122 protein-coding genes (1 of these 122 running past the window's edge) are annotated in these 109,898 nt (G+C 58.2%); 84 read left to right on the forward strand and 38 right to left on the reverse strand.

Annotation, left to right across the window (positions count from 1 at the left end):
- A protein-coding gene (gene ftrA / locus RMR16_RS02735) for a transcriptional regulator FtrA (RefSeq protein WP_320199496.1) crosses the window boundary here: on the reverse strand, nt 1-963 show its 5' portion. Its footprint begins 39 nt before the window's first position; 963 of the gene's 1,002 nt are visible here — the first part of the coding sequence; it begins with the start codon at nt 961-963; its stop codon lies beyond the left edge, outside the window.
- Between the two features lie 87 nt (nt 964-1,050).
- Here ftrA and RMR16_RS02740 point away from each other — a divergent pair, with 87 nt between their 5' ends.
- Together RMR16_RS02740 and RMR16_RS02745 are read left to right on the forward strand one after the other, a co-directional pair.
- Entirely contained in the window at nt 1,051-1,464 is a 414-nt protein-coding gene (locus RMR16_RS02740) for a rhodanese-like domain-containing protein (RefSeq protein WP_320199202.1), read from the forward strand.
- Between the two features lie 495 nt (nt 1,465-1,959).
- Entirely contained in the window at nt 1,960-2,139 is a 180-nt protein-coding gene (locus RMR16_RS02745; protein WP_320199203.1) for a hypothetical protein, read from the forward strand.
- A 203-nt stretch (nt 2,140-2,342) separates the two neighbouring features.
- Here the strand turns inward: RMR16_RS02745 and msrB are convergent, their stop codons facing one another.
- On the reverse strand, nt 2,343-2,753 hold the full coding sequence (gene msrB / locus RMR16_RS02750; protein WP_320199204.1) for a peptide-methionine (R)-S-oxide reductase MsrB: 411 nt from the start codon (nt 2,751-2,753) through the stop codon (nt 2,343-2,345).
- A gap of 195 nt (nt 2,754-2,948) precedes the next feature.
- On the opposite strand from msrB, the gene RMR16_RS02755 reads away from it, so the two are divergent.
- From RMR16_RS02755 to RMR16_RS02800, 10 genes are all read left to right on the forward strand, one after another.
- The gene (locus tag RMR16_RS02755; RefSeq protein ID WP_320199205.1) at nt 2,949-5,312 is read left to right on the forward strand and encodes a putative monovalent cation/H+ antiporter subunit A; all 2,364 of its coding nucleotides are present in this window, start codon (nt 2,949-2,951) and stop codon (nt 5,310-5,312) included.
- The gene (locus RMR16_RS02760; RefSeq protein WP_320199206.1) at nt 5,309-5,728 is read left to right on the forward strand and encodes a Na(+)/H(+) antiporter subunit B; all 420 of its coding nucleotides are present in this window, start codon (nt 5,309-5,311) and stop codon (nt 5,726-5,728) included. The genes RMR16_RS02755 and RMR16_RS02760 overlap by 4 nt, the downstream gene beginning before the upstream one ends.
- Nucleotides 5,728-6,105 (forward strand): Na+/H+ antiporter subunit C, encoded by a 378-nt coding sequence (locus RMR16_RS02765; protein ID WP_320199207.1) that lies wholly within the window; start codon nt 5,728-5,730, stop codon nt 6,103-6,105. Before RMR16_RS02760 ends, RMR16_RS02765 begins: the two co-directional genes overlap by 1 nt.
- Before the next feature lie 18 nt (nt 6,106-6,123).
- Nucleotides 6,124-7,686, forward strand: a complete 1,563-nt coding sequence (locus tag RMR16_RS02770) for a Na+/H+ antiporter subunit D (RefSeq protein ID WP_320199208.1) — start codon at nt 6,124-6,126, stop codon at nt 7,684-7,686.
- A complete protein-coding gene (locus tag RMR16_RS02775) occupies nt 7,683-8,162 on the forward strand; it encodes a Na+/H+ antiporter subunit E (RefSeq protein WP_320199209.1) in 480 nt (159 codons plus the stop codon). The genes RMR16_RS02770 and RMR16_RS02775 overlap by 4 nt, the downstream gene beginning before the upstream one ends.
- The gene (locus tag RMR16_RS02780; protein WP_320199210.1) at nt 8,159-8,548 is read left to right on the forward strand and encodes a cation:proton antiporter; all 390 of its coding nucleotides are present in this window, start codon (nt 8,159-8,161) and stop codon (nt 8,546-8,548) included. The genes RMR16_RS02775 and RMR16_RS02780 overlap by 4 nt, the downstream gene beginning before the upstream one ends.
- Nucleotides 8,545-8,886, forward strand: a complete 342-nt coding sequence (gene mnhG / locus RMR16_RS02785; protein WP_320199211.1) for a monovalent cation/H(+) antiporter subunit G — start codon at nt 8,545-8,547, stop codon at nt 8,884-8,886. Before RMR16_RS02780 ends, mnhG begins: the two co-directional genes overlap by 4 nt.
- A 421-nt stretch (nt 8,887-9,307) precedes the next feature.
- On the forward strand, nt 9,308-9,736 hold the full coding sequence (locus RMR16_RS02790) for a MucR family transcriptional regulator (protein WP_320199212.1): 429 nt from the start codon (nt 9,308-9,310) through the stop codon (nt 9,734-9,736).
- A gap of 364 nt (nt 9,737-10,100) precedes the next feature.
- A complete protein-coding gene (locus RMR16_RS02795) occupies nt 10,101-10,520 on the forward strand; it encodes a helix-turn-helix domain-containing protein (protein WP_320199213.1) in 420 nt (139 codons plus the stop codon).
- Nucleotides 10,513-11,334, forward strand: coding sequence for a DUF6456 domain-containing protein (locus RMR16_RS02800; protein WP_320199214.1), 822 nt, complete (start codon nt 10,513-10,515; stop codon nt 11,332-11,334). Before RMR16_RS02795 ends, RMR16_RS02800 begins: the two co-directional genes overlap by 8 nt.
- A 48-nt stretch (nt 11,335-11,382) precedes the next feature.
- On the opposite strand, the gene RMR16_RS02805 is transcribed toward RMR16_RS02800, so the two are convergent.
- The 4 genes from RMR16_RS02805 to RMR16_RS02820 form a co-directional block, all read right to left on the reverse strand.
- Complete coding sequence (locus RMR16_RS02805; RefSeq protein ID WP_320199215.1) at nt 11,383-11,886, reverse strand: type II toxin-antitoxin system YhaV family toxin; 504 nt, start codon at nt 11,884-11,886, stop codon at nt 11,383-11,385.
- Between the two features lies 1 nt (nt 11,887).
- Nucleotides 11,888-12,217 carry a type II toxin-antitoxin system PrlF family antitoxin gene (locus RMR16_RS02810; protein WP_320199216.1) on the reverse strand — a complete coding sequence of 110 codons (330 nt, stop codon included), beginning with the start codon at nt 12,215-12,217 and terminating at the stop codon, nt 11,888-11,890.
- Between the two features lie 61 nt (nt 12,218-12,278).
- Nucleotides 12,279-12,695, reverse strand: coding sequence for a SufE family protein (locus RMR16_RS02815; RefSeq protein ID WP_320199217.1), 417 nt, complete (start codon nt 12,693-12,695; stop codon nt 12,279-12,281).
- A gap of 222 nt (nt 12,696-12,917) precedes the next feature.
- The gene (locus RMR16_RS02820) at nt 12,918-13,352 is read right to left on the reverse strand and encodes a DUF5330 domain-containing protein (RefSeq protein ID WP_320199218.1); all 435 of its coding nucleotides are present in this window, start codon (nt 13,350-13,352) and stop codon (nt 12,918-12,920) included.
- A 479-nt stretch (nt 13,353-13,831) separates the two neighbouring features.
- Here RMR16_RS02820 and RMR16_RS02825 point away from each other — a divergent pair, with 479 nt between their 5' ends.
- The 3 genes from RMR16_RS02825 (at nt 13,832) to RMR16_RS02835 (ending at nt 16,744) form a co-directional block, all read left to right on the forward strand.
- The gene (locus RMR16_RS02825) at nt 13,832-15,361 is read left to right on the forward strand and encodes a sensor histidine kinase (RefSeq protein ID WP_320199497.1); all 1,530 of its coding nucleotides are present in this window, start codon (nt 13,832-13,834) and stop codon (nt 15,359-15,361) included.
- Nucleotides 15,333-16,253: a peptidoglycan-binding domain-containing protein gene (locus tag RMR16_RS02830; protein WP_320199219.1), complete on the forward strand. Its 921-nt coding sequence runs from the start codon at nt 15,333-15,335 to the stop codon at nt 16,251-16,253. Before RMR16_RS02825 ends, RMR16_RS02830 begins: the two co-directional genes overlap by 29 nt.
- Before the next feature lie 146 nt (nt 16,254-16,399).
- Nucleotides 16,400-16,744, forward strand: a complete 345-nt coding sequence (locus tag RMR16_RS02835; RefSeq protein WP_320199220.1) for a DUF1491 family protein — start codon at nt 16,400-16,402, stop codon at nt 16,742-16,744.
- 130 nt (nt 16,745-16,874) lie between these two features.
- On the opposite strand, the gene RMR16_RS02840 is transcribed toward RMR16_RS02835, so the two are convergent.
- Nucleotides 16,875-17,519 carry a TetR/AcrR family transcriptional regulator gene (locus RMR16_RS02840; protein WP_320199221.1) on the reverse strand — a complete coding sequence of 215 codons (645 nt, stop codon included), beginning with the start codon at nt 17,517-17,519 and terminating at the stop codon, nt 16,875-16,877.
- 81 nt (nt 17,520-17,600) lie between these two features.
- Between RMR16_RS02840 and RMR16_RS02845 the strand changes: the two genes are divergently transcribed.
- Entirely contained in the window at nt 17,601-18,266 is a 666-nt protein-coding gene (locus RMR16_RS02845; protein WP_320199222.1) for a glutathione S-transferase family protein, read from the forward strand.
- A gap of 114 nt (nt 18,267-18,380) precedes the next feature.
- On the opposite strand, the gene RMR16_RS02850 is transcribed toward RMR16_RS02845, so the two are convergent.
- Complete coding sequence (locus tag RMR16_RS02850) at nt 18,381-19,298, reverse strand: DUF2336 domain-containing protein (protein WP_413785973.1); 918 nt, start codon at nt 19,296-19,298, stop codon at nt 18,381-18,383.
- A gap of 868 nt (nt 19,299-20,166) precedes the next feature.
- Between RMR16_RS02850 and RMR16_RS02855 the strand changes: the two genes are divergently transcribed.
- The gene (locus tag RMR16_RS02855; protein WP_320199224.1) at nt 20,167-20,364 is read left to right on the forward strand and encodes a hypothetical protein; all 198 of its coding nucleotides are present in this window, start codon (nt 20,167-20,169) and stop codon (nt 20,362-20,364) included.
- A gap of 30 nt (nt 20,365-20,394) precedes the next feature.
- Here the strand turns inward: RMR16_RS02855 and RMR16_RS02860 are convergent, their stop codons facing one another.
- Together RMR16_RS02860 and RMR16_RS02865 are read right to left on the reverse strand one after the other, a co-directional pair.
- Nucleotides 20,395-20,943 (reverse strand): DUF1254 domain-containing protein, encoded by a 549-nt coding sequence (locus RMR16_RS02860; RefSeq protein ID WP_320199225.1) that lies wholly within the window; start codon nt 20,941-20,943, stop codon nt 20,395-20,397.
- Nucleotides 20,936-21,523: a DUF1214 domain-containing protein gene (locus tag RMR16_RS02865; RefSeq protein WP_320199226.1), complete on the reverse strand. Its 588-nt coding sequence runs from the start codon at nt 21,521-21,523 to the stop codon at nt 20,936-20,938. Before RMR16_RS02865 ends, RMR16_RS02860 begins: the two co-directional genes overlap by 8 nt.
- A gap of 156 nt (nt 21,524-21,679) precedes the next feature.
- Between RMR16_RS02865 and RMR16_RS02870 the strand changes: the two genes are divergently transcribed.
- A complete protein-coding gene (locus RMR16_RS02870) occupies nt 21,680-22,090 on the forward strand; it encodes a DUF1801 domain-containing protein (RefSeq protein ID WP_320199227.1) in 411 nt (136 codons plus the stop codon).
- Nucleotides 22,091-22,267: 177 nt separating this feature from the next.
- On the opposite strand, the gene RMR16_RS02875 is transcribed toward RMR16_RS02870, so the two are convergent.
- Together RMR16_RS02875 and RMR16_RS02880 are read right to left on the reverse strand one after the other, a co-directional pair.
- Nucleotides 22,268-23,674: a PQQ-dependent sugar dehydrogenase gene (locus RMR16_RS02875; RefSeq protein WP_320199228.1), complete on the reverse strand. Its 1,407-nt coding sequence runs from the start codon at nt 23,672-23,674 to the stop codon at nt 22,268-22,270.
- The gene (locus RMR16_RS02880) at nt 23,674-24,105 is read right to left on the reverse strand and encodes a DUF2231 domain-containing protein (RefSeq protein ID WP_320199229.1); all 432 of its coding nucleotides are present in this window, start codon (nt 24,103-24,105) and stop codon (nt 23,674-23,676) included. Before RMR16_RS02880 ends, RMR16_RS02875 begins: the two co-directional genes overlap by 1 nt.
- Nucleotides 24,106-24,325: 220 nt before the next feature.
- Here RMR16_RS02880 and RMR16_RS02885 point away from each other — a divergent pair, with 220 nt between their 5' ends.
- The 3 genes from RMR16_RS02885 to RMR16_RS02895 all read left to right on the forward strand — a co-directional run bounded on the left by RMR16_RS02885 (nt 24,326) and on the right by RMR16_RS02895 (nt 25,886).
- Nucleotides 24,326-24,976 (forward strand): glutathione S-transferase family protein, encoded by a 651-nt coding sequence (locus tag RMR16_RS02885; protein WP_320199230.1) that lies wholly within the window; start codon nt 24,326-24,328, stop codon nt 24,974-24,976.
- 132 nt (nt 24,977-25,108) lie between these two features.
- Nucleotides 25,109-25,492 carry an ACT domain-containing protein gene (locus tag RMR16_RS02890; RefSeq protein ID WP_320199498.1) on the forward strand — a complete coding sequence of 128 codons (384 nt, stop codon included), beginning with the start codon at nt 25,109-25,111 and terminating at the stop codon, nt 25,490-25,492.
- 31 nt (nt 25,493-25,523) lie between these two features.
- Nucleotides 25,524-25,886, forward strand: a complete 363-nt coding sequence (locus RMR16_RS02895; RefSeq protein WP_320199231.1) for a nuclear transport factor 2 family protein — start codon at nt 25,524-25,526, stop codon at nt 25,884-25,886.
- Nucleotides 25,887-25,908: 22 nt separating this feature from the next.
- Here RMR16_RS02895 and RMR16_RS02900 read toward each other — a convergent pair whose 3' ends face one another.
- A complete protein-coding gene (locus RMR16_RS02900) occupies nt 25,909-28,083 on the reverse strand; it encodes a transglycosylase domain-containing protein (RefSeq protein WP_320199232.1) in 2,175 nt (724 codons plus the stop codon).
- 183 nt (nt 28,084-28,266) lie between these two features.
- On the opposite strand from RMR16_RS02900, the gene RMR16_RS02905 reads away from it, so the two are divergent.
- Nucleotides 28,267-28,743, forward strand: coding sequence for a YcgN family cysteine cluster protein (locus tag RMR16_RS02905; protein WP_320199233.1), 477 nt, complete (start codon nt 28,267-28,269; stop codon nt 28,741-28,743).
- Between the two features lie 263 nt (nt 28,744-29,006).
- Nucleotides 29,007-29,822, forward strand: a complete 816-nt coding sequence (blaOXA, locus tag RMR16_RS02910) for a class D beta-lactamase (protein ID WP_320199234.1) — start codon at nt 29,007-29,009, stop codon at nt 29,820-29,822.
- 23 nt (nt 29,823-29,845) lie between these two features.
- Here blaOXA (RMR16_RS02910) and RMR16_RS02915 read toward each other — a convergent pair whose 3' ends face one another.
- On the reverse strand, nt 29,846-30,739 hold the full coding sequence (locus RMR16_RS02915; protein ID WP_320199235.1) for a sensor domain-containing diguanylate cyclase: 894 nt from the start codon (nt 30,737-30,739) through the stop codon (nt 29,846-29,848).
- 261 nt (nt 30,740-31,000) lie between these two features.
- Between RMR16_RS02915 and RMR16_RS02920 the strand changes: the two genes are divergently transcribed.
- From RMR16_RS02920 to RMR16_RS02940, 5 genes are all read left to right on the forward strand, one after another.
- Complete coding sequence (locus tag RMR16_RS02920) at nt 31,001-33,475, forward strand: heavy metal translocating P-type ATPase (protein ID WP_320199236.1); 2,475 nt, start codon at nt 31,001-31,003, stop codon at nt 33,473-33,475.
- Nucleotides 33,472-33,885, forward strand: a complete 414-nt coding sequence (gene cueR, locus RMR16_RS02925) for a Cu(I)-responsive transcriptional regulator (protein WP_320199237.1) — start codon at nt 33,472-33,474, stop codon at nt 33,883-33,885. The genes RMR16_RS02920 and cueR overlap by 4 nt, the downstream gene beginning before the upstream one ends.
- Before the next feature lie 11 nt (nt 33,886-33,896).
- The gene (locus RMR16_RS02930) at nt 33,897-34,097 is read left to right on the forward strand and encodes a heavy-metal-associated domain-containing protein (protein WP_320199238.1); all 201 of its coding nucleotides are present in this window, start codon (nt 33,897-33,899) and stop codon (nt 34,095-34,097) included.
- 90 nt (nt 34,098-34,187) lie between these two features.
- Nucleotides 34,188-34,457 carry a ribbon-helix-helix domain-containing protein gene (locus RMR16_RS02935; RefSeq protein ID WP_320199239.1) on the forward strand — a complete coding sequence of 90 codons (270 nt, stop codon included), beginning with the start codon at nt 34,188-34,190 and terminating at the stop codon, nt 34,455-34,457.
- Complete coding sequence (locus tag RMR16_RS02940; protein ID WP_320199240.1) at nt 34,447-34,800, forward strand: type II toxin-antitoxin system RelE/ParE family toxin; 354 nt, start codon at nt 34,447-34,449, stop codon at nt 34,798-34,800. Before RMR16_RS02935 ends, RMR16_RS02940 begins: the two co-directional genes overlap by 11 nt.
- A 27-nt stretch (nt 34,801-34,827) precedes the next feature.
- Here the strand turns inward: RMR16_RS02940 and RMR16_RS02945 are convergent, their stop codons facing one another.
- From RMR16_RS02945 to RMR16_RS02960, 4 genes are all read right to left on the reverse strand, one after another.
- Entirely contained in the window at nt 34,828-35,076 is a 249-nt protein-coding gene (locus RMR16_RS02945; RefSeq protein WP_320199241.1) for a hypothetical protein, read from the reverse strand.
- A gap of 38 nt (nt 35,077-35,114) precedes the next feature.
- A complete protein-coding gene (locus RMR16_RS02950; protein ID WP_320199242.1) occupies nt 35,115-35,285 on the reverse strand; it encodes a hypothetical protein in 171 nt (56 codons plus the stop codon).
- A 68-nt stretch (nt 35,286-35,353) separates the two neighbouring features.
- A complete protein-coding gene (locus tag RMR16_RS02955; RefSeq protein WP_320199243.1) occupies nt 35,354-37,087 on the reverse strand; it encodes a glycoside hydrolase family 32 protein in 1,734 nt (577 codons plus the stop codon).
- A gap of 92 nt (nt 37,088-37,179) precedes the next feature.
- Nucleotides 37,180-37,734 carry a hypothetical protein gene (locus RMR16_RS02960; protein WP_432354195.1) on the reverse strand — a complete coding sequence of 185 codons (555 nt, stop codon included), beginning with the start codon at nt 37,732-37,734 and terminating at the stop codon, nt 37,180-37,182.
- Between the two features lie 245 nt (nt 37,735-37,979).
- Between RMR16_RS02960 and RMR16_RS02965 the strand changes: the two genes are divergently transcribed.
- Complete coding sequence (locus RMR16_RS02965) at nt 37,980-39,440, forward strand: protein adenylyltransferase SelO (RefSeq protein WP_320199499.1); 1,461 nt, start codon at nt 37,980-37,982, stop codon at nt 39,438-39,440.
- Between the two features lie 220 nt (nt 39,441-39,660).
- On the opposite strand, the gene RMR16_RS02970 is transcribed toward RMR16_RS02965, so the two are convergent.
- Complete coding sequence (locus RMR16_RS02970; RefSeq protein ID WP_320199245.1) at nt 39,661-40,761, reverse strand: saccharopine dehydrogenase family protein; 1,101 nt, start codon at nt 40,759-40,761, stop codon at nt 39,661-39,663.
- Between the two features lie 120 nt (nt 40,762-40,881).
- Between RMR16_RS02970 and RMR16_RS02975 the strand changes: the two genes are divergently transcribed.
- A complete protein-coding gene (locus RMR16_RS02975; protein ID WP_320199246.1) occupies nt 40,882-41,313 on the forward strand; it encodes an Lrp/AsnC family transcriptional regulator in 432 nt (143 codons plus the stop codon).
- 15 nt (nt 41,314-41,328) lie between these two features.
- Here the strand turns inward: RMR16_RS02975 and RMR16_RS02980 are convergent, their stop codons facing one another.
- From RMR16_RS02980 to RMR16_RS02990, 3 genes are read right to left on the reverse strand one after another with little or no spacing between them, the layout of a single operon-like run.
- Entirely contained in the window at nt 41,329-41,736 is a 408-nt protein-coding gene (locus tag RMR16_RS02980; RefSeq protein ID WP_320199247.1) for a type II toxin-antitoxin system MqsA family antitoxin, read from the reverse strand.
- On the reverse strand, nt 41,733-42,041 hold the full coding sequence (locus tag RMR16_RS02985; protein WP_320199248.1) for a type II toxin-antitoxin system MqsR family toxin: 309 nt from the start codon (nt 42,039-42,041) through the stop codon (nt 41,733-41,735). Before RMR16_RS02985 ends, RMR16_RS02980 begins: the two co-directional genes overlap by 4 nt.
- A gap of 60 nt (nt 42,042-42,101) precedes the next feature.
- Nucleotides 42,102-43,763, reverse strand: coding sequence for an alpha/beta hydrolase (locus RMR16_RS02990; RefSeq protein ID WP_413785974.1), 1,662 nt, complete (start codon nt 43,761-43,763; stop codon nt 42,102-42,104).
- A 390-nt stretch (nt 43,764-44,153) separates the two neighbouring features.
- Here RMR16_RS02990 and RMR16_RS02995 point away from each other — a divergent pair, with 390 nt between their 5' ends.
- The 18 genes from RMR16_RS02995 to RMR16_RS03080 all read left to right on the forward strand — a co-directional run bounded on the left by RMR16_RS02995 (nt 44,154) and on the right by RMR16_RS03080 (nt 55,516).
- Nucleotides 44,154-44,663 (forward strand): hypothetical protein, encoded by a 510-nt coding sequence (locus RMR16_RS02995; RefSeq protein ID WP_320199249.1) that lies wholly within the window; start codon nt 44,154-44,156, stop codon nt 44,661-44,663.
- 73 nt (nt 44,664-44,736) lie between these two features.
- On the forward strand, nt 44,737-45,996 hold the full coding sequence (locus tag RMR16_RS03000; RefSeq protein ID WP_320199501.1) for a DNA-packaging protein: 1,260 nt from the start codon (nt 44,737-44,739) through the stop codon (nt 45,994-45,996).
- 222 nt (nt 45,997-46,218) lie between these two features.
- Entirely contained in the window at nt 46,219-46,644 is a 426-nt protein-coding gene (locus RMR16_RS03005) for a hypothetical protein (RefSeq protein WP_320199250.1), read from the forward strand.
- A 401-nt stretch (nt 46,645-47,045) separates the two neighbouring features.
- On the forward strand, nt 47,046-47,684 hold the full coding sequence (locus tag RMR16_RS03010) for a hypothetical protein (protein ID WP_320199251.1): 639 nt from the start codon (nt 47,046-47,048) through the stop codon (nt 47,682-47,684).
- Nucleotides 47,685-47,725: 41 nt separating this feature from the next.
- A complete protein-coding gene (locus RMR16_RS03015; RefSeq protein ID WP_320199502.1) occupies nt 47,726-48,034 on the forward strand; it encodes a Dabb family protein in 309 nt (102 codons plus the stop codon).
- Between the two features lie 81 nt (nt 48,035-48,115).
- Nucleotides 48,116-48,469: a type II toxin-antitoxin system RelE/ParE family toxin gene (locus tag RMR16_RS03020; RefSeq protein ID WP_320199252.1), complete on the forward strand. Its 354-nt coding sequence runs from the start codon at nt 48,116-48,118 to the stop codon at nt 48,467-48,469.
- Nucleotides 48,466-48,801 carry a helix-turn-helix domain-containing protein gene (locus tag RMR16_RS03025; RefSeq protein WP_320199253.1) on the forward strand — a complete coding sequence of 112 codons (336 nt, stop codon included), beginning with the start codon at nt 48,466-48,468 and terminating at the stop codon, nt 48,799-48,801. The genes RMR16_RS03020 and RMR16_RS03025 overlap by 4 nt, the downstream gene beginning before the upstream one ends.
- 116 nt (nt 48,802-48,917) lie before the next feature.
- Entirely contained in the window at nt 48,918-50,093 is a 1,176-nt protein-coding gene (locus tag RMR16_RS03030) for a phage portal protein (RefSeq protein WP_320199254.1), read from the forward strand.
- Nucleotides 50,093-50,215 (forward strand): hypothetical protein, encoded by a 123-nt coding sequence (locus tag RMR16_RS03035; protein ID WP_320199255.1) that lies wholly within the window; start codon nt 50,093-50,095, stop codon nt 50,213-50,215. The genes RMR16_RS03030 and RMR16_RS03035 overlap by 1 nt, the downstream gene beginning before the upstream one ends.
- A gap of 179 nt (nt 50,216-50,394) precedes the next feature.
- A complete protein-coding gene (locus RMR16_RS03040; RefSeq protein WP_320199256.1) occupies nt 50,395-50,715 on the forward strand; it encodes a DUF6107 family protein in 321 nt (106 codons plus the stop codon).
- Nucleotides 50,716-50,881: 166 nt separating this feature from the next.
- Entirely contained in the window at nt 50,882-51,454 is a 573-nt protein-coding gene (locus RMR16_RS03045) for an HK97 family phage prohead protease (protein WP_320199257.1), read from the forward strand.
- Nucleotides 51,455-51,634: 180 nt separating this feature from the next.
- Nucleotides 51,635-52,882, forward strand: coding sequence for a phage major capsid protein (locus tag RMR16_RS03050; protein ID WP_320199258.1), 1,248 nt, complete (start codon nt 51,635-51,637; stop codon nt 52,880-52,882).
- Between the two features lie 323 nt (nt 52,883-53,205).
- Complete coding sequence (locus tag RMR16_RS03055) at nt 53,206-53,775, forward strand: head-tail connector protein (RefSeq protein WP_320199259.1); 570 nt, start codon at nt 53,206-53,208, stop codon at nt 53,773-53,775.
- A gap of 3 nt (nt 53,776-53,778) precedes the next feature.
- Nucleotides 53,779-54,114, forward strand: coding sequence for a phage head closure protein (locus RMR16_RS03060; protein WP_320199260.1), 336 nt, complete (start codon nt 53,779-53,781; stop codon nt 54,112-54,114).
- Entirely contained in the window at nt 54,111-54,512 is a 402-nt protein-coding gene (locus RMR16_RS03065) for a DUF3168 domain-containing protein (RefSeq protein WP_320199261.1), read from the forward strand. Before RMR16_RS03060 ends, RMR16_RS03065 begins: the two co-directional genes overlap by 4 nt.
- Before the next feature lie 28 nt (nt 54,513-54,540).
- Nucleotides 54,541-54,948, forward strand: a complete 408-nt coding sequence (locus RMR16_RS03070; protein WP_320199262.1) for a phage major tail protein, TP901-1 family — start codon at nt 54,541-54,543, stop codon at nt 54,946-54,948.
- The gene (locus RMR16_RS03075; RefSeq protein WP_320199263.1) at nt 54,948-55,304 is read left to right on the forward strand and encodes a gene transfer agent family protein; all 357 of its coding nucleotides are present in this window, start codon (nt 54,948-54,950) and stop codon (nt 55,302-55,304) included. Before RMR16_RS03070 ends, RMR16_RS03075 begins: the two co-directional genes overlap by 1 nt.
- Nucleotides 55,301-55,516 carry a rcc01693 family protein gene (locus RMR16_RS03080; RefSeq protein ID WP_320199264.1) on the forward strand — a complete coding sequence of 72 codons (216 nt, stop codon included), beginning with the start codon at nt 55,301-55,303 and terminating at the stop codon, nt 55,514-55,516. Before RMR16_RS03075 ends, RMR16_RS03080 begins: the two co-directional genes overlap by 4 nt.
- Here RMR16_RS03080 and RMR16_RS03085 read toward each other — a convergent pair whose 3' ends face one another.
- Nucleotides 55,517-55,927, reverse strand: a complete 411-nt coding sequence (locus RMR16_RS03085) for a DUF2442 domain-containing protein (RefSeq protein WP_320199265.1) — start codon at nt 55,925-55,927, stop codon at nt 55,517-55,519.
- Nucleotides 55,920-56,120, reverse strand: coding sequence for a DUF4160 domain-containing protein (locus tag RMR16_RS03090; protein ID WP_320199266.1), 201 nt, complete (start codon nt 56,118-56,120; stop codon nt 55,920-55,922). The genes RMR16_RS03085 and RMR16_RS03090 overlap by 8 nt, the downstream gene beginning before the upstream one ends.
- 127 nt (nt 56,121-56,247) lie before the next feature.
- Between RMR16_RS03090 and RMR16_RS03095 the strand changes: the two genes are divergently transcribed.
- The 19 genes from RMR16_RS03095 to RMR16_RS03185 all read left to right on the forward strand — a co-directional run bounded on the left by RMR16_RS03095 (nt 56,248) and on the right by RMR16_RS03185 (nt 78,229).
- The gene (locus RMR16_RS03095) at nt 56,248-56,826 is read left to right on the forward strand and encodes a phage tail tape measure protein (protein ID WP_320199267.1); all 579 of its coding nucleotides are present in this window, start codon (nt 56,248-56,250) and stop codon (nt 56,824-56,826) included.
- A gap of 138 nt (nt 56,827-56,964) precedes the next feature.
- A complete protein-coding gene (locus tag RMR16_RS03100) occupies nt 56,965-57,597 on the forward strand; it encodes a DUF2460 domain-containing protein (protein ID WP_320199268.1) in 633 nt (210 codons plus the stop codon).
- Nucleotides 57,594-58,478 (forward strand): DUF2163 domain-containing protein, encoded by an 885-nt coding sequence (locus RMR16_RS03105; RefSeq protein ID WP_320199270.1) that lies wholly within the window; start codon nt 57,594-57,596, stop codon nt 58,476-58,478. The genes RMR16_RS03100 and RMR16_RS03105 overlap by 4 nt, the downstream gene beginning before the upstream one ends.
- Entirely contained in the window at nt 58,475-58,909 is a 435-nt protein-coding gene (locus tag RMR16_RS03110; RefSeq protein WP_320199271.1) for an NlpC/P60 family protein, read from the forward strand. The genes RMR16_RS03105 and RMR16_RS03110 overlap by 4 nt, the downstream gene beginning before the upstream one ends.
- A gap of 11 nt (nt 58,910-58,920) precedes the next feature.
- Entirely contained in the window at nt 58,921-62,718 is a 3,798-nt protein-coding gene (locus RMR16_RS03115) for a baseplate multidomain protein megatron (protein ID WP_320199272.1), read from the forward strand.
- Nucleotides 62,719-62,754: 36 nt separating this feature from the next.
- Nucleotides 62,755-62,961, forward strand: coding sequence for a hypothetical protein (locus RMR16_RS03120; RefSeq protein WP_320199273.1), 207 nt, complete (start codon nt 62,755-62,757; stop codon nt 62,959-62,961).
- A gap of 329 nt (nt 62,962-63,290) precedes the next feature.
- On the forward strand, nt 63,291-63,557 hold the full coding sequence (locus RMR16_RS03125; RefSeq protein WP_320199274.1) for a hypothetical protein: 267 nt from the start codon (nt 63,291-63,293) through the stop codon (nt 63,555-63,557).
- Between the two features lie 80 nt (nt 63,558-63,637).
- Complete coding sequence (locus RMR16_RS03130; RefSeq protein ID WP_320199503.1) at nt 63,638-64,309, forward strand: response regulator transcription factor; 672 nt, start codon at nt 63,638-63,640, stop codon at nt 64,307-64,309.
- Complete coding sequence (locus RMR16_RS03135; protein WP_320199275.1) at nt 64,299-65,699, forward strand: HAMP domain-containing sensor histidine kinase; 1,401 nt, start codon at nt 64,299-64,301, stop codon at nt 65,697-65,699. Before RMR16_RS03130 ends, RMR16_RS03135 begins: the two co-directional genes overlap by 11 nt.
- A 201-nt stretch (nt 65,700-65,900) precedes the next feature.
- Complete coding sequence (locus tag RMR16_RS03140; RefSeq protein WP_320199504.1) at nt 65,901-66,329, forward strand: hypothetical protein; 429 nt, start codon at nt 65,901-65,903, stop codon at nt 66,327-66,329.
- A gap of 133 nt (nt 66,330-66,462) precedes the next feature.
- Nucleotides 66,463-67,611, forward strand: coding sequence for a c-type cytochrome biogenesis protein CcmI (gene ccmI / locus RMR16_RS03145; protein ID WP_320199276.1), 1,149 nt, complete (start codon nt 66,463-66,465; stop codon nt 67,609-67,611).
- Nucleotides 67,608-68,075, forward strand: a complete 468-nt coding sequence (ccmE, locus tag RMR16_RS03150; RefSeq protein ID WP_320199277.1) for a cytochrome c maturation protein CcmE — start codon at nt 67,608-67,610, stop codon at nt 68,073-68,075. Before ccmI ends, ccmE begins: the two co-directional genes overlap by 4 nt.
- Nucleotides 68,072-70,066 carry a heme lyase CcmF/NrfE family subunit gene (locus tag RMR16_RS03155; protein WP_320199278.1) on the forward strand — a complete coding sequence of 665 codons (1,995 nt, stop codon included), beginning with the start codon at nt 68,072-68,074 and terminating at the stop codon, nt 70,064-70,066. The genes ccmE and RMR16_RS03155 overlap by 4 nt, the downstream gene beginning before the upstream one ends.
- Before the next feature lie 176 nt (nt 70,067-70,242).
- A complete protein-coding gene (locus RMR16_RS03160) occupies nt 70,243-70,686 on the forward strand; it encodes a cytochrome c-type biogenesis protein (protein ID WP_320199505.1) in 444 nt (147 codons plus the stop codon).
- Between the two features lie 157 nt (nt 70,687-70,843).
- On the forward strand, nt 70,844-72,415 hold the full coding sequence (locus RMR16_RS03165) for a Do family serine endopeptidase (RefSeq protein ID WP_320199279.1): 1,572 nt from the start codon (nt 70,844-70,846) through the stop codon (nt 72,413-72,415).
- 145 nt (nt 72,416-72,560) lie between these two features.
- On the forward strand, nt 72,561-73,319 hold the full coding sequence (locus tag RMR16_RS03170; protein ID WP_320199280.1) for a response regulator transcription factor: 759 nt from the start codon (nt 72,561-72,563) through the stop codon (nt 73,317-73,319).
- A 9-nt stretch (nt 73,320-73,328) separates the two neighbouring features.
- The gene (locus tag RMR16_RS03175; RefSeq protein WP_320199281.1) at nt 73,329-74,738 is read left to right on the forward strand and encodes a sensor histidine kinase; all 1,410 of its coding nucleotides are present in this window, start codon (nt 73,329-73,331) and stop codon (nt 74,736-74,738) included.
- Nucleotides 74,739-74,857: 119 nt separating this feature from the next.
- Nucleotides 74,858-77,788 carry a bifunctional [glutamine synthetase] adenylyltransferase/[glutamine synthetase]-adenylyl-L-tyrosine phosphorylase gene (locus tag RMR16_RS03180; protein WP_413785978.1) on the forward strand — a complete coding sequence of 977 codons (2,931 nt, stop codon included), beginning with the start codon at nt 74,858-74,860 and terminating at the stop codon, nt 77,786-77,788.
- A 39-nt stretch (nt 77,789-77,827) separates the two neighbouring features.
- On the forward strand, nt 77,828-78,229 hold the full coding sequence (locus RMR16_RS03185; RefSeq protein WP_320199283.1) for a VOC family protein: 402 nt from the start codon (nt 77,828-77,830) through the stop codon (nt 78,227-78,229).
- Between the two features lie 11 nt (nt 78,230-78,240).
- Here RMR16_RS03185 and RMR16_RS03190 read toward each other — a convergent pair whose 3' ends face one another.
- The gene (locus tag RMR16_RS03190; protein WP_320199284.1) at nt 78,241-80,628 is read right to left on the reverse strand and encodes a PAS domain-containing sensor histidine kinase; all 2,388 of its coding nucleotides are present in this window, start codon (nt 80,626-80,628) and stop codon (nt 78,241-78,243) included.
- 204 nt (nt 80,629-80,832) lie between these two features.
- Nucleotides 80,833-83,481: an aminopeptidase N gene (gene pepN / locus RMR16_RS03195; protein WP_320199285.1), complete on the reverse strand. Its 2,649-nt coding sequence runs from the start codon at nt 83,479-83,481 to the stop codon at nt 80,833-80,835.
- A gap of 442 nt (nt 83,482-83,923) precedes the next feature.
- Between pepN and RMR16_RS03200 the strand changes: the two genes are divergently transcribed.
- A complete protein-coding gene (locus tag RMR16_RS03200) occupies nt 83,924-84,862 on the forward strand; it encodes a DMT family transporter (protein ID WP_320199286.1) in 939 nt (312 codons plus the stop codon).
- Nucleotides 84,863-85,146: 284 nt separating this feature from the next.
- Entirely contained in the window at nt 85,147-86,025 is an 879-nt protein-coding gene (locus tag RMR16_RS03205) for a hypothetical protein (RefSeq protein WP_320199287.1), read from the forward strand.
- Between the two features lie 15 nt (nt 86,026-86,040).
- On the opposite strand, the gene RMR16_RS03210 is transcribed toward RMR16_RS03205, so the two are convergent.
- A complete protein-coding gene (locus tag RMR16_RS03210; protein WP_320199288.1) occupies nt 86,041-86,427 on the reverse strand; it encodes a VOC family protein in 387 nt (128 codons plus the stop codon).
- Nucleotides 86,428-86,647: 220 nt separating this feature from the next.
- Here RMR16_RS03210 and RMR16_RS03215 point away from each other — a divergent pair, with 220 nt between their 5' ends.
- A complete protein-coding gene (locus RMR16_RS03215; protein ID WP_320199289.1) occupies nt 86,648-87,184 on the forward strand; it encodes an AidA/PixA family protein in 537 nt (178 codons plus the stop codon).
- 241 nt (nt 87,185-87,425) lie between these two features.
- Here the strand turns inward: RMR16_RS03215 and RMR16_RS03220 are convergent, their stop codons facing one another.
- The 3 genes from RMR16_RS03220 to RMR16_RS03230 all read right to left on the reverse strand — a co-directional run bounded on the left by RMR16_RS03220 (nt 87,426) and on the right by RMR16_RS03230 (nt 89,996).
- Nucleotides 87,426-87,614 (reverse strand): hypothetical protein, encoded by a 189-nt coding sequence (locus RMR16_RS03220; protein ID WP_320199290.1) that lies wholly within the window; start codon nt 87,612-87,614, stop codon nt 87,426-87,428.
- 150 nt (nt 87,615-87,764) lie between these two features.
- Complete coding sequence (locus RMR16_RS03225; protein WP_320199291.1) at nt 87,765-88,658, reverse strand: uracil-DNA glycosylase; 894 nt, start codon at nt 88,656-88,658, stop codon at nt 87,765-87,767.
- 45 nt (nt 88,659-88,703) lie between these two features.
- On the reverse strand, nt 88,704-89,996 hold the full coding sequence (locus tag RMR16_RS03230) for an Hsp70 family protein (RefSeq protein ID WP_320199292.1): 1,293 nt from the start codon (nt 89,994-89,996) through the stop codon (nt 88,704-88,706).
- Nucleotides 89,997-90,275: 279 nt separating this feature from the next.
- Here RMR16_RS03230 and blaOXA (RMR16_RS03235) point away from each other — a divergent pair, with 279 nt between their 5' ends.
- Complete coding sequence (blaOXA, locus tag RMR16_RS03235) at nt 90,276-91,049, forward strand: class D beta-lactamase (RefSeq protein WP_413785979.1); 774 nt, start codon at nt 90,276-90,278, stop codon at nt 91,047-91,049.
- A gap of 2 nt (nt 91,050-91,051) precedes the next feature.
- On the opposite strand, the gene RMR16_RS03240 is transcribed toward blaOXA (RMR16_RS03235), so the two are convergent.
- Entirely contained in the window at nt 91,052-91,255 is a 204-nt protein-coding gene (locus tag RMR16_RS03240; protein WP_320199294.1) for a hypothetical protein, read from the reverse strand.
- A gap of 79 nt (nt 91,256-91,334) precedes the next feature.
- Nucleotides 91,335-91,529 (reverse strand): hypothetical protein, encoded by a 195-nt coding sequence (locus tag RMR16_RS03245; RefSeq protein ID WP_320199295.1) that lies wholly within the window; start codon nt 91,527-91,529, stop codon nt 91,335-91,337.
- Between the two features lie 90 nt (nt 91,530-91,619).
- Here RMR16_RS03245 and RMR16_RS03250 point away from each other — a divergent pair, with 90 nt between their 5' ends.
- Nucleotides 91,620-91,817: a hypothetical protein gene (locus tag RMR16_RS03250; protein WP_320199296.1), complete on the forward strand. Its 198-nt coding sequence runs from the start codon at nt 91,620-91,622 to the stop codon at nt 91,815-91,817.
- 114 nt (nt 91,818-91,931) lie between these two features.
- Here RMR16_RS03250 and RMR16_RS03255 read toward each other — a convergent pair whose 3' ends face one another.
- A complete protein-coding gene (locus RMR16_RS03255) occupies nt 91,932-92,720 on the reverse strand; it encodes an SDR family oxidoreductase (protein WP_320199297.1) in 789 nt (262 codons plus the stop codon).
- Nucleotides 92,721-92,836: 116 nt separating this feature from the next.
- On the opposite strand from RMR16_RS03255, the gene RMR16_RS03260 reads away from it, so the two are divergent.
- From RMR16_RS03260 to RMR16_RS03275, 4 genes are all read left to right on the forward strand, one after another.
- A complete protein-coding gene (locus tag RMR16_RS03260) occupies nt 92,837-94,261 on the forward strand; it encodes an anti-phage deoxyguanosine triphosphatase (RefSeq protein ID WP_320199506.1) in 1,425 nt (474 codons plus the stop codon).
- A gap of 303 nt (nt 94,262-94,564) precedes the next feature.
- Complete coding sequence (locus RMR16_RS03265; RefSeq protein WP_320199298.1) at nt 94,565-96,229, forward strand: electron transfer flavoprotein-ubiquinone oxidoreductase; 1,665 nt, start codon at nt 94,565-94,567, stop codon at nt 96,227-96,229.
- The gene (locus RMR16_RS03270) at nt 96,229-96,741 is read left to right on the forward strand and encodes a GNAT family N-acetyltransferase (RefSeq protein WP_320199299.1); all 513 of its coding nucleotides are present in this window, start codon (nt 96,229-96,231) and stop codon (nt 96,739-96,741) included. The genes RMR16_RS03265 and RMR16_RS03270 overlap by 1 nt, the downstream gene beginning before the upstream one ends.
- A 107-nt stretch (nt 96,742-96,848) precedes the next feature.
- Nucleotides 96,849-97,592, forward strand: a complete 744-nt coding sequence (locus RMR16_RS03275) for a pentapeptide repeat-containing protein (protein ID WP_320199300.1) — start codon at nt 96,849-96,851, stop codon at nt 97,590-97,592.
- A gap of 215 nt (nt 97,593-97,807) precedes the next feature.
- On the opposite strand, the gene RMR16_RS03280 is transcribed toward RMR16_RS03275, so the two are convergent.
- Nucleotides 97,808-98,824 carry a zinc-binding alcohol dehydrogenase family protein gene (locus RMR16_RS03280; protein ID WP_320199301.1) on the reverse strand — a complete coding sequence of 339 codons (1,017 nt, stop codon included), beginning with the start codon at nt 98,822-98,824 and terminating at the stop codon, nt 97,808-97,810.
- 104 nt (nt 98,825-98,928) lie between these two features.
- Between RMR16_RS03280 and RMR16_RS03285 the strand changes: the two genes are divergently transcribed.
- The 8 genes from RMR16_RS03285 to RMR16_RS03320 all read left to right on the forward strand — a co-directional run bounded on the left by RMR16_RS03285 (nt 98,929) and on the right by RMR16_RS03320 (nt 105,944).
- Nucleotides 98,929-99,330: a winged helix-turn-helix transcriptional regulator gene (locus tag RMR16_RS03285; protein WP_320199302.1), complete on the forward strand. Its 402-nt coding sequence runs from the start codon at nt 98,929-98,931 to the stop codon at nt 99,328-99,330.
- On the forward strand, nt 99,327-100,724 hold the full coding sequence (locus RMR16_RS03290; RefSeq protein ID WP_320199303.1) for a coniferyl aldehyde dehydrogenase: 1,398 nt from the start codon (nt 99,327-99,329) through the stop codon (nt 100,722-100,724). The genes RMR16_RS03285 and RMR16_RS03290 overlap by 4 nt, the downstream gene beginning before the upstream one ends.
- A 126-nt stretch (nt 100,725-100,850) precedes the next feature.
- Nucleotides 100,851-101,684, forward strand: coding sequence for an undecaprenyl-diphosphate phosphatase (locus tag RMR16_RS03295; RefSeq protein ID WP_320199304.1), 834 nt, complete (start codon nt 100,851-100,853; stop codon nt 101,682-101,684).
- A gap of 205 nt (nt 101,685-101,889) precedes the next feature.
- Nucleotides 101,890-102,669, forward strand: coding sequence for an ABC transporter ATP-binding protein (locus RMR16_RS03300; protein ID WP_320199305.1), 780 nt, complete (start codon nt 101,890-101,892; stop codon nt 102,667-102,669).
- A gap of 31 nt (nt 102,670-102,700) precedes the next feature.
- The gene (locus RMR16_RS03305; protein ID WP_320199306.1) at nt 102,701-103,474 is read left to right on the forward strand and encodes a transporter substrate-binding domain-containing protein; all 774 of its coding nucleotides are present in this window, start codon (nt 102,701-102,703) and stop codon (nt 103,472-103,474) included.
- A 121-nt stretch (nt 103,475-103,595) separates the two neighbouring features.
- Complete coding sequence (locus RMR16_RS03310) at nt 103,596-104,318, forward strand: ABC transporter permease (protein ID WP_320199307.1); 723 nt, start codon at nt 103,596-103,598, stop codon at nt 104,316-104,318.
- 9 nt (nt 104,319-104,327) lie between these two features.
- Nucleotides 104,328-105,017 carry an ABC transporter permease gene (locus RMR16_RS03315; RefSeq protein WP_320199308.1) on the forward strand — a complete coding sequence of 230 codons (690 nt, stop codon included), beginning with the start codon at nt 104,328-104,330 and terminating at the stop codon, nt 105,015-105,017.
- 18 nt (nt 105,018-105,035) lie between these two features.
- Complete coding sequence (locus RMR16_RS03320) at nt 105,036-105,944, forward strand: homocysteine S-methyltransferase family protein (RefSeq protein WP_320199309.1); 909 nt, start codon at nt 105,036-105,038, stop codon at nt 105,942-105,944.
- A gap of 49 nt (nt 105,945-105,993) precedes the next feature.
- Here RMR16_RS03320 and RMR16_RS03325 read toward each other — a convergent pair whose 3' ends face one another.
- The 4 genes from RMR16_RS03325 to RMR16_RS03340 all read right to left on the reverse strand — a co-directional run bounded on the left by RMR16_RS03325 (nt 105,994) and on the right by RMR16_RS03340 (nt 109,615).
- Nucleotides 105,994-106,275, reverse strand: coding sequence for a helix-turn-helix domain-containing protein (locus RMR16_RS03325; RefSeq protein WP_320199310.1), 282 nt, complete (start codon nt 106,273-106,275; stop codon nt 105,994-105,996).
- Nucleotides 106,272-106,601 (reverse strand): type II toxin-antitoxin system RelE/ParE family toxin, encoded by a 330-nt coding sequence (locus RMR16_RS03330; protein ID WP_320199311.1) that lies wholly within the window; start codon nt 106,599-106,601, stop codon nt 106,272-106,274. Before RMR16_RS03330 ends, RMR16_RS03325 begins: the two co-directional genes overlap by 4 nt.
- 100 nt (nt 106,602-106,701) lie before the next feature.
- Complete coding sequence (gene mgtE, locus RMR16_RS03335) at nt 106,702-108,075, reverse strand: magnesium transporter (RefSeq protein WP_320199312.1); 1,374 nt, start codon at nt 108,073-108,075, stop codon at nt 106,702-106,704.
- A gap of 289 nt (nt 108,076-108,364) precedes the next feature.
- Nucleotides 108,365-109,615 (reverse strand): MFS transporter, encoded by a 1,251-nt coding sequence (locus tag RMR16_RS03340; RefSeq protein ID WP_320199313.1) that lies wholly within the window; start codon nt 109,613-109,615, stop codon nt 108,365-108,367.
- Between the last annotated feature and the right edge of the window lie 283 nt (nt 109,616-109,898).

A 109,898-nucleotide genomic window follows, 5' to 3' on the forward strand; every position in this document is an offset into this window, starting at 1 on the left:
TTCGCGATACGCCGCAGGCGTGGTCGAAAATTGCTGGCGGAAATGGTGCCGCAGATTGGCGGCGCTGCCCAATCCGCTGGCCTCCGCAATGGTTTCAATACCGAGTTTGGAGGTTTCCAGCAGGTCTTTGGCTTTTGCCAGCCGTTGCAGCAGCAACCATTTCGCAGGCGTCGTGCCGGTTGCGGCTTCAAACCGGCGAAGAAGCGTGCGGCTGCTCATGCCTGCCATGCTGGCCAGTCGCGCAACCGTATAATCATCCGCCAGTTCGGTACGCATGGCGTCCAGCAATGGCCCAAGGCGGGCCTTTTCATGGATTTCCGGCACGGCCTTGTCGATAAACTGCGCCTGTCCACCATCGCGATGCGGCGGCACAACCAGCCTTCGCGCCACCAAATTGGCGGCTTTGGTGCCGAAATCCCGGCGGATGAGGTGCAGGCATAGGTCAATGGCCGCCGCACTTCCGGCAGAGGTCAGCACAGAACCTTCATCCACATACAGAACCTCCGGAAGCACCGCGATATCGGCAAACCGCGCTTTTAAGGCATCGGTATAACGCCAGTGGGTCGTTGCCTTTTTGCCGTTCAGCAGACCCGCAGCCGCGAGCACGAAAACGCCGGAACAGAAGGACAGCAGCGTTGCGCCATTGTCATGCGCTGTGCGCAGCGCCGCACATAGTGCTTCCGGCACAGCTTCGTGGATGCCACGCCATCCGGGCACGATAATCGTTCCCGCCCGTTCGATGAGCTCCATGCCGCCATCGGCCACGAAACGCACGCCGCCGGTGGTCCGCATCTCGCCGTCATCCACGGCGGCAACGGCAAAACGATACCAGTCACTGCCCATTTCCGGGCGGGCCAGCCCGAACACTTCCACGGCAATGCCAAATTCAAACGCGCACAGCCCGTCATAGGCCAGGGCAACAACAAGGCGATTGAGTGCTGAGGAGGGAATGGGTTTTGGCATGATGTTTACGATATATGGCAATCATGCCATCTGCCAGTGTTTTTCTGCACGCAGTACAGTCGCATCACCACATCACAGGAGGCACATATGAGCTACGTCACCGAAATCCCCGCTGCACCGGCTGATATCGCGATCGACCATTTTTCCAGACGGCTTTCCGTTGAGACCGATTGCTCGGACGTCGCCGCCTCCATCAAAAAAGGCGAGCAGGATTTTGTGCTTTTGCATGTGGTGGGGTCCGCGCAAACCTTCGCCGCCAAGCACATTCCCGGTGCCATTCATCTGCGCCACGCGGAGATGACGCAGGCGCGTATGGCGGAATGGCCGATGGAAACCCTGTTCGTGGTGTATTGCGCCGGCCCGCATTGCAACGGCGCAGACCGCGCAGCGCTCAACCTGGCGCGTTTGGGTCGCCCGGTTAAGATCATGATTGGTGGCATTACGGGTTGGGCGGATGAAGGGTTGGCGTTTGCCACAAATCAGGTCCACGAAGTGGCGTGAATACAGGCGGTCACCTCTCCGCACCCTCCGTCACCCCGGACTTGATCCGGGGTCCAGTGCGATCAAGTCCTTGATCGCAAAAGATTCTTCCACACCGCAGACGCTCGGGACACGAAACGATGCGTGCCGTCATCCTCGGGCTTGTCCCGAGGATCTGCGACGGATCGTTTTTGGTGACGGTCGTAGATCCTTGGGACAAGCCCCAGGATGACGTCGAGAACAGGCGCAGCTTTTTTCATCAATTCTAACGTTATGGAATACGTCAAAAAACTTCAATCGGACACCAGTGGGTCATGCCCGGCATGACGGTGGGGGTGTTGCCCTCAACCCTTTGCCAGCGACCACGATCAAGGCGTGCCGTCGCAGGCAGGCTATTCTGAGGAATGCGCAATTCGCGAGAATATTTTTTCCGCTACTGCGCTTGCGTAACAGTTGCTGCCTTTAGATCGCAGATGTGTTGCGTCATTATTGCCTCAGCGTGAAAGGGATAGATGAATGGCAATGCAGAGTGCGGAAGTGGTCGATTTGAAGGCTTATCGCGATCAGCGAAAGCGCAGCCAGTCTCCTGTCGAGGTCAAGGCCGTCAGCCCGCAGCCTTTCATCATGTGGATGCCTGTCTGGGCTTATGTTCCCGTTGCTGCTCGGTCGTGGAATTATGGCGCTTTTTCCCTTTGAGGGCCAGCGAACGGTGGAGTTTCACGAGGTCATCATCTCGCCGCATCACACCGAAATGCCAATCTGACGGGCGCTCTGGCGCGGCATGGATACTCTCGCGGCGTGCTTGGCACGCGGTATGCGCTTGCTCTGGAATGCAGCGCGGCATAGGCGCAAAAAAAGCGGCCCGAAGGCCGCTTGCTCGATCTGGACAATAAAAGGCTTTAGTCCTGCGGTTCAAACACCATCGAGTGGCCGTTGATGCAGTACCGCAGGCCGGTGGGTGGTGGGCCGTCCGGGAAGACATGGCCGAGATGCCCATCGCAATTGGCGCAGCGAATTTCCGTACGCACCATGCCGTGCGCTGTATCGCGCAGTTCAATGACTGCATCCGGTTTCACCGGCTCGAAATAGCTCGGCCAGCCGCAACCGGCATCGAATTTCGTATCGGAATAAAACAGCGGCTCGTCACAGGCGGCGCAACGGTACAGGCCTTTTTCCGTGCTGTTCCAATAGGGGCCGGTAAACGGGCGTTCCGTGCCATGCTCGCGCAGGATACGGTATTGATCCGCCGTCAGCTCCTCGCGCCATTGTGCATCGGACTTGGTGATTCTGGGTGATTTGAGATCGCTCATCGGGTGATCCTTTCTGCTGCCCCCAAGATAGTGTGTCTGGCACGCGGTTGAAAGAGGAAGGAGCGTTTTGTGCGGAAAACAGCGCATAAACCCGGTTTTCGCCGCGCAAGGGTTGAGGCTCAGGCACCTATGCCGTAATTGGAATATTCAAAACAAGAGGAAGCCGGAAAACGGCGAAAGGGCTGGGGAGACGATATGATCGCCAATGTCACGTTGCTGACATTCGCCGTGCTTTTTTTGCCTTTCGTTGCGGCAGTGTGCGCGCCTTTGACCGTGGGCAGGTTGGGCCATAAAGCCGCCTGGCTGCTGGCGCTGGCGCCTGGTCTTGCCTTCGTTCATTTCCTCGGTTTCATTCCGGCCGTGTCGGCAGGCGAAGTCGTGACCGGCGGTTACGTCTGGGTGCCCAGCTTCAATCTCAGCTTCTCATGGTTCATCGATGGCCTGTCGCTGACCTTTGCGCTTCTCATCACCGGCATCGGCACACTCATCGTTCTGTATGCGGGTGGTTATATGAAGGGCCATCCGCAGCAGGGCCGCTTCATGGCGTTTCTGCTGCTGTTCATGGGCGCCATGCTAGGCGTGGTGGTGTCGGACAGCCTGTTGATGCTGTTCGTCTATTGGGAACTCACCTCCATCACCTCCTTCCTGCTCATCGGCTTTGACCATAAAAGACCGGCTGCCCGTCGTGCTGCCTTGCAGGCGCTGGTGGTGACGGGCGGCGGCGGGCTGGTGCTGCTGGCGGGCCTGATTTTCATCTGGAACATCAGCGGCACCACGCAGCTGTCCCTGCTGGTCCATGGTGGCGATGTGCTGCGCCAAAGCCCGTTTTATTTCGCGACGTTATTGCTGGTGCTGGGTGGTGCCTTCACCAAATCGGCGCAGTTTCCGTTTCACTTCTGGCTGCCCAATGCCATGGAAGCGCCGACGCCGGTGTCTGCTTACCTGCACTCCGCCACCATGGTCAAAGCCGGTGTTTACCTGTTGATGCGGCTGAACCCGGTGCTGGGGGATACGGCGGCATGGGAAATTCTGCTGCCCTTCTTCGGCGGGCTGACGATGCTGACCGGCGCGTTTCTCGCCATTCGCCAGACCGATCTGAAACTCATGCTGGCTTATACGACTGTGTCGTCGCTTGGCCTGCTGGTCATGCTCACGGGCTTCGGGTCGGATCACGCCATCGAAGCGGCGGTGCTGTATCTGGTGGCGCATTCGCTGTTCAAAGGCGCGCTGTTCATGGTTGCCGGCATTATCGATCACGAGGCCGGAACACGCGATGTGACGACGTTGGGCGGTCTGCGCAAGGCCATGCCCATCACCTTTGCCGCGGCGTTGACGGCAGCAATTTCCATGGCGGGCCTGCCGCCGTTTTTCGGCTTTCTGGCCAAGGAAGAAATCTATTACGCGCTGGCCCACGCCAATCCACGCGCCATTCTCTTCACCGGCATCGCAGTCATCGGCAACGCGCTGATGCTGGCCATTGCTTTGGCCGTGGGGCTGAAGCCCTTTGTCGGCAAGCCGGTCAAAAACCCGAAACAGGTGCATGAAGGACCGGTGCTGCTCTGGCTCGGGCCTGTCGTCTTGGCCCTTGTCGGCCTGCTTGCCGCGCTGTTTTCCGGCGCATTCCATGCCGTGGTGTCCACGCCCATGGCAACGGCCATTGCCGCAGAGCCGCGAACGGTGGACATGTCTCTGGTGCCGCATATCGGTGTGCCGCTGGCGCTGTCACTGTTTACCGTGGCGCTGGGCGTGATGGTCTTCACCAAACTATCACTGGCCCGCAAGCTGATGATCCGCACGATAGAGGCCGTTGGGCCCGGGCCGGACAAGGCGTTTGACGGCGTGCTTTCCCGGTTTATCAAGCTGTCCTTCTATATCACGCGCATCCTTCAGCCGGGCAGGCTGGAATTTTACGTCACGGCCACCTTTGCCATCATCGCACTTGTTCTGCTCGTGCCGCTGTTTGCCTATGGCGAATTGCCCGCAATGCCGGTCTGGCCTGCGGACATACGCATCCATGAGGTGGTGTTTATCGCTATTGCCATCATCGGCCTCATCGCTGTGTTGACGGCTTCCAGCCGCCTCACGGCCATCGTGGCGCTTGGCATTCAGGGGTTTGCCGTGGCGGTTCTGTTCCTGCTGTTCGGCGCGCCCGACCTGTCGTTCACACAGTTCATGGTGGAAACGCTCTCCGTCGTCATTCTCGCGCTTGTCATGACGCGGCTGCGCCTTTCGCCATCCGATCACCGAAAACGTGGCCAGAAGCTGCTGGATGGCACCATCGCCATTGCCTGTGGCACCGGCTTTGCGCTGATGCTGCTGAAATCCACCGAAAGACCGTTCAACACCAGCCTGACGGAATTTTTCAGCGCCTATTCCAAAATCATCGCGCATGGCAACAACGTCGTAAACGTCATCATCGTGGATTTTCGCGGCACGGATACGCTGGGCGAAATCGCCGTGGTGATGATCACAGGCCTTGCCATCCTGGCGCTCATCCGCATCCGCGCCGGGGTTAAAGTCGATAACAATGATCCTGACGCAAAGGAGGGCAGGGCATGAACACGCTGATCCTGCGCACCGTCGCCCCCGTCATCATCAGCCTTATGGTGCTGTTTTCCATCTTCGTTTTGCTGCGCGGTCATAATGAGCCGGGTGGCGGGTTCATTGGCGGGTTGATTGCCGTCTCGGCGCTGGCCATCTTCGGCATCGCTTATGGGGTGCAGGCCGTGCGCCGCGCCATCATCTTTCATCCGCTGTCCATTGCCGGTTTCGGCCTGCTGCTGGCCACGCTGTCTGGCCTGTTCTCGGTCTTTTTCGGCGTGCCTTTTATGACGGGCCTGTGGGTCTATCCCAGCCTTCTTGGCGTGGAGGTGCCGCTTGCCACCGTCATGTCATTTGATGTCGGCGTCTATCTGGTGGTGGTTGGCGGCTTTGCGTCGATTGCGCTCGGGCTTGAAGAAAGGGACCATGATTGATGGAAGCGGTTTTCTCGATCCTTGTCGGCATTTTCTTCTCGGTGGCGATTTATCTCATGTTGTCGCGCCACAGCGTGCGCCTGCTGCTCGGCATCGCCATTCTCGGCAATGCCGTCAACCTGCTGCTGTTGACCGCAGGGCGGCTGACACGCGAAGTGCCGCCCATCATTGGCGCGGGGCAAGACACGCTTGCCTCAAGCGCGGCCAACCCGTTGCCGCAGGCATTGATCCTCACGGCCATCGTCATTTCCTTCTGCTTTTTCTGCTTCCTGATGGTTCTCGTCTGGCGGGCGTTTCAGGAGTTGAAAACCGATGACACGCATGAAATGCGCGCCGCAGAACCGGTGAGCGCACCGCTGCCGCCGCTCGGCTATTGATGGACGGATAACAGACATATGGCCGCTTCCGGTTCCGCCCCCATCGATCTTTCCGCTGCATTGACCATGCAGCCAACCACTCTTGTGGAGTGGCTGGTGGTCGCGCCCGTGGCGCTGTGCATTTGCGTCGGTGCCATTCTCATGATGGTGCGCCATTCCACCCGCCTCCATGCCGGTATCGCCATTGCGGGGCTTGTCCTGCTGGTCGTCATCGATGCAGCGCTGTTGTGGAATGTCGCCACCAACGGCCCCATCACCATGGTCATGGGCCGCTGGCTGCCGCCCTTCGGCATCGCTTTCACCGCTGATCTTACGGGCGCTGCGCTGGCGCTGGCCGGTGCCATCGCGGCCCTTGCCTGCGGCGTGCACGCGGCCAGCGATGTGGATGAGACGGGCAAGCGGTATGGCTTCTATCCGTTCCTGATGTTGCTGATGGCGGGTGTCAGCGGCGCGTTTCTGACCGGAGACATCTTCAACCTCTATGTCTGGTTCGAGGTGCTGCTGATCTCGTCCTTCGGCCTTATCGTACTCGGCTCCACACGCCAGCAGATCGATGGTGCGCTGAAATATGCGGTGCTCAATCTCATCGGCACCACGCTGTTTCTCATCACGGTGGGATATCTTTATGCCATCTTCGGCACGCTCAACATGGCCGATATCGCGCTCAAGGCGACCGTGCTGGGCGATGACGCACCCCTGATGACGCTGGCCGCACTCTTCACATTGGCGTTTGCGATGAAGGCGGCGGCCTTCCCGGTCAATTTCTGGCTTCCCGCATCGTATCACACGCCCAAGGTCGTGGTGTCCGCCCTGTTCGGCGGGTTGCTGACCAAGGTGGGCATTTATGCGTTGCTGCGCGTCATGGTCATGCTGTTTCCGGTGCAGCGGGAAGCGTTGAGTTTCCCCATCGCGGTCGTCGCCGCCCTCACCATGATCCTCGGTGCGATGGGCGCATTGGCGCAGAATGATCTTCGCCGGATGCTGGGCTACGTCGTCATATCAGGCATCGGCACGATGCTGGCCGGTGTGGCGATCGGGTCGCCCGCCAGTATCAGCGGTGTCATCTTTTATGCGCTGAACTCCGTGGTGCTGATGACGGCGCTCTATCTCGTCATGGGCCACGCCGCCCGTGTCGGCGGCGCGTCCACCCTGTCAGAACTCGGTGGTCTTTACGCCAAAGCGCCGTGGTTTTCTGGACTTGCGCTGGCACTGTTTTTCGCAGGCTCCGGCCTGCCGCCATTTTCCGGTTTTTGGCCAAAAGCCATGCTCACCAAATCCGCCATCGATATCGGCGCCTGGTGGTTGGCCTCGGCCATTCTCGTTTCCGGTTTTATCGTCACCATCACCTTTGCGCGGGCGTTTCTGTTGTGTTTCTGGCGGCCGCTGCCAGCGGGCGGGCATCCATTGCCTGCTACAGTCAAAACGCCAACGCTGGCCCCCGTGGTGGCCCTCACAGTGCTGATCGTTGGCTTCGGCCTCTTCCCGGAAACCATCATGCGGCTCAGCCAGCACGCTGCTGATGGCCTTGCAGACCCATCCGCCTATATCCGCTCGGTTTTCCCACAGGGAGCATCACAATGAGCCGTTACATCATGGGCCTGCTGTTTGTGGTCATATGGCTGGCCGTATCGGGAAGCTACACCCTCGCCAATCTGCTGCTCGGCGCGCTGGTCGCGGCCCTGTCGCTCGGCCTCATCCGCCATCAACTCAAAACCACCGACACCTATTGGGGCCGTGTTCCTGCCATCCTGTCGCTGGGCGCTTTGTTCATCAAGGAGCTGGCACTGTCCGCATGGTCGGTCGCCGTTATGGCGGTGACACCAAAGATGAACCTGAAGCCGGGAATTTTTGCCTATCCGCTGAAACTGAGCAGTGATTTCGAAATTACCCTGCTGGCCAACCTCATCACGCTCACCCCCGGCACGTTGTCCGTCGATGTCTCGGAGGATCGCTCCGTCCTTTATGTGCACGCGCTGGATTGCAACGATATCGATGCGACCAAGCGCGCCATCGCGCAAGGGTTCGAGCGCAAAATCATGGAGGCGTTTCGCAGATGACACCCGAAGCGCTGGTCTCCGTCGCGACTATAATCGCCACGATTATTCTCTCCGTTGCTTTCCTGTTGACAGTTTACCGAGTCGTCAAAGGCCCAACCCTGCCGGACAGGGTCATCGCGCTTGATATGCTGGTCGGAATCGCTATCGGCTTTATTGCGGTCATTGCTATAAGGACCGGCTTTGATCTTTACGTGGATATTGCCATCGCCCTTTGCCTGGTCGGTTTTCTTGCGACGGTTGCATTCGCCCGCTTCATTTTGTCTCGCCAACCGGACGAGGGAGATCGTCGAAAACAGGTGCTGGATGGCACCGATGTGCTGCCCGCCACCCACGTGGCACGGCGTGCCAAACACAAGAAAAAAACAGGGAAGGGGACCCAAAAATGAGCTGGATTTTTGCCATTCCGGTCGCGTTTCTGCTGGTCGGCGGCGCACTGTTTTCATTGACGGCAGCCATAGGTATCAACCGTTTTCCCGATCTTTATACTCGTATGCATGCCGCATCGAAGGCCGGAACAGTGGGTTCTGGACTTCTTCTTCTTGCCGTCGGCATCGCTTCACTTGAGCTGGCTGTTTTTGCGCGCTCGCTGGCCGGATTTTTCTTTGTTGTGTTGACTGCCCCAGTATCTGCACATTTGCTTGCCAAAGCTGCACATCAGGTGGGATATCGCTTATCCGCGACAACAGTATCAGATGAACTGAAAGCAGACCGTAAGTTGAAGTGAAGCGCTTTTCCCATGTTAACTTGGTGGCAATTCATGGATATAGAATTATTTTGTTACCCGTGATTTTTTACATATAGAATAGGCCGCTTTTGGTCTGGATTATCCTAAAATAATAATTGGACTTTTTTTGGTTTGGTGCTATCCACATTAGGTAAAGTAGCTAATGTGGATTTGCGTCCTGCGTTATTGATGTTCTGTTTAGGCATTTTATTGATGGCTAAACTATCTCTCCCAGAGAATATCCGGATATCTCTTTCGTTTTTCGCAGTTACCGAAAGAATTCTTCGCCTTTTCTGTAAATATCAGAAGGCGAATTTGAACAGTCGGTAGAACGCAAGTCAGTGGGCTAGGGGTTAATTTTGCTTCCTTGGCAAACGGGCTGGGTCCGATGCCAGAGAAGATATGAACAGGAGACACATAAATGACGGAAACTACATACGGCGGCGCTCAGGATTTGCTTGTCGAACTGACGGCGGATATCGTTGCTGCCTATGTTAGCCACCACGTCGTTCCGGTTACGGAGCTTCCTGGCCTTATCTCCGATGTGCACACAGCGCTCAGCGGCACCTCCACCCCTGTGGTCGCCGCGGTGAATGTTGAGAAGCAGAAGCCAGCGGTTTCTGTACGCAAGTCGGTTCAGGATGATCAGATCATCTGCCTGGAATGTGGTGGCTCTTTCAAGTCGCTCAAGCGTCACTTGACGACGCATCACAGCATCACGCCGGAAGAATACCGCGAAAAGTGGGATTTGCCGGTGGATTACCCGATGGTTGCACCAGCTTACGCAGAAGCGCGCTCGCGCCTAGCAAAAGAAATGGGCCTCGGCCAGCGCCGCAAGGCTGCTCGCTGATCCATCCAGAATTTGCATGAGCTGCAAAAGCCGGTCCCCGTGGCCGGCTTTTTTGCGCCCTGGCATCGCTTTTGTGGCGGACTTTTGTGTGCTGTGCCCGTACCAAACACTCTGCCGTCATCCTTAGGCTTATCCCGAGGATCTGCCACGTCTCATTGGGTATCGACGGTCGCGGATCCTTGGGACAAGCCCAAGGATGCCGTCGAGAACAGGCGCGTCTTTTCGATAAGAAAATAATCCTCATTTCTCAAATCGAAAAGAATCTCCTGGCTTTTCAACCCGTTATTTTCATCCATAATTTCACAACTTGTCGGCGTTAAAATCAAGGTGTATGAATTAATTCCTATTTAGTGAGGAGTTGCATATGCCTGTCAGCCCGCAGCCGTTTGAAACGGCCTCAGCCTTTGGCGGTCGATATTCCGCCTGTCTGTCCCTGTCGTCGCTGCCGCCCGTACCTGCGGCGCATCGCGAAGCCTGCCAGCGTGTTCGTAAGATGACCAGCGATACATTCGGTGACATCGTCGAGCGGGATATGCCGGGCCGGGACCGGCGACATGCGATGGCACATATCCGCCAGATCGCGATGTATGTCTGCCATGTCACGCTGTCACTGCCCATTACCGAAGTTGCCGTCTGTTTCGGGCGACATCACTCCACCGTCAGCATCACCTGCCAGCGGGTGGAAGACAGGCGCGAGGATGCAGCCTTCGATGAATTCGTCACCGCCGTCGAGCAATCGGCCAAATCCGTTCTCGAAATGCTTCAGGCAGGTGCCCATGACTGAGGGTAAAAACAAACCGCTACAGAGCGCTAACCGCGCACTCGTGCGCCTGCTTCGCTTCATCGGGCGTGGCCCGGCCTTGGTCACGGACCACGGCGCACATCTGGACATCAGCCTCGAACAATCGGCTGAACGGCGACAGGTGGAAAAGCCTGTGCTGGAACAGGCGATCTCCGCCGGTCTGTTGCGCTTGGAAGAAAACCGGCTGTATCCGCAAGACACCGTCCGCGCCTTCCTCAAACGTGCCATGGTGAAAGAGCGTGACGAGATTTTTCAGGAGCAGCATCGTCTCTTGGATGTCGTGTCACTGGAGGTGGCGGGCGAGCGCCAGACGGTGCGGCGCAACGAACTGTCCTCCCCATTGCTGGCCCTTGTGCGGCTGAAGGATCGCGATGGGCAACCCTTTTTCCCGCCCGATGCGCTGGACGCAGGCGAAAGACTGTCCAGCGATTTCCACCGCGGCCTTTTAAGCCCCCGCATCACCGCGTCATGGGAACCGCGCCTGTCAAAGCGCATGAAAGGACAGACGAGCGGGGCGCAGGACCTGAGTGATTCCGCCCTGTCCGCGCGGCTGCGCTTTTCCAAAGCGGCAGATGCCATGGGACCGGAACTGGCAGGCGTGGCCATCGATGTCTGCTGCTTCGAGAAAGGTCTGGAACTGGTGGAGCGGGAGCGGCAATGGCCGGTGCGCTCGGCAAAACTCATGCTGCGCGCCGCCTTGCAGGCCCTGGCCAGACACTACGCCCCACCACCACCACCCACCCGCAAACGCGACAGCCACCATTGGGGCGCGAAGGATTACAGGCCGAATTTGTGAAGCTGGTGCCGTCGACAAGGCTGAAGGCGCGTATCGAATGCGTGCCTTTTAGGTCTTTTGCTTTTTTGCAGAACTCATGGCCCTGTCGAGCCGTTTTTCCACATCGCCATCCGACGCTGCTTTCAGAAGTTTTTCCCAGTCATCTGGCGGATTGCCACTGGTCAGCATATCTCTGAACACCGCATAGGCATCTGTTTTGGAGCCATATGTTCTGAGCGTGTTTTCGTCGTTCACCCACGCGAAGATGATGACTTTTGCCCGGGTGCTATAGCGGAAAAACAGACGAAACCGTGCGCCGCCGAACTTTGCCCGAAACCAATGGCGTCGGCTGGTGCCAAGCGTATGTCCTTGAACATACGATGTTGACGCTGGATCCTGCGGTATCTTGTCGAAAAGGAGAAGCTGGAGTGCCGCCAGCAATTTGGCGTTTGCGCTTTGTTGGTATCCTTCAGGGTCTTTCTGCGAGAGGATTTCAACCGATGCTGTCAGCCTCTCAAGTTGATCAAGCAGAAGCGGATGCGCGCGTACGGTCCAGCCGTTGATGACAGGCATTTCAGATGGTCACATCGCCGATGATGGGTTCATCGAGATCGACCTGCATGCCCTTGGTGAGTTCCATCATCCGTTGACGCAACGCGGCGGGGAATTCCTGGACATGTTCAGGATGCTTCTCCATGTCCTGCGATAGAAAAGTGAGGAAGCTGTCAACGACCGGATCATCCTCGTCTTCGATTTCCTTCTCGATGGAAACGTGGCGATTTTCATCGATGTAGAAAGCGACCCGACCGCCATAACCAAGCCCAAGCGCTTCCCGCACGGATTTGGGCACAGTGACCTGGCCTTTTTCTGTGATCGTGCTGACTTTTTTCAATAACGCAGGCATGTCGGACTCCATGACAGAGTCATAAAGTAAGGAAAAATCCTTACTTGTCAATCTCTGTCCTTCAAGCCGCCAGCACCTGCGCCTCTGCGCGAATGCGGTTGACCATGGAGCGCAGGCCGTTGGCGCGTTGCGAGGACAGATGCTCTACGAGGCCGATCTTGCCGAACACTTCGATGGCGTCCAGTGCTGCAATCTCCGAGGCATGTTTGCCGGAATAAACCGCCAGCACGATGGCGACCAGACCGCGCACGATATGCGCGTCGGAATCACCTTCGAAGGTCAGAACGGGGTCTGCAGCGCCATCGCTGTGGCTGACCACCCACACCTGACTGGCGCAGCCCTGCACCTTGTTTTCGGCAGTCTTCTTCTCGTCGGCCAGATCCGGCAGGTCTTTGCCCAGTTCGATCACGTAGCGATAGCGATCTTCCCAATCATCCAGAAAGGAAAAGTCGTCCAAGATTTTGTCGAGAGAAGCCATCTGTCCGTCATCCGTTGTTTTCAGCCTGCATATAACGCATGTCGCGCAAAAGTGTGAAGCGGTTTTGCGATAACGACATGCGCAAGAAAAAAGACCGAAAGCGCACCCGAGTTGAACCATCATCCGCCCGAAAAAAAGCCCTGCGACGAATGAACTTCGTGCAGGGCCTGTGAGTCGGGCAGTCCGGCGGCTCAACGAGGAGCCGCAAGGGGGGGGGGAAACTTAAGACGCAGGGCGGCGCTGCGGCAGGGGAATGTAGGGCGCGGATTTGATGGTGCCGGTTTTGATGTCGTCGCTGCTATCGGGGCTGTTGTCTGAAACTTCGACGCTGACGGCTGGAACCGGGGCGGCGGCATCGGCAACTTTCGTTGCGGCTTCGCTGCCAGCCAGTTGCGCGTCGATGAGTTGGTAGGCCACTTTTGCGCCTTCGCGGGCTCTTTCGCCCAGAGCGTGGAATGTTTCGGCACCCTTTACGCACACGTCCGGTTTTTCAACGCAGATGGCACTGACGTAGCGATACGCCTCGCTGGCAGCCGAAACGGCGCCTGCGACGTTCATCTGCGAGGTTTGCGACGTGCTGTTACTGGAACCGCTGAAGTAAGACAGCGCGACCAGAACCAGCGAAAAGAAGATCGATGACTTGATCAAAAACCACATTGCGACACTACCCTGTTTGACCGGCGCCCTTTTCGGGTCATCCGTGTTTGCCCTGTTGTTCGGGCTTCGCATCACCCTAGAGCCAACAGACCAACAGCCATTTGCAAAAAACCGCAGGATTTAATTCAAATTGTATCTTTTTGTTCCGCAGCAGCACGGCAACCGGCATTTCGTTACAAGTTTAACGGCCGGTGTTAAGCATAATTGCGGCGGTGGCCCACGAAAGCAGGGGATAGCGGTGGGCAGGCGTGCCACAAAGATTAACGAAAACGGAAAAATATAACAATATCCTTCGCTTACCCGTCATTAACCATGAAATGCAAAGTCTGGTGCAAATGCCTCGAAATGGGATTCTGTCGGGTTTTAACCGGGGTTGAGGCCTTGGCTTTTAGCCTTTCCTTAAGCCGCGCCACCCTATTGTCAGGCATGGTTAAGGGGCGTTCTGCCCCACGGGATTCGGTGTTCAAGTATTGCGTAAGATAATGGAAAAAGCGATTGCGTTGATCGATCATGCCACGGGCATGTGGCTTTCGCGCATGGAAGAGGACGCCAGCGCGCGGGCCGCCACGGTCCATTCGTTGCGGCGTCTTGTGGCATTGGGCATCGCCGCGCTGTTCGTCGTGCCTGCCGTATTCTGCCTGGCATTTCCCGTGTCCGTCGCGCTGCCGCTGGGCGTCACCACCGTTTTCGTCGTTTTTCTCGCGGCCTCCGCATCGTTGCTGGCGTTCCACAGACCACGCAAGCAGGAAGAGGCCGCTGCTGCACCCGTCGAAAACACGTTGCTCGCATCGCAGGTGCCGGGCCTGCTGCTGTTCTTTGATGAGCACGGTGTGGTCAAAAGTGTTTCGGGCCGCGATCTTCTGGAGTTTCCGGTCCACTTCCGCAATTGCACAGGCCATGTTTTTGCCGAGCTGGTGCATGTGTCGGATCGCATCGGCTTGATGCAGGCTTTCGATGCGCTGCGTCAGGGCGACAATAACGCCATTGCCGATCTTCGTTTTGAAAATGGCGGCGCTTTGCGTCAGGAACAGTTCATCTACGCGCGTATGGATATGACGGCCGAGCGGGATCGTTTCGGACGGCTGGTGCGCATCGTCGGGCAATTGCGCGATGTCACCGAAAAGGAAAACCTGCGCCACGAAGCCGCCCGGAAAACCGCAGAGGCGGAATCCGCCAATGATGCCAAGTCGCGTTTCCTCGCTGCCGTCAGCCATGAACTGCGCACGCCGCTGAACGCCGTTCTCGGTTTTTCGGATATCCTTGCGGGCGAATATTTCGGCAAGCTGGAGAATGATCGCCAGCGCGAATATGTCTCGCTCATCCGCCAGTCCGGCGCGCATCTCCTGTCCGTGGTCAACACCATGCTGGATATGAGCAAGCTGGAGGCAGGCCATTATGAGCTGATGATGGAGCCGTTCCGCATCGGTGATGCAGTGTCCGCCTGTGAAGGTATGCTCGGTCTTCAGGCCAAACAAAAGGGCCTGACGCTGACCAGCCGCATTCAGCGGGATATCGGTGAAGTGGTGGCAGATCAGCGCGCCATTCAGCAGGTTCTCATCAATCTTGCGGGCAATGCCATCAAGTTTACCGAATCGGGTGGTGTGGTGTCCATGGACGCCGCGCTGGAAGGCACCACGCTCAAACTCACCGTCAGCGATACCGGCATTGGTATTGCGGAGGATAAGATTGCGCTTCTGGGCCAGCCTTTCATGCAGGTTCAAAATGAATATTCCCGTCGCTATGAGGGCACGGGTCTGGGACTTTCGCTGGTCAAGGGGCTGGTGGAGTTGCATGGCGGCAGCTTTGCGATTTCCAGCCGCGCCGGCGAGGGAACAGTGGTGACGATTCTGCTGCCTGCGGACGGCTCCGGCTATGTCAGCGCGGCGGATCGTGATGAAGCCGACGGTCTGGTGGAGTTTCCGCCACGCCTCAAGCAGCACGCGCCCAGTGCAGAGATGATGACGAAGAAGGATGTTGCGGATGGCCGCGCCAAAGCGAAAATCGCCTAGGAAAACACCGGCCCGCAAGGAGCCAGGCTTTGTTTCCGTGGCCGCTTTGGCCATAGGCCGGGAGATCGTGCGCCACCCCAAATTGCTGGGCGGCTGCACGGCCTTTATGGTCGTCTTCGGTTTTGTCGCCGCCAACGCGCTCTGGTATCAGCCCGGCCATCACCCATCGCCCTTCCTGCGCACACGCGATGAGGAAAACCCCAACGGCATTCCCGGATATCGCCTTGCCGCAGGGGTGGGAGACCACGGCAACGTCACCACCTTCCGCATAGAGCGGCAGACCGACACGCCTCAGGCACCAGCCTTGCCGCAGGCCATGGCACCCGCTGCCACGCCGCAAACGGGCACCCATCAGCCGTCCGAAATCGTCGCCGAAATCCAGCGGGAACTCACGCGCCGCGGCCTTTACGAAGGCCCGGCAGATGGAATGCCGGGACCACGCACCACGGCGGCTATTCTGTTCTTCGAAGAAACGGTCGGCATGGAGCAGACCGGCGAGCCGACAAGCCGCATTCTCTCTGCGCTGAAAATCGATAGCGCCACCACGGTTGCCGCTATTCCAAAAGCCTTGCCGAAGGATCGCCCCGCTGCGGCCAATTCCGGCGGCGTGGCCATCGATCCCGTGGCTGCCGCCATTCGCAATGCGGAGGCCAGCCAGCCCAAGCCGCAGACCGTATCTTTGAACTCTGCCAAGCCTGCAACGAAAGATCTCGTCGCGAAAATCCAGCAGGGCCTCGTTAACATCGCCTACGCCGATGTGAAGGTGGATGGCCTGCCCGGCGAACAGACCCGCACCGCCATCCGCAATTTCGAAAAACACTACCGCCTGCCGGAAACCGGCGAGCCGAATGAAGCGGTGCTGAAAAAGCTGAAATCCATCGGCGCTTTGTGAGGTTGCGGCTTGTTGCCTCTCCCACCCCTTCGGCAAGCTCAGGAGGGAGAGGTGACCCAGCCGCACCTTTGGGCCGTTGACTTCCTCATTGTGACAGACAGGAAAACACTGGCCTCAAGCCCACCCACACCCTATAAACCCACCGCATGCGCTTAAAATCCGAAATCTTCGTCTCCGCCCTGGTCCGCCGTGTCTTCTCCGCAGGCGATTTCGCCGCGATTGAACGCAAGGGCGCAGATGCCGCAGGCGCAATCTTCATCCGCCAACGCCTTCGCAGCGGTCTGGAAAACCTCTACGGCCCGGCACCCCAAAGCTTTTCCGACGATGAAGAGGTGAGGGCGGAACGCCGTTTCGAGTTGCGTTTAAGCGGCGTCGAGGCCCCGGAGGCCGAGGCGTTGCTGGAGAAGGAACGCCGTTTCGATAGCGACCTTTGGGTCGTGGAGATTGAGACGGAGACGGTCGAGGGGTTGTTTACGGTCGTACTGGAATAGATACGTCCCAATCACAGGCTCTTTCCGAGGTTTCGGCATCCTGCATCGTCATCAGTTTGGCGAGATCAAAATCTCTGCATGGGACATTCGGCTTTTCTGGAGCTGCTCACGATAGGCGAACCCAGGAAAACTATCCTTCTTTGAAGAATTGCGAAGATGGCGCGTAGTGCGAGAGAAACATCGCTATGGCATCGTCTATGATCGCACGCCCCTCTATCTCATCCAGCGGTTCCGCTCCGGTCAGGAAGCGCGGCCAAAAGAAGAATGTCTTAAGCATCCCGGTGAGCTGTGCTGCTGCATAGATAGGGTCAGCATTTCGTAACAGCCCGGCTGCCATAGCTTGCATCATCATATTTTCGATGGGCCCAGCCGCCATGGTTTCCCGTGAGGATACACCTTTCGAGCGAGCCGGATCAGCGATGAATTCGGCAACCAGAATGCGTGAAACGGTCACATATTCGTCGGTGGCGATCACGCCCATATATTGCGTGAGCAGGGCAGTCAGCTGTTCAGCGATAGGACAAGCCGGATCGAAGGACGGTGCTGAATTTCGAGGTAACGGCATGACTGCATTGGCAGCAATGGCATCGAACATCGCGTTCTTGCTGGAAAAATGCTTGTAAAGCGTACGTTTCGATACTCCGGCGCGCTCAGCGATCCGTTCGATCCGGCCGCCAGCGAACCCGTGGGCGCGAAATTCGGCGATGCAAGCCGCCATGATGTCGGCGCGTTTGCGCTGGCTCAAAGATAAGGTTGGTGGGCTGCTGTCGGTCAAAGGAAACTTTTCTGTTTACATTGGGTTGGTTTCATCGGAGTATACCAATCTGTTTACCTAAAGCAAACGTGAAGGATTGCCATGATACTCTATGACGCCGACGTCCCTAGCCCCAACGCCATCGTACCGCGACTTTTTGCTCATGAGCGTGGCGGCTTGCAGTTTGAGGCGCAAACCGTTGCGTTGAGCACGCTTGAAAACCGCTCCAGTCCCTATGTTACCGAGGTGAATCCACGCGGGGAGGTGCCGGCGCTGCGGTTTAACGATGGGCGTGTGCTGACCGAGGTGACAGCCATCTGCGAATATTTCGACGAAGTAGCAGTAGGTGGTCGATCAATGATTGGTGAAACTGCTGAAGAGCGTGCATTGACCCGGATGTGGACGCGGCGAGTCGACCTGGAAATCGCCGAACCGGTGGTGGCATGGTGGCGTGGGGGTGACGATGCGGAAGCATTTTATCGCGGCAATCGTATCCTTTCACCTGCGGGTCGGCGTGATAATCGTCTGATTGCCGATCGTGGCCTAAACCAGTTGGATGATGATCTGGCGGGGCGCGGCTTCATCTGTTGCAATCGGCCGATGCTGGCAGACATTTTATTGTTTGGATTCTTGCTGACGATGCAACACGTCGCCCCTTGGGCGAATGTACCCGGCAGAAAGTCAGTGTCGGCGTGGTTCGAGCGCATGAGCGCGCGGGAATCTATGGAAAAAGCAATGGTTTCATTTGATGGAGCCGTCACCCTTTAGAGCTTTGGCGAATTCTGCACTGTTCTGTTGGGGCTGTCGTGCGAGATCAGAGACAATGCCCGGCCGGGCAGACCGGGGGTAAGCCACACCCGCTGCCCTTCATGACAAAGCACCCTACCGCCGAACCACCAACCGCTGCACATCCCCCGCATCCGCACGCGCCGCAACGGCCTCGCGGTTGGGATCGATCGTGTAGCTGTCCGCACGGCGCCAGCTTTCGATGCGGTCTTCGCACTGGGCGGCGTCCAGTTGGTCCAGCATGGTTTCGGCGCGTGTCATGTCACCATCACGCGCGGTGAGGTGCGGGTAGAAACATTCCAGCACGAAGGCGGCATCGGCGAAGTCCATGCCGAGGCCGGTCATGGTGGTGGCGAGTTGCTGGCCTGAAATGTCCAGCATGACCCGTTCCGACAGCCAGTGGCTGGCCGAGAGCGAATCCGACAGCGCCGTGCAGAATTGCCGTGCATTGCGTTCACGCGCAAAGCGCACCAGCAGTGCTTCCTGCACATCCGTCAGGCGGCGCACACCCAGCGCGTCGCCCAGCGGGCGGCGGAACTGGCGGGCCATGGTGCGCAATTGCTCGCGCAAATTCTCTTCACGGTCGGCAATCGTGGTGTCCGTGGCGTTTGAAACACCGGGCAACGCGGCCTTGTTCTCATCACTCGCCCGTTTTGGCATTTGGTGGGAGTGGCGCAGGCCAACCAGCGCATCGATGACGGTGGGGGAGAGGTCTTCGCGGCGCACGATGGTGCGGGCATGTGCACCGCCTTGTGTGCGGGCAATGGCAATCAGCGTGTCGTCATTCAGGGCTTTGGACGAGACCAGAAACGGCGCAGACAGCGCAATGGGCTGGCACGCGATAAAGAAAGCCACGGCCGACGGCACATTGGGATTTTGAGACAGAGCCGCAATGGCCTCACGTTTCGCCTCTGCGGTGCAGGCAGCGAAAAGCGGCGTGAACAGTTCGGCAAATTGCCGAAGTTCAGATTTGGATGGATGAGAAAGCCCTTCAAAACTCGAAACAGTGGCCATTAGCACCACATCTTTCTTCCTCTCGGCACTGGGCCTCTCAAGCTCTCGAAAGCGGTCGGTCAACGCAATACCCAATAGACGCAAAACAAAACGATTGGTTCAAATTAGAACAAACGTGTTGACGCCCTGTTAACCACCCAAGGGGCAAAGCGGTTTTTTGCGTTTATGCACAGCGAATTTTTAAGAAAAGAATTTTTGAGAACGGTGGGAACCGAAGGCGCTGACATACGTTTCATGGCGCGCGCGGGGACTCGCCGACCGTGGTTGTGACATGGAAAGACGAGCCCCTGACCGTCATCATGACAGCTACCTGCCTTAAACATGAGGCAGTGTAGCCGCGTCAAACAGATCATCTCGTAAATATAATCCATTACATTACGTAGTCGGGAAGATTAGTGTTGAATTCCAACGACTTTGGACTTTGTGAAACTTTTTTGTTCACAGGGCTGTGAAGTCACGATTTATAAAAAGTTCAGAGGTCGACACGAAATCTAATGATTTTTGTGTCGAAACAAGAATATTAGTATTAACGAATGATTAACTTCTTCATGTTTGTAATTGCATAGTCAGTGAACAGATTCGGTGCTAGATTTTACATATGACATCTAGCATTCGGGGGACGAGCACTATCGCTCCCGTCGTTCTGGCGCAGCGCCCCGAAAATCACCTTGGATTTTCAAGGCACACTGCGCAAACTGGGCAGTAGAGCGTTCATACAGCGTCCAGTGACGCGCCACCCTCTACTCTTTCATGCCAGTCTGTGGGCTGGAAATGCACAATGTTGTGGTGATGGCATTCCCGCGCGTCCTTTGCGCCCGCGCGTTTTATTCATTCAAGCAATCGTCATGCCCCGTGAAAGGAGAAGATTATGGCAGACATTATCTCGTTTTATGCAGCTGCCCGCCGCCTGAGCAAACCCGCTGAGGCTGACAAGCCGGTCGTTGGACCTGCGCAAGTGCTGTTCTTTACCGGTGTTCGTTATGAGCGTCGGGACATGGAAGCGCAGAAAAAATTGCGCAAGCGCAAGCCTCTGGCCTTGCTGACGGATGCCGCTATCGGCTCCTGATCCTGAGCTGCGTTGTTTGACGTCGGCCCGTCATTTCCATGGCGTCGGCTCGCACTTTGCGTCGCCCAGAAACCGCTCTGCTTCTTCCACAAAACTGGCCTGCGGCACCATGGTCCGCAGCACGGCATATCCCTTGTCGCGGTCTGCCTCCACCAGAATGGACTTCGAAAGTCCCTCTGGCTGCGCCTTGCGAATGGCCGCAAGCTGCACCTGGTTTGCAATCAGAATATCCAGCTCGCCGCCCGCCGATGTGCGGTCGTTCATGCTGAAAATCTCGTTGGATGCGCTGTCGAAAATCGCCACCGACCAGAATGGCACGGCCCCGAATGCCGCCAGCCGCACCGCTTTTTCCTCCACACTGAACGTGCAGACAGCCACCCGCATAAAGGGATCACCGCTGCCCAGCTCGGTTTTTTCACGGCTGTCATCCAGCAGGTGAAAAACATGCGGCCTGCCTTCCGCAACCGAGCGCGTATAGGCATCGCGGTTGGAAAAATGCGGCGTGGACAACAGAATGATCAGGTGCAGAACGGCGGCGCCGACAAGGCCGGTGAAGATGGCGAGGATGAGCCTAAGCATTGCCACATCCCGTTTTTTGAATATCCGGCATGGTAATGTCGATCAAACCCGTGCTGCTCGCAACCGGCGTATCCAGCAACGTCAGAACCAGCTTGAAATTGCCGCCCGCCGGCACGGCCAGCCAGTTGAATGTCTGTGCAACGGACGCAATGCCGATCTCCAGCCCGCCCTCCGGCCCATGCAACAATGTGCGCGAGTTGAGCGCAAACGGCCTGCCGGAACCATCATCCAGAAGATTGCCCTGCTGGTCTGCGGCATAGAGCGTCCAGAAGCGGGAAGGGGGCACCTTGCCGGTCAGGCGGTACCGGCATCCGCCGCTCAGCCGCTGGCCAGCGTTGTCGGCTGCGGCGGTAAAACTTAAGCCCTCGGCCGTGCCATAAAGCAGCTTGCCTGAATCCGCCCGGTGCGATTTCGCATAAGGGTCGGCCTCGATCGTCTGCGCTTCGGGAAATGCGTCCCACACGCCGATTTTGATCGAGCCAAAACCATCGGTCGCTTCCAGCGCCGCAAGCGTGGACAAAATTCCACCGCCAAAAGCTATAATAAGCGAAATTGCAACAAGAAATGGAACTCGAAACACGCTGTTTTCCCGTTTTGGAACAGGTGAGGGTTAGCACTGATTCCGGTTCGGGGAAATGGCAAGAACGCGCATGACGCAGGCTTTCCATAAATCTCCACGCCTGTTGCTGAGGATGTGCTAATTTAATGCAAAATTCCATTCGCCGAGGAGGCCAAAATGGCCAGCGCACCCGAGACTGCCGCACCCATCGATGCATCCCGCGAAATCGATCAACGCATTGCCGAACTGACCGACTGGCGTGGCAAAACGCTGGCGCGGCTGCGCGCCATCATCAAAGACGCCGACCCGGATATCATCGAAGAATGGAAGTGGCGCGGCGTCCCCGTCTGGGAGCAGCACGGCATCATTTGTACGGGCGAAACCTACAAGGCGGTGGTGAAGCTGACTTTCGCCCACGGTGCCAAGCTGGAAGACCCAACGGGCCTGTTCAACGCCAGTCTGGAGGGCAGCACCCGCCGCGCAATCGATGTGCGCGAAGGGGAGGCGTTGGGTGAGGGGGCGCTGACGGCGCTGGTTCGGGCGGCGATTGCGTTGAATGTGTCGAAGGCCAAGCCGAAGCGGAAGTAGGCTCAGTGTTTGAGAACACGTCTACTTCCTTCAACCGTCATGCCGGACTTGATCCGGCATCCAGTGCCGCGTGTCCACGCGGCAAAGACTCTTTTTCGCGCCACAGACTCGGCGCTGCCGGACCCCGGATCAAGTCCGGGGTCACGGAGACTGTGTTTTAAGGTCGACGCCAAAAACCTAATTCGTTATCGCCGCAGCCACGCCACCCGCCGACACATCATCCGTCGCAATCGGTGCTGGGGTCACTTTTCCGTCCGCCGCCGCAACGCGCCAGACGGAATTGCCTGCATCATCGGCAATCAGCAACGCGCCGGTGCCATCTATGCCCACACCGACCGGGCGGCCTCTGGCTTTGTCGCCCTGGATGAAGCCTGTCACCACATCCTGTGCCTTTCCACTTGGCTTGCCGTTTTCAAACGGCACATAGCTGACCCGGTAGCCGTTAAATGCGGTGCGATTCCAGCTGCCGTGTTCGCCAATAAACGCGCCATTGGCATAGGCCGCAGGCATGGCGGAATTCAGCGAGAATGTTAGGCCAAGCGCCGCAACATGGCTGGACAGCGCGTAATCCGGCTTGATGGCTTTTTCCACCATATCCGGGCGCGGCGGGTGCACGCGGGCGTCGACGTGGTTGCCGTAATAACTCCACGGCCAGCCGTAAAAACCACCGTCCTTCACCGATGTCATATAATCGGGAACCAGGTTCGGTCCCAGCTCATCCCGCTCGTTGATAACCGCCCAAAGCTCCTTGGATTGCGGATTGAAGGCCAAGCCATTGGGGTTGCGAAGGCCGGAGCCATAGACCCGGAACGCGCCCGTCTGGCGGTCCACCTGCAAAATGGCGGCGCGGTTTTTCTCCGCTTCCATGCCATTTTCAACGATGTTGGAGTTGGAGCCGACCGACACGTAGAGCATCTTGCCATCCGGGCTGAGCGCCAGGTCCTTCGTCCAGTGATGGTTGATCGGCCCGCCGGGAAGCGGCGTCAAAACCTTCGGCTCGGCAGTGATGTCATTTTGGCCAAGCTGGTACGGATAGGCCAGAATGTTGGACGAGGTTGCCACGTAAAGCGTGTTGTCCGCAAAGGCCACGCCAAACGGCGAATCGAGATTTTTCAACAGGTCGTGCCGCTCATCCACGGTGCCATCGCGGTTGGTATCGCGCAGCAAGGTTATGATATTGCTCGGCTTCTGCTCACCACCACCGCCGCCATGGGCAATGGCCATGATCCAGCCGCGGATGATATCCTTGGGCCGCGAGGGCGCCTGACCTGCGGGCGCACGGGATTGCACCACCAGCACGTCGCCATTCGGCAGCGTGTGCACCGTGCGCGGATTGACTAGGTCTTTCTGGTAGAGCGTCACCTTCAAGCCTTCCGGCACCGTCGGCGTTTCGCCGTCCTTCCAGCCGATGACCTCGGCGACCTTCAGGTCTGGAATGAGGCTCATCGAAGGTTCCGGCAAAACCGGATCAGCACCAATCTGCTGCGACACATCAAAATTGGCATTCTGATCGCTGCACGCGGGCAGAATAACGGCGACGCTGGCCATCAGCAGAGCAGGGGGTAAAATACGGGAAACCATCATCATACTCTCCAGGCCAAACGTGCATATTTGCCGGTGGACGCCGTCACGGCCATCAGCGACACGGCGAAGGTCACGGCAGACAGCAGCAGGCCGTAGGGCACAACCGCCGTCCATCCATCACCCGCGTGCACAAGACTGTTGACGAAGGCCAGAACCAGCATCACCACAAACAAAATGATTGCCAAAAACGAAGGTCGCAAAGGCCTTGTGCGGGCGCGCAGCAGATCGATCAATCCCGCCAAAAGCGCCAGTCCACCGGCCACTAGCCCGGCAAACAGCAGCCAAGCCGAAAAATTCTGCCACATCAAATCTCCCGTCTGCCAAAACGCAACATCCGTCCCCAGCGCCAGCGAAAAACAGACGAAGGGAAACGGCACGAACAGGGATTGAAAGGGATAAGCAGAGGCCTCTCTGCGCGACACGTCATTCATAGGCTGGGCTCCAACCGGTACACACCGAAACGGCAATGAGCGCCGCTGGTTTTATAAGGTTGAAGATGCAACGATTTGTGGGGGATTTGGTTGCAGTGCGCGCAACAGAGTTGGCACGGCCCTGCACGTCGTGCGGTTAAATCTGCGCTATAGTCGACAGTCCTGTCGGAACCTCATTCAGCCATTCGTCTCTAAAAAGAACAAGCGATGGAGAACAGCAATGACCATTACAATGACCGCCTTTGAAAATTCCCCGGATCGCGGCCAGGGGCTGGCGCGAGATATGCGGGTCCGCTGGGCGCTTGAAGAAGTGGGCCAGCCCTACGAGGTGCGTTTGCTCTCCTTCAAGGCCATGAAGGAGCCGGCCCATCTGACGCTCCAGCCCTTCGGCCAGATTCCGACCTATGAGGAGGGTGATCTCGTTCTGTTTGAGACGGGGGCCATCGTGCTGCACATCGCCGAGCAATATTCCGGTCTGTTGCCGCAAGATACGGATGCCAGAGCCCGCACTATCACATGGATGTTCTGCGCCCTCAACACGATAGAAACACCGATCATCGATCTCCAAAACACAAAAATTCTGGAGCGTCAAAAGCCGTGGTACGAAGAGCGCCTGCCATTGGTCGAGCAGCGCATCCACCACGTGTTGCGCCCGTTATCCATCCGCCTGGGTTATGCCGAATGGCTGGACGGCCCCTTCACCGCCGCCGATCTTATGATGGTATCGGTGCTGATCAGGTTGAAACCATCAGGCCTATTGGGCGACTATCCCAACCTTTCCGACTATGTCGCACGAGGCGAAGCGCGGCCTGCCTATAAGCGCGCGTTTGCGGCGCAACTGGCAGTGTTCAGGGCGGCTTCGGGTGGGTGAGGACGTGGTCGCACATCTTGTTTGGGCCGTTTGTTCACTGGAGAAGCTCGGGCCATGATCGATTTGAGATTGCATTCGTTGTGTTCGGCTGTATCGAAAAACCCATGACGTTTGACTGAAGGTGATTTTCCCATGGCACCCCGCATCAGGTTGCGAATTCTGGAAGGCATATATGCGGTTGCCCGCCTGCGCCCGTCCGATCCTATTCCATCATGGGCGGATGGGAACGGGTTTGTCAGCATCAGCCGTAATGATGACGAGCTTTCCATCGTCTGTCTGCGCGACCGTATCCCGAAAGGGGTGCAGGTTGATGATGGCTGGTCGTCTCTGAAATTTCAGGGGCCGTTTGCCTTTGATGAAACGGGCATCGTGTTGTCGGTCATCGAACCCTTGTCGAAAAATGACATTGGAATATTCGTGGTTTCTACCTTCGATGGGGACCATTTGCTTCTTAAAGCAAGTGATTTAGACAGAGCTGTCGATTTGCTGGTGCGTGCCGGGCATTCTTTTGTCTAAGCGCTTCCAGCTTTCCATGAAGAGGTGACCTTTGAGTCTTGAAATTGAACGGCCTGTCCAACAACAGCTTGAGGCTTATAACGCCCGCGATATCGACGCATTTATGCTGTGGTGGGCCGATGATTGCCAGTATTACGCTTTTCCATCCACGCTTTTGGCGGGCAGCGCGGCGGAAATACGAGCGCGCCATATCGAACGGTTCAAAGAGCCTGATCTGCATGGCACATTGCTGACGCGCATCGTGGTGGGAAATATGGTCGTGGACCATGAGACGGTCACACGGAATTTTCCGGAAGGGCGTGGCGAAATCGATGTCGTTTGCATTTACGAGATCGAAAACGCCAAGATTGCCAAAGCCTGGTTCAAAATCAGCGAACCCCGAATGTTGGGGTAGGCTGAGCGGCTGAGGTCAAACCCTACCGCTTCACCCCCGCATCAGTCCCCACTTCCGCAACCTTCTGCACCGCCAGCGACGGTGCGGACGCTTCTTTCAGTTTTTTGCCGATGGAGCGAATGACACGGGTGGCTTCGGCGGAAAGCGAGCGGGGACGGGTGAGGGCCGGGAGCGCATCGGCTGTGGCCACTTCTGCGCCGGCCGCTGGTTTGGGGCGGGAGCCTGATGGAAGCGGGTTCTGGATGCCGGGAATGGGGCGCAGCTCCATGCCCTGGTGAGCGTAGTCCATCAGCCGTTTGAACGTCATGGCGGGCAGTGCGCCGCCTGTCATGTTGTTCATGGAGGTGAAGTCGTCGTTTCCGAACCACACAGCCGTGGTGTAATTGCCGGTAAAGCCGATATACCACGCGTCGCGGTAGGCTTGCGATGTGCCGGTTTTGCCGCCGGAAACGATGCCGTTGTCCAATGCGCCGCGCCGCGCCGTGCCTTCCACCGGAATGGTCACCAACATGCGGTTCATTTTGGAGGTCGCGTCTTCGGACAGCACGCGGTGGGCGGGTGGTTCATCGCGGTCGAAATCGTAAAGAACCTTGCCCTCGTAATCCAGCACCTGCGCAATGCCGTGGCGGCGTGATTGCATGCCGTCGGCGGGAAATACCGCGTAACCCGTTGCCTGATCCAGCACCGTGACTTCCGAGGTGCCGAGCGGAATGGTCTTGTCGGTGCGCAAAGGCGTGGTCACGCCCATGGCCTTGGCGGTATCGACGATGATCTGCGTGCCCAGCACGTCTTTTGCCAGCCGCACCGGCACCGTGTTGTAGGATTTGGCCAGCGCCACCTGCAACGTCACCTTGCCCGCATAGGAGCGGCCATAGTTTTGCGGAGACCAGCCGCGCCATGTGACGGGGGCGTCGGAAATCAGCGTTTCCGGCTTGTAACCCTTCTCCATGGCGGCGGAATAGGTATAGACCTTGAAGGACGATCCGGGCTGGCGAAGTGCGGCAGTGGCGCGGTTAAACTGGCTTTCGCCATAATCCCGCCCGCCGACCATGGCGCGAATACCGCCGCCATTTTCGATCATCACCATCGCACCCTGCTTGACCTTGTAGCCTTCGCCAAACTCGCGAAGGCTGCCTTCCAAGGCCTGTTCGGCGGCTTGCTGGAGGCCGGTGTCGATGGTGGTGCGGACCACGACCGTGTGGTCCTTGATCTTGTCTTGCGCGGCCAGCCGCTGAACCTCTTCAAAGGCCCAGTCGAGGAAATAATCCGGTGCCTTCACGTCCACGCGGTCGATGACGGTTGCCGGGTTGCGGCGGGCGCCAACCACCTGTCCTTCGGTCATCAATCCGCCTTGCACGAGGTTGGACAGAACCGTGTTGGCACGCGCACGCGCCGCAGGCAGGTTGACATGAGGTGCGTATTTCGCAGGCGCCTTGAACAGACCGGCGAGGATGGCGGATTCCGCCAGCGTCACATCCGTCAGGTTCTTGCCGAAATAAAACTGCGCCGCTGCTGCCGCGCCGAACGTGCCGCCGCCCATGTAGGCGCGGTCCAGATAAAGGCTGAGGATTTCCTTTTTGGACATGTTGGCTTCCAGCCACAGCGCCAAAAAGGCTTCCTTGATCTTGCGTTCCAGCGAACGCTCATTGGTCAGAAACAGGTTTTTCGCAAGCTGCTGTGTCAGCGTCGAGCCGCCCTGCACGACGCCGCCAGCGCGGGCGTTCTCGCTCATGGCGCGGGCAAGGCCGATGAAATCGATGCCGAAATGTTCGAAGAAACGACGGTCTTCGGTGGCGAGAACCGCCTTGATGAAATGGTCCGGCATTTCATCGATGGGGACCGAATCCTCGTGAATAATGCCGCGATGGCCGATGGTGTTGCCGTAACGGTCCAAGAAGGTCACGGCGAAATCACCGCGATAACGCCAGTCCTTTTTGGTTTCTTCAAAGGCGGGCAGGGCCAGCGCCAGCATCAGCACGGTGCCGGCGGTGCCAACCGTCAGCGCATCATCGGTGATGTTGATGAGGAATTTTTTCCAGCCCCGCACATGCAGCTTGCGCGATGCGATGGTGACTTCTTCCCAGAAATCGAAAACGCGGGATGCGGCTGTCCAGAGGCCGGAATCGATCCAAGAATCGATCCGTAGCAGAATGTGGCGGTTGCGACGCGCCGGTTTCTTGGTCTTGTCTTCCTGCACCTGAAGCGAATTCCTGTTCGATGTGGCAAGGGGATGCTTGACGCAGCAACCTTGTGCGGGTCATTCCTCACCACCACTCTGCCAGATTTAAGAAATATCTTATAATCTAGCGGATTGCGATATGACAAAACGGGCTAAACCAAATTGCCGCCATTGCCCCAAAATGAAACGGAAATGTTAACGATGAGTGACGCGCCATTCTGGAAAACGAAAACGCTGGCGCAAATGTCCGGCACGGAGTGGGAAAGCCTGTGCGATGGCTGTGGCCTGTGCTGTCTTAACAAGCTGGAAGACTGGGATAGCGGCGAAGTGGTGTTCACCTCGGTAGCCTGTCAGTTGCTGGATGGGGAAAGCTGTCGGTGCTCGGATTACCCCAAACGGTTCGACACGGTGCCGGACTGCATTCAGCTGACCGTGGAATTGATCAACGAAATCCACTGGTTGCCGCCCACCTGCGGTTACCGGCTGGTGAAAGAGGGCCAAGACCTCTACTGGTGGCACCCGCTGGTTTCCGGTGATGCGGAGACCGTTCATATCGCAGGCATTTCGGCGCGGGGACGCACGGTAAGCGAAAAAGAGGTCGATGTGGATGACTTCGAGGATTATGTCGTGGATTGGCCGCTGACGGTGGGGGAAGAGGCGCAGGCGCAGCGGCGTTGAGGGTGATGTTTTCTCCCGCTATGCACCGCACTCTCCTCATTCCTGTGCTTGTCACAGGAATCCAGCCAGCCCAAGTCCTTGGGCTGAAAAGAGTTTTTCCGTCGCGCAGACGCGCAACGACTGGATTCCTGTGACAAGCACAGGAATGAGGGAAAAAAGGACACGTCCTATTCCTGCCCTATCCATCCGCTATTCAACATCAATCACTTTTCATAAGCACCCGTTACCGGCTATGATGATGGCTGGATATTCAAGGAACATGCATGCTGCCCCGGTGCGCCCTTCTCAAATCTTTGTGTCTTGCAGCGTTCGGCTTAATCCCATTGGGGGCGCAGGCCGCGCAGCCTTATGATTGCACGCTGGTGACATCGGTGGAAACCGGTGCTGTCATCACCCAGCAGGGCACATGCGACAGGCGCGTTTCTCCGGCCTCCACCTTCAAGGTGCCCTTGGCGCTGATCGGGTTTGATGCCAGCATTTTGCAGGACGAGTTCAACCCCGTCTGGGAGTGGAGCCAAGGCATGGATGCCGCGCCGCAAGAGCGCAAAAAGGTTGACCCCACCACATGGCAAAAGGACTCCATCCGCTGGTATTCCCGCGAAATCACCAGCCGTCTGGGCCGGGAAAAATTCGCGTCCTATGTGAAGCGGCTGGGTTTCGGCAATGCGGATGTGGCCGGTGAGGCAGGCAAGGATAACGGCCTGACCGACGCATGGGTCGGCACCTCGCTGGAAATTTCGCCCGTCGAACAGATCGGCTTCATGCGCCGTCTTCTGGGCAATAACCTGCCATTTTCCCGCGATGCGCAAAACAAGACCAAGGCCATCATTCCCGTTTATGACGGCCCCGAAGCCTGGAGCGCCCACGGCACGACAGGCACCGGTAACCTGAAAGGCGACGACGGCCAACCGGACCCCAACCGCCCCTTCGGCTGGTTCGTCGGCTGGGCAGAACGCGAAGGCCAGCACATCGTCTTCGTGCGCTTCCGCGTCGCCGACAAACCATCGGAAAAGCCCATGGGGCAGGTGGTGCGGGAAGAGTTTTTACGCGATATTCCGCGGTATTCCGTGCATCGGTAGGGTTGGGCTGCGTTTATCGACGTTTACAGGGCCAGCACCCGGTTGCGACCGGCACGTTTGGACAGATACAATCCCTGGTCGGCGCGTTTGAGGATATCGTCAGACACGCGATCCGGCTGGTTGAACTCGCTGACGCCACCGCTGATCGTCGCGTCATACTGCAAATTTTCCCGCAGAGTGATTTGAACGTGCTTGCGCAGCCGTTCTGCGATTTCCAAGGCGTCGTGACGATGGGTGCCGGGCATCACGACCACGAATTCATCGCCCCCGAAGCGTGCAATCACATCGCTCTGGCGCAGATGCTGTCGGCAAAGGCGTGCAATTTCCAGCAGGGCCGCATCGCCTGCCTGATGCCCCATCTGATCATTGAGCCGCTTGAAATTATCGAGATCGAACACCAGCACCGACGTCTGAGACTTTTCGCGTTCAAAGATCGCCAAACGGTCATCCAGCGTCTCAATCAGCTTCCGTCGGTTGTATAGGCCCGTCAGGGCGTCCGTTTCGCTCAATTGGCGCAGCGTTTGCTGAATTTCATTCTTGTGGGTGATATTGCTGGCCACCCAGACGACGGCATCCTCACCCTCGACCTGAAAACTCAGCGCCTGTACGCGGCCCTCAAACCAGAGGGAGTGGCCGGGGCCTTCGCCGGCGCCCTTAACGTCACTGCCGCTGAGTTCGTATTCCACGATATGAAGCACACCGCCTTCCAGCGCCTTTTCAATTTCCGCCGCAAACCAATGGGCCTTTTCCTCCTTCAGCACTTCAAACATGCTGCAGCCGACAAGGGCCTTGCTGTCATGATAATGCCGGAGATCTTTTCCTCCGAAGATCGCTGCATATCGGCCACTGCGCGTCAGAATAAATGCCGGGTCCGGAAGGGCGGAAAGGATTGACGTCAATTGCTGCTGTGTGAACAAGGAACCGTTTTCCCACGTTGCCGAACGATGAGGCCATGCAACAAATTACCCTTACATGCGCCTCCACTCGACATGTATTTCATCTGCAAATCAGCCTCTTGATCGTATCAGTTTGACACAGCAAGATTTCATTTTTCTAAATGAACACTTGCGGCGATACAAAAGGCGTCTTCGGTTGACGAACGCACAAATTACTTCAATCATCGCTTGACCTTCCCATGATGGGAAGGATTACATAGGGTCTCGAAAGAGGATTTTCCTATGAACGAGACTGTAAGACACGACCTTTCGAGCGAACCCATCTCCATCCCGGTGGATGGAATGACCTGCGCCTCTTGCGTGCGACGAGTGGAACATGCGGCGGCCAAGGTGCCGGGTGTGGCGGCAAGCTCTGTCAACTTCGCCACCAAAAAGCTGACGGTGGAGCCGGGGCAGGGCTTTTCGGCGCGCACACTGGCGGCGGCGGTGAAGAAGATTGGTTATGAGGTTGCACCGCAGCGGCACGCGCTCTTTGTAGACGGCCCAAAGGGCGATCTGGAGCGGCTGAAAACGGTGCTGGAGGCGATTGCCACCACCATCAGCGTTACCGTTGATGCGGCCAGTGGCGCGGTGCTGGTGGACAGCATGGGCAACGGGCGTGAGCGGGATTTGCTGATCGAAACCGCCAAACTCGCCGGGTTTACGCTGAAAGCAGAACGGACGCAGCATGGTCACCATGACCATCACGCAGGTGACGAATCGAAGTTAAAGCGGGATGTGGCTATCGCCGCCATTCTGACCGCGCCCCTGTTCGTGCTGGAAATGGGCGGGCATATTTATGCGCCTGTTCATCATTGGCTGATGGGCGTTATCGACACACAGAACCTCTATTACGTCTATTTTGCTCTGGCGACGCTGGTGATTTTCGGGCCGGGATTGCGGTTCCTGAAATCCGGTTTTCCAGCATTGTGGCACGGCGCGCCGGAGATGAATTCGCTGGTGGCGCTTGGGGTGAGTGCTGCTTACCTCTACTCGCTTGTGACCACATTTGCGCCCGGTCTGCTGCCGGAAAATGCCCGCCATGTCTATTATGAAGCGGCCTGTGTCATCGTCACGCTCATCCTCATCGGGCGGTTGCTGGAAGCGCGCGCCAGCGGCAAAACCGGCGATGCCATTCGCAAACTGGCCAGCCTTCAAGCCAAAACGGCGCGGGTGGAGCGGGATGGCACGGTGCTGGATATCCCGGCGGATGCGGTGGCGACAGGTGACATCGTCATCATCCGCCCCGGCGAGCGTCTGCCCGTCGATGGCGAGGTGGTGGACGGCACGTCCTATGTCGATGAATCGATGATTTCGGGTGAGCCGGTGCCGGTGGAAAAGACTATCGGCGCGCATGTCGTGGGCGGTACCATCAACAAGACCGGCGCGTTCAAATTTCGGGCCACCAAGGTGGGTGCCGACACCATGCTGGCGCAAATCATCCGGCTGGTGGAGCAGGCGCAGGGCGCAAAACTGCCCATCCAGCTTCTGGTGGATCGTGTGACTGCGCTGTTCGTCCCCGTGGTTATCGCCGTGGCCGTGCTGACATTCATTCTCTGGGCGATCTTCGGGCCGGACCCTGCTTATACCTTTGCGCTCATCAATGCGGTCGCTGTTCTCATCATCGCCTGCCCCTGCGCCATGGGTCTGGCCACGCCCACCTCCATCATGGTCGGCACGGGCAGGGCCGCAGAACTTGGCGTGCTGTTCCGCAAGGGAGAGGCGTTGCAGGCACTGCGCTCTGCGGACATCGTGGTGGTGGACAAGACCGGGACCGTGACAAAGGGCAGGCCGGAATTGACGGATTTCGTGGTGTCGGAAGGTTTTGGCAAGGACGAAGTGTTGCGGTTGGTCGCCGCCGTCGAGAGCCGCTCGGAACATCCGATTGCGGAGGCGATTGTGCGAGCGGCAGAAAATATGCGAGTCCCTGCAGGATTCGAACCTGCCACCATCACCAATTTCGAAAGCATCACCGGCTACGGCATCTCTGCCACGGTGGATGGCCGCAACGTCAACGTCGGAGCCGATCGTTTCATGACAAAGCTCGGAATTTCCGTCCAACCCTTTGACGAATCAGCCAAAAAGCTGGGCGATGAAGGCAAGACACCGCTTTATGCCGCGATCGATGGAAAGCTTGCAGCCATTATCGCCGTTGCCGATCCGCTGAAGCTCTCCAGCGCCAAAGCCATCAAAGCCCTGCAAGACATGGGCATCGAAGTGGTGATGGTGACGGGCGATAATGAGCGCACGGCGAAAGCCATCGCACGCCAGGTCGGCATTGAAAATGTCGTCGCCGAGGTTCTGCCGGAAGGTAAGGTCAAGGCGATCCATGATCTGCGCCAAGGCGGCAAAACGCTCGCTTTCGTGGGAGATGGCATCAATGATGCCCCGGCGCTGGCGCAGGCTGATATCGGCATTGCCATCGGCACGGGAACGGATGTGGCCATCGAAAGCGCCGATGTGGTGCTGGTGGGGGGCGATCTGATGGGCGCGGTCCACGCCATAGAACTCAGCCGCGCCACCATGCGCAACATTCGCCAAAACCTGTTCTGGGCGTTTGGCTATAACGTGGCGTTGATCCCCGTTGCGGCGGGCGCGCTTTATCCGGCCTTTGGCATTACGCTTTCGCCGATGATCGGGGCCGGGGCCATGGCGCTGTCTTCGGTCTTCGTTCTGGGCAATGCGTTGCGGTTGAAAACGGCAAAGGTGGCAGTATGAACATCGGTCAGGCATCGGATGCATCCGGCGTATCCGCGAAGATGATCCGCTATTACGAACAGATCGGCCTCATCACCCCCGCGGCCCGCACCGGCAATAATTACCGGACCTATGCCGCGCAGGACATACACAATCTGCGCTTCATCAAACGCGCCCGCACGCTGGGTTTTTCGCTGGAAGAAACGGAAACCCTGCTGAAACTCTGGCAGGACAAAAGCCGCGAAAGTTCAGCCGTGAAGGACATCGCGCTCTCCCACATTACCGAGCTGGAGCGCAAAATCGCCGAGATGAAAGCCATGGTGAAAACCCTGTCGCATCTCGCCCACTGCTGCGGCGGCGACCACCGGCCCGATTGTCCGATCCTCGATGATCTGGCCGGTCTCGACACAAAATCCATCGACCAAAAATAAAGGACATTCCCATGACAGCCACCACCTTCTCCGTCCCCGACATGACCTGCGGCCACTGCGAAAAAACCGTGCGCAACGCCCTTTCCGAAGCACTGCCGGGAGCGGATATCACCATCGACCTTGCCGCCCAAAGGGTGACGATTGACGGCGATGCGGCCACGGCTGAGGGCGTTATGCGGGACGTTGGGTATAGCCCTGAGCGGGTGGGGTAGTTTTGCCAGGCGGTCACGTTTTTGACGGCTGGTTTCCAATAGCGAAATATGCTACTCAGTAGTAGTTATTGTATCCTTCGAGGGCGGATTATGTCAGTCAAAGCATCTGTTTCCATCCAAGAACAGCAGGATTCTTTTGCCCGCAAACTGGTGGAAGATGGCCGTTTTTCTAGCCTCAGTGCCGTTGTACAGCGTGGGCTTGAGCTTGTTCGGCATGAAACGGAACTTCAGGATGCTGAACTTGCAGCGCTTAAAAATTTGCTGGATGAACGCAGACAGGGCGAGTTTGTGTCTTTGGAAGAAGGACGTAAACGCACTGAAAAGATGATTGCAGCCAAGAAAGCCGCTTATGGTCTATGAGGTCATACGCTCTGGAGACAGTGAGCGTGATCTGGGTCTCATTTTCGATCATCTTGTTGAGGCATATGTGTCTTTGGGTGATGATCTGTCCGATGCCTTGGAACGTGCTGCGGAAAGATTGAGGGCTCTGGAAGACCAAATGGAACTGATAGGCGAAACGCCCTATCAGGGAACATTATTGCCAAACCTGTCTCACGGATTGCGGAACGTCACAAAAAATCAGGCCATATTTTATTTCGAAGTCAGTGAAGAAGAGCAGCAGGTTCGTATCCTTGCTGTTTTCTTTGGCGGGCAAGATCATCAGCGCCATATGCTGGCGCGGCTTGGAAAAAAGACGGCGTAAACTTACGCCGCCTTTGCCCGACAGGTCTCAAACCTCATCAAACTTCCCACCCTCACGAGACGGGTTGCGGTCGATCACCCGTTCTTCCTCGTCATCCGGCAGAGCGTCGTCGCTTTCCTGATAGGGGTCGTCTTCGCTTTCGGCCTCTTCTTCCGCCAGTTCATGTTCTATGGATTGGGACAGTTCGCCGTCGGCGGAAAGATCATCCACGTCGACATCAAGAATGTCTTCGTCCAGGGCGTCTTCGTTTTCGGGCACGGGTTTGCGCGGGTCCATGGGGTGGAACTCCTTGGTTGGATTGCGAAAAAGGCAGCTTAGGCTCGCGTCGTCATGACGACGATCATCGCCATGTAGATCACGAATGCGAGAATGCCGACACCGGCGATGACGAGGATGATGCCTTGTCCGGCCCGCTTCTTTTTGCCCTTATCCTCATTGGCTTCCGAAGGAAAAAGAATGGGATCGGTTCCCTGTATCTTTGTCATGAGGATGTCCTTGTCTGATATGTCTGTTCCTGAAGAGAACGGACATATCCGACGAAGGTTCCTGCCTATTATTGCTTGAGCGACCAGACGGTGGCGTGGGCAACCGTCCCATCGATGGTTTTCAGTTGCGCGGCGCGCACCGGCTCGAAGCTTTCGATGCGTTTGGTGCCGACATATCTGCCGTGGTCGGCAAAGACCTCGATGGAGCCGTAATCGAGGAAAATGCGCAGCCGATAGGGGCGGGCACCCTCGGAAATATAGCGTGGTCCGGGGCTACTGCGGCCATCCTCATGGCGTATCCACAGGCCCGTTTCATCGCAGATAACGCCCAGGCGCACGGTGGGGTGGTCCAGTTCAAGCTCGAACGGCATACCGGGTTTGGTCAGTTCGAACAGGATTTCCACGGCGCCGGTGGGAAACGCGATGCGCTCTCCGACGGCCAGCCGGGTGCGATCCAAAATGCGATGGCGCAGGCTTTCGGCTGCACCGATGGGCGGGGTCAGCAGCGCGCCTTTGGAGAAGTGCAGACGCCGTGGCAGGGTCATGGCGGTGGGGAAATCAATCTCCGGTGTGGCATCCGCCCAGTTGGCCAGCCAGCCGATGCCGACAATGGTGTCGCCATCCAGAAAGGCCTGAAACGCGTAATTATCCGTGCCGAAATCCAGCTCCTGTCCAAATTCCTTGACGAAGCTCTTGCCGTCGAACCAGCCGACATCGGCCATGGTCAGGTTCTTGCGGCCGGTCTTCACATCATCGGAATGCATCAGGCCATACACCAGCACCCAGCGGGTGGAGCGGGCATTGGCCGGGCCATCCAGCGGCAGCAGGCACGGGCATTCCACGGCGGTGGTCTTATAGCGCGTTTCCACCCACAGCTTGCCCACATAGGTCCAGCCGGAGGCGGCTGTCGGGTCTTGCGTTTCGTAAAGCAGAATGACGCCACCGCCATCGCTCTGGCTGCCCAGCAGCATTTTCCACAGGCCATCCGGCCCACGAAACACATAGGGGTCGCGGAAATCCGGCGTCAGTCCTTGGCCATCGGGCCGGTGGCCGAGAATGACCTCGGCCTGTCCGGCCATGATGAGATCGGATGAGGTGGCGGTGAGCTGAATCTGTTGTTCCGGCACGCGGTCCTGCACCTGCTCGGTAAAAAACACACGAATGCCGGTGCCTTCCACCAGCGGAATGGTGGAGCCGGAATAGGCGCCGCCGCGCTTGTCTGGCCGGGTCGTGAGGTCTTCGGAAGGGAACAGAAAGATCGGCAAATGCCGCCAGCGCAGGTAATCGGAAGACACCGCATGACCCCAATGCATGGTGTTCCAGCGCAGGCCGTGGGAATAATGCTGATAGAACAAATGCGGACGTCCCTCGAAACGGCCAAAGCCATTGGGGTCGTTCATCCAGCCGAAAGGCGGGCGAAAATGATAGCTGTCCGGCAGGTCCGGGGCGGCATTGTCCGGCTTTGTGTGGACAACGGTGATGCCGGTTTCCAGCACGTCGGAGGCGGTAAACCAGTAGATGACGGACACGGCGGTCGTCACCGTATCGTAGCTCAGCTCCACACGCCCGCCGCCGAAAACCTGATAAATGCGGAAGCTGAATTCATCGACATTGCTGGTGGAAACCTCACCAAACTTGCCGTTATTGTTGGAAAATGCCAGCGAGCCCGGTTCTTCCGGCTTCTTTGCTTTCAGCCAGATGTGGATGGTCGCATTGACCGGAAGATCGGTTTGAATGGTGCGGATTGCGCTTTCGATCTCGTCTGTCGGAGTGATCTCTGCGGGCAAGGCTTTATCATTCATTCCAATATCCTTCCATTCCTATCAAGACACAGAATAGGAACGAAAGTGGCAGGTTAAAGTTCATTCACGCGCATGACAGATGCTGCCAGCCACTACAGCGTGATTTGTGTTTTCTGCCAGGTCCGGCTTTTTTGCTGCTCAGGTCGCGCGTCGAGTATCTCTCTGGAGAAGGCCTCGAACGCATCGTCGTCGATCGCGGATGCCTGCTCCAATGCATTGCTGTTCAGCAGGCGACCGTTGAAGTCGGCGCGTGTAGGGGTTGTGTCAAAGCTGTAACGCGTGCCAAAAACTGCAATTTCCGGTGTTCGGCAGGCGAAAGAGGTCAGACCATTTACCGGATGCGCGGCGACACTTGAGACCGGAAAAGCATCCAGCAGGTTCTCCGAAGGCTCTTTCATCGGCGTGTAACCGTAACGGGCAACGCCGCTTGACTGAAAGCTTTTACCGCGCGGTTGTTTCAACCCGTCCAGCCAGGACACCGCAATGATGCGCTCGCCTTGAGCGCGCGTATAATGCAGTGTGTTTTTTACGGGGTTGAAATTGCTGTGTGTTTTAGAGGTTAGAAGTGCTTGTGCAGTCGGGACGCTGGACGGACCAGATAAAAATACGCATGCGGCAACAGCCGTTACAAAACGAAGATTTATCATAAGAAATGCCCCCAGAGCAGAATGATAAGCCTGCCGAATCAGTTGATTCCATCAGAATGCTCGGACTAACGAAAGAATTCAATTATAAATTAATTAAGCAATATCTTTTGCACGTATTGATTATGAAGATGACGTAATTCTCCGTGAGTTTGTTGAGCGGGCGCGAGTTCAGTCGGCGCACTGCCGGGCTGGTATATGTCCGTAAAAGTGCCCATATATGCGCTGAAACAGGGAGCAGACCCGTGATCCATTTTGACAATTCCTATGCGCGCCTGCCAGAGCGCTTCAGTGCCGCCGCGTTGCCGACGCCGGTGCGGGCACCGCAGTTGATTGCGTTCAACAGGCCGCTGGCGGCAGAGCTTGGGCTGGAGCTTGACGGCGTGGACGATGCGCGGTTGGCGGCGATATTTTCCGGCAATGTGGTGCCGCAGGGTGCAGAGCCGCTGGCCATGGCCTATGCCGGGCATCAGTTCGGCAATTTCGTGCCTAAACTGGGTGACGGGCGGGCCATATTGCTGGGTGAAGTCATTGATAATATTGGAAGAAGACGCGATATCCAGCTAAAGGGTTCCGGCCCCACGCATTTTTCGCGCAGAGGCGATGGACGCGCGGCCCTTGGGCCGGTGTTGCGGGAATATATCGTTTCCGAGGCGATGTTTGCGCTGGGCATTCCAGCCACGCGGGCGCTGGCGGCGGTGGCCACGGGGGAGCGGGTGCAGCGCGAAACGGGCCTGCCCGGTGGCGTGGTGACGCGGGTTGCGGCCAGCCATATTCGTGTCGGTACGTTCCAGTTCTTCGCGGCGCGCGAGGACAATGAGGCCATTAAGACGCTGGCGGATTACGTGATCGAGCGGCATTACCCGGACGCGAAACACGCCGAGAGACCGTATTTTGTCCTGTTGCAAAGCATTGCCGAACGGCAGCGTGAGCTTGTGTGCCGCTGGATGATGGTGGGTTTCATCCACGGCGTGATGAACACCGACAATGTGGCGATTTCCGGCGAAACCATCGATTTCGGACCCTGTGCCTTTATGGATGAATATAATCCTAACAAGGTGTTCTCCTCCATCGATGCGCAGGGGCGGTACGCCTATAACAGCCAGCCCGGTATTGCGCAGTGGAACATTGCGCGGCTGGCCGAATGCCTGCTGCCGCTGCTGGACGAAGATGCGGACACGGCGGTTGATCTGGCCAATGGTGTGCTGGCGGAGTTTGCCAGCCAGTTCCCCAAACGCTGGCTATCCGGTATGCGCGGCAAGCTGGGCCTGACGACGCAGGATGATGCCGACGAACAATTGGTGCAGGATTTGCTGGCGCTGATGCAGCGATCCGAGGTGGATTTCACCCTGACATTCCGCAGGCTATGTGACGCGGCAGACGGCGACGCCGAGGCGTTTCGCGGCATGTTTATCGATCTGGCCGGTGCGGATGAATGGCTGTCCCGCTGGCGGGCGCGGACATGGCGCGAGAGCGTGACGGAGGGTGATAGGGCCAAGGCGATGCGGGCGGTGAACCCTGCAGTCATTCCCCGCAACCACCGCATCGAAGAGGTGATTGCGGCGGCTGTGGAAGATGAGGATTTCGCGCCGTTTCATGAGGTGCTGCGGGCGACGGCACGGCCCTTTGAGGAGGTGGCGGAGTTCGCGGTTTATGCGCAGGCCCCGATGGGGCATGAGCGGGTGTTTCGGACGTTTTGTGGGACGTGAGTATGAGTAGCAAGGACGGTGGGTGTGGCTTACCCCCCTCTGTCCTGCCGGACATCTCCCCCTCAGGTGGGGAGATCGACTCGCGGCCTGCTCTCGATCTTATCTTACGTTGAGATTGAGCAGCGTAGGAGCGTCTAGCCGATCTCCCCCCTTGAGGGGGAGATGCCTGGCAAGGCAGAGGGGGGTGAGCCGCGCATGCTGTGGCTAACGTGCTAAGGCACTACCCTACCTTCGCCAAACCACCCTGCGGCGCATAATACTGTCCAAACCGATTGGCCAAGAAATCGGCAAGCCCGATATCTTCCTGTTTTACAAAGCCTTTTTGCGGCAGCTTGCCATCTTTCAGAAGATCAAGAACCGTGGTGATGCCGGACGCGGTGGTGATCTGGATGGCGCTCATCATGCGGCCGGAGACGGGGCCGGCATAGACTTTGTGGGCGTAGGTTTCCTGCATGAAGCGGCCGTTTTTCGTGCCGCAGACGGTGACGAAAACGATGACGACATCCTGCATGGTGGCGGGAAGGGCGTTTTCGAACAGGTCTTTCAGCACATCGCGGCGGTTGCGCAGGTTGAGGTCGTTGAGCAGCGCCTTCATGATGGAGGCGTGGCCGGGATAACGGATGGTGCGGTAATTCATGGTGCGCACCTTGCCTTCCAGCGTGGCGGCCAGAGTGCCGAGACCGCCGGACGTGTTGAAGGCCTCATAGGTGACGCCATCCAGCGAAAATTCCTCGCGCTCTTCCAGTGCCGGAACGGCGGTGAGGCGGCCTTCAACGATGGCTTCGCAGGGTTCGATATATTCGTTGATGAGGCCGTCCGTGCTCCAGGTGAGGTTATAGTTCAAGGCGTTGGACGGATATTGCGGCAGAGCGCCGACGCGCATACGCACGCTGTCCAGCTTGTCAAACCGTGCAGCGAGATCAGCCGCGACGATGGAAATGAAGCCGGGCGCAAGGCCACATTGCGGGATGAGGGCGATCTCGGACGTTTCGGCCAGTTTCTTGACCTTGCGGGTGGATTCCACGTCTTCGGTGAGGTCCAGATAATGGGTGCCGACGGCAACGGCTGCCTCTGCAATGCCTGCGGTGAGGTGGAAGGGGGCGGCGGACAGCACCGCAAACTTCTCCTTCAGCAGCGCTTGCAGGCCGAGGCGATCGGTAATGTCGACGATCTCGGTATCGACCCGCTCATGGGCGGGGACGTTGGCAAGCTGGTCTGCGGAGCGATCCGCGACCGTGACGCGGTAGTCTCCCGTGACGGCCAGCATCCAAGCGATTGCCGATCCGATATTGCCTGCGCCGATGATTACGATGTGTTTCATGTCTGTCCCCCGAAGATTATTGTGAGGTAACAGAATGCCGTATCTGGCACACGATTCGTAGCTTCACATTATGCGATTTAACGTATAAAATTAGGCATATCGCCAACAGGATTGCGCAGAATGACGACGAGCGACAAGGACCGGGCGCTGCTTTCACTGCTGGCGGAAAATGCCCGTATGCCGGTGGCGGAACTGGCGCGCAAACTCGGCCTTTCCCGCACCACGGTGCAGGCGCGCATAGAGCGGCTGGAAGCCGAAGGGGTGATTGCCGGGTATGGCATCAAGCTGTCGGAAAGCTATCTTTCCGGGCTGGTGCGGGCGCATGTGCTGATTACCATCGCCCCCAAAGCGCTGGGTGGTGTGACGGCGGCGCTGGCGGCGATCAATGAGGTGACCACACTGCATTCCGTCAGCGGCACCTTCGATCTGATAGCCATTCTGGCCGCACCTTCGATCGCCGATCTGGATCGGTTGCTGGACCGCATTGGTGGGTTGGACGGGGTGGAGCGCACGCTGTCTTCGGTGATTTTATCGACGCGGATTTCGCGGTGAGACCGTGCAGGCGGGTTACGCCCGCTTCAAATTCTCGACTTCTTCCGGGTGTTTGTCCAACATGCGGAAGAGGTTGATGACCGCGGGTGTAGGCGTGACTTTGCCGGTTTCGTAACGCGAAAAGGCATTGTGGCCGCCACCCGTGAGCTTTGACGCTTCGGCCTGATTGATATTCAGTTTCTTGCGAATACGACGCAATTCCTCTCCTGTGGAGCGGCGGGCTTCCAGCACCAATGCATCACTGGCTGCCGCATAACGTTCAGCACTTTGCGCATCATATTCGATTTCGCCGCAGGCGGCGCAGCGAAAGCCGGACAAGCCTTCGACGTTGGTCACTAGTCCTCGATGATCTATGCGGTGGGTTTCGTTGGCGAAAGCTTCCATTCTTGCGCCAGAATCGCAGGACATGCAAAGTTCAGTCATGGTTGCAACTCCTTGAATTGTATTACCAGTGCTCCATCAGCACGAAGCGTCAGCTTGATGTAGGCTTTGCCGCTTTTGGTATCGGCATGGTACACATCCTGCCAGACGGTGTTGTCACTATGGGTCGTCATAGATTTGTAGAGGCATTTGTTATTGAGCTTGCAAATGACCTCGACCATTTCCGCCACGGTCAGATCCATCCGTCTTCCGCCATCGATTGCAGTTTTTGTGAACACCGCTGCTTTTCGTTGCTTCACAATGGCGATGATGGCCTGAAGACTGTAATGGGCTATCCGTTTTTCCATACCACATATTACCCTTAAAGGGTAATTTTACAAGATGGCATCTTTATGGCTGTCTTTTTATCAAGCCGGGTCCGTGCTCCCACGCTTCGCCTTGAAAAACATCTTTAGTCGCTGGATGTCTTGCGCGGTCCAGCCTTGCGGTTGGGTCACTTCCAGCCATGCGTCGATGTAATGTTCCGGGGCGTAAACATGGCCGTAGCCCATGGGGGCTGTGGTGGCGGCGGCGACGTCCAGGAGCAGTTGCAGGGAGGTGACGACGGGGAACCAGCGGAAGGAGGAGGAGACATCGCGGCCGCGGGGTTGGTCCATCCATTCCGGGCGGCGATAGAGGGCGGCGGGCTCAAAAAAGGTGATGGGATCGCTGGCATATTGCAGGTAGACGATACGCATCGGCCCCCAGTTTTTATCCGGCATATGGGCGTTTGTGTATTGATCTGCAAAGCGGATGACCGAGGAATCACGGAAGGTTGGCAGCCATTGCGGGGTGCCGGGAACGCGGCCATTGGTGGCCATGCGCCAGGTGGGGCTGGAGAAGGGTGGGCCGCTCCACAATGCGCCCTGGAAGGGATCAGCCAAAACATCATAAAGATCGGAGGATTTCTGGCTATTGAGCGCGCCGAGGCTGAGGCCGTGCAGATAGAGCTTCGGGCGGGTGTCTTTGGGCAGCGTTGTCCAGTAGCCGTAGATGGCTTCGAACAGCGCACGCCCGGTTTCCACGCCGTAATCCGGTTCTGTCAGCAGGGCTATCCAGCTTGAAAGATAGGAATATTGCACGGAGACGCTGGCGATGTTGCCATTGTGCAAATATTCAACCGTATCAATGGCTTCCGGGTCTATCCAGCCGGTGCCGGTGGGCACCACGACAAGCAGCGTTTCCCGCTCGAAACCGCCGGTGCGCTTCAACTCATCCAGCGCCAGTTGGGCACGTTTTGCGGGCGTATCGGCGGAATTGAGACCGGCGTAAACGCGGATGGGTTCCATGGCGGTACGGCCCGTGAAGGCGGAAATGTCCGCACTTTTCGGGCCTGTGGCGACGAATTCCCGGCCCCGGCGACCGAGCGATTCCCACGACATAAGCGAGGCTTCGCTGCCGGTTTTCAGAGGCTCGGAGGGGCGGGGGACATCGGGTTGGATGAGGCTGTCGACCTGTTTCAGCGAACTGTCCATGAAGCGCAGGCCGATATCGACAATCAATCCGTTCAGCAGCAGCACCGCGATGACGGCGGCTGCGCCGATGCCCACGACATTGGCCAGTCTTCGCGGCAAAAAGCGGCGGGTGCGCAGGGCAAACAGGCGCCGCACGATTTGAAACAACCGCCCAAAACCGATGAGAAGGCCGGAAACACCGACGGCGATTGCGCCGGTTTTAACGCGGTGGGCGCTATCCAGCGGTTCCAGTTCCATCAAAACACGAATGGAATTTTGCCATGTGGCGGCCTGCCAGAGAAAGCCAACGGCGGCAACGATGGCGGCCAGCGAGATGACGAAAAGAATGCCGCGCTTATCATGCCGGGAGGGCTGCGGCAGGCCGAGATAGACGACGATATCCTTCAGCAAAACGCCGATGAGATAACCGATGGCAAAGGAAAAACCGCACAGCACGCCTTGCATGACAAAGGTGCGGGGAAGCAGCGAGGGCGTGAGCGATGCGCAGAGCAGCACCGTGCCGACGACGATGCCCGTGCTCGAAAGCGGTATGACCAAACGCCTGATCCATCTCAATGTTTTGCATCCTTCCCCGTGGTTTGCGCGGGCAGTGTAATATGCGGGGAGGGTGTGTGGAAGAAAGATTACGGAATATATTTTGAGGGAAATAGGAATTTAATCCTTGACGGCGTGACGGTCGTTTGGTAGGTTTATGGCACAGTCGGAGATTTGCGGTTGGGCGGTGGTGGTGATTAACCCTCTTACCTTTGTGGGTGGGGCATCCCCCTCTGCCTGCCGGCATCTCCCCCACAAGGGGGGAGATAAATCGCGGCGACCTCTCGGCCATCTGAAACGTTGCATTTGTGGCAGTGATTGCCGGATTTGCTGTCTCCCCCCTTGTGGGGGAGATGCCGGCAGGCAGAGGGGGTCTATTCTGCGTTTAGTGCCCTTACCCAAAGGCAAACCATGACATTGATGATCGACCACGACCTTTCGCTTTACTGCGATTGGCCGCAGAGGCGTGTTTATGCGCCTGATACAGCTCTTGAAACAAAGTCGGTTCAGCAGGACGGTGCCATTGACGGGCCGGACGCGTTGTGGCGGCTGATGAATGAGATGACGGCGGAGATGCGGGAGCAGTTTCGGTTTTTTCGCGAGTTGCGCGAAGGGGCCGGGGCGGCGCTGGATGAAGCTGCGGACGATGCGGCGGGGAAGTTGGCGCGGGCCGATGTGAAGGCCGCGACCGATGCGATGTCGCTGATTGTCCGGACGCTGGAAAAAATCGACACGTTGCAACGGCAACTGGCCCGTGACCGCGAGGCGCAGGCAGAGAGCGAAGCGGACAATCAGGATTATGAGCAGGCCGTTGCATTCTTCCAAAAGCGGATCGACGACCTCGTCGAGCAGAAGCTGCGGGCAAGACTTGGCGCTGCCGGTCTGGCGCCGGAAGGGCAACCGGCTGACGGGGGAGAATGATGCGGGAAAAGCATCGCTGCCGCGCATCGGTTCTGACAGGCCGGACATTCGTGCCCGAGAGATTGCCAGGGGCATGACGGAGCCGTTGGCCGACCGATATAAACGGGATCACGTCGATCGTTTCAACCGCGATTGGCGTTTTGTGGGAAATTATCCGCAGCAGCAGCCGGACGGCGACTGGCGCAACTGGTTGCTGATTGGCGGGCGAGGCTCCGGCAAAACACGGGCCGGGGCGGAGTGGGTGCATGTTGTTGCATCCGCAGGCGACACATCCGATCTGCGCATTGCGCTGGTGGCGGAAACGCTGGGCGATGCGCGTGAGGTGATGATCGACGGGGTTTCCGGCATTTGCCGCGTGGCCCGGTTCAAACGGCCGGATTTCGAAGCGTCTCGCCGCAGGCTGGTGTGGCCAAACGGGGCGATGGCGCAAATATTTTCTTCCGAAGACCCGGAAAGTCTGCGCGGTCCGCAATTTCATTTTGCCTGGGCCGATGAGCTGGCAAAGTGGCGTTATGCGCAGGAAACCTGGGACATGCTGCAATTCGGCCTCCGCTTGGGGGACCGGCCGCAGCAACTGATTACCACCACGCCGAGGCCAATACCGCTGTTGAAGGCGCTGATGGCCGATCCGGCCAGTCGGGTGGTGCGGATGCGAACGCATGACAATGCGGATAATCTTTCGCCCGGTTTCATCGACGCGATGATGCAGCGTTACGGCGGCACGCGGCTGGGGCGTCAGGAGTTGGACGGCGAGCTGATTGCGCAGCGTGATGATGCGCTGTGGAAACGCGCCGATCTGGAAGCGATTTTCGATGCCAGACCGGATGTTTTGGCGCGGATCGTGGTGGCGGTGGACCCGCCTGCGGGAAGCGGCGAGGGGTCTTGCTGCGGCATCGTTGTGGCAGGGGTGGGCATCGATGGGCGCTTCTGGGTTCTGGCGGATTGCTCTGTTGAAAGTGCTTCGCCCGCCGGATGGGCGCGGGCCGTGGTGGCCGCGCACCGGCGCTTTGAGGCTGACCGCGTGGTGGCCGAGGTGAACCAGGGCGGGGAGATGGTGACTGCGATGCTGAAAAGCATCGATGTCAATCTGCCGGTGACGATGGTGCGAGCCAGCCGAGGCAAGTTTACCCGCGCTGAGCCCGTGGCCGCACTTTATGAGCAGGGCCGGGTGCGGCACGCGGCGCGGTTTGAAAAACTGGAAGACCAGATGGCGGATTTCGGGCCGGATGGTTTGTCTTCCGGCAAATCACCGGACCGGCTGGACGCGCTGGTGTGGGCACTGACGGCGCTGGCGATGGAGGTGATGGCGGAGCCGCGGGTGCGGGGGATGTAAGGCGTGTTTTAGGACGATTGCGAGCGGGCCAATGGCGAGGAATGTGCACGACCGTCTTATGGGCTTTGTTCAAAAAAAGCACGCAACGGCTTTGCGCCGGACGGTGTTTGGGATGTGTTCGATTTGGGAAAGAAGTTCGGCATTGAAGTTTCTTATGGATAACCCTATTCCTAAAAATACACACGTCTTGGTAGAAGCGTACGCAGGTTTCGGATTTCGTAAATGAATGAACAATTCATCATTAGTCGAGCTATTTTGATCGCGAACTATACAGGGATAGCGGTCAGCTTTTTTCTATTTCTTTGGTTCGAGTTTCGGCCAGCAATCACGTCATTCTGGAAAAGATTCTTCGCGGGCTATGCAGCGTATTACGTTACGTTCGTATTAATCGTACACATAATCGACCGCTACATAACCTACCGGGTTTACACATTTGATCATGACGGCGATCAGGTTTTTCAGGACCACGAACTTGTGGGAGAACTGGGTTTTTTCTGGGATGCCATGATATTGGATGCGGGCCGAAATTTTGCGCCATTCACCGGGATCATCTATGGTGTCATCATAGCATGTATCGGCTATGGGCTGGCTTTCGCGTGCGGTCGCGCCTTTAAATACTTCCGCGCTAAGCTTAGTTCGCCACAATAAGCAAAAGACGCCCGCGATTGGCTTAGAGCCATTTCACGGGCGAATTTCATAGATCGAACAATGCAATTATAGTGCCTTCGCCCATCACTTCTTAGGAGACTGGGAAGGCTTTGGCTGTGCGCCAACTTCGCGCATCTGCCGCCATTCGTTTTCGAGGCGGTCGTAGGTTTGCTGGGGAATTGTCGCTGTCATGGCATTCCTCCTTACGGGATGAGCGCGGCTGGGTTGCGCGGGCTGAAACCAAGTAAGCGGACGGAAGTTCCCTATTTCAAGGCAAATTTTACCCTTAAAACGGTTCGCATGAATTAAAATCGATTAATATTTTTTCAAATCGATTTAGGTGCCGTTTGCTGGTTGTGGAAAAACGGGGGGTTAGGCCTCCTTCATTCGGAAAGGTCATAATGATGATCGACAGGCAGCGATTCTTTTCAACCATGCGCGGTATTCTTTTTGGCGGAAAATTGACCGTTGCGCAGGTGCGCGGCACGGAGATGGTGCTGGATATGTTTCAACAACGGGCAGCGGGCGGTGATGTCAGACATCTGGCCTATGCGCTGGCGACCGCGTTTCACGAGACTGGCGCGACCATGCAGCCGGTGCGGGAAACCATGGCGCCGAATGATGACGCGGCCATTGGCATTCTGGACCGCGCCTTTGCGGCGGGCAGGCTGGGGCAGGTGAAGGTGCCCTATTGGCGGCGGGATGCGGAGGGCAAAAGCTGGCTGGGGCGCGGGCTGGTGCAACTGACGCATAGGCGCAATTACGAGGCGATGTCTGCCGTGACCGGCATCGACCTTGTTGGAAGACCGGAGCGGGCGATGGAGCCGCAGGTTTCAGCTCTGATTCTGGTCGAGGGCATGATGCGGGGCAGTTTCACCGGGCGGCGGCTTTCGCACTATTTCAGCGGTGTTCGGGCCGATTGGGAAGGGGCGCGGGCCATTATTAATGGCACGGACCGGGCGGGTCTGGTGGCGGGTTATGGCAGGGCTTTTCACATGGGCATGACGGCAAGCCGGATTGAACAGGCCGCAGCGGGATGATACGCGGTTTCTCATCCAAAATTTGCATGACAGGTGCTACCATGATCCGCCATATCGTTTTTTTCACCGTGCCAGAAGCCAACCGCGATGCGGTGCGCAAAGGTCTTTCCGGCCTGACCGGCATTTCCCATGCGCTGAAACTGGAAATTGGCGAGAACGTGAAGAAGGACCAGTGGGGCAATTCGGTGGACTTCGTTGTTTATGGCGAGTTCGAGAACGAGGCGGCGCTGGCCGCGTATAAGGCCGATCCGGCCTATGACCTTTCCACCAGCACAGTGAAGCCGCTGCGCGACACGCGGGTGGCTGCGGATTTTGACAGCGATACGGCGGTGAAGCAGCCGATTGGGTGACGTGAAGATTTTCACAGCCCTGCTTTATTTGAAAAATTCATATTGAATATTATATCCTGCGAGATATATTTGGAGTTATAAATGCCTTACAAAGTTCGTTTTCATTCCGGCTTCATACCGGAGTGGAAAGCGTTCGAGATGGGCTTGAAAGAGCTGGTCGGCGAGGTGTTGGATCATCTGGAAGATGACGGCCCGTTTCTGGGTCGGCCAGACGTTGACACGCTGAATGCTTCTCGGCACGCGAATATGAAAGAGATCAGAGTTAAGCATGGCAAGCAGATCTGGCGTTTTGCATTCGCTTTTGATCCGAAGCAGAGTGCAATCATTCTGTGTGGAGCTGACAAACAGGGTGTAGACAAGGCACGGTTTTACCGACAACTCATTGCCAAAGCCGATGACCGTTTTGACGCGTGGCTGAAAGAGATGAAGACATGAGCGACGCTTGGAAAAGTTTCAGGGCAGAACTACCAGACGATGTGCAGAAGCGTCTGGACGCCAAGCGTGAGGAGCGTCGTCTCGGAAAAGCTTTGGCTGAGGTTCGTAAAGCGATGAACGCCACTCAGCAGGATGTTGCAGCCAAAGCCAGCACCACTCAGAACGCAATTTCGAAAATGGAAAATGCAGACGATGTTTTGCTTTCTTCTGTCGTTCGTTACATGCACGCGATTGGTGGCGGAGTAGAGTTGGTGTTGAAAACAGCGGATGGTCAGGCGCGGCGCGTCGATTTCGACCCGGAAATTTATGTAAAAAATATCATCCCTGTATAAAGGGAGTTGAATGCGCGCTATCGCCCGCTGACTGCAATCTCTTGAACGACCAAGGCTATTTTGCCCGTTCTGCTTCCAGCAGAACGGGTTTTCGTGTTTTCGTGAAGGATAATTCCATGCGATTTTTTGTGAACTTGCCGTGGCGGCGCGCAATGGGACGTAAGGGGGGGCGTGAGGTTGTGCGCGAAGAGAAGGCGGCGGGCGGGTTTCTGGTGCTTTCCGGCGAGGCCGGGCGGGCGCATTGGTCCGGGCGGTCTTATGCAGCGCTGTCTCGTGAAGGATTTATGCGCAACCCGGTGGCGCACCGGGCGGCACGGATGGTGGCGGAAGCTGCGGCGTCTGTGAGCTGGCTGCTGTATGAAGGCGAGGACGAGATTGCCGACCATGCGCTGCTGCGATTGCTGGCGCGACCCAACGGGCAGATGAGCGGGCCGGATTTTTTCGAGGCGCTGTACGGGCATCTGCTGCTGTCCGGCAATGCCTATATCGAGCCGCTGCTGGTGGGGGAGCGGTTGCGGGAGCTGCATCTGCTGCGGCCGGATCGGGTTAATGTTGTCGAAGGGGCGGATGGCTGGCCGATGGCGTTTGATTATCGCGCTGAGGGCCGGGCCGGGCGACGGATTGCGGCTGACCGGGACGGGTTGGGTTTGCTGCATCTGAAACTGTTCAATCCGCTGGATGACCATGGCGGATTTTCACCCTTGGCGGCGGCGGGAGCGGCACTGGATTTGCACAATGCCGCCAGCATCTGGAACAAGCGGCTGCTGGAAAATTCCGCCCGGCCTTCCGGTGCGCTGGTGTATCAACCAAAGGAGGGCGGCAATCTTTCCACCGACCAGTATGAGCGGCTGAAACGGGAGCTGGAAGAGTGCTATGCCGGAGCGGTGAATGCCGGGCGCCCGTTGCTGCTTGAGGGCGGTCTGGACTGGAAAAGCATGGGTCTTTCGCCCAAGGACATGGACTTTATGGAGGCCAAGAACGGTGCGGCGCGGGATATTGCGCTGGCACTGGGCGTGCCGCCGATGCTGCTGGGCATTCCCGGTGACAACACCTTTGCGAATTATCAGGAAGCGAACCGGGCGTTTTACCGGCTGACCGTTCTGCCGCTGATCAACCGCACGGCGGCGAGCCTTTCCGGCTGGCTGGCGCCTCTGTTTAAGGGCGCGCTAAGGCTGGAGGCTGATCTGGACAAGATTGCGGGGCTGGCGAGCGAGCGGGATGCCTTGTGGGCGCGGGTGGGGGCTGCGGGGTTTTTGAGCGATGAGGAGAAGCGAGAGGCGGTGGGGTATTGATGGAGTTTCTGCTCCGTCATTCCGGCCTTGAGCCGGAATCCAGTCGCCGCGTCCGCGGCGCGAAAGAGTTTTTTGCGATCAAGGACTTGATCGCGCTGGACCCCGGATCAGCTCTGGCGTGACGGAGGGTGGGTGGGCGCTGTCGTCCCCCGATTTCTACACCGTTGAATCAGTTTATGAACGACCGGAATCCGTTTGTGAGGGCTTCGCCTCAACCGATTCTGATGACTCAGGAAATGGCGCTTTGTCGCACGGGTCATTCGGCTCCAACGTCCTTCACTCTAATCTGGAAACATTACCCATGTCTGAATTTGCCAATGAGGGCGGCATTTGGGCTGCTCGGTTTACCGGGGCCGTGGCGGGCGCCGGGGTTTCGTTGATCTATCTCCTGCCGCAGACGCACCGCGAGGCGGCCAGCCGGTTTTTGACTGGCTTGGCCTGCGGCATGATCTTTGGCGGGCCGGTGGGGCTTTGGATCGTCAAGCACCTGGATATTGCCGATGGGCTTTCGCGGCAGGACGTTATGTTGACGGGTTCTGCCGCCGCAAGCCTCTGTGCCTGGTGGGGGCTGGGGGTGATGGTGCGGGTTGCGGAGCGTTATGCGACGCGGCCCAGGGGATAGCTCAAAGCTTGCCGTCGTCATGCTCGGGCTTGTCCCGGGCATTTGCGACGTCGAATTCTTATCGACGTGATTAGATCCTCGCCACAAGGGCGAGAATGACGAAAAGTAGCGATGCGGGGTTCATCGCGCATCCGTCGTTCCTTCCTCAATATCGCAGGAGATTTTCATGCACGCTTATCGCGGGCCGCGGCCCGCCACGCGCAAATTTGCCACGCTGGACGTGCGCGGCATTGCTTTTGATGGCTCGTTTTCCGGTTATGCCAGCGTTTTCGGCGAGGTGGATCTGGGCCGCGACGTGATTGAACGGGGGGCGTTTCGGCGCTCCATTGAGGAGCGCGGGGCGGGTGGGATTCGGATGCTTTATCAGCATGACCCCGCCCAGCCGATCGGGGCGTGGCGCACCATTCGCGAGGACGAGCGCGGGCTTTATGTCGAGGGCGTGCTGGCGCCGGATGTGGCGCGGGCGAAAGAGGTGCACTCGCTGATGAAAACCGGCGCGCTGGACGGGCTTTCCATCGGCTTTCAGACGGTGCGGGCGGGCAAGGCTTCGCGCAGCGGCGTGCGGCGAATTCTTGAGGCCGACCTATGGGAGATTTCCGTGGTGACGTTTCCGATGCTGCCTTCGGCGCGGGTGTCCGACGTGAAGAACGCACGGTTCTTTCGCGACCGGGAAACGGAACTGGTGCGGACGATGCGCCTGATGGCGAAGAGTTTGGCGGCGGGTGCTTTTGGGCGGTGAGGCCCATCTCCGTCATGCCGGCCTTGAGCCGGTATCCAGCGCAGGCGCGTCTGCGCCCCGAAAGAGTCTTTTGCATCGCAGACGCGACGCTGCTGGACCCCGGATCAGGTCCGGGGTGACGGAGGTTGGGTGGGATGTCGCCTTCCACATTTCTACAAACAATCAACAGAGGAAGACCACATGACAGAACAGAGGGTTGCACCGCAGATCAAGGCTGTGCCGGACACGATGACGGCGGCGTTTGATGATTTTATGGAGGCGTTCGAGGCGTTTCGGGAGACCAATGATCAGCGCTTGGGCGACATCGAGCGCAAGATGGGCAGCGATGTGCTGACGCGTGAAAAGCTGGAGCGCATCGACAAGGCGCTGGATGACAACAAAAGGATCATGGATGATCTTTCGCTGAAAAGGGCGCGTCCGGCGCTGGGCCGCAGGGGCGCGGCCTCTGCGGAAACGGAGGAGCACAAGGCGGCTTTCGAGGCCTATATTCGCCGCGGTGACGAGGGTGCGCTGCGCGATCTGGAGGCCAAGGCTTTCGCGGGGAATGTGGGGGCGGATGGCGGTTATCTGGTGCCGAATGAGACGGACAGCGACATTGGCAGGCGCATGGCGGTGGTTTCGCCGATGCGTGGGCTGGCAACGGTGCGGCAGGTTTCTGGTGCGGTGCTGAAAAAGCCGTTTGCGCCGAGCGGCCTTGCGACCGGCTGGGTTTCCGAAACGGCAGCGCGACCGCAGACCAACACGCCGCAGCTTTCCGAGCTGACCTTTCCGACCATGGAGCTTTACGCCATGCCGGCGGCCACCCAGGCGTTGCTGGATGATGCGGCTGTTGACATCGAGGCGTGGATTGCTGCCGAGGTGGATGTGGCCTTTGCCGAGCAGGAGGGCACGGCGTTTATTTCCGGTGATGGCGTGAACAAGCCCAAGGGCGTGCTGGCCTATGACACGGTGGCGAATGCGAATTGGGAGTGGGGCAAACTCGGTTATCTGGCGACGGGGGCTGCGGGTGCGTTTGCCTCTGCCGGGCCGCAGGATGTGCTGATCGACACGGTGTATTCGCTGAAAGCCGGGCACCGCCAGAATGGCAGCTTCATGATGAACCGCAAGACGCAGTCCACGCTGCGCCGCATGAAGGACACGACCGGCAATTACATGTGGCAACCGCCAGCCTCTGCCGGGCAATCCGCATCGCTGCTGGGATTTCCGGTGGCCGAGGCTGAGGATATGCCGGATGTGGGGCCAAGCAGCATGTCCATCGCCTTTGGTGATTTCCGCGCTGGGTATCTGGTGGTGGACCGCACGGGCATTCGCGTGCTTCGCGACCCTTATTCCGCCAAGCCTTATGTGCTGTTTTACACCACCAAACGTGTTGGCGGTGGGGTGCAGAACTTTGAGGCGGTGAAGCTGGTGAAATTTGCGGCTTCGTGATTTTTAGGCTCAGACTTCTCTCTCCGTCATGCCGGGTTTGACCCGGCATGACGGACGGCCAAATACATGTCATCGCCTGTGGCTTACCCCCCTCTGTCCTGCCGGACATCTCCCCCTCAAGGGGGGAGATCGGAAAGACGATCCTTCTTAATTTCAATCGCAACGTTTGAGTTTGGCGAGAGGCTGCCGCAGATCGATCTCCCCCCTTGAGGGGGAGATGTCCGGCAGGACAGAGGGGGGTAGGCCACAGGCGATGACGGGCGATACTTGCGGTAGTGGACGCAAGTACACGCTCCTTTCGTTCCCACCTGCCCGGAGACACTATGACCTATGCAACAATCACCCCGCCGCAGGCGGAGGCGTTGACGCTTGCCGAGACGAAAGCGCATTTGCGGCTGGATGGCGAGCATGAGGATGCGCTGTTGATCTCGTTGATCCAGACGGCACGCGCTTATCTGGAACGCCAGACCGGGCTTTGCCTGATGCGTCAAAGCCTTCGACTTTACCTCGACGACTGGCCACGCGATGGCGTGATTCAGATTGCGAAGGGGCCGGTGCAAGCTATCGAAAAGATTCTGGTTTTCGATGATGCGGGCGATCCGCAAGACGTGACCGCAACGGACAAGCTGCTGGATGGCGAGGCGCGACCGGCGAGGTTGTGGCTGCGCACGCCGCGCGCACCGGGGCAACCGCTGAACGGCATCGAAATCGATTTTACCGCCGGTTTTGGGGAAAGCGGTGCTGATGTTCCCGACACGCTGAAGCGGGCGATGCTGATCCACATTGCGCATATGTTTGCGTTTCGCGGGGCGGTTTCTGCCGCCGACCAGCCCGCTGGCGTGCCTGCGGGATATGAACGGCTGATTGGGCCGTTTCGCCGAATGGGGCTGTGAGTCATGAACCTGACTTTTCTGGACCCTGGCCAGCTGACCGCGCGGCTGGAGCTTGAGGCGCCGGAGGATGTGCCTGACGGGCAGGGCGGCGTGAGCGCGGGGTGGCTTTTGCTTCGGTCTTTGTGGGCGGCAATCGAGCCGGTGTCGCAAGGGGCTTATGAGCGGGCATCTGCCGATGGCGTGGCGATAACTCACCGCATCTGGATGGGTTTTCGCACCGATATCGCAGCGGGGATGCGGTTTCGAAAAGGGAGCCGCGTGTTTGCGGTGAAATCTGTGATCGACCCGGATGAAACGGGCCGCTTCATCGTCGGCCGCTGCGAGGAGGACAGCCGATGAGGGCGGGCAATGCGCTGTTGCAGGCCATTTATGCGCAGCTTGCGGGTGATGCGACGCTGGTGGAACTGGTGGGGCCGCGTGGTTTTGTTGACCGGCTGTTGCCAAGGCCGGTTCTGCCCTGTGTGGCCTATGGCGAAATCGACAGCCGTGATTATTCGACCGGCTCTGAAAAGGGCGAGGAGCATTTTCTCAACATCGAGGTGTGGAGCCACGAGGGCGGACGGAAACTGGCGCAGACTATTGCCGTGCGCATTCTGACGCTGCTGGACGATGCGCCTCTGGTGCTGGGGGACGGGATTGCGCTGGTGAGCCTGTTTTATCGCTCCAGCCGGTCTGTGCGAGAGCCGAAATCGAAGCTGTTTTTGACGGAAATACGGTTTCGGGCGGTGACGGAGTAGCACCAATTTCAAGTTGAAAGGACGAGACATGGTGGCGCAGAAAGGCAAAGACCTGCTGCTGAAGATCGATAATGGCGGGGCGTTCGTGACTGTCGCGGGGCTTCGCACGAAACGGCTGGCGTTTAACGCCGAGGCGGTGGACGTGACGGATGCCGAAAGCGCCGGGCGCTGGCGGGAATTGCTGGCCGGGGTTGGCATTCAGCGGGCGGGACTGACGGCCTCGGGGATTTTCAAGGACCAGCAAAGCGATGCGCTGGTGCGCGGAGCGTTTTTTGCCGGGCAAATTCCTGGCTGGCAGATCGTTATCCCGGATTTTGGGGCGGTGGCCGGGCTGTTTCAGATTACGGCGCTGGAGTATTCCGGGCGGCATGACGGCGAGGTGCAGTTTGAAATCGCGCTGGAATCCGCCGGTGCCATCACGTTTGGAGCCTTGTGATGGAGCCTAAGAATTTCGGGCGGGCGAACCGTCGCCGGGGCGAGGTGGAGGCGGTGCTGGATGGCGAAAGGCGGATTTTGTGCCTGACGCTGGGTGCGCTGGCGGAACTGGAAACCGCCTTTGCCGCCGATGATCTGACGGGCTTGGCCAGCCGGTTTGCCAGCGGGCGGATGAAATCCGCAGACATGATCCGCGTGATTGGCGCGGGGTTGCGCGGGGCGGGAAATGTGTTTTCCGACGACGATGTGGCGGCCATGAGCATCGAGGGCGGGATTGCCGGTTACGCCGGGATCGTGGGCGATCTGCTGACCGCAACCTTTGCCGGAACCGGTGCGGAGGCCACGGCCTCCCCTTGAGAGCCGCAGCGGGCGCATCGCATGAGGCACGGCCCTTTCCCTGGGGGCAGGTGATTCATGCGGGCATGTGCCTGCTGCGGCTTTCTCCTGATGTGTTTTGGGCACTGACGCCCGTGGAGTTCTTCGCCATGACGGGCGGGATGCGGCCACAGGGACGCGGGCTGGACAGGGCGGGCATGGAGGGATTGATGCGGGCGTTTCCGGATGGGTGATCAGGGCTTGGTGGTTTTCTTGGGGCGACCGCCTTTTGCACCGTTGGCACGGCTGGCTGCGGCTTTTGCGGGGGAGCGGCTTTGGCCGCCGCGACGTTGCGCCTGCATGAAGGAATTGCTGCCGAATATGCCGTTCATGAGGCCAATGATGGTGTAATCCACGTCGAGGTTTTCCCAGTGTAGCCCGGTTTCGCCCAGTAATTCTACCTCTGCAAGTTGGGTGGGGGTGGCGAGTTCCAAGCCTTCCACAGCACGGGCGGGAAACATGAAGGATGCGCCGTTGGTGAAATCCACAATGATCCGTTCAGAGGAATGATCGAACCGGACAGCGTTTGGGATGGGTCGCTCAGTGCGTTCCTCTGCCCAGCGTTGTTTCGCCTGAGCAAGCTCCTGATCGCTGATTTCAACCATGATATTGTCTCCAGGCTTCGAGGAATAGTTGCTGGTTTTCTTCAATCACGGCCACGGCGCGTCTCACATCCCGATCTGACATTCCGCCTTGGGTTATGACACCGAGGTTGATCATATCGATGCGGCTTTCACCTTCGCCATAGACATGAACGTGGTGTGGTTCGTGGTCTGCCGTATAGATGACGAAACGCATTCCGTATTGTCGAAAACTGTCACCATCCAATACTTAACCTAACTTCTTGGGTTTTTCAAGTTGTGTGGCAATTGTTGCGTAATTCCAATCCCCTACCTTCCCAACTTGAATCAGAAAGGCAAGGCCGATGGCTGATGAGATGAATTTTGTTGAGGGGCGCGAGCAGGCGGAGGCTTTGGCGTCGGTGATGGATGATCTGGAGCGGCGGTCGCAGCGGTTTGGCTCGGCGCTGACGTCTGCGTTGCAGCAGGCGACGACCGGGGGCAAGGGGTTGGACAGCGTGTTGCAGGGGCTTGGGACAAGGCTGTCCAACATTGCGCTGTCGGCCGGGCTGAAGCCTATGGAGACTATGCTGTCTTCCGCTGTCAGCAGTCTTGCCTCCGGTGCGGGCTCGCTTTTTGCTTTTGCCAATGGCGGCGTGCCGGGTCGCGTGACGCCCTTTGCGGAGGGCGGGGTGGTCTCCAGCCCGACGTTTTTTCCCATGGGTGGCGATATGGGGCTGATGGGCGAGGCGGGGAGCGAAGCCATTTTGCCGCTGAAACGTGGGGCGGATGGATCACTCGGCGTGGCGGCTGCCGGTGGCGGTGGTGGGGCGCAGATCGTGTTCAACGTGACGGCGACGGATGCGGCGAGTTTCCGGCGCAGCGAAGGGCAGATTTCGGCGATGCTGGCGCGCAGTGTGGGGCGGGGTCAGCGGGGGCTGTGATGCTCTTTTGCGTTGGAGGGCGTGGCTTCCCCCCCTCTGCCCTGCCGGGCATCTCCCCCACGGGTGGGGAGATTGGCCAGTGTTTGCCGTCTCGCCCAGCCTTTATGCGATGCGGCTCATTAATTCAGGATCAATAACATGACGGCTTTTCATGAGGTGCGGTTTCCGTTGCGGTTGGCGCTGGGGACGAGTGGTGGGCCGGTGCGGCGGACGGATATTGTCAATGTGTCCAACGGGCGGGAGAACCGGAACCAGCGGTGGAGGAATTCGCGGCGGGCGTATGATGCGGGGTCCGGGGTTCGTTCTGTGAGCGATCTTTATGCCGTGCTGGAGTTTTTCGAGGCGCGGGGCGGGCAGCTTTATGGGTTCCGGTTTCGCGATCCGGTGGATTTTCGGTCTTGCCCGCCGCTGACGGCACCCACTGCTATGGACCAGCGGATCGGGACCGGGGATGGGGTGACTGCGAAGTTTCAGCTTTCCAAGACCTATGCCGATGCGGGCGGTGGGTGGACGCGCACGATTGCCAAGCCGGTGGAAGGGTCGGTGAAGGTTTCCGTGAATGGTGTGGCTGTTGCAGGTTTCAGCGTGGACCATGAGACGGGGATCGTGACCTTTGCGCCGGGGCAGGTTCCCGCCATAGGCGCGGCTGTAAGGGCAGGGTTTGAGTTCGATGTGCCGGTGCGTTTCGATATTGATCGCATCGATGTGAGCCTGAGTGCTTTTGAGGCCGGGCGTATTCCTTCCATTCCGCTTGTGGAGATTTTGCCGTGAAAAACGTGCCAGAGGATTTTGCTGCGCATTTGGGCAGCGAGGCGACGACGACGTGCCATTGTTGGAGGGTGAGCCTTCGCGATGGCGTGGTGCTGGGTTTTACCGAGCATGACGAGGCGCTGGCCTTTGGTGGCGTGACCTATCTGGCGGCCAGCGGGTTTCAGGCCAGTGAAAGCGACAGCGAGGCGGGGCTGGCGGCGAGTTCCGGTGAGGTGGCGGGTGGGTTTTCCAGCGAGGCGGTGAGCGAGGAGGATCTGGCGGCGGGGCGGTATGATGGCGCGAAGGTGGAGCTTTTTCTCGTCAACTGGAAAGAACCTGAGCAGCATATGCTGCTGAAGGTCCGCCAAATTGGCGAGGTGACGCGGGCGGGTGGGGCTTTTAAGGCCGAGCTGCGCAGCTTCGCGCATCAACTGAGCCAGCCGCAGGGCCGGGTTTATGGACGGCGGTGCGATGCGGCGCTGGGGGATGCAAAATGCGGGGCAAGCCTTGCGGCGTTTCAGGCGAGTGGTGCTGTGGTTTCGGTTGATCGTTCCGGGCGGATGGTGGTGTCCGGGCTTGGCGCTTTTGAGGAAGGGTTTTTCCGGCAGGGGAAAATTCGGTTTTCGGGAGGGGCGAATGCGGGGCGCAGTTTCGATCTGGACGACCATGCGGTGCGGGACGGGATGGTCAACTTGAGTTTCTGGCTGCCGCTGGAGGTGCCGCCGCAGGTGGGGGATGCCTTTACGGTGACGGCGGGGTGCGACAAGACGTTTGCCACCTGTAAGGCGAAGTTTGCCAACCATCTGAATTTTCGAGGGTTTCCGCATATGCCGGGGGCGGATTTTGCCTATTCCTATGTGACCAGCCGCACGCAGCATGATGGCGGGGCATTATTTTCATGAGTGCCATTGGTGAACGGGTTTTGGCCGCTGCCCAGGGCTGGATTGGTACGCCTTATCGGCATCAGGCTTCGTTGAAAGGTGTTGGCTGCGATTGCCTTGGGCTGGTGCGGGGCATCTGGTGCGAACTTTATGGGCGCGAGCCGGAGCTGCCGCCGCCTTACGCCCAAGACTGGGCCGAGCGCAGCGGCGAGGACCGGCTGATGGCGGCGGCAGGGCGGCATTTTGTGTCGGTCGAGAACATGGCGCAGGCGCTGCCGGGGGATATGTTGCTGTTTCGCTGGAGGCCGGATTGCGCGGCCAAACATCTGGGCATTCTGGCGGGGCCGGACCACTTTATCCATGCCTATGAGGCGGCGGCGGTGTTGCGGTCTGCGCTGGTGCCAGCGTGGCGAAAGCGCATTGCCGGCGTATTTCGATTTCCCGACATGTGAGGCCTTCGGCTATGGCAACTGTGGTTTTTCAGGCGGCGGGTGCTGCGATTGGCAGTGTGTTCGGGCCTGTTGGCGCGATGATTGGCAGGGCGGCGGGCGCGCTGGTGGGAAGTGCTGTGGACCGTGCGGTCCTTTCGCCCTCCAGCACGATCAGCGGCGCAAGGCTTTCCACGGCGCGCATTCCGGGCGCTGAGGAGGGCGGGGCGATTGCGCGGGCTTACGGCACGGTGCGTATTGGCGGCACGCTGATCTGGGCCACGCGCTTTGAGGAAAGCGTGACGCAGGAAAGGCAAGGCGGAAAAAGCAGCAGCAGCGGCAGTACGACTGTGGAGACCTATACCTATTTCGCCAACATTGCCGTTGGGCTGTGCGAGGGCGAGGTGGCCATGGTGCGGCGCGTGTGGGCGGATGGACAGGAGCTGGACCTGACCGCGACCAATATGCGGTTTTATCCCGGCAGCGCCGAGCAACTGCCCGACCCTTTGATTGAGGCCAAGCAGGGAGCGGGCAATGCGCCGGCCTATCGCGGGCTGTGTTATGTGGTGTTTGAACGCTTGCCGCTGGATGGGTTTGGCAACCGTATTCCGCTGTTGCAGTTTGAGGTGGTAAGGCCTGTTGGCAGGCTGGAAAGTCAAATCCGGGCCGTAACGATGATACCCGGTGCGACGGAGCATGGTTATTCCACCGTTGCTGTTTCCGAGCGGACCGGTGCGGGTGAAAGCCGGGTGATGAACCGCCATATGCTGACGGCAGGGACCGACTGGCAGGCGTCCCTCGACGAATTGCAGGCGCTGTGCCCGAACCTGGAGAGCGTGGCGCTGGTGGTGACGTGGTTTGGCACCGATATGCGGGCGGGCGAATGCCGCATTTTACCCGGTGTGGAGGTGGCCTATCGTGACCGGGAAAGTGCCTATTGGTCTGTGGCGGGCATGGCGCGCGGGCAGGTGCGGCCGGTGAGCCAGCGTGACGGCGGCCCAGCCTATGGCGGAACGCCCAGCGATGCCAGCGTGTTGCAGGCGATTGCCGATTTGAAGGCACGCGGATTGAAGGTGTGCCTTTATCCCTTTGTTATGATGGATGTTCCGGCAAACAATGGATTGCCGGACCCTTATGGCAAGGCCAGCCAAGACGCCTATGGCTGGCGCGGCAATATTACCTGCCACCCGGCGCCGGGGCAAAGCGGAACTGTGGACACCACCGCTGCGGCGCGGACGCAAATCGCGACATTCTGCACGCGCGCCGATGGATACCGACGCATGGTGCTGCATTATGCGGCGCTGGCGAAACAGGCGGGCGGGGTGGATGCGTTTCTGATCGGCTCTGAACTGCGCGGGCTGACGCGGGTGCGGGCGCAGGGCAACGCTTTTCCCTTTGTGGAAGAGCTGGTGCGGCTGGCGGGTGATGTGCGCGCTGTGGTTGGCGCTTCGACGAAGCTGACCTATGCCGCCGACTGGAGTGAATATTTCGGTTATCACCCTGCGGATAGCACGGGCGATGTGTTTTTCAATCTTGATCCGCTGTGGGCGAGTGCCGCTATCGATGCTGTTGGCATCGACAATTACATGCCGCTTTCCGACTGGCGTGATGAGGATGTGGGCGGCGGCAACCCGGATGGGTTTGAGGGTGGCGACGATGCGGCGGGATTTGGTCGCAACATAGAAGGCGGCGAGGGATTTGACTGGTATTATGCCAGCGAAGCCGATCGATTAGGCCGGACACGAACGGCGATTTCCGATGGGCTGAAGGGCAAACATTGGGTCTATCGCACCAAGGACTTGCGCGGCTGGTGGCAGAACCGGCATTTCAACCGGGTGGGCGGCGTGGAAAGTGCGGTGCCGACCGCCTGGGCGGCGGCGATGAAGCCGATCTGGTTTACCGAGCTGGGTTGCCCGGCCATCGACAAGGGTGCGAACCGGCCCAACACCTTTATCGACCCGAAATCATCCGAAAGCGCTTATCCGCATTTTTCCAGCCGGATGCGGGCAGACAGCCAGCAGAGGCGGTTTCTGGAAGCGCATCACGACCATTGGGCGGGTGGTTTGGCATTGGCTGGCATGGTCGATCCGGCGCGGATTTTTGTCTGGACATGGGATGCGCGGCCTTATCCGGCGTTTCCGCAGGACACTGTCGCGTGGAGTGACGGGGCGAATTGGCGGACCGGCCACTGGCTGAATGGCAGGCTGGGGGCGACGACCCTGGCGGACCTGATTGCCTCGGTGCTGCGCGACCACGACTTTGCGGATTTCGATGTTTCTGCGGTGACGGGAGACATTGCCGGTTATGCGCAGGGCGATGTGGTGGCGGCGCGCACCCTGCTGGAGCCGCTGCTGGACGCGTTTCAGGTGGATGTGATTGAGGATGGGGCGAGGCTTCGGTTTCTGTCACGCGGGAGGGCGGTTGCGCAGACGACGGTGATTTCCGCCTATGCCGACATTGACGATTCGCCGCTGTGGTCTGAGGCGCGGGGGCATGAGAGCGATTTTGCGGCGGAGGCGGTGCTGACGGCGTTCAATCCGGCGCTGGATTATGAGCAGGCAAGCGTGCGCTCACGGCGCATCGACAATGCCGGGAACCGGGTGCTGCGCTATGATCTGGGTGCTGTGCTGGCGCAGGAGACGGCGCAAAATGCGGTGGAGGCGCTGTTGCGCGACAACCGGCTGGCGCGGCGCACGGTGACGTTTGCGATCTCGCCGCAGGAAATTGCGCTGGACCCCGGTGACTGCGTGGAACTGGAGGGTGGCCCCTCGGGGCGGTTTCTGGTGAGCCGGATCGAGGACGGCGATGTCAGGCGGATCGAGGCGCGGGAGTTTTCGCCTGCGGCCAGTACGTTTTCCGGGGACGCGGAGACGCCGCGTAGCGGTGCCGGCGGTGCTTCCGATGGCTTTGACCCGGATATCGTGCTGATGGATTTGCCGCGATTTGAGGTCGGCGAGGTGCAGAGCTTTGCACGGGTTGCGGCCTTCGCACGGCCTTGGCGACGCATGGCGCTTTCTGTTTCGGCCGGAACCGAAGGCTATGAGGCGCGGGCGGTGCTGGACCAGCCTGCCAAGATTGGCACGCTTGCGGCGGCTCTGCCGACGGGGTTTGCGGGGCGGTTCAATTCCGCCGGGTCGATCGACATCACGCTGCCCTATGGCGATCTGGCGTCTGCTTCCGATCTTGCCGTTCTGAATGGGGCCAATCGCATTGCTATTCGCTGTGCGAATGGTGCCTGGGAGGTGGTTGGCTTTGCAACGGCGCAGGAGGTGGCCTCCAAACGCTGGCAACTGACACGGTTGCTGCGCGGGCTGGCGGGCACCGAAGATGCGATGCGCGCCGGTGCGACCGAGGGCGCCGAGGTGGTGGTGCTGGACGCGGGCGTGGTGTCGATGGGACTGCGCGGCGATGAGCGCGGGCTGCAACTGAACTGGATTATCGAGGCGGCGGGTGGGCAGATTTCCCGCGTTGGGCCCTTTGCTTTTGCGGGTGGAATGCGGGCCGAAACGCCTTTGGCGCCGGTGCATCTGCGGGGTATTCGGCAAACGCAGGGCGTGCGCCTGACATGGGTGCGGCGCGGGCGCGTCGAGGCCGATGGCTGGGACGCAGCCGACATTCCACTGGATGAGGTTTCCGAGCGTTATCGCGTTGAGATTCTGTCTGGCGAACTCGTGCGCCGCACGATGGAGGTGGGTGAGGCGACCTGCCTTTATGCGGCGAGCGATGAGGTGTCGGACTTTGGTGCGGCACAGCGCGCGCTGGCGATTCGGGTGCGGCAACTGGGCCGTGCAGTGCCGCTGGGGTTGGCTGCGAGCGCCACGTTGAGCCTTTAGACTTCACAATAATGTCAACCGAGAAAGGGTATGAGAATGGACAGCATGAAGGCTTGGTATCAATCCAAAACCGTATGGGGTGCGTTGCTTGCGGTGTTGGCACCGCTGCTGCATGTGGTGGGGCTTAACCTGCCGACAGGCTTTGAAAACGAGCTTGCGGAAGGGCTTGTGACGGTTGCAGGCGGTGTGGGCGGGCTGATTGCGCTCTACGGGCGACTGGCTGCGACGAGTGCGATAAAATAAGGCGTTTGTGCCGTAGAGGGCGGTGGTTGTCGCTTACCCCCCTCTGCCCTGCCGGGCATCTCCCCCACAAGGAGGGAGATCGGCTGGACTTATGCTTCCCACTTTATTCACAGCGTTTAAGATGGGCGAAAGCTGTCCCCTTGCCAATCTCCCCACCTGTGGGGGAGATGCCCGGCAGGGCAGAGGGGGGTGAGCGGCACCCACCGCCGTGTACTATGCCTTCAAGCGAGGACAGCCCACATTCATTTGCCATTCAGAAGCTTTACGATACATATTCGGACAAGAATTCGTTTTGACGTGCATCCGATTTTTCTTTGGAAGTTTTTGCAATGGCCTCACCTCTCATCATCGCGACGCTTGCAGCCGGGCTTTCCGGCTTTGCCGCGCCGCAGGCTGATTTGAAGGCGGATGCCTTTGGCCAGGTTATTCAGGTGGCCAGCGATTGCGGCTCTGCGGTCTCCCGCGTGGTGCGCGAAACGGGTGGGCAATTGCTGTCTGTCTATCCCACCAATGATGGCCAGAGTTGCGTTGTGACCGTGCTGGTGCAGGGCAATGGCGAGCGTCCGCGCAAGGTGACGATGCGCGTACCGATGTGAGTTCGCACTCTCCAAAATTCTGATATAGAGATGATTTAGCCGGTCTGATTCAGGGGCCGGACGGAATGAAAGGGCGGACGATGCGCATTCTCGTGGTCGAGGACGATACAAACCTCAATCGGCAATTGACGGACGCGCTGAAAGAAGCGGGTTATGTTGTCGATCAGGCCTTCGACGGCGAAGAGGGGCATTATCTGGGCGATACCGAGCCCTATGACGCCATTGTTCTGGATATCGGCCTGCCGCAGATGGACGGCATTACCGTTGTGGAAAAATGGCGTGCCGGCGGCAAGACCGTGCCGGTGCTGATTTTGACCGCGCGCGATCGCTGGAGCGACAAGGTGGCTGGCATCGATGCCGGGGCGGATGACTACGTGACCAAGCCGTTCCATGTGGAAGAAGTGCTGGCGCGCGTGCGCGCCCTGATCCGCCGTGCGGCGGGCCATGCCTCCTCCGAAATTACCTGCGGGCCGGTGCGGCTCGATACAAAATCCTCCAAGGCGACCGTCAATGGCGTGACGCTGAAGCTGACCTCGCATGAGTTCCGGCTTTTATCCTATCTCATGCACCACATGGGGGAGGTGGTGTCGCGCACGGAACTGGTCGAGCATATGTATGATCAGGATTTCGACCGCGATTCCAACACGATAGAAGTGTTCGTTGGACGTCTGCGCAAAAAACTGGGTGTGGACCTGATCGAAACAATTCGTGGCCTTGGTTATCGGATGCAAGCTCCCGCAGATGCGAAGTAACTCACTTACCGCCCGCGTTCTTCTTCTCGCCTCCGCCTGGTCGGCGCTGGCGCTGGTGGTGATTGCGGTGGTGATTTCCACGCTTTACAGGCAGGGCGTGGAGCGCAGTTTTACCGATCTGCTGCGCGCCCAGCTTTATAATGTCATCAACTCCGTGACGGTTTCCAACGAAAACACGCTGGCCGGAAGCCCGCAGCTGGGCGATCTCAGGTTTTCGCAGCCTGATACTGGTTGGTACTGGGTGGTGGAGCCGCTGGGGAATTTCCAGACGGCACCCTTGGTTTCCTCGTCGCTGGGTGTTTCGACGCTGCCGGTTCCGGGCATTCTGGATGCGCCTTTCGACAATCGCTACGAACGTTATTACGTCATCACCGACGATGCCAACAACCGCGTGCAGGTGGCGGAAACCGAGGTGGTTCTGGACGGAGAGGGCCGGGCTGCACGGTTTCGCGTGACCGGCAACCTGAATGTCGTGGAACAGGACGTGCGCGACTTTTCCAACAGCCTTTATCTGGCGCTGGCGGTGTTTGGCGTGGGCAGTCTGGTGGTGAACGGTCTTGCCATTCTCTACAGCCTGCGACCGCTGGATCAGGCGCGTGTGGCGCTGGGCAAGATACGCGGTGGCGAGGCGGAAAGTCTGGAGGGGGAATTCCCGCGTGAAATTCAGCCTCTCGCCAACGAGATCAACGCGCTGATCGACAGCAACCGCCGGATTGTGGAGCGGGCGCGGATGCAGGTGGGCAACCTTGCGCATTCGCTGAAAACGCCGATTGCGGTGTTGCTGAACGAGGCGCGGACGCTGGACACGCAGCATGGTGACCTGGTGCGAACGCAGGCCGATGCGATGCAGGCGCAGGTGCAGACCTATCTTTCCCGTGCACGCATTGCTGCGCAGCGCGGCTCCATTCTGGCGCGTGCCGAAGCGGAACCGGCGTTGGAGCGGCTGGTGCGGGTGATGCGGCGTCTGAACCCGGACAAGACGTTCGAGCTTGATATTCAGCAGCCCGCGACGGTGGTGGCGATGGAGCAGCAGGATCTGGAAGAAATTGTCGGCAATCTGCTGGAAAATGCGGCGCGTTTTGCTGATGAGAAGGTGGTTGTCACCATTGCTGCCGGTTCTCATCCGTCTTCCGACCCTGATGTGACACGCCGTGCCTGGGTAACGTTGACGGTGGAAGACGATGGGCACGGATTGGAGCCGGAGCAGATCAAGGAAGCCATGAAGCGCGGCAGTCGGCTGGACGAAAGCCGTCCCGGCACCGGGCTTGGATTGTCCATCGTCAGCGAGGTGGTTTCCGAATACCACGGCACCTTTGCCATGTCGCGCAGCGCGCTGGGCGGGCTGAAAGCCGAACTGCTTCTGCCCGGCCTATCGAAAGAGCTTGCATGACGCCTGAAAACTGGCAAGAGATTGCGTGATAAATACCGCATTGCGTAGTGCGTCCGCATGGGCGCACGCTGACGCTCTGCATTTTAGAACGCATCGTGCTTTGCGAAAATCGATTTCGATTTTCGGGCCGATGCGCAGGATGGCGCGTTGATAAGGAGTGTATTCTTGGTTGAAGTGATGGGCAAAGCCGGGTTTGCGGGAATGAACTCCAATTTTATGCGCCCTGCGGTTCTTTCGTTGATCTGCCTTTCGGCTCTCAGCTCCTGCACCACGTCCAACACGCGCATGTCTGGCGGCGGACTTTTTGGGCGCAGTGCCTCGTCTGCAACGCCCTATATCGCCAGCCTTCAGGGTGGCATTGTTGGTCGAAGCGGCTTGCAGATGGACCGCAGAGATTTCAACAAGGCGCTGGAAGCGGAATATCGCGCGCTGGAAACAGCGCCCGGCGGGCAGGCCGTGATGTGGGGCGAGGACGACACCAAGGGTGAGGTGATTGCCAACGCGCCCTATCAGGTCGGCAACCAGAATTGCCGCCAATATACGCATTCTCTGACGGTGGATGGCAAGCAGGCGAAGGTGCGCGGCGCTGCCTGTCGCAACGCCGATGGCACCTGGACACCGCTGATCTGATCTTGGATTGACGTGTATCAAGGTCAGCGCTGGTCCAACCGTTCAGAACACGCATGTGGCATGTTGCCTCAAATTCACGTCATCCCGCTGAGGCTTATTTCAAAGCGGTGCGCATTCGAGTAATTGAAACGGCATGTTCTGGATTCTTATCGCCTTATTGACGGCTCTCGTGGCCATCGTCCTGACGTATCCGCTGATGCGCAGCAAGGGCGCATCCGACACCGGCCGTGAGGGCGAGGTGGCGGTGTACCGTGACCAGCTGGTCGAATTGCAGCGCGAGCGGGCCAGCGGGCTGATTGGCGAAACGGAAGCGGAATATGCGCGGGCCGAAATCGGACGACGGCTTCTGGCCGCCGCGTCCAGCAAAACAGGTGGGGATGCAACGGCCACGCCGCGCCGCCATAATACGCTTGCCAGTGTTGTGACCATTCTGCTGCCGCTGACGGGGCTCTGTCTTTATTTGTTCATGGGCAGTCCTGGTATGCCGGACATGCCGCTGGAAGCCCGTCTTGAAAAGCCGGGCAACGACATGAACCTGCTGATTGCCAAGGCCGAGCGGCATCTGGCGCAGAATCCGGATGATGGAGCCGGCTGGGACGTGCTGGCGCCGATCTATTTCAAAACCATGCGCCTTGGCGATGCCGAAATGGCCTATCGCAACGCTATCCGTATTCTGGGCGAAAATCCGGAGCGGCTGACCGGGCTTGCCGAGACGCTGATCGCGGCCAATCAGGGCATTGTCATCCAAGATGCGCGGTCTGCCTTGGCCGACGCCGAGAAGATGCGCCCCGGCAATCCGCGTGCGCAGTTTTATCTGGCGCTGGCGCTGGAGCAGGCGGGCAGGATGCCCGAAGCGCGGGCGGCATTTACGGCGATATTGAAGAATTCGCCGGACGGTGCGCCATGGATACCGCTGGTGCAGGCGCATATTGAAACCACAGGCGGCGATGCCGCTGCTGTGGCCACGGCGCCGAAACCCGAAGCGCCGGGCAACCCGAGTGCTGAGGACGTCGCTGCGGCCAGCGCCATGTCCGCCGAGGACCGGCGGGCCATGATTTCGGGCATGGTGGACAGTCTGGATGCCAAGCTGAAGGAAAACCCGGATAATTTCGAAGGATGGGTGCGGTTGGTGCAATCCTATGCGATGTTGAAGGACGATGCGAAGGCGAAGGAAGCCTTGGCAAACGGCCTCAAAGCGTTTCCGCCTGCCGGAGAGCAGGGCAAGCAGTTGCTGGTGCTGGCGCAACAGCTTGGCGTGGATGCGCAGGGGGTAAAACAATGACCCGCAAGCAGAAAAGACTGGCGATCATCGGCGGCGGCGTAAGCTTCATCATGATCGCGGCGTTTCTGGTGATGTTCGCATTCGGCCAGTCCATCGCCTATTTCTACATGCCCGGTGATCTGGAAAAAACGACGGTTGGCCCCGGAACGCGCATTCGCCTTGGCGGGCTGGTGGCGGAAGGGTCCGTCAAGCGCGGTGAAGGCCGCACGGTAAGCTTTGCGGTGACGGATGGCGCAGCCACTGTGCCGGTGAGCTATACCGGCATTCTGCCAGACCTGTTTCGCGAGGGGCAGGGCGTTGTGACCGAAGGCACATTCGATGCCGCGACACATGCCTTTGTGGCCGATAGCGTGCTGGCGAAACACGATGAAAATTATATGCCGAAGGAGGTTGCCGACCGCCTGAAAGACAAGGGCCTGTGGCAAAAGACCGAGGACGGCAACAAGACCGGGGCAACGCCATGATAACAGAAATCGGCCATTATGCTCTGGTTCTGGCGCTTGGCGTGGCGCTTGTCGTGTCCACGCTGCCGGTGCTCGGCGCGCGCCGCAACGACAAGGCGCTGATGGACATCGCGCCGCTGGGGTCCGTGCTGCTGTTTCTGCTCGTGGGCCTGTCTTTTGCGGCGCTGACGCGGGCTTATGCGGTGTCCGATTTCTCATTGAAAAACGTCTATGAGAACTCCCATTCGCTGATGCCGATGCTGTACAAGCTGACCGGCGTTTGGGGCAACCACGAAGGATCGATGCTGCTGTGGCTGCTGATCCTCGTGCTGTTCAGCGCACTGGTGGCGGTTTATGGCCGCAATCTGCCGGACACGCTGCGGGCCAATGTGCTGGCGGTGCAAGCGTGGGTGACGACGGCGTTTCTGCTGTTTATTCTGCTGACATCCAACCCTTTTGCACGATTAAGCCCGGTGCCAGCCGAGGGGCAGGATCTGAACCCGGTCCTCCAGGATTTCGGTCTGGCGATCCATCCGCCGCTGCTTTACCTCGGTTATGTCGGCTTTTCCGTGTGCTTCTCCTTCGCCGTTGCGGCTCTCATGGAAGGGCGCATCGACGCGGCTTGGGCGCGTTGGGTGCGGCCCTGGACGCTGGCCGCCTGGACATTTCTGACGGCTGGTATTTCGATGGGGTCTTACTGGGCCTATTATGAACTCGGCTGGGGCGGCTGGTGGTTCTGGGATCCGGTGGAAAATGCGTCCTTCATGCCATGGCTGGCGGGAACGGCGCTGCTGCATTCCGCACTCGTGATGGAAAAGCGCGAGGCGCTGAAAATCTGGACCGTGCTGCTGGCGATCATGACGTTTTCGCTGTCGCTGCTTGGCACCTTCCTCGTGCGTTCCGGCGTGCTGACGTCCGTGCACGCCTTTGCGACGGACCCGAGCCGCGGCATCTTCATTCTCTGTATTCTGATGATCTTCATTGGCGGGGCCTTTGCGCTGTTTGCGTGGCGCGCGCCGATGCTGAAAGCGGGCGGTCTGTTCGCGCCGATTTCGCGTGAGGGTGCGCTGGTGCTGAACAACCTGATCCTGACGGTCGCGACGGCGACGGTGCTGATCGGCACGCTCTACCCGCTGGTGTTGGAAACACTGACCGGTGAGAAAATCTCGGTTGGTGCGCCGTTCTTCAACCTGACCTTCGGCCTGTTGATGATCCCGGTGCTGATCGTTGCGCCCTTCGGGCCGATGCTGGCGTGGAAACGCGGCGACCTGCTGGGTGCATTTCAGCGGCTTTATGTGGCAGCAGCGCTGGCGGCGGTGGCGGGTCTGACGTTGTGGTACATCGAACATGGCGGGCCGGTTTTGGCTGTGCTCGGTATCATCGCCGGTTTCTGGCTGATTTTCGGTGCGCTGGCGGATCTCTGGTACCGCGCCAATTTCGGCAAGCTGGCGTTGGGCATAGCGTTTCGCCGGCTGAAAGGCCTGCCGCGATCCACCTTTGGCACGGCGCTGGCCCATATGGGGCTTGGCGTGACGGTGCTTGGCATCGTGATTGTGACGACCTTCGAGACGGAAACCGTTGTCGAAATGAAGCAGGGCACGGTGGTGGATGCGGGTGGCTACAGCCTGACATTCGACGGCATTCGCCATCACGTCGGACCGAACTATACGGAAGATCGCGGCCATTTTACTGCGCGCAAGGGCGGCGTGGATGTGGCGGATGTGTGGTCCTCCAAGCGGCTTTACACGGCGCGGCGAATGCCGACGACGGAAGCGGGCATCATGACATTTGGCCTGAGCCAGCTGTATGTGTCGTTGGGCGACCCGATGGATGATGGCGGCATGGTCGTCCGCATCTGGTGGAAGCCGTACATTCTCTGCATCTGGGGCGGCACGGTGTTCATGATGATTGGCGGGTTCGTTTCGCTGTCTGACCGGCGCTTGCGGGTGGGCGCCCCGACGCGCAAGGCGAAGGCTGTGAAGGCCGGGCCAGTGCCGGAGCCTGCGGAATGATGGGCGGCGTTTTGAACAAGAAACCCTCCCCAACCCCTCCCCACAAGGGGGAGGGACTTAACCCAGCCGCACCGCTGTCGTTTCAAGAAACGTTCGAGGGTGCAGCACGGTTTCTCCCCCCTTGTGGGGGAGGTGGCCGGCAGGCCAGCGGGGGTTTTGTTCGTTTTCGCAGAAATATAGTTGTTTTTCTTGCGCTTCTTTTCGCATCACTTCCCGCATATGCCTTCAATCCCAATGAAGTCCTTTCCGACCCTGTTCTGGAGGCCAGAGCGCGGGGATTGACCGTACAACTGCGCTGCATGGTGTGCCAGAACCAATCCATCGATGACAGTAATGCGGAACTGGCGCGTGATCTTCGGGTATTGGTGCGCGAGCGGCTGACGCAGGGTGACAGTGACGAAGCGGTGATCGATTATGTGGTGTCGCGTTACGGTGAATTCGTTCTCCTGAAACCGCGATTTGCGGTTCGCACGCTGGCTTTGTGGGGTGCGCCGATTGTACTGATCCTGATCGGTGCGACAGCCATTTTTGTTTTTGCCAGACGGCGGGTTGTCGTGTCCGAAGGACAGACGCTGACGGCAGACGAAGAGGCGCGCATTCGCGATCTTCTGGAAAAATAACGACTTAGGCCTATTGGCGGAATCTTTTTAGCAACATTACGGATTTTTCATTCGCTAGACACTTCGCTGTAAGGTGAAGGCTCCTATATCTTTGGTCATCCACCGCTTCCCCGGTCATGCGGGGCTCCAGTCTGAATGAAGAAAGAAGGTAGTATCCATGTCTAATTCTCAAAATGGACGTTCCACGTTGAAGACGTTTCTCCAGTCTTCGGCTGTTGGCGGTCTCGCTGCCCTGATGCTCAGCACGGGTATCGCAGGACCAATCGCACACTCCTTCGCCGCGCCAGTCGAGGTCAAAGCGCCTCAGGTGCAGAGCTTTGCAGATGTGGTCGATGCGGTTTCCCCTGCGGTTGTTTCCGTTCGTGTCCAATCGAACGTGCAGCCCGCATCCGATGACACCAGCAACTTTTCCTTTAACTTCGGCGGTCGCGGTCTTGACCAGCTTCCCGATGACCACCCCCTGAAGCGCTTCTTCAAGGAGTTTGGTGGTCCGGGTGCAGGCCAGAACGACAAGCGTGCCGACCGTGGCCCGAACAAACATCGCGGCGATGGCAAGGGTCCATTGCGTCCCGTAGCGCAGGGTTCCGGTTTCTTCATCTCTGAAGACGGTTATCTGGTCACCAACAACCATGTTGTCGATGATGGCTCTGCCTACACGGTCGTGATGAACGATGGCACGGAACTCGATGCCAAGCTGGTGGGTCGTGATACGCGCACCGACCTTGCCGTGCTGAAAGTGGATGTGAACCGCAAGTTCACCTATGTGCAATTTGCCGACGACAGCAAAATTCGCGTTGGCGACTGGGTGGTGGCCGTTGGCAATCCGTTCGGTCTTGGCGGCACGGTGACTTCAGGTATCGTTTCGGCCCGTGGTCGTGACATCGGCTCCGGTCCTTATGACGATTACCTCCAGATCGACGCTGCCGTGAACCGTGGTAACTCTGGTGGTCCGGCCTTTAACCTGAACGGTGAAGTTGTCGGTATCAACACCGCGATCTTCTCGCCATCAGGCGGTAACGTCGGCATCGCCTTTGCCATTCCGGCTTCTGTTGCCAAGGATGTGGTGCAGGATCTGATCAAGGACGGCAAGGTTGAGCGCGGCTGGCTTGGCGTGCAAATCCAGCCAGTGAGCAAGGATATCGCAGAATCGCTCGGCCTTTCCGAAGCAAGCGGTGCGCTGGTTGTTGCTCCGCAGGCCGGTTCTCCCGGTGACAAGGCCGGTATCAAGCAGGGCGACATCATTACGGCCCTCAATGGCGACACGATCAAAGACGCCCGCGATCTTTCACGCCGCATCGGTGCGCTGGCACCCAACACGAAGGTCGAGCTTTCGCTGTGGCGTGCCGGAAAATCGCAGCCCGTGACTGTGACACTGGGCGACCTTGCAAGCGATGATGCCTCCAAGGCCGCAGCGACCCCGAATGACGACAAAAGTGGTGGCCAGACATCCAGCGAGAAAGTTCTCTCGAGCCTTGGCCTGACGGTTGCCCCCTCTGAGGATGGCACTGGTCTTGCTGTCACCGATGTCGATCCTGACTCCGATGCTGCTGCGCGCGGTTTGAAGGCCGGTGAGACCATCACCTCCGTCAACAACCAGCAGGTTGCCTCCGCTGCCGATGTCGAGAAAATTCTTGAACAGGCGAAGAAGGACGGTCGTTCCAAGGCACTGTTCCAGGTGCAGACCGAACAGGGTAGCCGCTTTATCGCGCTGGATATCGACCAGGGTTGATAGGTCAATGTGGTGGGATAGGCGATTGCCTTTCCCACCATGATTGTTTTTTGAACCGCGCATTCATGGCAACGGTATTAGATCCTCGCCACAAGGGCGAGGATGACGTCGAGAGTGACGGACGCTTCGTCTTCGGAGGAATCTCATGGAAAACAAAGCTCAGGAATTGTCTCCCGCATCTGTTTCCGGTTGTGCGAAGAATGCTGAGGACGCTATTGTCCCGCACATGAAGATTCTCGTTATTGAAGATGATCTGGAAGCCGCAGCCTATATGACCAAGGCGTTCCGGGAAGCAGGTATTGTGGCCGATCACGCCAGCGATGGCGAGAGCGGCCTGTTTATGGGCGTCGAAAACGCCTATGACGTGATTGTCATCGACCGCATGTTGCCGCGCCGGGATGGTCTTTCCGTCATCAGCGAATTGCGCAGACGTGGCATTGAAACGCCGGTGCTGATCCTGTCCGCATTGGGGCAGGTGGATGACCGCGTCACCGGCTTGCGGGCGGGTGGCGATGATTATCTGCCGAAACCCTATGCTTTCAGTGAGCTTCTGGCCCGCATTGAAGTGCTGGGCCGCCGCAAGGGCAAGCCTGAGCAGGACATGGTCTACCGGGTCGGTGATCTGGAACTGGACCGGCTTTCGCATGATGTGCGCCGGGGCGGTAAGGAAATTCTGCTCCAGCCGCGTGAGTTTCGTCTGCTCGAATATTTGATGAAGAATGCCGGTCAGGTCGTGACCCGCACCATGCTTCTGGAAAATGTCTGGGATTACCATTTCGATCCGCAGACCAATGTGATCGACGTGCATGTGTCGCGCCTGCGTTCCAAGATCGAAAAGGATTTTGACAAGCCGCTGCTGAAAACCATTCGCGGCGCGGGTTACATGATGAAGGACGAGGGATAAGGTCGCCCTATGGCACGTCTGCGTCTTCTGTTCGGCTCGACGGCGGTGCGCCTTTCGGCGCTGTATATTCTGCTTTTTGCGCTGTGCGCGGCGTTTCTCGTTTTCTATGTCACGGCTCTTTCCGAGCGGCTGCTGAACCAGCAGACGCGCGATGCCGTGCAGCAGGAGGTGAACGATGTTCAGCGCATTTACAATCGCGGCGGCATAAACCCGTTGCTGCGGATGATGGAGCGCCGCGCCCGCCAACCGGGCGCAAGCCTTTATGTGATTGCCGGGCCGAACGGTGAAATTCTGGCGGGCAATGTGGCCTCCGTCCAGCCGGGTGTTCTGGACAATGAAGGCTGGACCGAGTTCCCCTTCGGTTATGAACGTTATTCCGAAAGCGGCGACAGCGTAAAACATCTGGCGACCGCCAATATTTTTGTTCTGGACAATGGCCTGCGCCTGCTGATTGGCCGAGACCTTGGCGAACCGACGAAATTTCGCCTGCTGGTGCGCAATGCGCTGATGGTGGCGCTGGCCATTATGGGCAGCGGCGCCGTTGTGATCTGGTTCGCGATTGGCCGCAATGCGTTGAAACGTATTGATCGCATGTCCGCCGCGACCAAGAAGATCATGGCGGGCGACTTGTCCCAGCGTTTGCCGCAGGGGCGATCCGGTGACGAGTTCGACCGGCTTTCAGGCTCCTTGAACGCCATGCTGGGACGCATCGAAAAGCTGAACGAAGGCTTGCGGCAGGTTTCCGACAACATTGCGCATGATCTGAAAACACCGCTGACCCGCCTGCGCAACAAGGCCGCAGAAGCGCTGGAAGACCGGGACGAGAAGAAGCGGCGGGCGGCATTGGAGGGCATCATCGCCGAGTCGGACCAGTTGATCCGCACATTCAATGCGTTGCTGATGATTTCTCGCGTCGAGGCAGGGTCGATTGCTGCCGAGATGAGCGACGTGGATGTGTCCGCGATTGCTGAGGACAGCGCGGAGCTTTACGAGCCGGTGGCGGACGAAGAGGGTTTGGCGCTGACGGCTGACATCGCGCCGGGGTTGATCGTGCAGGGCAACCGCGAACTGATCGGTCAGGCGCTGACCAACCTCATCGATAATGCCATCAAATATGCCGGTGGGCATGTGGGTAAGAAGACACTCCTGGTGCGGCTGGAAGCGCAGGAAGACGGTATCGTGCTGTCTGTCGCGGACAATGGCCCCGGCGTTCCCGCCGAAAAGCGCGGCGAGGTGACGAAACGGTTCGTGCGGCTGGACGAAAGCCGCTCCAAGCCCGGCACGGGTCTCGGCCTTTCACTGGTGGAGGCGGTGATGGAACTGCATGGCGGTTCGCTCAGGCTTTCCGACACCGATCCCGGCAATGCCGAGGCACCCGGCCTGACTGTTTCGATGGTTTTTCCTGTTTCCACACCGTAAGGTCGTACCCAAAAACAATGAAGCCGATTCCGTGAGGGGTGGCATTCTGCGTGCAAGGGAGAGAGACATTGACACAAGCCGGGGAAAAAACGGCGACCGTTGAAAGACGGCTCGATGAGGTGCAGCCGGGCGTTATCCGCGCTTATACGCAAGCGGAACTGAAATCCGTTCTCTCTACCCTGAAAGACATCGGCAAAAACGAGCCTGCGGTTGCGGAACTCCTAGCGAGCGAAGAGCCGCTCAAGGATTTTATCGCTTACGCATTGACGCTGTCTCCCTATCTGCGCGATGCAGCCGTGGCCGATGAGGGGTTGCTGACGCTTGCCATGTCGGGTGGGCTGGAAACGACGCTTGGACGTCTGGTGGAGGACGCTCGCACCTGCTGGAAGCCGAATGACGATGGTGCTGTTCCCTCCGAAGCTGAGGTGATGACGCGGCTGCGGGTTGCCAAAAGACGGCTTTCCTTCATCGCTGCATTGGCCGATCTGGCGCGGATATTCACGGCGCGCGACACGACACGATGGTTGAGCGATATGGCCGATGCCAGCCTTGCTGCGGCGATCGACCACCTGCTTCTGGCCAACCACCATAGTGGCAAGTTGAAGCTGACGAATCTTGAAGCACCGAGTGAAGGCTCTGGCCTGCTGGTGCTGGGCATGGGCAAGCTGGGCGCGCAGGAACTCAATTATTCGTCCGATATCGATGCGGTGGTGTTCTTCGAACCAACGGCGGGCATCGTGCCTGATCCGCTGGACGCGTTGGAAACCTTTGGCCGGATGATGCGCCGCCTCATCCGCATCATGCAGGAGCGCACAGCGGATGGCTATGTGTTTCGAACTGACTTGCGGCTGCGGCCCGACCCCGGCTCAACGCCGCTGGCCATTCCGGTGGAGGCCGCACTGACCTATTACGAAGGCAGAGGCCAGAACTGGGAGCGGGCGGCCTATATCAAGGCGCGGCCTGTCGCCGGAGATATCAAGGCGGGTGAGAATTTTCTGCGCGAACTTACGCCGTTCGTGTTTCGCAAATATCTGGATTATGCGGCGATTGCCGATATTCATTCGATCAAACGGCAAATCCACGCTCATAAGGGCCATGGCGCGATTGCGGTGAAGGGGCATAACGTCAAGCTTGGTCGCGGCGGCATACGCGAGATCGAGTTCTTCGCGCAGACGCAGCAACTGATTGCGGGCGGGCGCATGGCACCGTTGCGGGTGCGCTCCACGCAACAAGCCTTGTCGGCGCTGACCGAAGCGAAATGGATCGATGCCGAAACGCGCGATAGTCTCACGGATGCATACTGGTTTTTGCGTGAGGTTGAGCATCGCATTCAGATGGTGCGCGACGAGCAGACGCATATTCTCCCCGATACGGAAACAGAGCTGAAGCGCATTGCCTTCATGCTGGGTTTTGCGGACACCAAGGCGTTTTCCGAACAGCTGGAAAGTGTTTTGCGGCTGGTGGAGCGCAAATATTCCGCGCTGTTCGAGCAGGAAACGAAACTTTCAGGCGAAAGCGGCAATCTGGTTTTTACCGGCCAGAAGGACGATCCCGATACGCTGAAAACACTGGCACGGCTGGGGTTTGAACGCCCGGAAGATATGTCTAGGGTTATTCGCACATGGCACAATGGGCGATATCGCGCCACGCAATCCGTGGAGGCACGCGAGAGGCTGACGGAGTTGACGCCGGATTTGCTCAAGGCTTTCGGTGAGAGCAAACGGGCCGATGAGGCGCTGTTGCGGTTCGATAATTTCCTGTCTGGTCTGCCAGCGGGCATCCAGCTTTTCTCGTTGCTGGGCAACAATCCGGCGCTGCTGTCTCTGCTGGTGACGATCATGTCATCCGCGCCGCGACTGGCGGAAATCATTGCTGCACGTCCGCATGTGTTCGACGGCATGTTGGACCCGGGGTTGATGACGGACATTCCGACCCGCGACTACCTTTCACAACGCATGGATGGCTTTGTTTCACCAGCAAGGCACTATGAAGACATTCTCGACAGACTGCGGATTTTTGCTGCCGAACAGCGATTTCTGATCGGGGTGCGGTTGTTGACAGGCGCGATTTCCGGTGAGGTGGCGGCGCGGGCGTTCACGCACCTTGCCGATCTGGTGATCGAGGCATCGCTGAATGCGGTGCTGGCCGAAATGGACGTTGCGCATGGCAAGTACCCCGGCGGGCGCGTGGCCGTTATGGGCATGGGCAAGCTCGGCAGCTTTGAACTGACGGCTGGCTCTGATGTCGATTTGATCCTGCTTTATGATTACGACGATGCGGTGGAGGAGTCGGATGGGGCCAAGCCGCTGGATGCGGTGCGCTATTTCACCCGTGTGACGCAGCGGTTGATTTCCGCCCTTTCCGCGCCAACTGCGGAGGGTGTGCTTTACGAAGTCGACATGCGCCTGCGCCCTTCCGGCAACAAAGGGCCGGTGGCAACGCGTATTTCGACATTCGAGAAATATCAGCGCGAAGAGGCGTGGACGTGGGAGCATCTGGCGCTCTCGCGTGCGCGGTTGATCTGCGGCGATCCCTCGCTGATGGCGGATGCGAAGGGTATTATTGCCTCCGTGTTATCGCAAAAACGAGACGTGGCAAAAATCGCAGCGGACGTTCAGGACATGCGCAACCTGATCGGCAAAGAAAAGCCGCCCGCCAATATCTGGGATTTCAAGCTCATTCCCGGTGGTCTGGTCGATCTGGAGTTTATCGCGCAATATCTGACGCTTGTTGCGCCTTCCAGGGGCTTGCCTCCGCATGTGGCGGGCGAGAGCACATCCGACGTTTTGAAGCGCGTGGCATCCGGCACGATGGAGAGCCAAGCCTATGACGAGTGTATGGCGGCGATGCACCTCTTCACCGAGTTGTCCCAGATCATCCGGCTGTGCATCGACAGCGATTTCGAGCCGAAGGAAGCACCGGCGGGGCTGAATGATCTTGTGTGCCGCGCGGGAGATTGCCCGGATATCGGCACGCTTGAGGGTGAGGTAAAGCGCTTGTCAAAAACTGTGCGAAAGGCGTTTACGTCGGTTGTGGGTGGCAAGGACTAAATTATAGGATGTACCCGACGCAAGACTATGGAGCAGCGCATGATTGGGTACACAATGGTCGGGACGACCGATCTGGAACGGGCGGTGTCGTTCTACGACCCGATCTTCGAGGTGATGGGGCTGAAACAATGCTTCAAGGATGAGCAGGTCGCGTTCTGGGGAGACAAGGCCGACGTCGTCGCGCCACGTTTTGCGACCGGTTATCCTTTTGATGGCGCAAAGGCGAGTGTCGGCAACGGCACGATGACCGCTTTCGTGATCGACGGTTCGGACAAGATCGACAGGCTATTTGAGATCGCCATATCCAAAGGCGGTGCGGACGAAGGTGTGCCGGGTCTGCGTCCTGATTATGGTGACGGTTTTTATGCGGCCTATGTGCGCGACCCGGATGGCAACAAGATTGCGTTTGTCTGTTACGATGTGACCAAGACGGCTTCGTGAGGGTCTCAAGTTTAGCCTTGCCGGAAGAGAGCAAGCTTCCTTTCAGCTTCATGGGCCAGATGTGGTTTCTGCCGAATTGCGCCCGCATGTGGGATGATAAGGGTGACGACGGTGCCTTTGCCCTCGCAGGAGCGGATTTTCATGGTGCCGCCGTGGAGCTTGACCAGTGAGCGGGAGATGGCAAGGCCGAGACCGGAGCCGCCTTGGCTTTTGGCGTATTGGCTTTGAACCTGCTCGAAAGGCTGGCCGATTTTTTTGATGGCGGTGGAGGGGATACCGATGCCGGTGTCGGCAATGGTCAGCATCAGACCGCCCTGGTGGATATGGGTGCGAAGCTCGACACGGCCACCGTTACCGGTGAATTTCACGGCGTTGGACAGCAGGTTGAGCATGATCTGTTTCATGGCGCGGCGGTCGCCGGTCATGTGCATGTCTTTGCAAACGCGCTGCTGGATGGAGATGTTTTTCTGCGCGGCCTGTATGGCGGTGAGGCGAAGGGTTTCTTCGACCAGCGGGGCCAGATCGACCTTCTCCTGATTGATGCGCATGTGTCCGGCTTCGATCTTCGACATATCGAGGATATCGTTGATGACGTGTAACAGGTGCTTGCCGCTATCGTGGATATCGCGGGCATATTCGCTGTATTTGGGCGAGCCGACCGGGCCGAACATTTCCGCCAGCAGGATTTCAGAAAAACCGAGGATGGCATTGAGCGGCGTGCGCAACTCATGGCTCATATTGGCGAGGAATTCCGACTTCGCCGTGTTGGCGGCCTCGGCGCGGTCTTTCTCGGCCTGATAATTGGCGTTGGCGTCGGAAAGCTCGGTCTTCTGACGCTCCAGCTTGTGGCGGGAGGCGGACAGGTCGCCAATGGTTGCCATCAGACGTTTTTCGGAATCGCGCAGGCGCTCTTCATGGCGTTTGAGAAGGGTGATGTTGGTGCCGACCGACACCAGACCGCCATCACGGGTGCGGCGTTCGTTGATTTGCAGCCAGCGCGCATCGGCAAGCTGGACTTCTGTGGTGCGGGACAGGCCGGACTGGTCCGGGTCGGCCACACGGCGCTCCACCACCGGCTTACAAGCGGCGGCATTGACGACGGAACGTTCCGTGCCAGCCACAAGCGCGCTGTCCGGCAGGCCGTAGGCTTGCTGGAAATGGGCGTTGCACATGACCAGACGATCGTTCTTGTCCCACAACACGAAGGCTTCCGATGTGCTTTCAATGGCGTCCGCAAGGCGCTGGTCGGCCTCGGCATAACGCTGGGCAAGACGGTGCTGCTCGGTCACGTCCATGGCAATGCCGATGACTCGTGGGCCATTGGTGGTGTGGATGACCTGTGCGCGGGCGCGCAGCCATACATAGTGTCCGTGGGCGTGGCGCATACGGAAAATCTGGTCGATCTGGCGAAGATCACCACAGCCGACAGAACGGGCGATTTCGTAAAGATTGCCATCTTCGGAGTGCATCATGCGGGCAGCATCGCTGAAGGTCAGCGGTTCGGTTCTGGGCGGTAGGCCGAGAATTTCGTAGAGCGATGTGGACCAGAACATGCGGCGGGTGGAGAGATCGAAATCCCAAAGGCCGCAGCGTCCGCGAGACAGGGCGGTTTCAACACGCAGGTTGGATTCCAGGAAGATGTCGTCTGCCGTGCGAGCGCGCTTAACCTGCATGTAATAGGCATAAAGAATGACGAGAAGAATGGCGGAAATGCCGGTGAACAAAGTCACATTCATGGCGACTTCGCTGCGCCAGAAGGAGCGGATCGGTTCCAGCGAACGGGCGGCGATAATCATGCCGCCATCGGTGCCAAGAGGCAGCATGGTCGCGTAATGCGGCGTGCCTTCGATATCGGTTTCGATGGTGCCGGGCGCGCCGGGAAAACGGCGCACGATGGCGATTTCCGGCAGGAGATTGGTGAGCGATGCGCCGAGATAGCCGGAGGCTTTTGCGCCTATGCCGCCAAATACCCGGCCATCCGTGCCCGCAACGAGAAGAAGAACATCTTCATCCAGACTGCCAGCGGGGAATGATGCGCCGAGGCGTTTTTCGATTGCCGCACCGTCCTGCATGGCAAAGAGCGCTTCGCCGCCGGTAAGTGATGCCTTTGCAGCCAGAGCCGAGAGAGCGGTTGTCTGCCGGGCGGCTTCATCCATACGACCATATTCGGAGACGATGCCCAACATGCGCGATGCAGCAACGACCACAAGAAAGGCGAGGATCAATACGGGGATCAAGCGCTTGAGCAGCGTTTCCACATGAGGCAATTGGAAGCCAGCAGTCGGGCGACCGGCATAAGCCATAAGGTTCCCGGAAAGCCTCTCTCCCCATGCAGCCATGTCACAGAATTTGGCATACGGGCGCTCATCGCCCGCAGTCGCCCGCCGCACGTCAGTCATTGTCCCGCCCTGATGTCCCTCTTAATTCGAAGCGCCGCCGCTCGAATCTGACACCAGTGAATCAAAGCTGATTCGGCTTGTCCAGAGCTTAAGGTTAAAAGAGTTTTAACCCCTTGAACCGACTCCTTATTTTTTTGGGATAAGGCTGGATTTTTTTGGGACAGGGCTGGCGACCACGGTTTTGGTCGCCAGGCTGACGTAACGTCAGGCTTTCAACATGCGTTCGACGATGTCGCGGACGTCTGTGGAAAGGGCAGGCGCTCGCTCGATTATGGTCAAGGCAGCGCGGGCTTTCTCGGCGCGAACCGGTTCCAGCGAACGCCATGAGCGCATGGAGGTGAGGATGCGCGCCGCCAATTGCGGGTTGCGTTTGTCGATCGCAATGATCTGTTCCGCAAGGAAGCTGTAGGCTTCGCCATCGGCGCGGTTGAAGCCTGTCGGGTTTCCAAAGGCGAACGTGCCGATGAGCGAGCGAACACGGTTCGGATTGGTGGCGATGAAGTGCTTGGAACCTGTCAGCGCCTTGATGCGCGCAAGCGCACCTTCACCGGGAATGGCCGCCTGAATAGACAGCCACTTGTCTAGCACCAGCGCGTTGTCCGCAAAGCGGCTTTCGAAGGTTGCCAGTGCATCCGCCGTTTCCGGCGCATCGGGGAAGCGCTGCGTCAGAATGCTGAGCGCGTGCGCCAGATCCGTCATGTTGGTGGCCGCGACGAATGCCGCAGAGGCGCGCTCCGGTGTTTCTTCCACAAACGACAGATAGCCCATGGCAATGTTGCGCAGCGACCGGCGACCGGCACTGGTCGCGTCTGGCGAGTAAGCACCCTTGTCTTCGGAAGCCGCAAACAATGTTTTGAACGTATCGATACCAGCCGTGGCAATGGCCGCCATGGCGGCGTTGCGGGCCTTATGGATGGCTTCCGGATCGTTGTTGCTGCCGATTTCGCGCGCAACATCGGACTCGCTTGGTAGGGCAAGTGCCTGAGCGCGGAATGCGGGTTCCAGAGTGTTATCGCCTGCGATTTCGATGAGCGCGGCCACGAAAGCCGGATCGAACTCCACGGCAGTACCTTCGCGCACCGCGTGCGTTGCCTTGACGAGATTTGGCATGGCCAAAGTCGTCAATGCCTGCCAGCGGGAGAACATATCCGTTTCATGACGGGCAATCAGCACCAGATCATCGGAAGACTGTTCCAGATGAAGGTTGATGGGCGCGGAGAAGCTGCGGTTGAGCGACAATGCCGGGCGGGACGAGACACCAGAAAAAATGAAGGTCTGGCTGCGTTCCGTCAGATGCAGAACGCCATCCCTATAGTCGCCGCCTTCCACCTTCGACGGTTCGGCAATCTGGCCGTTGTCGAGGATCAGCGCGGTGGACAGCGGAATGTGCAGGGCTTCCTTCTTGCTCTGGCCGGGGGTGGCCGGAACGGTCTGTTCCAGCGAGAGCGTGAAGGTGGCACTGGCCGCATCATAGGACGCCGAAGCGCTGACGAGAGGCGTGCCAGCCTGAATATACCAGCGGAAGAATTGCGTGAGATCGCGACCGCTTGCTTCCTCGAAGCACTTGACGAAATCCTCAACGGTGGAGGCATCGCCGTCATGGCGCTCAAAATAGAGGTCCATGCCCTTGCGGAAATCGTCGGCGCCCAGAATGGTTGCGATCATGCCGGTGATTTCGGCACCCTTCTCATACACGGTCGTCGTATAGAAGTTGTTGATTTCGCGATATTTATCAGGACGTGGCGGATGCGCCAGCGGGCCACCATCTTCCGGGAACTGTTCCGATTTGAGGTGGCGCACGTCTGCGATGCGCTTGACCGAACGGGAGCGCATATCGGAGGAAAACTCCTGATCGCGGTAAACCGTCAGGCCTTCTTTCAGGCAAAGCTGGAACCAGTCGCGGCAGGTGATGCGGTTGCCCGTCCAGTTGTGGAAATATTCATGCGCGATGATGCGCTCGATATTGGCATAATCGGCATCGGTTGCGGTTTCAGGATCGGCCAGAACATATTTGTCGTTGAAGACGTTGAGGCCCTTGTTCTCCATCGCGCCCATGTTGAAATCGGACACGGCGACGATCATGAAAATATCCAGATCGTACTCGCGACCGAAGCGCTCCTCATCCCATTTCATGGAGCGTTTCAGCGCATCCATGGCGTAAGCGGCACGTGGCTCTTTGCCGTGCTCGACATAAATCTTCAGAGCGACGTCGCGACCCGATACGGTGGTGAAGGTGTCTTCGACCAAGCCGAGATCGCCCGCGACCAGCGCAAAGAGATAGCTTGGTTTTGGATGTGGATCGAACCATGCGGCGAAGTGACGGCCTTCATCATAATTGCCGCCGCCGAGGAAATTGCCGTTGGACAGGAGGAAGGTGTTGCCTTCCTTCGCAGCTATTATGGTGATGGTATAGGGCGCCAAAACGTCCGGGCGGTCCGGGAAATAGGTGATGCGGCGGAAGCCTTCGGCCTCGCACTGGGTGCAATAGACGCCGTTGGTGCGGTAAAGGCCCATCAACTGGGTGTTGGTTTGCGGATTGATGTAGTTCGTCACGCAAATTTCGAACGGAATTTCTTCCGGCAGGTCGCGGATGGTCAGACTATCCGGGGTCGCATCATACTGCGCCGCAGGGATGTCGATCTGATCCAGCAACAGGCCGGAAAGCGTCAACTCGTCACCATCCAGAACCAGTGGGGCCGATTTATCAGCGCCTTCGCGCCGATGAAAAATCAGTCGCGCTTCGACCTTGGTATTTTCAGGATCGAGTTCGAAAGTGAGGTCAACTCGTTCGAGAACGAAATTGGTAGGGCGATAATCCGCCAGGTGAACGATCTGGCCCGTGTCTGTTCGCATGACTATTCCTGAATGAACCTTGTCTGCCACAATTCAGGTTTCATGCCACATGTTACCTGAAGCTAAAAATCGAATTAGGGTCACGTTCATGTGAGATTCGCAAGACATTCTGTCCTGCGTTTTGGTATCAAACGAGGGTTTCAATGAGGATCAAAGAATGTGTCTCGAATTCAGACATCATTTCATTAAATGTTGAACGATTACTGAAATTATAGCCGGTAAGAAATTATATTACGACAAAACGTTCGATTGGTTAGCAATTTTACTAAATTATAACATCGCGCGACTGCCCATATACGCCTGAGCGCATAATTCGGTGCTAGGATTTTTGCCATGCATCCATGCAGTTTTTGATGGAAGTCTCCTCGCTATCCGGGCTAAGCTCGATTCTCTAACAATGCCGTGCGTCAGAGCACGTCGCCGGTTGAGAGTTCCTTTTCGTATGAGTGCCGCCGCCTATAACCCCATTCGGGGGATAAGCTTCAAGCTGATATCCGTTGCGTTTTTTCTGGTCATGCAGACCTGCATCAAGGCGGCAGGGCCGAATGTGCCCGCCGGAGAAATCAGCTTTTTTCGCTCCACCTTCGCCATCATCCCGATCATTATCTATCTGGCATGGCTGCGGAGCCTGCCCAGGGCATTCCACACACAGAACCTGGCCGGGCATTTCAAGCGTGGCTTTCTTGGTGTTCTGTCGATGATCTGCGGCTTCTACGGGCTGACGCTGCTGCCATTGCCGGAGTTCATTGCCATCGGTTACGCGTCTCCGTTGATGGCGGTGATGTTTGCGGCGCTGTTGCTGGGCGAGGCCGTGCGTATCTATCGCTGGTCGGCGGTGCTTGTCGGCATGACGGGCGTTATCATCATCCTTTGGCCCAAACTGACATTGTTGCAGGAGGGCGGCTTTGCGGCGGGCGAGGGGATTGGCGCGCTTGCGGTTCTTTTCGGGGCGGTGCTGGGCGGCCTTGCCATGGTGCAGGTGCGCCAGCTGGTGGTAACGGAAAAGACGGCCACGATCGTTCTTTATTTTTCGCTGACGGGCAGTTTCCTGTCGGCGCTCAGCCTGCCGTTTTATTGGGAATGGCTGGACATGAAGCAGACGATATTGCTGATTTCCAGCGGTATTGCTGGCGGCATCGCGCAGATTTTGCTGACAGAGAGCTATCGGCACGCGGAAGTTTCAACCATCGCGCCCTTCGAATACAGCTCGATCCTGTTCGGGATCGGCGTTTCCTACATTCTTTTCGGCGATATACCCACGGTGACGATGCTGGTCGGGACTGCAATTGTCATCTTGGCAGGTATCTTCATTATCTTTCGTGAGCACCAGCTTGGACTGGCGCGCAAGGCAGCCAGAAAAGCCTCCACGCCGCAGGGTTGAAATATCCGACTTTGCCGCATGAAGGCTCACCTGTTGTCGGGTGTTGAAAACCTTTGTTTTTTAACAAAGTTTTATTCAATTTTCGCACGAACGTGTTATTCACGTTGGCTGTGGTAAGGGTAAAGTTCTGGGTGGCGGATCGTGTTTGGGGTAAGACGCGGAATGCCTGATTGCGCCCGGCTGTTCATTGTGAACCGCTGTGATACGCGACAGGAAAATGATGGTGCGGCAGTCAGCCGCCGCAAATTTGCAAATTCTATTCTGTTCGTAGTGCAGGATCGGCCATGACATATTCCCATGCCGAACTTATTGCAAATCCCGGCCTTTTGGGTGCCGTGCGGGGTCTCGCACGTCGTTTGCGCGCGACGTACAACGACAATCCACGGATCGCACGGCTGTTATCTGCCCACCAAAAGTGGCTTTTGACGCAGGCTGGCATGGCGCTGAATCTTGAGGCTGGGCCACGCGGTTTCACCGTGGCGCAGTTTCGCGAACTTGTAACGCTCAACGGCGTTGCCAGCCGCAACACGGTTCAGAACTATCTCGATCAGCTGGAAATCTACCGCTACGTGGAGAAGGTCGGAGCAGCTTCCGTGCGGCCACGGCGCTACCGGGCGACGGCGATCAGCGAGCAAACCATGCTGATGTGGTTGATCGCCAATCTGGCCGCGCTCGACGCTCTGGACGACGGATCAAGAGCCGCAGAAATGATGGCGCGCCCGCAACTCATGGCGCTGGTGCAGCCGCGTGCGGCGCGTGCCTGCCTTGCCGACAAGGATTGGGTGGAGCCGCCGGCGCGCGTCGGGGCGTTCCTCTGGACGGAAGCTGGCGCTTTGGTGATGGACGAATTCATCAGCCGCATTGACGATGCCCACAGCCAATCCGACCGTATCGACATCGGTTTTGTCGATGCGCGGGCCTTGGCCGCAGATTTCATGATGTCCCGCACCCATTTGCAAAGGCTGCTGAACAAGGCGGCGGAGCAGGGCAGCATGGGCTGGCACGATGACAGCCTGCGCAGCGGCATGTGGTTTTCCCGTGACTTTCTGGATGAATACCGCACCTGGCAGGCCATCAAGTTCAAATATGTGAATGATGCTTTTCTCTGGGCGAAAGAACAGGCTGACGATGCGGCGTTTGCCGACGTGTCGGAAACATCCTGATATAGTGCGGCACGCCTAGGCAATCTCCTGCGCGACTTCCCAGACATGTCCCGATGGATCGGCAAAGGCGGCTGTGCGCCGTCCCCAAGGGCGATCTATAGGGCCGTTGAGGATGGTCGCGCCGCGTTTGGTGAGTTCCGTGCAGACCGCATCGACATTCTCGACTTTGATCGTCAGTAACATTCGTGTTCCGCTGCCGGACGCGGCAACCGCCAAGGGTGTCACGAGTTCCGGTGCCTCGCTGGCTTGAAGCAGATTGATGAGGGTGCCCGAGAATTTGAGAACGGCGGAGACGTCATCCTGATAAATGATCTGTGGGCGAAAGACGTTTTCGTAGAATTGCCTTGCCGCGCCGATGTCATCGACGAACAGCGTGACGACTTCAATCTCATTTGAAAACATGGCGCACTCCCAAAAAAGCCGGCGCTATTTCCTGTTGGACTGCTTCCTTTGATCAGGCGTCTTCCCTGCATATGGCGATACCATAAGGCGGAATTCTTTTCAGACGCAAGAAAAACAACCCATGGATGACTTTTTTTGGAGTCGTCCAAAAGTTGCATTGACTCGTGGGTGCAATTTGAAATGATTGCAATTGTAAATTGCACCTGAAGGGATATCTCACGTGAGTGAAATTATTGATATTGAAATCGTCGTAGACGTTAACAACCTCATTGCCAACACGTCGAATCCGAGCAAGGATCCGAAAAATCCGACATGGGTGGGGCATAATTATGCCTATATGATTGCCGCCAATCAGTATGTCAAAAGCGGTCAGGCAACAGGCGACCTCAGCATTTCCGCCGATGTTGGCGACACCATTCGCTGGCGCGTGGTGTCCCAATCAGGCAACACCAGCTATTCGGCCAATATCACCAATATTACCTATCTCAGCGGCACCAAAATCACCGCAGATACCGAAGGTAAACTCATTCAACCACAAACGCCCGTTCCAGGAACGGTGCCGGGCACCATTGCGCTTCCTCCTTCGGGCAGCAATGCTTATATAGCAACGCAGCAGTATGATTTTTATGTACAGGCGGATGTCGTAACGGGCGGACAGGAGAATTACAGCGTTCTCTTTGAAGTGCTGTACTACCATGGCGGGAGCCTGAGCGTCATCGGTTACTTCGCCTGGGATCCGGCACTCACCGCTTCATGATCAGCGCGGTTTTTCTGAGCAGGGAATAAACACGTCTTGGACCTGCCTGTTTGATTGGTTAAACAGGCAGGTCTGAACGCCTGCTGCGTGCAGCCACGGCATTCGCCTGAAAGACGATTCCGATTTTCGGGCAGGTTTTGTCAGTGATGGCTTGAAACGCAAAAGCGCCTCTTCATAGGAAAGGCGCTGCAAAGCGTCGGATTGTAAAACCTTCCAGTGTTAACCGGAGGGCTGATCCATCTTAGCGTTCACGGAAATCCGCGAAGACCGCTGAAGGACGGGTCGTACGAACCTGCTGAGAAGACGCGCGAGCGGTCAGCTGTTCGTTCGTTACACCGAAACGGTGATATCCCTGACTGGAGCGTGGGCCGAGGCCCGCCAGGCGGAGAGTTTCGAAGCCGGAGTGAACCGGACGGAAGCGAGTGGTCATTGCCTTGGTTCCTTAAACCTATTCCTCCCAAGACAAGGCGACTTATTGCAGTGCAGCAGGGATTCGGCAAGAAACGCAAATGCGCCGCTGTTATGCGCCATTTGCATGGCTTTCTTCATAAATGATTCACATTGATCAAAAAGGAAGCATTCACAGTTTTTGGATAAGCGCCTGAAACGCCAATAAGTCCTGCCATGCCAATGGTTTACTGGCCGGAGCATTCAAAAGTTCCTGCGGATGCAGGGTTGCGATTGCCGGCACGATGCCGGGTCCGGCTGCGACATCACGCCACTGTCCGCGCAGTGTATGAATGGTGCCTGTGGCGCCAAAGAAAAAACGGGCGGTGAAGTTGCCCAAAAGCAACAGTGCTTTTGGCTCCGCCAGCGCGACCTGCCGTTCGATGAACGGGCGGCAGATTTCCATTTCCGGGCCAGATGGCGGGCGATTGCCGGGCGGACGCCATGGCACGACATTGGTGAGCAGCAGGTTGGCGCGGTTGAGCCCGATGGCTGCCAGCATACGGCCCAGCAGAAGGCCGGTTTTGCCCATGAAGGGCTGGCCTTCGCGGTCATCATCCGCATCCGGCATCGGGCCGATGACCATGATACCGGAGGAGGGGTCACCCTCTGCAAAGATGGTCGTGCGGGCGCTGTTTTTCAGATTACAGCCGTTGAAGCTTTCCAGCGCGGTTTTGAGTTCCGGCAGCGAACGGGCGGTTTCTGCTGCAAAACGAGCCGCCGCGATGGCCTGCTCATCCGGCATCGCCACGTTGGTCTGAATGGCCGGTGCTGCTATCGCGGCGCTGCGTGACGGCGTTGCCGTGCTACCCGGCGTTGCCGGGCTACCACGGCGGGCGGCGTCGTTTTGTGTGTGTTGCTGTTGAGGCTGCGCCTCTCTCTGAACGGGGCGGCCTTGGCGGGTTGCCGCAAACTCCGCGAAACGATCGATAGACGTGTCTTCCAGCAGCCAGTCCACGCCCGCATCCGCATGAAAATGCAGAAGCGCCGCCAGTTCTGCGGAGGTAAGGTCTTGTGCCGAGATCATGGGCTTAGAACTACCCCATGTCCCGGCTGCATGAAACCCCGTAAATTACGCTGTCCAGCGCTGAATATCACCGCTTTCGCCGATCATGGCGAGACCGTGGGCGATGGAGAGCAACTCGCCGCCGCTTTCGATCTTGTCGGCATCAAAACGGCGGGTAAACAGCTGGCGCACCGCAGGCACGAAAGATGTGCCGCCCGTCAGGAACACCTTGTCGATGGCCTCAGGTGCGGTCTGGGTCTTTTCCAGAACCTCATCCAGAGCGCCTTCGATCTTGGCCAGATCGTCCACGATCCAATTGTCGAAATCAGAGCGCTTGACTGTCTTGCGACCAGCGCTGCCCAAAGGCGCGAAGTTGAACTCCGCTTCCTCGTTGGAAGACAGGGCCATCTTGGTGGCGGAAATGGCCTGATAGAGCGGATAGCCCTCATCATGATCGACAAGATCGATGAACATTTCCAGCTTTTCCGGCTCCAGCGCAGAGCGCACCAGCGACTTCAGATCGGAAAATTCCTTGGAGGTCTTGAAGATGGACAGCTGGTTCCAGCGTCCGAAATTCACGTAATAACCGCCGGGAACATCCAGAACCTTATCGAAGCTCTTGAACTTGCTGCCCTTTCCGATTTCGGGCGACACCAGATTGTCGATCATGCGGAAGTCGAAGTGATCGCCTGCCACGCCCACGCCGGAATGGCCGATGGGGGTGGCGGAAAGCTTGCCGGCATGGGTCTCAAAACGGATCAAGGAATAGTCGGTGGTGCCGCCGCCAAAGTCTGCGACGAGCACGTTGGCGTCCTTCTTCAAGCTCTGGGCGAAGTAATAGGCGGCTGCGACCGGCTCATAAACATAGTGGATTTCCGGGAAACCGGCGCGGGTCAGTGCTTCATTATAACGGGCTATCGCCAGGTCTTCATCCGGGTTGCCACCGGCGAAACGCACCGGGCGACCGGCAATGACGGTAGACACATCCTGCGGCCACTCATCGCCCGCATAGGTCCTCAGCTTGCGCAGGAAGACCTCCATCAAATCCTCAAAGCTCTGGCGCTTGGCAAACACCAGCGTCCCTTGGAACAGGGATGACGCGGCAAAGGTTTTTATGGATTGCAGGAAGCGACAATCACCGGGATTATCGATGAACTGGCGGATGGCGGCATGGCCTGCTTCCACCTGAAGGGCGGCGGCACCAAACGTGCCTGTTTTCATGAAGGACAGCGCGGTCCGCATACTGTCCGTCGTGCCCGCGCTGCTGGTGAAGCGCATGGAATGGCTGGTGTTGCCCGTGTCGGACAGTGCCATGACCGTGTTGGTCGTGCCGAAATCAAGGCCGAGTGTTCTTGCCATAGCGCGTGGTCCTTAGCGTCGAAATAAATTGTGCCGGAGGCCAGACGGCAACCGGGCATGAGATGAGACACTAAAAAGCGCCCGCCTGTTTTGAAGAGGGCGCGTGATGGCATAGCGGATTGTGAATGGCAAGCGCGGCACCCACGTTTTCTCCGTTTCCGCCGCAATAATGCCATCGGTATTGTCCCTATGGCCGTCGGGGGAAGCATCAAGTTTCGCAGACACGGAGGATGGCCGATGGCCTTGAATACACGTTTGGCAGCAACCTTTTGTGCGGCTATGACAATGTCTTGTTTGCATGTTTCCGGTGCGTCTGCGGCAGACGCCGTGCACTGCACGGTTGTTCTGGACGCAGCAAGCGGGAAGCCTTTGCACCGTGAGGGTGCCTGCGACCAAGCGTTTGCGCCGCAATCCAGCTTCAAGCTGCCGCTTGCCATCATGGGATATGATGCCGGCATTCTAACGGACGCCACAACGCCGCGCTGGGACTACAAGGCTGAATGGAAAAGGCCGAAGCGCGAGCAGAAATCTGTCGATCCCACCGTATGGGAGAAGGATTCCATCGTCTGGTATTCGCAGGAAATTACCCGCCGCTTGGGTAAACAGAAGTTTGCCGATTATGTGCGCCGCTTCGATTACGGCAATGCCGATGTGAAGGGTGTCAAAGGCCAAACGGACGGGCTGACGGAATCCTGGCTGATGTCGTCGCTGAAAATTTCAGGGGATGGGCAAGTGGGTTTTATGCACCGTTTCGTGACGGGACAATTGCCGGTGTCCAAGGCGGCTTACGACAGGACCATGGCCATCATTCCCAAATTCACTGCCGCCGATGGCTGGCAGGTGCATGGCAAGACCGGCTCTGGCCGGATGCGCGACAAGGCGGGCAAGTTTGATGGCAGCTATTGGTTGGGATGGTTCGTTGGCTGGGCGGAAAAGGGCGACCGGAAGGTCGTATTTGCCACGCTCAATGTCAAAGACTGGAAAAGCGATGAACCCATCAGCTTTGCCACCCGCGACGCGCTGATTGCCGACCTGCCCAAGCTGGTGAAATAAGCCTATCGCACGAAGCGGCGCGCGGCGAAGATCATGGCCAGACCGACAATGGCGGCAAGCGCGCCGCGCAGCATCCACGGTGTCTGGTTGATCATGAAACTGGAGGCGGGGTAGGGGAACAATCCGCTGCCCTGCCCAATCCAGACAAGGCCGATAAGGGTCAGAAGCGCGCCGAAAACGGTGAGGGAAACTCGAAGGACCTGCATCATACGCTCCCAAAAGGAAAAACCTGCCCGGAGCTTAACCCGGAGAGGGTTCAATAGCTATGCGGTTGCGCGTGATGGCTCAGGCCTCGGCGTAGTATTTTTCGACGAGGCTGGGTTTTGTCGCTTCCGCGTCGTCATCTTTCAAAAGCTCGCGGCCTTCCACCGTCTTGTCGCTGCTGACAATGGCGTCGAGCAAGCCGCGAATGATGCGGTCTTTCTGAACCTCGGCAGCACTGCTGCGCAAAGACGCTCTGGCGCTGACAGCGTCACTCACATTGGAATTACCGGCCTGTTTGACTACCCCTGCGGTTGATGGCTGCTCGACCGGAGCAGGCGCAATCGGTGCTGGCCGGGACGTCTCGTTTTGAACGGGCGTTTCAGACGCGGCAGGCTGTTCCTCAACCGGCGACGTCGCAACGTCGTCTGGCTGGTCGAGGTGCCGAAAAACTGGCTGCTGCCCTGCGTGGAACCGGATGATGGATTGCCGGAAGACGAGTCACCCGTCGAAGGCGATGTGTATGGCGTGGACGCGGGTGGGAGTATATTTTCGAACATGGCATGAACGCCGGACATTGATGATGGGCAACTCCTAGATGCCATCCCCCAAAGTTTGCGTTTCAGTGGTCGAATATAATTATGGTGGAGCCGAATTTTCCGGCTCCAACGCTTCATTTCGTCAGATGGATTTGGATGCGCCGCCATCGACGCGCAGCATGGTGCCGGTGATGTAGCTGGCCGGTTGCGAGCAGAGGAAAGCACCCGCGGCGGCGAATTCTTCGACCTTGCCAAGACGTCCGGCAGGAATGCTCTTGAGCGATGCTTCGCGCACGTCTTCCACGCTTTTACCCAGTCTCTTGGCGTTGGCGCCATCCAGCTCATCGATGCGATCCGTGTGGATGCGGCCCGGCAAAAGCATGTTGGACGTGATGCCGAAACCGGCCACTTCCGCCGCAAGCGTCTTGTTCCAGCCCACCAGCGCGCCACGCAGGGTGTTGGACAGTGCCAGGTTGGGAATGGGTTCGAAAACGCCGGAGGATGCGACCGTGAGAATGCGGCCCCAGCCTTGTTCCTTCATCTGCGGCAGGAAGGTGTTGGTCAGCGTGATGACGCGCAGCACCATGGACTGAAAGAACGTGTCGAGCTTGTCGATGGTGATGTCTTGAGCCGTGCCGGGCGTTGGACCACCGGTGTTGTTGACGAGAATATCGATGCCGCCGAGCTTTGTGTTTACGGCTTCAACCATGGACGGCACGAAGTTGTCTTCGGAAAGATCACCCCACACCCAATCCGCCTTGCCCTTGCCCAGCGCGTTGATGGCCTGCGCATTTGCCGCCAGCTTTTCACCGCTGCGCCCGACCAGAAGCACGTTGGCGCCTTCATTGGCAAGTGCCGTGGCAATGCCGAGGCCAAGCCCGCGAGAAGAAGCCAGAACGAGGGCGCGTTTGCCGGAAATGCCGAAATCCATGAAAGAACCTTTCTGATAGTCACATGATGCTGTTTCCTCAGTCTTAGCCGTTGAACAAATGAACGAAAAGCGATTTGCGCCACGGCGGCCACTTTTCGGGCAAGCTGCTGATGGAGATGGTTGTAATATACGCCAGCAAAACTCATAAGGAGTTGCCAGATGTAAGCGGAAAATTCGTGGGGTATGTTGTGTGGTATGAGCGTCAGGAACCAATAAAACGTCAGGATGATGATGCCCGCAGCGATAGTGATATTGATTATGCCCGGATCATTCATTCTGCGTCATTCCGGCGATTGCAAAGCAAAACCCAGATTCTCAATCTCGGCGACAGCGATTTTTATCGCACGAGATTGACCCATTCCCTTGAAGTCGCCCAAATCGCCGGAGGCTTGATAAAGCAGCTCAAGATGTTGCTGCCGGATCATCCGGCGACGGCTGATTTGCCAGATCATAGCCTGATTCAAACCATTGGTAGCGCCCATGACATTGGCCACCCGCCGTTTGGCCATGGCGGAGAGGTCGCGCTGAATTATTGTATGCGCGTTGACCAGACGCCGGAAAAAGCCGGTTTCGAGGGCAACGGCCAGACACTGCGGATTCTGAGCAAGCTGGAAGCCTTTTCCAAATCATCGGGCGCAAACCTGACGCGGCGGTCTTTGCTGGGTGTGCTGAAATATCCTGTTGCCTATTCAACTGCCGCAAATCCCGCGCTTGTTCCAAAGTTGCAGGACGGCCCATCCACCTTGCGCATCATCGATACGAATGCCTCCAAACCACCCAAATGTTATCTGGATTGCGAAGGGAGCGTGGTGTCGTGGGTGCTGGAGCCTCTTTCAACGGATGAGCGCGAAGCGTTTCAAGCCGTTGAAAAATCAGGCGATAAGCACGGTAGCACGCTGCACAAATCGCTTGATTGCAGCATCATGGATCTGGCGGATGATATTTCCTACGGCGTGCATGACCTTGAAGACGCCATTGCGATGCGTCTCCTGACACGGCAGAGTTTTGAGGACACGGTTACACGTGAGGTTTGCAGTGGTTTTCTGGAGTTTCTGACGAAACGTTACGCACGCAAGATGACCAATAATGCCTATGACCAGATGCTTGAAGCACTGTTCGGCGAGAGCGAAAAACGCAAGCTCTATATCAACATGCTCGTGCCCTATTTCATGACCGAACTTGCCTATGAAGACCATGAGCAATTCAGTCTGCCTTTGATCCGTTACCGTCTGACGATCAATGAGGACAGGAAGCAGCTTTTGAAGGCGCTGAAAAAGGTTGTCTTCAACCATGTCATCAAAAGCCCGCGCGTTCAGCAGCTGGAGTTCAAGGGGCAGGGCATGGTCGTTGCCGTGTTCGAGGCCTTGCAATCCGACCCGAAACGTTTGCTGCCAGAGGATGCCTTCAAGCGATATGACGCGGCACAGGGTGATCTTCGCGTGATCTGCGATTTTGTTGCCGGAATGACAGACGGGTATCTGCTCAAGACATATGAGCGGCTCTTTGCGCCCGGCGTCGGCTCTGTGTTCGACAAGCTTTAAACTTTTTAACCCGCAGCGTGTCTGCCCCTGCGTGTCGTCTGATGGTGATGCACGCTTGACCGCTGTGGGGCGTTTATACTAGCTTGTATTACGTGCACGTAAAAGTAAAGTATTACCAGGGCGCCAGAGAATGTAATAATGCCTGAACAGAATTTGCCGCACTTGAACCTCGACAACGGCTTTGTGCTTTGCGAAGAAAGAGTTGAGACAATAGCTTGAAAAAGCAGGTTGGGCGCGACATCAGCGCTTGCAGGCGGTTGAGAATACAAGACCGGACGGGACCGGCGAACGGACGAGGACAGGATGACTGAAGCGATGGAACTGCCGGAACGCGAATCAATGGAATTCGACGTTGTTATCGTTGGTGCTGGGCCTGCGGGTCTCTCGGCTGCGATACGGTTGAAGCAGATCAATCCTGATCTTTCCGTTGTGGTGCTGGAAAAAGGTGCCGAAGTCGGGGCGCATATTCTGTCCGGCGCGGTGGTCGATCCTATCGGGATCGATCGTTTGCTGCCGGGTTGGCGCGAAGAGGAGGGGCATCCCTTCAAGACCGAAGTGAAGGATGACCAGTTCCTGTTGCTCGGGCCTGCTGGTTCCATTCGCCTGCCGAACTTCGCCATGCCGCCGCTGATGAACAACCATGGCAATTACATCGTCTCGCTCGGGCTGGTCTGTCGGTGGCTGGCGGAAAAGGCGGAAGCGCTCGGTGTCGAGATCTATCCCGGCTTTGCTGCCAGCGAAGTGCTGTATAATGACGATGGCGCGGTGATTGGCGTTGCCACCGGCGATATGGGCGTGGAGCGCAACGGCGAACCCGGCCCTGCCTTTACTCGCGGCATGGCGCTGATGGGCAAATATGTGCTGATCGGCGAAGGCGTGCGCGGCTCTCTGGCCAAGCAGCTCATCCAGAAATTTGATCTGTCCAAGGACAGCGACGTTCAGAAATTCGGCATCGGCATCAAGGAACTCTGGCAGGTCAAGCCGGAGAAGCACAAACAGGGTCTTGTGCAGCACTCCTTTGGTTGGCCGCTGGGCCTGAAAACCGGTGGCGGTTCTTTCCTCTACCATCTGGAAGACAACCTCGTTGCCGTGGGTTTCGTGGTGCACCTGAACTACAAAAATCCGTATCTCTATCCGTTCGAGGAATTCCAGCGGTACAAGACGCACCCGGCTATTGCCCCGACCTTCGAGGGTGCCAAGCGCCTGTCTTACGGCGCGCGGGCGATTACCGAAGGCGGATATCAATCCGTGCCGAAACTGACCTTCCCTGGCGGCGCGCTGATTGGCTGTTCGGCAGGCTTCGTCAACGTGCCGCGCATCAAGGGCAGCCACAACGCCGTGCTATCAGGCCTGATGGCGGCAGACCGCATTGCCGAGGCCGTTGCAGCGGGCCGCGCCAATGATGAAGTGATCGAGATCGAAAACGAATGGCGCGATAGTGACATCGGCAAGGATCTGAAGCGCGTGCGCAACGTCAAGCCGCTGTGGTCGAAATTCGGCACGGCCATCGGCGTTGCTCTTGGCGGGTTGGACATGTGGACCAACCAGCTGTTCGGCTTCTCCATTTTCGGCACGCTGAAACATGGCAAGACGGATGCGGAATGCCTCGAACCCGCCTCTCAGCACAAGCCAATCGCCTATCCACGGCCTGATGGCGTGCTGACCTTCGACCGCCTCTCGTCGGTCTTCCTGTCCTCCACCAACCACGAGGAGGACCAACCTGTTCATCTTCAGGTGAAGGACATGGAAGTGCAGAAGCGCTCCGAACACGATGTTTATGGCGGCCCTTCGACACGCTACTGTCCGGCGGGCGTTTATGAATGGGTGGAGAAGGACGGTCAGCCAACCTACGTCATCAACGCGCAGAACTGCGTGCACTGTAAAACCTGCGATATCAAAGACCCCAACCAGAACATCAACTGGGTGCCGCCGCAGGGTGGTGAAGGGCCGGTTTACGCGAATATGTGATGGTGGACATCAGCATCAGGGACGCGCATCGCCATGAGTTCGATGCGCTGGCAGCGATAGAAATCGACGCCTTCCAGACTTTGAGCAATGCGGGTGGGGTGGATGGAATGCCATCTGCCATGGCGCACGAGAAGCTTGAGGAAGCGCTTGTCGCCGGAATGTTGCTCGTTGCTGTCGATGCGCAGGATGTTCCCGTCGGCTTCATTGCCGCATGGCCGTTTGATGGTGGTGCCTATCTCGCAGAAATCGATGTCGCCGTCGCATATCAGGGGAAGGGGATTGGTCGCAGGTTAATCCACAGTCTTATTGACCGTGTGACGGAACTTGGGCTTCCCAGCGTTGTTTTAACCACAGATCGTTTCATCGCTTTTAATGGTCCCTTCTACACCACCTGTGGTTTCAGGGTCTTGGAAGACGATGAAACGCCCGCAACGCTGAAGGCCGTTCTCGCTGATGAAATCAAAAATGGCATGCAGGCGGAGCGAAGAGTGGCAATGAGGCTCCTGCTGTAGCGCAGATGACATGACCCTATTTGCAGGATCGCTGCGGATACTTTACTAAAGGCTAAGCTGGAAGTGGTATGATGAGCGTACCGGGAAACGAGGCTGGGAGTGAGTGTATGTTTGCGGTTGTCGGCGTATCATCGAACAAGCGATGGACCACTACGATTGCGGGAGCGGCGCTGTCGCTTCTAGCGGTCGTGACCGTGGGTGAACGCCCGGCGCAGGCGGCGAGTTGCCGCGCCGATGCTTCGGCAGAAATCGACTGGAGCGCGTGCAACAAGCGCCTTCTGATGCTGGGTGGCAGTATGCTGGACGGTGCGGACTTACGCGGAACGGATTTCACCTTCACCGATCTTCGCGGCTCGTCTTTCAAAAAGGCCAATCTGGAAAAAGCAAAACTGATCCGCACATCGCTGGCGTCTTCGCAGTTGCAAGACGCCAACTTCATCAAGGTCGAGGCCTATCGCGGTGATTTCAGCGATGCGGATGCGGAGAACGCCAAATTCAACAGCGCAGAAATGCAGCGCGCCAGTTTCGAAAACGCGAAACTGGCAGGGGCCAACTTTACCAAGGCAGAGCTGGGCCGCACCGATTTTAGTGGCGCAACGCTGACAGGTGCAAAGTTTACCATGACCAACCTTTCCCGCTCCAATTTCGAAGGCGCGACATTTACCGGCGCGATTGACTTCGAAAATGCCTTTCTTCTGTTGACCCGCATCGAAGGGCTGGACCTGTCTGCCGCAACCGGTCTTGAGCAGAAACAAATCGATATGGCGTGCGGCGATGCCAAGACCAAGCTGCCACAAGGACTGACCACGCCAACCTCTTGGCCGTGCGCGGAAGATCCTGACGAGGATTGAGAAATATAGAACCCGGCGGGTGTGGCTTACCCCCCTCTGTCGGACATCTCCCCCACAAGGAGGGAGATCGAATCGTGGCAGCCTATTGGCCATCTTGAGCGTTACGTATGAAGCGGCGAGGGTGCGTCTTGCCAATCTCCCCACCTGTGGGGGAGATGTCCGGCAGGACAGAGGGGGGGGTAAGCGGCGGTCTCACCCGCTTACGATTTACCCCATCAAAACCCCGACAAAACAATCTTCCCTTTTGCCGTGCCACTCTCGATCAACCTGTGCGCCTTGATGAGATTGGCGGCGTTGATGGTGCCGAACACCTCTGTCAGTGTCGTTTTGATTTTGCCTGCATCCACCAGTTCGGACACATGGTTCAGCAGATTGTGTTGTTCGATGATATCCGCGGTTTCGAAAACCGGGCGGGCGAACATCATTTCCCAGTGGATGGAGATGGCCTTGCGTTTGAACGGCATGGCATCGAAACCGCCTTTGGGATCATCAATCAGCGCAAAACGGCCCTGTGGTGCGATGAGTGCCACGCTGTCGGCGGCGTGCTGGTCGCTCTGTGTGGTGGAGAAGACGAAGCCGGGTGCGCCGAGGCCGAGTGCTTCCACTTGGGGCGCAAGCGGCTGGCTGTGGTCGATCACATGATGCGCGCCGAGCGCTTTTACCCATTCTTTCGTTTCCGGGCGTGAGGCGGTGGCGATGACGGTGAGATCGGTCAGTTGCCGGGCAAGCTGGACGGCGATGGAGCCGACGCCGCCAGCACCGCCGATGATGAGAATGGCATTGGCAGAACCAGGCACGGGGTCTTTCACCTTCAGCCGATCAAACAGCGCTTCATAGGCGGTGATCGCCGTCAGGGGCAAAGCAGCGGCTTCCTCAAAGCTGAGGCTTTTGGGTTTGGCTCCGACGATGCGCTCATCCACCAGTTGGAATTCGCTGTTGGAGCCGGGGCGGTTGATCGCACCGGCGTAAAACACCTCATCGCCCGGCTTGAAGAGCGTGACACCTTCGCCGACCGCTTTGACGATGCCTGCAGCATCGAAACCCAAAACGCGGGTCGCGCCGTTTTCCGGTGGCTGGCCAAGGCGTATTTTCGCATCGACAGGATTGACCGAAACCGCCTTCACTTCCACCAGAAGATCGTGGCCTTTGGCTTGCGGCACGGGCAGATCGAAATCGATCAGCGCATCCGCCTCTGTTACGGGTTTCGAGTTTTTGTAGCCGATAGCGCGCATGGCGTTGTGTCCTTTGCTTGTTGCGTTGGCTCTTATTTGATAGATATGGACGCAAGCTGCAAGAATGCACATATTCTGTATATACGTACAAAAAGGATACTGTGATGTCCCGACCTCGTGCCAAATTGACCGGTAATTTTCCCGGTTGTCCGGTGGAATCCACGCTGAGTTTTCTGGATGGAAAATGGAAGGGCGTGATCCTCTACCATCTGACGAATGAAGGCACGTTGCGCTTCAACCAATTGCGCCGCCATATTCCAAGCGTCACCCAGCGCATGTTGACCAAGCAGTTGCGCGAGCTGGAAGAGGCGGGGCTGATTTCCCGCAAGGTCTTTGCCGTGGTGCCGCCGCGGGTGGATTACGCTTTAACGCCGCTGGGCCACAGTATGCAGCCGGTGATTTCCGCGTTGAAAGCGTGGGGTGACGCACATGTCGTGTGCAAAAATGGCGAAAAATATGTGGTGCCACCCACGGAAGTGATTGAGCCTTTGGTCGCTGCCGAATGAGCGAAACCGATATTCTGGCAAGGCAACGGGCTGCTTTTCTGCGTGATGGCCCTCCGACATTTGACACACGTATCGCGGATTTGAAGGCATTGCGGGCAGCGGTCATTGCGCGAAGGCGTGAGATCGAAGCGGCGGTGGATGCAGATTTCGGCGGGCGTTCCGCCACCGAAACGGCGCTGCTGGATATTGTCGGTGTCATTCAGGCCATCGATTATCTGAGCCGCAATCTCAAGCGCTTCATGAAACCGGAGCGCCGCCATGTGTCGATGACCTTCCAGCTTGGCCGGGCTTATGTGGACTACCAGCCGCTTGGCGTTATCGGCGTGATGTCGCCGTGGAACTATCCGTTTTTGCTGGCCATGGTGCCGCTGGCGACAGCGCTTGCCGCCGGTAATCGCGTTATGCTGAAGCCATCCGAACTGACGCCGCGCACCAGCCAGTTGATGAAAGACATGCTGGCCGGGATTTTCACGGAAGAAAAAGTGGCGGTTGTTCTGGGGGATGCAACGGTGGGTGCGACCTTCAGCGGCCTTGCCTTCGATCACCTGTTTTTCACTGGCAGCACCCATGTGGGCCGTGCCGTGATGAAGGCAGCGAGTGACAACCTGGTGCCGGTGACGCTGGAACTCGGCGGCAAAAGCCCGACGATCGTTCAGCAAGGCCATGCGACTGATAAAAATATTGCGTCCATCGTGTTCGGCAAACTCGCCAATGCAGGGCAAACCTGCGTGGCGCCGGATTATGTTTTTGTGCATGAAGATGATCTGGACGGTTTCGTTGACGGTTACGCAAAGGCCGTGGCGAAGTCCTATCCGGCAGGCCCGCAAAGCGCGGATTACGCGTCCATCATCAGCGAACGGCATTTTGCGCGGCTGAATGGTTTGCTGGACGATGCACGGACCAAGGGCGCGCGGGTGGTGGAGGTTGGCAATGTCAGTTCCGCGACAGGCAGAAACCGTGTCCTCCCGCCCATGCTGGTTCTCGGCGCCTGCGACGATATGACGATCATGCAGGAAGAAATCTTCGGGCCGATCCTTCCCGTTCGCACCTACCGCGCAATCTCCGACGCCATCGACGACATCAATGCAAGGCCACGCCCGCTGGCGCTGTATGTGTTTGGTGATGAGAAGAGCGACGCGTGCCGGGACATCCTCACCCGCACCACGTCAGGCAATGTCGGCATCAACAACACGGTGCTGCATGTGGCGCAGGATGATCTGCCATTTGGCGGGGTTGGGGCCAGCGGCATCGGGTCTTATCACGGCATTGAAGGCTTTCGGCGCATGAGCCATGCCAAGGGTGTTTTCGTGCAGGGCCGGTTCAGCCTGCCCAGCCTCTTGCGTGCGCCGTTTGGGCGGCTGACGCGGTGGGCTCTTGCTTTTCTTTTGCGATAAGCGGAAACATTCGGCGCGGCTGTTCTGCCGCGTTCTACTCTTATAAAAATTCCGCATTGCAACATGGAACTGCCCGGATTGCTTCATAGTGTCGCGGCAGTGATTCTTAGCCAGGGACGGACAAGCATGACAATCGGTTGGATCGAGGCGGCAATTCTCGGTTTTATTCAGGGGCTTACAGAGTTCCTCCCCATTTCTTCCAGCGCCCATTTGCGCATTGCGGGCGAGTTTATGTCCTCCGCCGATCCAGGTGCCGCCTTCACGGCCATCATCCAGATCGGCACGGAACTGGCCGTGCTGGTGTACTTCTGGTCTGACATCATGCGCATCGCGACCGCATGGCTGCGCCAGAACCTGCGGCTGGGTGCTTATGACCAGACAGACGCGCGCATGGGCTGGATGATTATCGTCGGCTCCATCCCGATCGTGCTGCTGGGGCTGCTGTTTAAGGATGCTATCGAACATTCGTTGCGCAACCTTTACATCACCGCAATCATGCTCATCGTTTTCGGCATTGTTCTCGGTTTTGCCGACAGGATCGGCCAAAAGAAATATCCGATCAAAAAGCTGATCTGGCGCGACGCGGTGTTGTTTGGCTTCGCGCAGGCCATGGCGCTTATTCCCGGCGTTTCCCGTTCCGGTGGTACCATCACGGCGGGCTTGCTGCTTGGTTACACCCGCGAAGCGGCGGCGCGCTACTCTTTCCTGCTGGCCATTCCTGCGGTGTTCGGCTCCGGTTTCTACCAGCTGTTCAAAAGCATCGGGCAGGAAAATCCGGTGGGTTGGGGGCCGACGGCACTGGCGACGGTGATCTCTTTCTTCGTCGGTTACGCCGTCATCGTGTTCTTCCTGAAACTCGTGTCCACCAAGAGCTATCTGCCCTTCGTGTATTACCGCGTGGTGCTGGGCGCGGTGCTTCTGGTGCTGCTTTCCACGGGCGTCATCAGCGCCGGTGGTTGAGCCGGGACAACGGATTTAAGCCGAAACAAAACCCCGCTTCGAGCGGGGTTTTGTGCTTTTGGTGTCCGCCCGCTATTTATTTCCTTCATGATCTTGCGAATGGAATGATTTTTCATCTTCGATGTGCAATAGAGCGCGTTATTGCGCGCATTTTTCGGTTTATTCGTTCAAATCCATCCAGGATCAGGCCAGTCGGGACCATTTGATGAGTATTGAAAACTCTTACGCTTTGGCGGTGGAGGATATCCATAAGAGCTTTGGTGCTCATGAGGTTCTGAAAGGCATTTCGCTGAAAGCCCATAAGGGCGATGTGATTTCCATCATCGGCTCATCCGGTTCCGGCAAAAGCACATTTCTGCGCTGCATCAATTTTCTGGAAATGCCGGATCGTGGCCGTGTCACGGTCAATGGCGAGGAAGTGTCTGTCAAGATTGGCCGGGATGGCAAGGCCGTGCCCAAAAGCTGGCGACAGGTGGAGCGCCTGCGGACCGGGCTTGGCATGGTGTTTCAAAACTTCAATCTCTGGGCGCACCGCACCGTTCTGGAAAACATCATCGAAGCGCCGGTGCATGTGATGGGCGTGAAGCGGCAGGACGCGATTGCCAAGGCCGAAGCGCTGCTGAACAAGGTTGGCCTTTACGACAAAAAAGACGCCTATCCGGCCTTTTTATCCGGCGGGCAGCAACAGCGCGCCGCCATTGCCCGTGCGCTTTGCGTAGAGCCCGCCGTGATGCTGTTCGATGAGCCGACCTCGGCCCTCGACCCCGAGCTGGTGGGCGAGGTGCTGAAGGTCATCCGCGATCTGGCTGAAGAAGGCCGCACCATGCTGCTGGTGACGCATGAAATGCGGTTCGCCCGTGATGTGTCCAACCACGTCATGTTTCTGCATCAGGGCCGCGTTGAGGAAGAGGGCACGCCGGAACAGGTGTTCGGCAATCCGGTCAGCGCCCGCACCCGCGAATTTACCGGCGCCCTCGCCAACTGATTTATCATCACATTTAACAGGAGAGATTTACGTGAAACTGTTCGCCACGCTGCTTGCCGGATCGGCCTTTGCATTGTCCGCCTTCACTGCCAGCGCCGATGTGCGCTTCGGCATCATGAACGAATCCTACCCGCCATTTTTCGCCAAGGATGCGTCCGGCAAATGGCAGGGTTGGGAAATCGACCTGATGGATGCGGTTTGCGCGGAAATCAAGGAAAAATGCTCGATCGTCGAGCTGTCCTGGGATGGACTTATTCCGGCATTGCAGAGCAAAAAGTTCGATGTGATCTGGTCTTCCATGTCCAACACCGAAGAGCGCCAGAAGGTCATCGACTTTACCGACAAATATTACAACACGCCAAGCAAGCTGATTGGCGCCAAGGGTGACAAGGCGGGTGCAACGGCCGAGGACGTCAAGGGCAAGACGATAGGCATTCAGGTGGCAACCATCCAGTCCGCTTATTATGCCAAGTATTTCAAGGACGTGGCTGACGAAAAGACCTACCAGACACTGGACGAGGCGTTTCAGGATCTGGCCGCTGGCCGTATTGATTACGTCTTCGGCGATTCCATCGTTCTCGACGCGTTCATCAAGAGCGATGCGGGCAAGGATTGCTGCGCCGATGCTGGCAACGTGGCTGACGACAAGGAAATTCTCGGCCTTGGCGTATCCGGCGGTCTTCGCAAGGATGACACCGAGCTGAAGCAGAAGCTGAACGCCGGACTTGCTGCCGTTCGTGCCAGCGGCAAATATGACGAAATCACCAAGAAATATTTCACCTTTGATATCTACGGCGCGAAGTAAATCAAACTGTGCTGCGTGAACAAGTCTTCCCGCAGCACAGTTTGGGTCTTTGTTTTTTCGCATGTCGTTATCGCAAAACCGCTTCACACTTTTGCGCGACATCCTCTAATCGGTTTCGTTAATGGCAAGCTTTGAAAACATGCTGCAACTTCTGTCGCCCTATCCTCCGGGATGGGGTGGCACGCTGTTGACCGGTGCTGTTTCCACGCTTGCCATTTCCGCCGGTGCCTATCTCATCGGCATCGTCATTGGCATGGCCGGTGCGCTGGGCAAACTGTCCGGCAACAGGCCGCTGGGTGTGGTGCTGAACCTTTATACGACAGGCATTCGTGCCGTGCCGGAGCTTATTCTCATCGTCGGGCTGTATTACGCGGGGACCGATGGGCTGAACCGCTTGCTTCAACTGGGTGGAATGCCGCCCCTGGAAATCAACGGTTTTGTGGCGGCCATCGCCGTGCTCGGCTTCGTGCAGGGTGCCTATATGACCGAGGTGCTGCGCGGTGCGATCCTTGCCATTCCCAATGGCCAGATCGAAGCGGCGCGGGCTTTTGGCATGTCGCCGTTTCTGCGGTTTCGTCGTGTGGTGCTGCCGGCACTTATTCCCAATGCCTTGCCGGGACTTGCCAATCTGTGGCTGGCCGTGACCAAGGACAGCGCGCTGGTGGCCGTTGTCGGTTATCAGGAATTGGCACTGGCGACGCGTCTTGCCGGGGCCAGCACCAAGCAATATTTCCTGTTTTTCATGGCGGCGGCATTGCTTTATCTGGCGATAACGCTCGTCTCCAATCTCGTCTTTTCGCTGATCGAACGCCGTGTGCGGCGTGGTCAACCGGCGCTGGTTTAGGGAGAGATCATGGAATTCTCCTGGATCGAAAAATACTGGCCGCTGCTTCTGTCTGGTGCATGGCAGACGATAGCGCTGCTGGTCATCTCTGTCAGCATCGGCTTCATTCTCGCCATTGGTCTTGCCTTTGCGCAGGTCAGCGGCGGCAGGGTGACGCGGATTTTGGCGCGGGGTTACTGCACCTTCTTTCGTGGCACGCCGTTGCTGATCCAGCTTTGGCTTTTGTATTATGGCGTCGGCTCACTGCTGCCGATGATCCCCGGTCTGCGCCAGAGCTTCATGTGGCCGGTGCTGCGCGAAGGGTTCTTTTTCGCCGCCGTCAGCTTCACTCTCAATTATGCGGCCTATGAAGCCGAAGTGCTGCGCGGCGCGTTGCTGGCTGTGCCGAAGGGCGAGCTGGAGGCGGGCAGGGCTTTCGGCATGAGCCGTTTCACCCTCATTCGCCGCATCTGGCTGCCCCGCGCCATCCGCATCGCATTGCCGACCATCGCGGGCGAAGTGGTGATGCAGCTCAAAGCCACACCGCTGGCATTCACCGTGACCGTGATGGATCTCTACGCCGTGGCCTACAAGGTGCGGCAGGACACGCTGCTGGTCTATGAACCGTTGTTCGTCGTCACCATTTTCTACCTCATCCTCACCGCCATCATCGTGCGCTGCTTCGGCTTTGTCGAAGCGCAGGTGCCGCAGCGACGGTAACAATCCAAGGAGTTTCACATGGGCGATATTCGTATTCTCGACGGCGGCATGAGCCGTGAACTGCTGCGTCTGGGCGCGGAACTGAAGCAGCCGGAATGGTCTGCACTGGCGCTTGTTGACGCACCTGACATCGTGCGCCAGGTCCATGCGGAGTTCATCGAGGCCGGTGCGGATGTCGTCACCACGAATTCTTACGCGCTTGTGCCGTTTCACATCGGCGAAGAGCGCTTCCAGACGGAAGGCGCATCGCTGATCGCGCTGTCTGGCAAACTCGCCCGCGAGGCTGTGGATGCTTCAGGCCGCAACGCGCTGGTGGCCGGTTCGCTGCCGCCAATCTTCGGCTCCTATGAGCCGCAAAACTTCGATCCGGCCCGCGTGCAGGATTACCTCAAGGTCCTGGTCGAAAACCTTGCCCCTCATGTCGATGTCTGGCTGGGCGAAACATTGAGCCTGATTGCCGAAGGTGATGCGGTACGCGAAGCCGTTGCCAATACCGGCAAACCCTTCTGGATTTCCTTCACGCTCAACGACGATGCCGCGCAGGTGAGCGGCGGCGAACCGCAGCTTCGCTCCGGCGAAACCGTGCGTGCCGCAGCGGAATGGGCGGCCGGTTCTGGCGCTGCCGCGCTGCTGTTCAATTGCAGCAAACCGGAAGTCATGAAGGCCGCCGTCGAAACGGCGTCCTCCGTCTTCAAGGACAAAGGTGTCTCGTTGGAAATCGGTGTTTATGCCAATGCATTCGAAGGCGAACAGGGCGATGCCGCCGCCAACGAAGGTCTGCACGGAACGCGCGCGGATTTGACGGACGATGCCTATTCGCGCTTCGCCTGCTCTTGGGCCGATGCCGGCGCCACAATGATCGGCGGCTGCTGCGGCATTGGCGCGGCGCATATTCACACGGTTGCGGGTGCGCTTCGGGCGCGGTGAGAGGTGGAATAGCTGGGTTGATGACGCTGCGCGAGACGGTTTTCGTTTATCACGCAGCGTCCAGAACCTGCATTTCAACGTGCAGGCCAGCTGCAACCACCATATTGACCAGAGTATCCAAACCGAACAGGGTGATTTTACCACGCAGAAGATCCGACACGCGAGGTTGTGTTACACCGAGCTTGCGTGCCGCTTCCATCTGCGTCCAGCCTTTTGCCTGTATGTGTCGCTCCAGCGCCATCATCAAGGTGGAGCGCAGCTTCATATTTTCCGCTACTGCGGTCGTGTCTTCGATTGCATCCCATACGCTCTCGAATGTTTCGCTGCTCATTGGCCTAACTCCTTCACCAGATCGCCATAGCGTTTCGCTGCCAAGTCGATATCGGTCTTGCTGGTCTTCTGTGTTTTCTTCTGAAAGCAGTGCAGCACGTAGATCGCATCACTGAATTTGGCCACGTAGATGACGCGGAAAGCGCCGCTCTCGTCTCTGATCCTGATTTCCTGGACACCTTTGCCGATTGTCGCCATCGGCTTCCAATCGGTAGGTGTTTGCTCGTGCTGCACTTTGTCCAGCTGATAGCCAGCTTCTCGCCGTACCGATTCCGGGAACGCACGTAAATCACCCAATGCGCTGCCGCGAAACTTGATCGTCTTCATATCAGGATTATACAAAAAATTATATACTATTCGCAAGCCTGTTCAACAACAGGCATGTCCGGCCGCACCGAATGCGACCGGATAACGACCTGTTTGCCGCTTACAGCAAAGTCCCGCTCAAAATGACCAGCGCGACCGAGAAGTAGATCACCAGACCGCTGACATCCACCAGTGTTGCCACGAAGGGGGCAGAGGCGCTGGCGGGGTCCAGCCGCAGGCGTTGCAGCAGGAAGGGCAGCATGGAGCCGCAGACCGAGCCGAAGGTGACGATGCCGACGAGGGCGGCGAAGACGGTGAAGCCAACCAGCAGCCAGTGTTCGCCGTAGTCGTAAAAGCCGGCATGTTGCCAGATGCTGAGGCGCAGGAAGCCGATGGCACCGAGAATGCAGCCGAGTGTGAGGCCGGTGGGCAGTTCACGCAGCAGCACCCGCCACCAGTCCGACAGCTTCAATTCGCCCAGCGCCAAAGCCCGGATGATGAGCGATGTTGCCTGTGAACCGGAGTTGCCACCCGACGACATGATGAGCGGAATGAACAGGGTCAGGACCACCGCTTTTTCCAGTTCACCCTCAAAATGCTGCATGGCGCTGGCAGTCAGCATTTCACCCAGGAAGAGGGCGGCAAGCCAGCCGGCGCGTTTGCGGATCATGTCCACAAAACCCATGGCCATATAGGGTTTGCCGAGCGCCTCCATACCACCGAACTTGTGGGCGTCTTCCGTGGTATCGGCAATCATGGTGTCGATCACGTCATCCACGGTGACGATGCCCAGAACATGGGCGTGCTCATCCACCACAGGCAGGGCCAGAAGGTCATGCTTGCGGATGAGGCGGGCGACGTCTTCCTGCGACATCAAGGGGTCGGCATAGGTGATGCCTTCCTTGGATGCGACGGAGGAAATGGGGGCGGAGGGTTCGCCGGTCAGCAGGCGGCGCAGCGTGACCACCTTGGCCAGCGTGCCGTCTTCAGCCAGAACATAGATGGCGTAGACCGTTTCGCGCGACCGCTCGACCACGCGGATGTGCGAAAGGGTCTGTTCCACCGTCCAGCTGTCCGGCACGCTGACGAACTCCGTCGTCATGATGGAGCCAGCCGTGCGGGGCGGATAGGTCATCAGGTGCTGGATGGCGATGGCCGTTACGCGGTCCAGCCGGGAAAATAGCCGGGTGCGGTGGGCCTCGTCCATCTCTGCCATCACGTCCGCAACGCGGTCGTCGGACATCAGATTGACGAAGCGGGCGGCCTGATCCAGCGGAATCTGGGCGATGATCTCGGCTGCGTGGTGCAGCTCTGGCCGGTCCAGAACGGCGACCGCCTTTGCCTGCGGCATTTTCAGCAGGGCCTCGACGGCTTCGGTTACGTCGAGAGCGTTCAGCTGATCGACGCGTTCTGCAATTGTGTTTGGTCCTGCGTTACCGCTGCGAAAAAGACGTGCGGCTTTGCTGGCTCTTTGGGAGAGTGTGTAAAAGTTCATGATTGCTCACCTTCTCATCGATCCGCCGATCTCGGCGGAACGTGGTGAGCCGACAGGGTCAGATCAGTGCACGTCTCGCCGGTCTCGGCAAAGGCAATCGACTACTACTGTCGCTAGACATCTAATGATGCTCCGTGGATATCCGCGTACAATTCACGAAAAGAATTGCGCGTAATTCATGTGGTGCGCCTGAAACTGAAAATAGTCAAGCGGGGCAAATATGAAATTTTTGCAAGGTCTGTTTGCTTGGTTAATCGGGCGATTTAGAACAATCTAAAGCGCCTTTATATCAAGCCGTTAAGGCTGCTTTCTCACGCCGCTCCAGCACCACGGCAACGCCGAAGACCAGCAGTCCGCCGAAGGACAGAACCGCGCCGATATAACCGGTGGCGGCATAACCGTAACCCATGGCGATGACCACGCCGCCAAGCCACGCGCCGAGTGCGTTGGCGATGTTGAAGGCGGAGTGGTTGGAGGCGGCGGCCAGCGTCTGCGCGTCGGCAGCCACGTCCATCAACCGCGTCTGCACCGCAGGGCAGGCGGCAAAACCGCAGCCGATGAGGAAGACGCAGAGGCACAGCATATAGGGATTATGTGCGGTGAGGCTGAACAGTGCCATGAGCAGCACGTTGAGCGCCAGCATACCGCCAATGGTGCCTTTGAGCGACACATCGGCCAGCCGAGAGCCGACAATGTTGCCGACATTCATGCCGATGCCGAATAGGGCCAGCACCATCGACACGGTGGACACCGGCATCATGGCGACATCGGTGGTGGTTTTGGCGATATAGCTGAAGACGGCGAACATGCCGCCAAAACCGACGGACGCGACGGCCAGCGTCAGCCAAACCTGCACGCGGCGGAATGCGCCGAGTTCGCGCCAGATGCTGGCACCTTCCTGCACCTTGTCGCGCGGCTGGAACAGCCACAGCAGGGCAACCGTCAACAGCGCAATGCCACCCACCATCATGAAGGCGGCACGCCATGAGAACATCTGGCCGAAAAAGGTGGCAAGCGGCGTGCCGAGCAGGGTGGCGATGGTCAACCCCAGCATGACGCGCCCCACCGCTCGGGCGCGTTTATGGACGGGCGCCATGGAGGCGGCAACCAGCGCCGCCACGCCGAAATAGGCACCGTGCGGCAGGCCGGTGATGAAGCGCAGGGCCGTGAAGGTGGCGAAATCCGGCGCGATGGCGCTGAGGATATTGCCCGCAGCAAAGACACCCATCAACGCAAGCAGAAGCACGCGCCGGGTCATGCGGGCAGCCAGCACGGCAATGATCGGCGCGCCGATGACGACGCCGAGTGCATAAGCCGCAATGACATAACCCGCCTGCGGAACCGTGACGCCGTAGGTCGTCGCGACCTCTGGCAACAGGCCCATAATGGCGAACTCCCCCGTGCCGATGCCAAAACCACCGGCGGCAAGCGCCAGTTCGATCAGCGCGACAGACAGGGGTGTGAGCGTGGTTACGGGCAATGGCGCAACGGCAACGGCGTCCGCATCGGAGCGGTTTTCGGACAGGTGTATTTGGGTCATGATTTCTGCGAGGCGTGCGAAGAAAAAAAAGGCAAGATCGAAGGTCTTCGATCTTGCCCTGACTGGAAGTGTTTGGCCACCTATAAATGACCTTTTCATCTAAATATCATAGAAGTGTGCAGTGCGGTAGTATCTGATTCTATAAAATATTATTTTCACGCAATAGTGTACGGAACCGAAACGTCAACGTGGCATTAAGAGTTCGTTTGAACATGTCGGACGGTCGATCCGATGGTGATTTTGCCCTTGGTTTTGTCGAAAATCCTGCCGATATCATCAGGTA

It is taken from the genome of Agrobacterium sp. rho-13.3, assembly GCF_033957765.2.
Lineage (GTDB): Bacteria > Pseudomonadota > Alphaproteobacteria > Rhizobiales > Rhizobiaceae > Agrobacterium.

What these genes read in the sequence shown, in the direction of transcription:
- RMR16_RS02740 (WP_320199202.1), top strand. Translation starts at nt 1,051, where the DNA reads ATGAGCTACGTCACCGAAATCCCCGCTGCACCGGCTGATATCGCGATC.
- RMR16_RS02745 (WP_320199203.1), top strand. Translation starts at nt 1,960, where the DNA reads ATGGCAATGCAGAGTGCGGAAGTGGTCGATTTGAAGGCTTATCGCGAT.
- msrB (WP_320199204.1), bottom strand. Translation starts at nt 2,753, where the DNA reads ATGAGCGATCTCAAATCACCCAGAATCACCAAGTCCGATGCACAATGG.
- RMR16_RS02755 (WP_320199205.1), top strand. Translation starts at nt 2,949, where the DNA reads ATGATCGCCAATGTCACGTTGCTGACATTCGCCGTGCTTTTTTTGCCT.
- RMR16_RS02760 (WP_320199206.1), top strand. Translation starts at nt 5,309, where the DNA reads ATGAACACGCTGATCCTGCGCACCGTCGCCCCCGTCATCATCAGCCTT.
- RMR16_RS02765 (WP_320199207.1), top strand. Translation starts at nt 5,728, where the DNA reads ATGGAAGCGGTTTTCTCGATCCTTGTCGGCATTTTCTTCTCGGTGGCG.
- RMR16_RS02770 (WP_320199208.1), top strand. Translation starts at nt 6,124, where the DNA reads ATGGCCGCTTCCGGTTCCGCCCCCATCGATCTTTCCGCTGCATTGACC.
- RMR16_RS02775 (WP_320199209.1), top strand. Translation starts at nt 7,683, where the DNA reads ATGAGCCGTTACATCATGGGCCTGCTGTTTGTGGTCATATGGCTGGCC.
- RMR16_RS02780 (WP_320199210.1), top strand. Translation starts at nt 8,159, where the DNA reads ATGACACCCGAAGCGCTGGTCTCCGTCGCGACTATAATCGCCACGATT.
- mnhG (WP_320199211.1), top strand. Translation starts at nt 8,545, where the DNA reads ATGAGCTGGATTTTTGCCATTCCGGTCGCGTTTCTGCTGGTCGGCGGC.
- RMR16_RS02790 (WP_320199212.1), top strand. Translation starts at nt 9,308, where the DNA reads ATGACGGAAACTACATACGGCGGCGCTCAGGATTTGCTTGTCGAACTG.
- RMR16_RS02795 (WP_320199213.1), top strand. Translation starts at nt 10,101, where the DNA reads ATGCCTGTCAGCCCGCAGCCGTTTGAAACGGCCTCAGCCTTTGGCGGT.
- RMR16_RS02800 (WP_320199214.1), top strand. Translation starts at nt 10,513, where the DNA reads ATGACTGAGGGTAAAAACAAACCGCTACAGAGCGCTAACCGCGCACTC.
- RMR16_RS02805 (WP_320199215.1), bottom strand. Translation starts at nt 11,886, where the DNA reads ATGCCTGTCATCAACGGCTGGACCGTACGCGCGCATCCGCTTCTGCTT.
- RMR16_RS02810 (WP_320199216.1), bottom strand. Translation starts at nt 12,217, where the DNA reads ATGCCTGCGTTATTGAAAAAAGTCAGCACGATCACAGAAAAAGGCCAG.
- RMR16_RS02815 (WP_320199217.1), bottom strand. Translation starts at nt 12,695, where the DNA reads ATGGCTTCTCTCGACAAAATCTTGGACGACTTTTCCTTTCTGGATGAT.
- RMR16_RS02820 (WP_320199218.1), bottom strand. Translation starts at nt 13,352, where the DNA reads ATGTGGTTTTTGATCAAGTCATCGATCTTCTTTTCGCTGGTTCTGGTC.
- RMR16_RS02830 (WP_320199219.1), top strand. Translation starts at nt 15,333, where the DNA reads ATGGCCGCGCCAAAGCGAAAATCGCCTAGGAAAACACCGGCCCGCAAG.
- RMR16_RS02835 (WP_320199220.1), top strand. Translation starts at nt 16,400, where the DNA reads ATGCGCTTAAAATCCGAAATCTTCGTCTCCGCCCTGGTCCGCCGTGTC.
- RMR16_RS02845 (WP_320199222.1), top strand. Translation starts at nt 17,601, where the DNA reads ATGATACTCTATGACGCCGACGTCCCTAGCCCCAACGCCATCGTACCG.
- RMR16_RS02850 (WP_413785973.1), bottom strand. Translation starts at nt 19,298, where the DNA reads ATGGCCACTGTTTCGAGTTTTGAAGGGCTTTCTCATCCATCCAAATCT.
- RMR16_RS02855 (WP_320199224.1), top strand. Translation starts at nt 20,167, where the DNA reads ATGGCAGACATTATCTCGTTTTATGCAGCTGCCCGCCGCCTGAGCAAA.
- RMR16_RS02860 (WP_320199225.1), bottom strand. Translation starts at nt 20,943, where the DNA reads ATGCTTAGGCTCATCCTCGCCATCTTCACCGGCCTTGTCGGCGCCGCC.
- RMR16_RS02870 (WP_320199227.1), top strand. Translation starts at nt 21,680, where the DNA reads ATGGCCAGCGCACCCGAGACTGCCGCACCCATCGATGCATCCCGCGAA.
- RMR16_RS02875 (WP_320199228.1), bottom strand. Translation starts at nt 23,674, where the DNA reads ATGATGGTTTCCCGTATTTTACCCCCTGCTCTGCTGATGGCCAGCGTC.
- RMR16_RS02880 (WP_320199229.1), bottom strand. Translation starts at nt 24,105, where the DNA reads ATGAATGACGTGTCGCGCAGAGAGGCCTCTGCTTATCCCTTTCAATCC.
- RMR16_RS02885 (WP_320199230.1), top strand. Translation starts at nt 24,326, where the DNA reads ATGACCATTACAATGACCGCCTTTGAAAATTCCCCGGATCGCGGCCAG.
- RMR16_RS02890 (WP_320199498.1), top strand. Translation starts at nt 25,109, where the DNA reads ATGGCACCCCGCATCAGGTTGCGAATTCTGGAAGGCATATATGCGGTT.
- RMR16_RS02905 (WP_320199233.1), top strand. Translation starts at nt 28,267, where the DNA reads ATGAGTGACGCGCCATTCTGGAAAACGAAAACGCTGGCGCAAATGTCC.
- blaOXA (WP_320199234.1), top strand. Translation starts at nt 29,007, where the DNA reads ATGCTGCCCCGGTGCGCCCTTCTCAAATCTTTGTGTCTTGCAGCGTTC.
- RMR16_RS02920 (WP_320199236.1), top strand. Translation starts at nt 31,001, where the DNA reads ATGAACGAGACTGTAAGACACGACCTTTCGAGCGAACCCATCTCCATC.
- cueR (WP_320199237.1), top strand. Translation starts at nt 33,472, where the DNA reads ATGAACATCGGTCAGGCATCGGATGCATCCGGCGTATCCGCGAAGATG.
- RMR16_RS02930 (WP_320199238.1), top strand. Translation starts at nt 33,897, where the DNA reads ATGACAGCCACCACCTTCTCCGTCCCCGACATGACCTGCGGCCACTGC.
- RMR16_RS02935 (WP_320199239.1), top strand. Translation starts at nt 34,188, where the DNA reads ATGTCAGTCAAAGCATCTGTTTCCATCCAAGAACAGCAGGATTCTTTT.
- RMR16_RS02940 (WP_320199240.1), top strand. Translation starts at nt 34,447, where the DNA reads ATGGTCTATGAGGTCATACGCTCTGGAGACAGTGAGCGTGATCTGGGT.
- RMR16_RS02945 (WP_320199241.1), bottom strand. Translation starts at nt 35,076, where the DNA reads ATGGACCCGCGCAAACCCGTGCCCGAAAACGAAGACGCCCTGGACGAA.
- RMR16_RS02950 (WP_320199242.1), bottom strand. Translation starts at nt 35,285, where the DNA reads ATGACAAAGATACAGGGAACCGATCCCATTCTTTTTCCTTCGGAAGCC.
- RMR16_RS02955 (WP_320199243.1), bottom strand. Translation starts at nt 37,087, where the DNA reads ATGAATGATAAAGCCTTGCCCGCAGAGATCACTCCGACAGACGAGATC.
- RMR16_RS02960 (WP_432354195.1), bottom strand. Translation starts at nt 37,734, where the DNA reads ATGATAAATCTTCGTTTTGTAACGGCTGTTGCCGCATGCGTATTTTTA.
- RMR16_RS02970 (WP_320199245.1), bottom strand. Translation starts at nt 40,761, where the DNA reads ATGAAACACATCGTAATCATCGGCGCAGGCAATATCGGATCGGCAATC.
- RMR16_RS02975 (WP_320199246.1), top strand. Translation starts at nt 40,882, where the DNA reads ATGACGACGAGCGACAAGGACCGGGCGCTGCTTTCACTGCTGGCGGAA.
- RMR16_RS02980 (WP_320199247.1), bottom strand. Translation starts at nt 41,736, where the DNA reads ATGACTGAACTTTGCATGTCCTGCGATTCTGGCGCAAGAATGGAAGCT.
- RMR16_RS02985 (WP_320199248.1), bottom strand. Translation starts at nt 42,041, where the DNA reads ATGGAAAAACGGATAGCCCATTACAGTCTTCAGGCCATCATCGCCATT.
- RMR16_RS02995 (WP_320199249.1), top strand. Translation starts at nt 44,154, where the DNA reads ATGACATTGATGATCGACCACGACCTTTCGCTTTACTGCGATTGGCCG.
- RMR16_RS03000 (WP_320199501.1), top strand. Translation starts at nt 44,737, where the DNA reads ATGACGGAGCCGTTGGCCGACCGATATAAACGGGATCACGTCGATCGT.
- RMR16_RS03005 (WP_320199250.1), top strand. Translation starts at nt 46,219, where the DNA reads ATGAATGAACAATTCATCATTAGTCGAGCTATTTTGATCGCGAACTAT.
- RMR16_RS03010 (WP_320199251.1), top strand. Translation starts at nt 47,046, where the DNA reads ATGATGATCGACAGGCAGCGATTCTTTTCAACCATGCGCGGTATTCTT.
- RMR16_RS03015 (WP_320199502.1), top strand. Translation starts at nt 47,726, where the DNA reads ATGATCCGCCATATCGTTTTTTTCACCGTGCCAGAAGCCAACCGCGAT.
- RMR16_RS03020 (WP_320199252.1), top strand. Translation starts at nt 48,116, where the DNA reads ATGCCTTACAAAGTTCGTTTTCATTCCGGCTTCATACCGGAGTGGAAA.
- RMR16_RS03025 (WP_320199253.1), top strand. Translation starts at nt 48,466, where the DNA reads ATGAGCGACGCTTGGAAAAGTTTCAGGGCAGAACTACCAGACGATGTG.
- RMR16_RS03030 (WP_320199254.1), top strand. Translation starts at nt 48,918, where the DNA reads ATGCGATTTTTTGTGAACTTGCCGTGGCGGCGCGCAATGGGACGTAAG.
- RMR16_RS03035 (WP_320199255.1), top strand. Translation starts at nt 50,093, where the DNA reads ATGGAGTTTCTGCTCCGTCATTCCGGCCTTGAGCCGGAATCCAGTCGC.
- RMR16_RS03040 (WP_320199256.1), top strand. Translation starts at nt 50,395, where the DNA reads ATGTCTGAATTTGCCAATGAGGGCGGCATTTGGGCTGCTCGGTTTACC.
- RMR16_RS03045 (WP_320199257.1), top strand. Translation starts at nt 50,882, where the DNA reads ATGCACGCTTATCGCGGGCCGCGGCCCGCCACGCGCAAATTTGCCACG.
- RMR16_RS03050 (WP_320199258.1), top strand. Translation starts at nt 51,635, where the DNA reads ATGACAGAACAGAGGGTTGCACCGCAGATCAAGGCTGTGCCGGACACG.
- RMR16_RS03055 (WP_320199259.1), top strand. Translation starts at nt 53,206, where the DNA reads ATGACCTATGCAACAATCACCCCGCCGCAGGCGGAGGCGTTGACGCTT.
- RMR16_RS03060 (WP_320199260.1), top strand. Translation starts at nt 53,779, where the DNA reads ATGAACCTGACTTTTCTGGACCCTGGCCAGCTGACCGCGCGGCTGGAG.
- RMR16_RS03065 (WP_320199261.1), top strand. Translation starts at nt 54,111, where the DNA reads ATGAGGGCGGGCAATGCGCTGTTGCAGGCCATTTATGCGCAGCTTGCG.
- RMR16_RS03070 (WP_320199262.1), top strand. Translation starts at nt 54,541, where the DNA reads ATGGTGGCGCAGAAAGGCAAAGACCTGCTGCTGAAGATCGATAATGGC.
- RMR16_RS03075 (WP_320199263.1), top strand. Translation starts at nt 54,948, where the DNA reads ATGGAGCCTAAGAATTTCGGGCGGGCGAACCGTCGCCGGGGCGAGGTG.
- RMR16_RS03085 (WP_320199265.1), bottom strand. Translation starts at nt 55,927, where the DNA reads ATGGTTGAAATCAGCGATCAGGAGCTTGCTCAGGCGAAACAACGCTGG.
- RMR16_RS03090 (WP_320199266.1), bottom strand. Translation starts at nt 56,120, where the DNA reads ATGCGTTTCGTCATCTATACGGCAGACCACGAACCACACCACGTTCAT.
- RMR16_RS03095 (WP_320199267.1), top strand. Translation starts at nt 56,248, where the DNA reads ATGGCTGATGAGATGAATTTTGTTGAGGGGCGCGAGCAGGCGGAGGCT.
- RMR16_RS03100 (WP_320199268.1), top strand. Translation starts at nt 56,965, where the DNA reads ATGACGGCTTTTCATGAGGTGCGGTTTCCGTTGCGGTTGGCGCTGGGG.
- RMR16_RS03110 (WP_320199271.1), top strand. Translation starts at nt 58,475, where the DNA reads ATGAGTGCCATTGGTGAACGGGTTTTGGCCGCTGCCCAGGGCTGGATT.
- RMR16_RS03115 (WP_320199272.1), top strand. Translation starts at nt 58,921, where the DNA reads ATGGCAACTGTGGTTTTTCAGGCGGCGGGTGCTGCGATTGGCAGTGTG.
- RMR16_RS03120 (WP_320199273.1), top strand. Translation starts at nt 62,755, where the DNA reads ATGGACAGCATGAAGGCTTGGTATCAATCCAAAACCGTATGGGGTGCG.
- RMR16_RS03125 (WP_320199274.1), top strand. Translation starts at nt 63,291, where the DNA reads ATGGCCTCACCTCTCATCATCGCGACGCTTGCAGCCGGGCTTTCCGGC.
- RMR16_RS03130 (WP_320199503.1), top strand. Translation starts at nt 63,638, where the DNA reads ATGCGCATTCTCGTGGTCGAGGACGATACAAACCTCAATCGGCAATTG.
- RMR16_RS03135 (WP_320199275.1), top strand. Translation starts at nt 64,299, where the DNA reads ATGCGAAGTAACTCACTTACCGCCCGCGTTCTTCTTCTCGCCTCCGCC.
- RMR16_RS03140 (WP_320199504.1), top strand. Translation starts at nt 65,901, where the DNA reads ATGAACTCCAATTTTATGCGCCCTGCGGTTCTTTCGTTGATCTGCCTT.
- ccmI (WP_320199276.1), top strand. Translation starts at nt 66,463, where the DNA reads ATGTTCTGGATTCTTATCGCCTTATTGACGGCTCTCGTGGCCATCGTC.
- ccmE (WP_320199277.1), top strand. Translation starts at nt 67,608, where the DNA reads ATGACCCGCAAGCAGAAAAGACTGGCGATCATCGGCGGCGGCGTAAGC.
- RMR16_RS03155 (WP_320199278.1), top strand. Translation starts at nt 68,072, where the DNA reads ATGATAACAGAAATCGGCCATTATGCTCTGGTTCTGGCGCTTGGCGTG.
- RMR16_RS03165 (WP_320199279.1), top strand. Translation starts at nt 70,844, where the DNA reads ATGTCTAATTCTCAAAATGGACGTTCCACGTTGAAGACGTTTCTCCAG.
- RMR16_RS03170 (WP_320199280.1), top strand. Translation starts at nt 72,561, where the DNA reads ATGGAAAACAAAGCTCAGGAATTGTCTCCCGCATCTGTTTCCGGTTGT.
- RMR16_RS03175 (WP_320199281.1), top strand. Translation starts at nt 73,329, where the DNA reads ATGGCACGTCTGCGTCTTCTGTTCGGCTCGACGGCGGTGCGCCTTTCG.
- RMR16_RS03185 (WP_320199283.1), top strand. Translation starts at nt 77,828, where the DNA reads ATGATTGGGTACACAATGGTCGGGACGACCGATCTGGAACGGGCGGTG.
- RMR16_RS03190 (WP_320199284.1), bottom strand. Translation starts at nt 80,628, where the DNA reads ATGACTGACGTGCGGCGGGCGACTGCGGGCGATGAGCGCCCGTATGCC.
- pepN (WP_320199285.1), bottom strand. Translation starts at nt 83,481, where the DNA reads ATGCGAACAGACACGGGCCAGATCGTTCACCTGGCGGATTATCGCCCT.
- RMR16_RS03200 (WP_320199286.1), top strand. Translation starts at nt 83,924, where the DNA reads ATGAGTGCCGCCGCCTATAACCCCATTCGGGGGATAAGCTTCAAGCTG.
- RMR16_RS03205 (WP_320199287.1), top strand. Translation starts at nt 85,147, where the DNA reads ATGACATATTCCCATGCCGAACTTATTGCAAATCCCGGCCTTTTGGGT.
- RMR16_RS03210 (WP_320199288.1), bottom strand. Translation starts at nt 86,427, where the DNA reads ATGTTTTCAAATGAGATTGAAGTCGTCACGCTGTTCGTCGATGACATC.
- RMR16_RS03220 (WP_320199290.1), bottom strand. Translation starts at nt 87,614, where the DNA reads ATGACCACTCGCTTCCGTCCGGTTCACTCCGGCTTCGAAACTCTCCGC.
- RMR16_RS03225 (WP_320199291.1), bottom strand. Translation starts at nt 88,658, where the DNA reads ATGATCTCGGCACAAGACCTTACCTCCGCAGAACTGGCGGCGCTTCTG.
- RMR16_RS03230 (WP_320199292.1), bottom strand. Translation starts at nt 89,996, where the DNA reads ATGGCAAGAACACTCGGCCTTGATTTCGGCACGACCAACACGGTCATG.
- blaOXA (WP_413785979.1), top strand. Translation starts at nt 90,276, where the DNA reads ATGACAATGTCTTGTTTGCATGTTTCCGGTGCGTCTGCGGCAGACGCC.
- RMR16_RS03240 (WP_320199294.1), bottom strand. Translation starts at nt 91,255, where the DNA reads ATGCAGGTCCTTCGAGTTTCCCTCACCGTTTTCGGCGCGCTTCTGACC.
- RMR16_RS03255 (WP_320199297.1), bottom strand. Translation starts at nt 92,720, where the DNA reads ATGGATTTCGGCATTTCCGGCAAACGCGCCCTCGTTCTGGCTTCTTCT.
- RMR16_RS03260 (WP_320199506.1), top strand. Translation starts at nt 92,837, where the DNA reads ATGGTTGTAATATACGCCAGCAAAACTCATAAGGAGTTGCCAGATGTA.
- RMR16_RS03265 (WP_320199298.1), top strand. Translation starts at nt 94,565, where the DNA reads ATGACTGAAGCGATGGAACTGCCGGAACGCGAATCAATGGAATTCGAC.
- RMR16_RS03270 (WP_320199299.1), top strand. Translation starts at nt 96,229, where the DNA reads ATGGTGGACATCAGCATCAGGGACGCGCATCGCCATGAGTTCGATGCG.
- RMR16_RS03275 (WP_320199300.1), top strand. Translation starts at nt 96,849, where the DNA reads ATGTTTGCGGTTGTCGGCGTATCATCGAACAAGCGATGGACCACTACG.
- RMR16_RS03280 (WP_320199301.1), bottom strand. Translation starts at nt 98,824, where the DNA reads ATGCGCGCTATCGGCTACAAAAACTCGAAACCCGTAACAGAGGCGGAT.
- RMR16_RS03285 (WP_320199302.1), top strand. Translation starts at nt 98,929, where the DNA reads ATGTCCCGACCTCGTGCCAAATTGACCGGTAATTTTCCCGGTTGTCCG.
- RMR16_RS03290 (WP_320199303.1), top strand. Translation starts at nt 99,327, where the DNA reads ATGAGCGAAACCGATATTCTGGCAAGGCAACGGGCTGCTTTTCTGCGT.
- RMR16_RS03295 (WP_320199304.1), top strand. Translation starts at nt 100,851, where the DNA reads ATGACAATCGGTTGGATCGAGGCGGCAATTCTCGGTTTTATTCAGGGG.
- RMR16_RS03300 (WP_320199305.1), top strand. Translation starts at nt 101,890, where the DNA reads ATGAGTATTGAAAACTCTTACGCTTTGGCGGTGGAGGATATCCATAAG.
- RMR16_RS03310 (WP_320199307.1), top strand. Translation starts at nt 103,596, where the DNA reads ATGGCAAGCTTTGAAAACATGCTGCAACTTCTGTCGCCCTATCCTCCG.
- RMR16_RS03315 (WP_320199308.1), top strand. Translation starts at nt 104,328, where the DNA reads ATGGAATTCTCCTGGATCGAAAAATACTGGCCGCTGCTTCTGTCTGGT.
- RMR16_RS03320 (WP_320199309.1), top strand. Translation starts at nt 105,036, where the DNA reads ATGGGCGATATTCGTATTCTCGACGGCGGCATGAGCCGTGAACTGCTG.
- RMR16_RS03325 (WP_320199310.1), bottom strand. Translation starts at nt 106,275, where the DNA reads ATGAGCAGCGAAACATTCGAGAGCGTATGGGATGCAATCGAAGACACG.
- RMR16_RS03330 (WP_320199311.1), bottom strand. Translation starts at nt 106,601, where the DNA reads ATGAAGACGATCAAGTTTCGCGGCAGCGCATTGGGTGATTTACGTGCG.
- mgtE (WP_320199312.1), bottom strand. Translation starts at nt 108,075, where the DNA reads ATGAACTTTTACACACTCTCCCAAAGAGCCAGCAAAGCCGCACGTCTT.
- RMR16_RS03340 (WP_320199313.1), bottom strand. Translation starts at nt 109,615, where the DNA reads ATGACCCAAATACACCTGTCCGAAAACCGCTCCGATGCGGACGCCGTT.